Raw genomic sequence first — 104539 nt, 5'->3', positions numbered from 1 at the left:
AACGAGTGCCCACACAGATTGTCTTGTCTAAATTGTTAAAGAACGTAGCAGCTTCGCTGCTATCCACTAGAAGCCGTTGCTTCTTAGTGGCTCACCCTGTTCGAGTGAGGTGCGCATTATACGCTGAAAGTTTTCGTTGTCAACACTTTTTGAAAATTTATTTTCTGAAGCGTTTCTTCTAAACTCCCGTCTTTACTGGCCTATAAAGGTAGTAGAGACTTACTTCACGAGGGTTGCTGTTTTGCTTTTCCCCCGAAGCGGATGCGCATTTTAGGGAAATGAGCGCTCACGTCAACTGTTTTTTGAAATAAATATAAAAAAAGCGACCTTTCGGTCGCTTTTTATACTACCAGCTCATTTAGCGCGCAGAATAACTGAAATATGTTTTGCTCTGTAACTATAAGAGAAGATTTACCCTCTTATTAAAGGCATACAATTGGTCAGTTATTGTTTAGAAACGTCTTCACCTTCGCTCTGCTTCTTTTTGTCAGTATTAAAGTCTGCGTCTTCTTCGTGATCGCCGACTACATCATCTAGGGTTACCTTATCAACGGTACGAAAAGTATTAATAGGCCCAGCTAGTGCATACAAAGCAAACACTAAGAACAATACTAATGCTGGCTCTGTTGCCACAACAACAAATATAAGTAGTACTAAAAGCAGCCCAACAAATGGAACCTTGCCGTGCCAGTTTACCTCTTTAAAAGAATTGTACTTAAAGTTACTAACCATCAATAGTCCAGCTAAGCCAGTTACTGCAGCGACAATAAAACCGTAATCAGTACCCACGGCGTCATATTCTACACCAACCCATACAAGGCCAGAAACAACAGCTGCTGCTGCAGGACTTGCAAGCCCTTGGAAGAAGCGCTTGTCAGCAATACCCACCTGCGTATTAAAACGAGCCAAGCGAAGCGCTGCACCCGCTACATATATAAAGGCAGCCAACCAACCTAGTTTGCCCAACTCGGTCAACCCCCAGTTGTAAGCAACAAGTGCAGGCGCTACACCGAAAGAAACCATATCGGCCATAGAGTCAAACTCTGCACCGAAGTCGCTTTGAGTATTGGTCATCCTTGCCACGCGCCCATCTAAACCATCAAAAATCATTGCGACAAAAATAGCCACTGCTGCGGCTTCGAACCGGCCGTTCATTGACGAAACAACAGCAAAGAAACCAGAAAACAAACCGGCTGTTGTTAACAAGTTGGGAAGTAAGTATATCCCTTTACGTTTTTGTTCAGACATATGTCCTCGTACTTCTACATATACAATTGCGTTAATTATTTCATAGATATGCGTGAACGCATAGCAAAGTAAGAATCCAGTGTCTTTTCCCACACATTCTTACGCAGCTTCAATCTAGCAAGATGGAAAACAAAGAACCGTCACTATTTTCCGCCGACATTGCTTGCAGCTACCCCTAAAAACCTTTGTCGACTGACGTATCACATCAATTAAGACTAATAACTTGGTATACGGCAACATACCTTAAATAGGTCACCGTTCATATATCATACAAGTCCATGTTGAAATTAGGTACTTACTGAGCATGCGCCAACAAAACGATGCATCGCTTTTTTAGTATGTACTAGAAGTGCTAAGCACTTCTTATATAGGAAAGCAATTATGCGATTACTTTCAAAAACTGTTTCTTTGCAGTCTGTACTACTCCTCTCCACGACGTTGCTATCCACGCTGAGTGTTAGTTCGGCATATGCTACCGACTATTATACCAACCAGAGTTATTCTCACTGCGGCTCGTCGAATCAAACATCAGAGCAGAGCGAAGTATGTAATTCACCGTTAGGCGAATACAATTATGACTTAGTAGATAACAAAGTAACTCAGAATTCTCCAACAGATAATGCCGTTGTTCAAATAGACGGGCTAAATGTAAATATGTCGGCCTTTTCTGATACGCAGGGAATTACTGGGGAAACTGTAGTCGCCGCAAAGCTAGAGAAAATATCTGATAAATGGGCTTATGGTGTTACCAATAATGATGAAGCAAATTATAAAGGTAGTTATGACCACGCCATTGATAATCTAAATTACTTTTCTAGCGGTAGCGATAACTCGGACTACTATAGATTCACAAACGTAGAACGCGATTATGATTTTGTGTTGCTATCGTTTGATTCTGCGGTAACGCTTACTGGCGCTAGCTTTTCTTGGCTATACAGTAGTAACGATAGCCAAGTTTCTGTAGCGGCGCTTAGCAATACGGCGAAACTAACCTCTGGCGTTAATACGTGGAGTGATATAGTTGAAGATGCCCTTACATCAGCATCGTTTGACATCGAAAGTTGTGAATATTTAGATCACCGCGCAGACTTTACGTTCACTGAGTCGGCTCAATATTGGTTGGTGGGTGCTTACAACACTGTATTTGGTAAAATTGACGGAAAAGTGGGTAACGACGCCTTTAAACTTGCCAATATTGGTTTCTCTGTCACAGAAACAACAGGTACACCAGATACAACAGAAGTGTCTGAACCTGGTACCATCGGCCTACTTATGGCTTGTTCGCTGTTCGTCATGTGGCGCCGCAAGAAAACCATTTGAAGAAATTAGACTTTAGATCACTGACAGGTGGTACAACCTGTCAGTTTTTTTTACTAAAAACCCACAATAAGCAAAAAAAATCACATAAAATCAAAAATATAAAAATAGGCACGATAAATGCTTAAGCAAGAGTATTGAGATTTTTTGTCATTATTAACGGTTGAAGTATGAAATTAACTCGCTTTTGTGCCCCACTCTTTGTCTTGTCTTTTAGCGCTAACGTCGCAGCAAGCGATAATATGCTAGAAGAAGCAACATATAACTTTTTTAATAAAGACAGCGCGGGAAATTTTATTGGTACTAATGGTCAAGCAATTCCGACTTCTAGCAGCCAAAGCGTTATAACTATAGACGGTGTCGATATCCAAGTAGGCCTGTCTGTTTGGTCCGATACAGGTGCACAGTCTGCTGCTTACAGACAAAGTGATGGCAATTACTACTGGAATACACTTGATGGTGACTCAAATTGGGAAGACGACACTGTAAGAAGCGCCTCGGCCATCAAATGGGGTAACGGTTTTGGCATTGAAAACGGAGACCGTAACGCACTTACTGATCCAAATGGGTATACAAATCCCCATGATGGAAAGACTTACCATTTGCAAGGCGATAGTCACTCCATAGATAATTTTAACGATTACGGTTCGCGAGATTTTGATATGGTGCTGCTTAGTTTTGACAAAGCGGTGACGCTTACGGGTGCCAGTTTTAGTGCACTTTACGGTGGTGGAAGCAACAAAGACATCACAGTCGCTGGCTTATCTAGTGATGCAGGTTTTGACGGACATAGCACATGGTCAGATATCGCGGCGAACACAATCGCGAATGCGGTAGGACATTTTAACATTACAAATGATAATGGCGTCATTGAATCGACTTTTACTCCATTGGCCACTGCAAAGTATTGGTTGGTTGGCGCTTACAATACAATATTTGACAATAATGCAAGCTCGCTTAGTTCAGTAGGCTTTAAACTTTCTTCATTGACTATTGGTTACGAAACTGAAACTACTACGCCTCCGTCAACAGAAGTCAGCGAGCCAGGAGCCCTAGCTCTTATGAGTTTAGGTTTAGGACTTGTTCTTTACAGACGTAAGCGTCGCGTTTAATAGTTTAAAAACGCTTAGAAAACACGTATCTTTAGAAGGTGGCTTAGGCCACCTTTTTTTATGCTATTTTTCAGCCATCAACTTGGCTATTTATCGAAGGTTTATATGGATTTCTTTAATAATAAAAAGGGCATCGTGAAACGCACACTCGTCTCTGCAGTTGCCTCATCATTAATCGCTTTTAACAGTTTTGCTACTACGTCAGAAGACTATGAAAAAGCGCTTACTGCGTTTAATCAAAACGAATACGACGAAGCCTATATTCACCTTAAAAATAGCTTACAAAAAGACCCAGAAAACCTTGCTGCGAAAATTCTTATGGGCGAAATACTGCTGATTAATGGCTACTTAACTGCCGCCGAGATGGAGTTTGTAGAAGCGCTGGAAATGGGTGCCGATATTAACCTTCTGGCAGAGCCTCTCGGCAACACATGGCTATTTCTAAACAAATACCAAGATATTGTCGACTTTTCTGATTTGAACAAGCTGTCAGGTGAAGCAGAGCGCGAGTGGCTTTTAATTCGTGCTACAGCGTGTATTAGATTGGAAGACGAGCAATGCGCCCTTCGGGACTACAACACTATAGTTTCACGTACGCCTGACTTCGTGCCAGCTGTAAACGGCTTGGCCTCTATTGCCCTTCAAAATGAAGATTTATCTACAGCAAATTCTCTTATCAATAAAGCCATGTCGTTAGAACCAGTAAACGCAATCACATGGCGATTGAAGGGCCAGCTTGCCTATCGACAGGGTGATACCGACGCAGCAACTGCACATTTACAAAAAGCACTAACGTTTAACCGCGACGACCCCATTGCACTGCGTAATCTCGTAGATTTGTATTTAGAAGCGAAAGACTATGACACGGCTAAGCTTTTTGTGGATGAAATTATTGAAGACACGCCTAACGATCCGCTAGCCATATTACTCAACAGCTGGCTACAAAGTAGAGACAACCAGCAAGCAATTGATAATACCAAACTAAAAGAGCTTAACGATTTCATGGCCCAGCTCGACCCTGAGCTGATAACCTCTCAACCCATGTTGCTGTATATAAGCGGTTTAACGAATTTCTTTAATAACAACATGGAAACAGCCGCAAAAGACTTTAATGCCTATTTGCAGCAGGAGCCTGATGACCTACAGGCAGTATTAATGCTAAGCCAAGTTTATATGGCGACTCAGCAGGATAAGCAAGCGCTTGCGCTGCTTGAGCGTCATCAAGATGCGTTAATGGAAGACCCTGACTCTGCGCTTCTTCTTGGTGATTTATTTATTCGCCAAAACAAAGCGTTTAAAGCTGAACGACTGTTGCAAAACCTTGAATATAAGTACCCGAATGAAAATAAGCTTCAGCTTTTCAAAATTAAGCTGATGGCAGCGAGGGGGAAACAGGACGAAGCCCTTTCGATCCTCGAAACAAATTTACCTAACTATAAAGATAACGCAGGTTTTCTCTTCACATATTCATTAATGAATTTACAGGCGCAGAGATTTGATAATGCATTAAGAGGTGCAAATCTGCTAAGTGAACTCTACCCCGACGAAGCTGAAGTATACAACCTTAAAGCCGGCATATTGATTAGACAGGGACAGTTAGAAGAAGCTAAAACCAATATCGAGAAAGCGCTGGCGCAGAGCCCTACCCTTTTTCCTGCAAAATTTAATTTAGCGGCGACAGAAAGCCGCCTGGGCAACGTAGAAACTTCTAATCAATTGATTGAAGAACTTCTTACCTTGTCACCACAGCATAATGAAACGCTCATGCTAAAAGCGTTTAATTTGACTAAAGCAGGCAAGGTAGATGAAGCAAAGCAAATCTATCTCGATTTACTAACACTTACGCCGTCGAATATCGGTGCTAGGGAACGCGTTTCTTCTTTGTATCAGCAACAAGGCGATACCAAGAATGCACTTTATCACTTAGACCTACTAATTAAAGACGACTTCGACAATGCTGACTATCTTCTTCGTAAAGCTGCCCTTCAGCTTGCTAGTAATCAACGTGCCGACGCCGAAAAAACGCTAAGTATTGTAAGAAACTTTATCAATGATGACGCGGGTAAATTAATTGCCTATGCAGACCAAGCCCGAAACATTGGTGATAACGAGGCCGCGTTAGACGCCATGGCTCGCGCGTACGAAATAGCCAACACAAGTACGTTTGTTACGTTGCGCTATACAAGCTTATTGTTAGATTTGCAGAAAAACGATAAAGCACAGTCGTTGTTAGCGACCATTCCTGCAAACCAGCAACAAAACCCGGTTTACTATTTTCTGAAAGGAAGATTAGCTGCGAATAAAGGCAATAACGAAAGTGCAATTAACGCTTTTGAAAAAGCGCTAGAAGTCGACGCTTCTTTTGCCCAGGCCTTTGTTGCGATCTACAACTACGCCTTAAACGAACAGTTTGTTGATGTATTTTTAAATACTGCCCGCAAATTGGTGAACGAAAATGAAAACAACCTGCTGGCGAAAAACTTACTGGCACAGTATCTTTTCTTTATTCAAGAGTTTGACGAATCGATAGCACTATACAAAGAGCTTGTTGAAGAGCCGAATCTTCTCAACCCAGCTGAAGCTTTTAACCGCCTAGCCATCATGCATATAGAAAAGTCTCTCGTTACCGCGAAAAACTATGCACGGCAAGCTTATGAACTGCAGCCTAACTCTTCTAAAATACTAGACACATTTGGGCACATTAAAGCTCTGCAGGGAGATTATGAAGGTAGTCTTAAAATGTTGAGAGACGCTTTCGCAAGGGACGCTAACGACCCTAACATTCGCTACCACCTTGGCTACACGCTTGCAAAACTCAATAGAATTGAGGAAGCCAGGAAAGAACTAGAGTATGCAGTTGGTGTTGAGCGCCCTTTCTTCAAGCGCCCACAAGCTAAAGCGTTACTAGAAAGCCTGTAATAGCGTTCTAACAACCCACAACTAAACACAGCACGAACAATTGCGTTTGTGCTTTTCCATCTTACCAATGCCTGGGTTAAAGGTATTGGTAGGGTCTAGTTCTCTGTAAAACTTTTGTAGAGTACTCTCAGCTACATACAAATGACCGACGTTATGCTCGGCAGGGTACTTTGCGCCGCGGCTATCTAATAATGCCAACATATCTGCTTTTACTTTTTTGGGGTTGCTACCCTTTTTTAGTATGTAATCTTGATGGAAAACATGGCAAAAGAAATGCCCGTAATAAAGCGGCTTTTCAATATGTTTGGCAATATGCTCAGGCAATTCTTCTACCCAAAACTCGTCATTACGACGTAACGCGATATCTAAGGCAAGAATTTCGCCTACTTGATCGTGATGCATCATTTGATAACGCACCGCGGCACCTGCAGCAGCGAAACGCAATAAAAACGCTTTGGATGCTTCCTCTTCATTACAGGTAATGTAATCACCATCTAGCTTCTCTTCTTTAAAAAGTTTGGCTAAAACTGTCTTCGCCTCTTCAATCCCGCCATCGCTCATTTTAAGGATAAGATGATGCTCATACTTATCGCGGTAGGCCCTTAGGCTCGAAGGAATTTGGTCAGAAAAAAGCTTACTGCCAAACTGCATAACTCTATCGCTGAGATAGCGAGGCATAAAAGGCAGCTTGTTAAACACAGCATCCACTCGCCCCTTAAGTGCAAACATTTTCGGTAGTGAATCAGTCCCCAAACGCTCAATACTTAATATGGTATCTTTGCCATACACATCCGCAATATCAAACATTTCTCTATGCAGGTATTCGCCTACTTCGGGAATGTGTTTAAAAGTCGACAAAATGTCTTTGCGTATCCGGGTAAGTACGGCAGCATCGTTCGTACCGATATAAAACGTTTGTTCTTTCTTGGGCACTTCGAATGTATCTAAACGCACTGCAAAGACTGCAACTTTTCCCGCGCAACCGCTGGCCTCATAAAGCCTTGTAGGATCAGCATTGAAGCGGCTGGGGGTACTAGCACTCACATCTCGAACTATACGCTCATAGTCACTAGCTGACGCTTTCTTATCTGTAGGAGATGGCGATGTCGAAAAATTGCCTGAAGCGAGATTTCCTATAATTTCTTCTGGCGTGTCACCTAACTCTACCCCTAAATGATTAACAAGCTTTAGTTCACCGTTTTTATCTATTTGGGCAAACAACGATAACTCTGTATACGCAGGGCCCCTTTTAACTAATGCCCCACCTGAGTTGTTTGCAACACCGCCAACAATTGATGCTCCCAAACAAGATGACCCAATGACTGAATGCGGAGCACGCCCCAAGGGCTTCAGCATTTTTTCAAGCTTAAACAAGGTTGCACCTGGAAAACTCAACACCTGTTTACCGTCGTTTATTAGAACGATATCGTCCATAGCTAGGGTGTTAATTACTACTACCGGTCTATCGTAATCATTTCCGCTTGGTGTAGACCCCTCCGTTAACCCGGTTTTGGCAGCCTGCATAATGATGATGCAGTTATATTCAACGCAAACCTTAAGCACTTCCCAATATTGCATCAGCGTTTGTGGAAAAAGTACCGCTAATGCCTCGCCCTCGCCCGAGCGCCACCCTTTTCGGTAATGTTCGGTTTGACGTTTACCAACGGCAAGATTACCTTCCCCGAGTACGCGTTTAAATGCGTCAATAATTGGGGCTGTTTGCATGAATAACTCCTAACACCTGCGCTAAGTTTGCTCTAGCAGGTAAACTAAAGGAAAAAGCAGTGATAAGGCAATAAAAAAGGCACTGTTTCCAGTGCCTTTGAAGTAGTTAATCTCAATACGCCTTAGTTGCTGACAATAAATAGCCCGCTGTCGTCGGCATCTATGCGCACTGTTGATTCGGGTATTAACTCCCCTGCTAACAACTGATGTGCGAGTGGATTTTCCACCTGCACTTGTATCGCTCGCTTGAGGGGCCGCGCACCAAACACAGGGTCGAAGCCTGCATCGGCCAACTTGTCCATGGCAGCCGCAGACAACGTAAGTTTATACCCTTTTTCTGCCAACCTTGCGCGAAGAGAGGCAAGCTGAATTTTAGCAATAGACTTAATTTGCTCTTTCCCAAGTGGATGAAATACTACAATGTCATCCACTCGGTTAATGAACTCGGGCCTGAAATGCTGTCCTACAACATTCATTACCATTCCCTTCATTTCGTCATACTGACTTTCGTTGTGCTTATCTTGAATGATGTCTGAGCCCAAGTTAGACGTCATGATCACAACCGTATTTTTGAAGTCTACAGTGCGTCCTTGTCCATCAGTAAGCCTGCCGTCATCTAACACCTGAAGCAGAATGTTGAATACATCAGGATGCGCCTTTTCAACTTCGTCCAACAATATTACTGAATAAGGCTTACGGCGCACTGCTTCAGTTAAATAACCACCTTCTTCATAGCCAACGTAGCCTGGAGGAGCGCCAACTAAACGCGCCACAGAATGTTTCTCCATGAATTCAGACATATCGATGCGTATCATGGCGTCTTCAGTATCAAACATGAAACCAGCTAACGCTTTGCAGAGCTCAGTTTTTCCTACCCCGGTTGGCCCTAAGAAAAGGAAGGAACCAATTGGACGATTTGGATCCGCAAGCCCAGCTCTAGAGCGACGTATTGCGTTTGATACGGACTGAACGGCCTCTTCTTGACCCACTACGCGTTTGTGAAGAACGTCTTCCATGCGAAGTAATTTTTCGCGCTCTCCTTCCAGCATTCTTGCCACTGGAATTCCCGTCCACCGTGAAAGCACGTCTGCAATTTCAGCATCGGTTACTTTGTTTTTGAGTAAGGTTGTTTCTCGGGTTTCATTTTCAGCCGCCTGCTCAAGCTTGGCCTCAAGTTCAGGAATCCGACCATACTGAAGTTCCGACATACGATTTAAATCAGAAGCCCGTCGCGCAATTTCCAAATCTAGTTTGGCTTGCTCAAGTTCACCCTTAATAGTTTGGGTACCCTGCATGGCGTCTTTTTCATCCAGCCATACTTTTTCGAGCTCTGAATATTTGGTTTCCGCTTGCTCACGCTCTAGTTCGATCATTTCAAGTCTTTTATGACTTGCATCGTCCGTTTCTTTAGCAAGCGCCTGCTCTTCTAACTTGAGCTGAATAATACGGCGCTCTAGTCGGTCCATTTCTTCCGGCTTAGAGTCTATTTGCAAACGGATGCTAGATGCCGCTTCATCGATAAGGTCAATGGCCTTATCCGGTAGCTGACGGTCGCTTATATAGCGATGGGACAAACTGGCGGCTGCTACAATAGCTGGGTCAGTGATATCCACCGAGTGATGGAGTTCGTAGCGCTCTTTAAGCCCTCGTAAGATGGCGATGGTGTCTTCAACGCTTGGCTCTTCAACCAAGACTTTTTGGAAACGGCGCTCTAGCGCTGCATCTTTTTCAATGTACTGACGGTATTCGTCTAACGTAGTTGCACCCACACAGTGAAGCTCACCACGGGCCAGCGCAGGTTTAAGCATATTCCCCGCATCCATTGCACCGTCGCCTTTTCCAGCTCCCACCATAGTGTGTAGCTCGTCAACGAATAAAATAACGCGCCCTTCTTCTTTCGCCAATTCGTTCAGCACTGCTTTCAAGCGCTCTTCAAACTCACCGCGATATTTGGCACCAGCGACTAATGCTCCCATATCAAGCGCTAGCACACGCTTATTTTTGAGTCCCTCTGGCACCTCACCATTGATGATACGCTGAGCTAAACCTTCAACAATCGCCGTTTTACCCACACCTGGCTCACCAATAAGCACAGGGTTATTTTTGGTTCTACGTTGCAGTACCTGCACGGTACGTCGAATCTCATCATCTCGCCCAATAACGGGGTCGAGCTTGCCTTGTTCAGCCCGTTCGGTTAAGTCTGTCGTGTACTTTTCAAGAGCTTGTCGCACGTCTTCCGCGTTCGGGTCTGTCACCTTCTGACCACCACGCATGTCGTCTATCGCGGTTTCAATGGCTTCTTTGGTGATGTTTAAGCTTTTAAAAATCTCACCCAACCGGCCTTTATCTTGTAATGCTGCCAGAACAAAAATTTCTGATGTGATGTATTCATCTTTTCGCTGCTGTGCGATTTTATCGCAAAGGTTAAGCAATATACCGCTGTCTTTGCTTAACTGAACATCGCCACCTATACCTTCGATGCGGGGTAAACGCTCAATAGCCTGACTCAATGCTGAGCGCAGCGCATTTACATTAATATTGGCCTGATCTAGCAGTGGACGAACTGAACCACCTTGCTGATTAAGCATGGCTGTCATCAAATGAACAGGTTCAATATATTGATGGTCTCGCCCCAATGCGAGTGATTGAGCATCGGAAATCGCGAGCTGAAATTTACTGGTAAATCTATCTAGTCTCATAATCTCAACCTAAAAAATGAACAATTATTTATAGTCTAGTTATGTAGGCAGCGGAATTGTGATTCAAGTATAAGCGCTAAAAGATAGCCAAAAAGATGAAAAAGACTAATGAGGATTTGATATAGCGCAAACTTTGATTTGGTTGACTGAGTTTTTTACCAGCATATCTAGAGGTGAGCAATCACTGAATTTAGCGTATACCAATCACGCTGACCATTCTACCTGTGGTTCGCTTTTGTTGATGCGTCGCCCTACGGTGAGAATAAAAGCGATGTTCATCAGAATAGGTACATAAGTTACTTTGCGTTACATTCTCTACACCCGCCTGCGCGAGTTGAGCCTGCGCTATCTTGGGTAAGTTCAATAAATATCTATCTTGATTGCTACTGGGTATCACTACACCCTGAATGTGACTAAACAAACCCGCTAATTCTGCATCTACCTCGTAGCAGGGCTGACTGATAGCGGGCCCAATCCACGCCATAATTTCACTACTCGGACAGGTGAAATTTAAAAGCGCGTTTTTGATAATATTAGTGTGAAGACCTTTCCAGCCAGCGTGAACAGCGGCCACCTCTCGCCCTTTTACATCGCATAATAAGATAGGTACGCAGTCTGCGGTCATTACTGCACAGAAATGAGATTTTGACGTTGAATAAGCCGCATCTGCCGTTGTATCTAAGCTGGGTAGTGAAACCACACGGTTGCTGTGTATCTGCTCCAACCATGTGATTTTGTCTCCGTTAGGCAGAAGACTTCTGTTGGCGTTAACCAAAAGTAAGTCGTCGCCTACGTGAGCCCCAACATTCAAGCCTGCAAAATCCCCTGTGCTAACGCCACCCGCTCGAGTCGTCGTGTAAGCCACAACGTTAGACGGACAAGACCACTCGGGCGTGATCAAGTCGAGTGTCGCTGACGTAGATATGTCTTGATGTGAATTTTGCATAGGCCTCTCACCCGATTAGAGCATGTCTTGAGGGTTTTCTTCGCTGTCCTTTTTCACCGATTTCAACATGTCCTGCATATCTTGAGGCAAAGGCGCTTTCCACGTCATCCACTCTTCAGTATCTGGGTGAAATAGAGAAAGCTGAGCCGCATGAAGTGCTTGACGCTTGAAACCGCGAAGAGCAGCAATAAACTCCTCAGAGGCACCTTTTGGTAAACGAGGACGCCCGCCATAAACTTGATCACCCAATAAGGGATGCTTAATATGCGCCATATGCACACGTATTTGATGAGTACGGCCAGTCTCTAGTTTAAGACGTAAATGGGTGTAAGCCCTGAACTTTTCGATAACGCGGAAATGCGTAACTGCAGGCTTACCCGACTCGCGCACCGCCATGTGAGTTCGCTTAGTCGCGTGTCTTCCTATGGGTTCATCAACAATCCCGCCCGCTACCATTGTACCTAAAGCTATCGCTTCGTACTCTCGACTCATTTCTCGACGCTGAAGCTGATCGACAAGATGAGTTTGCGCTGGGATAGTTTTTGCTACCACCATTAACCCCGTCGTATCTTTATCGAGGCGATGAACAATACCTGCGCGAGGAACTTTATCAATTTCGGGTACGTGATTTAAAAGCGCATTGAGCACGGTCCCACTTGGATTACCTGCACCAGGGTGCACAACCAAATCGGCTGGTTTGTTTATTACTAAGATATGATCGTCTTCATAGACAATATCCAGGGCAATATCTTGCGCTTCACTTGTAACTTGAACATCCATCTCGGCGCGAACGGTAACAAGCTCTTCCATCTGCATTTTATGGCGTGGAATAGTGATTACCTCACCGTTTACCGCCACATTACCGTCTTGAATCCAAGTTTTTAGCTTAGAACGGGAATATTCAGGGAACAAATCAGCCAAAACCTGATCTAACCGTAAACCAAAATGGGCAGCTTCCGTTGAAGCTTCTAATTGTATTGTGTTGGGCGACTCTGTCATAACACCATTGATTACGTCTAAAAAAGGGTATTATAACAAGGTTTGACGCTGTACACTGCCTTGTTTACGTTTTTGTATGGTTTTTCTCACCGTTAGTACGTTAGAATGCAATTAAAGTGTTGTTGTTTAACACATGGGCTTAGACAGCGAAGTACTAAAACTGTTTAGCAGGAAAATAGAATTATTATGAAATCATTTCGTCTACTGGCACCCGTTTTACTTGGTGCTATGGTGTCTGTCGCAGGATGTAGCTCTTCAGATAATGAAGAGAAAGCTGTTTTAGCAAACATGGGTGCACAGCAACTGTACGACAGAGCAAAGCAGAGCATGGAAGTAGGTAACTTCAGCGCTGCAGCGCAAACATTAAGTGCGCTAGACTCCCGATATCCTTTTGGACCACTTTCTCACCAGGTTCAACTTGACCTAATTTATAGCTACTATAAATCTGGCAAAAATGAAGAAACTCTAGCCACCATCGACAGGTTTATTCGTCTAAACCCAAACCATTCAGATGTTGATTACGCCTATTACATGCGTGGATTAACTAACATGGAATCTGATAGCAATTTATTCCAAGAGTTAATGAATATAGACCGTACAGACAGGGACCCATCGAAGTCTCGCGCGGCATTTGAAGATTTCCGTCGGCTAATTCAGCAGTATCCAGACAGTAAATATGCTGCGGACGCAAAACAACGTATGGTGCATATTAAAGACCGCTTGGCGCGTTATGAAATTGCTATTGCCCGTTTCTACATGAGACGTCAGGCTTACGTTGCAGCTGCTAATCGCGGACGTTATGTTATTGAGCATTTCCCAAACACAACACAGGTTCAACAAGCGCTTGAAATTATGGTTTCAAGTTATGAACAACTTGGTTTGGAAGAGTTGCGTAACAACGCGATGAAAACATTAAAATTAAACTATCCAGATAGTGAATTCATTAGCTAAGCGAAATAGCTATTATCAGTAAAAACGAAAAAACGCACCTAAGGTGCGTTTTTTCGTTTTTGTCTCTTAAGAAGTCTTTGCTTCGACCCTCTAGAAGAATATCTTTGGGGTGCTACCTAAAAAATAAATGGCTAAACGGGTTTAAAAGACGCGCTAGACCAGAAGTAAAGTGTAGCGGCTGATCAACTATGCTAAATACTAAACACCCTTCGTTACCCTCAGCTCTAGGCGTATGCGTTTTCTCGCCATCCATAAAAATGAAGTCGCCAGTATCATAACGCCCTAAACCATCACTAAATTCGCCATCGATAACTAATGTGTATTCGGTACCACGATGAGTGTGTTCAGGAACACTGCCACCGCTCCCCATAAAAATAAAATTCGCAACCCCTTGGTTGCCTAAATCAACAGGCGCCTGCCACAGTTTCCCTACAAGGCTTGACCAGTTACCGGTTTTATCAATATAACGGTGTAGGGTTCTCGGCAATGTAAATGTTCTACCGTCTAACTCTATCGTGCTCACACCCGCTTGTAGACGTCGACTGTTATCTTTTTTGAAGGGCTCTTGATACTCGACTTCACAATAGCCGCCAAGGTCAGACTGTTTACCTGAAGGTAGTGCCGTAATCTGTGAGAGCATGTCGCCAAATTGGAAAGACGTGTCGATAGTGTTATCCATTTTGGCGCTGACTGAAGAAACCATTTCAGCCGCAAGACTTTCGGTTTCTATTTCAACTCGGCGCTGACACTTCTCGCACATATCGCAGTGCGCAGAAACCATCAACGATATAGCAGGTGAAAGTGTGCCCTCAACAAAATCAGACAACTGACGGGCACTAGGATGAAACTTAATCATTGTCGTTTAGCATGACCTTTAACCGTTGAAGCGCAAGACGTGTTCTTGATTTTACCGTACCAAGAGGAATGGAAAGTTCATCCGCAACTTCTTGTTGTGACTTACCGTCGATATAAATAGCCTCAACCACAGCCTTTTGCTTAGCTGGAAGCGATTCAAACATAAAACCAATTTGTTCTAAAGTAACCTGCTCGTCAAGCGACGTTTCATTCGCATCTGCTGTTTGCTCGCACAATACTGGCCACAAATCATCAGAACAAACGTCTTCTTTTCTGTTTTGTAGCTTGCGTAACATATCGAAGCGAATATTTCTCGCTATTGTAAAAATCCAAGTAGAGGGCGAACCTTTCTCAGAATTAAAAAGATGAGCCTTTTGCCACACGTTGGACATTGTATCCTGCACTAGCTCCATCGCTAGAGCTTCGTTGCCCATTTGTTTCAACGCATAAGAGCGAAGACGTGGCGCAAAATAATTAAACACTCTAGCAAAAGAACGTTTGCATCGAGTATCTGCAACCGCTACCAAGTAATCAGACATTTCGGTAGCACACTCTTTTGGTTTGATTGTGCTGTTACTTTGTTCTAGTGGAATTCCAACTAACATAAGATTCGTCCGCTTTTCTGTTTTGGTTGTATCATTCTACGACGTTGTGACTTAAAGCGTATGCGAAATTCGCGAATATTCAGTTACGATTTTGTAATGTAGCTCTGTCAGTTGCCAAGGCTATCCAATCAAACCTGAGAGATAATTTAATAAACTGGTACATTCTCTCTGAGCTAAAAAATGCTGCTTTTGCGAACCATCTACTGGAAGTAATTCCAACCAGCGGTTCAAAACCCAGTTAGGGTTGTCAAACTTAGGTGATTCATAAAGCGCAGCCAATTCTTCATAGCTCCCGAATATTTCTTTAAGTCGCTCGTCCATAGGCGCTATTTGCTGAGGTGCTAAATCACACTGCCACTGCGGTATTGTTTTGCAATCGCCGGTGCGAAGACCATCTTTTTCGGCTTCAATATTTCTTACCTCAACTAAGTGAGAACCAGCAACCTTTATGCCAAGCAAACCGTCATCGAGCATATCGAAGTCTACAACCTGCGCGTATGTACCAATTTTATGAATGTGTTTGTTTGTTTCCTTGTCGCCATTTGCATTAAGCATACACATCACAAAGCCACTGTTTTCGGCGCATGCCTGTTTGACCATGCGCACATATCGTGGCTCAAAAATTCTCAAAGCCATTCTACCCTCTGGTAAAAGATGGGCAGATAAGGGAAATAATGGAAATCGTTCTAAACTCATAATTGACACTTCCGAAAACATGAAAATACTTACGCAAGTGGGAACAAATAGGATCGAATGGGAATTTTTTTCACAGGTAAGTACAAATACGTGATCTTAGTCACTTCATTTGCTGTAAGTTAGTTTTCGTAAAATGTTATTAACAAAAACAAGATCAGAGACTTGTAGTTAAAAGTGTAGGAAGTGACGATTTGACTACTTGAACTATTCAACTTCCTAAACTAAGTGCGCTGACAGAATGTACGTAAGGGGCATAGATGGACGTAATTGAGCGGTTTTGTAATATTTACATAGATATATGTCAAATATCTCCGGACGATCTGGAAAGTATCTACGCAAAAGACGTTGTATTTGTCGACCCCATAACAACACATCGCGGTATTGACGCGGTAAAACATTACTTTTCAAACCTGCTTACACAGGCCGAAAGCTGTAAGTTTGACATTGCAGACGTTTTTCACTGTGACGGTAACAATACTGCGAGAACTCAAGTTACACACATAGTTAATTGGACAATGCACCTGACGCTAAAAGGAAATAATAAGCACATCACGCTAGACGGCACTACTCAGCTTAACGTTGTAGATGACAGAGTTGCTTACCACAAAGATTACTATGACTTGGGCGAAATGGTCTACGAGCACGTACCCATCTTAGGTTTTGTTATCAAAAAAATTAAAGGGAAGCTTGCATCGTGAAAACAATTTTAATCACTGGCGCAACATCAGGCATTGGTAAAGCACTTGCCATTCACGCAGCTAAAGAGGGTTATCGCGTAATAGCGTGCGGCAGAAACAAAGATGCATTAGATGAATTGAGTAGTAATAGCAATATAGACGCGTGTCAATTTGACGTAACCGACCTTGAGGACGCTCGCCGTGCATTATCCGCAGTAAAATTTGATATTGCAGTACTCAACGCCGGAACTTGCGAATATGTTGATATCGATAATTTCGAGCCCGATATGTTTAGACGAGTATTTGAACCTAATTTCTTTGGCGTGGTTAATTGTGTTGACGCACTCTTACCTAAACTACAGCAGGGAGATAAGCTTGTTATCGTAGACAGCATGGCACGCTTGCTACCTTTTACCAAGTCTCAAGCTTATGGCGCAAGTAAAGCCGCCCTTCATTATTTCACAAAATCACTTGAAGTCGACCTTCACCATAAAGGAATAAAAGTTCAGGCGGTATCGCCTGGTTTCGTTGAAACGCCCTTAACGGATAAAAACGACTTTGAAATGCCGATGAAAATCAGCGCAGAAGAAGCAGCACAAGCTATGCTTGCTGGCATCGAGAATGATAAGCAGACAGTGTTCTTCCCAAGAATTTTTGGCTTTATTCTCCGATTTATGCACATACTTCCAACGATGCTACAGAAGCGCATATCTTTATCGATGCGAAAAAAACAATAAGAGACAAACGAATGACGAATAAGATTGCCATCATAGGCACCGGAATATCAGGGCTAACCTGCGCACATCTTCTTAATAGAAAGCACGACATTACGGTTTACGAAGCTAACGACTATATTGGCGGCCACACTGCCACAAAACAAATTACCGACAACGGCGCAGTGCACAGTATCGACACGGGGTTTATTGTATTTAACGACTGGACCTACCCCAATTTCATAAAACTGATGACGCAGCTTAATGTTGATTATCAGCCCACAGAAATGAGTTTTTCTGTGATGAGCAAAAAAGCCAACCTTGAGTACAACGGCAATAATCTTAACAGTCTATTCGCACAACGCCGCAATATCCTGCGTCCCAAATTCTGGCGTATTGTAAGAGACATCCTTGCGTTTAATAAAGCGTGTAAAGCGATGGTCGCGGAAGGACGGGATACATCAGCCCTTACCCTTGAAGACATTATCAAAGAGCTGGGGCTAAGCGACGATTTTGCTCGCTATTACATACTTCCTATGTGTGCAGCTATTTGGTCAAGCAGCTTGGAGCAAACGCGAAAGTTCCCGCTTACTTTTTTTCTCCAATTCTTTAATAATCACGGCCTACTCAACATAACTGACAGGCCTCAGTGGTACACAATCAAAGGAGGCTCTAGCCAGTATATCCCTCCTTTGATTGCTCCCTTTGAATCGAAAATAAAGCTTTCATCCGCTGTTACATCCGTTATGAAAGTTAACAATGTCTGGGAAGTCACTGATTCGACCGGTGACAAACTGCAATATGACCACGTTGTTTTTGCCTGCCATAGTGACCAAGCATTACGGATGCTGGATGCACCTAATTCACTGCATCAGGACATCCTTGGTAACATTCCTTATGCTGAAAATGACGTAGTGATGCACAAAGACATAAACCAACTCCCCAAAAGAAAGTTAGCGTGGGCAAGTTGGAATTATCGTCTCAAAGAAGATGTCAGTGAAGAGTCACGACCTGCATCCGTGACCTACAATATGAATATCCTTCAACGGTTAGACGTCGAAAACACTTACTGCGTAACGTTAAACAACTCCGCCGAAATTGAGCCTTCTAGCGTATTGGGCACCTACCAATATGCTCACCCGCAATACAGTGCGAAAATGGTTAATGCTCAAGCGAGAAGAAAAGAGATTTGCGGTGTAGACAACCTGCATTTTTGCGGCGCATATTGGTACAACGGTTTCCATGAAGATGGTGTGAAAAGCGCACTGGATGTATGCGCTCGCTTTGGTGAAACGCTGTGACAGAGAGTGCCATTTACAAAGGTAAGGTTTATCACCAGAGGTTTAAGCCTACCCAGCATAAATTTGATTATGACATTTACTTGTTTTGGCTGAAGCTTGATGAAGAAGAGCTTACAACCTTATCACACGAGCTGAAATGTTTTTCCGCCGAGGGTAAAGCAAGAGTCCGTTTTAAACGAGAAGATTACTTGGGCGACCCATCGCTCTCACTTCGTCAGGCCGTGCTTAATAGAATGATTGAGCTTAATGATGGCACTCCCCTTTACGGTGACGTTTTTATGTTGGGACAGTTACGAATGTGGGGCTGGTATTTCAGCCCCGTCAACTTTTACTACCTTCGCAATACAGACGGTAAATTTACGCACATGTTGGCCGAAGTCAGTAACACACCTTGGAACGAACGTCATCACTATCTCGTTAATTTAGACACCCAAGACGATACCCCAAAAGCGTTTCATGTATCGCCCTTTAATCCAATGGACATGACATACAAATGGTCAATTTCCCAGCCTTCTACTAGACTTTCTTTAGCGATGGACTGTGTGCGAAGCGACAAAGAGTTCAGTGCTGGGATAAATCTTACAAAATTTACTTTAGATAATGCGAATCTAACTCAAGCACTTAAACGTATACCCAGTATGACAATAAAAACTGTGGCCGGAATTTATTGGCACGCGCTTAAACTATTGCTTAAAAGAACGCCACTGTATACACACCCAGAAAAAAGTCAGGAACAATAACAATGTCTTTCGGTGAATCTGTACTACTGACCACATCAGAGGTCTCTTTTGTAGATAAAGTATGTAGAACGTTGTTTCTACAATGCCTAAAACAGCTGCCATTTGGCAGTTTAACTATTCAAGAAAATGGCGACGTTATCGCCCGTTTCGGTAAAGAAGACGATGAGTTGCGAGCAACGGTCAACATTAAAGATGTAAAAGCCTACCGTCGCCTTTTACTTGGTGGAAGCGTTGGTGCGGGTGAAGCCTACATGGACGATTTGTGGGACAGTGACGAAGTTACGGCAGTAGTGAGAATTTTTGCAAGAAACTTACCCACTCTTGATGAATGGGAAAACAAATTTAAGTGGGTCACCATGCCCATCAACAAAATACAACATTTCGCTCGCAGAAACACAAAAGATCAAGCCAAGCGCAATATCGAAGCGCATTACGATTTGGGCAACAAGCTTTACACTCGCTTTCTCGATCCCACTATGATGTATTCATCCGCAATCTACCCAGATCCGAATGCGTCGCTTAATGAAGCGCAAAATTACAAGCTAAAAGCTATTTGCGATAAATTGCAGTTGCAAGAAAGTGATCACTTGATTGAAATTGGTACTGGTTGGGGTGGCCTGGCAGTTTACGCGGCTAAACATTACGGATGTAGAGTAACAACGACGACTATCTCGGAAGAGCAACACGCCTGGGCAAAGGAGTGGATAGAAAAAGAAGGACTTGAAGACAAGATTACTTTGCTGAAGAAAGATTACCGCTTACTTGAAGGTCAATATGACAAGCTGGTATCTATCGAAATGATTGAAGCCGTTGGTAAACAATATTTGGGTAACTTTTTTGAAAAGTGCTCGTCGCTTCTTAAAGACGATGGTCTCATGTTGCTTCAGTCTATCACTATCGACGATAGGCGTTACGACAGCTACTCAAACAGTGTAGATTTTATTCAGAAGTATATTTTCCCAGGTGGCTTTTTACCCTCTCAACACCAGTTAAATGCTCATCTGAAGAAATATACTAATATGATGATTCGCGACCTCCATGACATTGGTGTTGATTACGCAAAGACACTTAATCATTGGTATGAAGCGTTCATGTCGGCCAAAGATGAATTGCTAAACGACGGATATGACGAGCGATTCATGCGTATGTGGACTTACTATTTAAAATATTGTGAAGGTGGCTTTTTAGAAAGAACCATCAGTACCGTACAGCTAGTTATCTCCAAGCCCCACTATCGACAAGAGCTCGCGCGAGTATAACGCAACTCGATAAGTGGTATGCAATGGGTTGAATAAAAAACGGCGCTCTAATAGCGCCGTTTTGTTTGCTTGTCAGTTAATCATCTACCACAGAAATAGGTTTGGATATCATTGGCTTACCCTGATTAATATTAATCTCCACACGGCGGTTCTTCGCCCTATCACTGGATGTCGTTGCATTCTCGACAATAGGAACCGTATCAGCTTTACCTACCACAGACATGCGACTTTCATCAAAGCCTGGTGCAGTACGCATCGCTTCCGCTACAGCTACCGCACGCTGTGAAGACAAGTCCCAGTTCGAACGATAAAGTTCGTTTGCGATATGCTGACCATCGCTGTGACCTGAAATTTCAATTTCTCCCGGAACATCAGCTAAAAGTGAACCTATTTTTCTCAATACAGGCTGAAACTGAGGCTGTAAGAAAGCAGACCCTGCTGAAAACGAGCCGTTTTCACGTATACGAATAGTTAGCTGTTGCCCTAACGACTCCATCTCTACCGAACCATCTAAAATTTGCTTTTCAAGCTGCTGCGCCACTTTCTTCATTAACTCAGCCATTTGTGACTGGTCAGTGCTTTGCTCTGCGGAAGAAGACGACTCTGTTGCGGTCTGTTGTGATTGACCACCTCGCTGCTCACCGCGCTGCTTTTGCCGCCCACCAGCTGAGTCTTCATTACCAGCCTGAAATTCTAGCATTTGCTGGGTCATCTCGTTGGTCTGCTGCTGAATCGATTCGATAGGAGTCGGATCAGGCTTACCCGGACGAAACTCCATTGCGATAACGCTAGTACCTTTAGGAATATCTTTAACTTCAATTTTATTTTGAACACCAAAAGCGAACTTCATTGAGCCCGCGATTTGTTTGAACTTAAGTACATCCATTTCAGAAAACGAAAGTAAAAGTACAAAAAAGCACATCAGCAGCGACATTAAGTCTGCGAAGGTCCCCATCCAAGCTGGCAGCCCCTCGGGGGGGCATTTTGGGCATTCTTCAGCCATTACTCTTCCTCTGCGCTTCCGCGTTTACTCGCTGCAAGATAGTTTTTCAACACGCCCTCGATTACACGGGGGTTTTGTCCGTCGGCAATACCAACAATGCCATCTAGCACCAAGCTTTGATTAAGTTTTTCCTCACCAGCACGAACGGATAGTTTAAAAGCAATTGGCAGACAAATAACGTTAGCGAAGAATGCACCGTAGAGAGTAGTAAGTAGTGCAACCGCCATTGCAGGACCGATGGATTTCGGGTCATCCATGTTAGAAAGCATGGCTACCAGACCGATTAGCGTACCGATCATCCCCATCGCGGGAGCGATGTCACCCATACCTTTAAAGAACGAGGCACCAAAGTCGTGGCGCTCTGAAGTCATGGAAATATCTTTGGAAAGGGTTTCTCTGACTACCTCAATATCATGACCGTCTACGAGCATATCAACGCCTTTTTGCATAAACTCGTTTGAGATCTCTGCTTCTTCTAAAGCCAGGAACCCGCCTTTACGCGCAGCATCTGCCATTTCCACAATCTTCTCAATAAGTTCTTCAGGCGATTCAATTTTAAACATGAATGCCTTACCAGCAATCTTACCGGCACCAAAAAACTGGCCTAGCGTAAATTGCGATAAAATAACGAATAATGTGCCCCCAAATACGATAAGTATTGATTGCACGTCGATGAACATGCTCAAGCTGCCGCCCAAGATCATAGCCATAACTATGAAACCAATGGCGCCCAACATACCTATGACGGTTGCTAAATCCACTCACTCTTCCCCATTTAAACGCAGTCAGTGCTGTTAATCTACAGACATTCTATCGGCAATTAACAGAAATACTAAAACAACATTGTTGAAAAATATCACATTTATTAATTTTTATAATAAGAGCATAACGCTTTATCGCGCTTTCCTGCCTTTTAATTTACTCGGAAACCATTTTATTCGAATTAAAGCGCGACGCGCTTTAATAACTTAGCTTTGAGGCTGGAGTTATGGTTACTAAGCTATAGCATCGAATATAGCACAATTTAACACTATGCTGCTTTTTGACTTGAATGAAAAAAAAGCGATACGATGATGTTATTAGCGATATACAGACAAACCATTTGACCCTCGTGCAGCCCTCGGTTAATGTGCGCGGTATACGTATTTTAGCCTTTATATTGAGTGTTTTTATGACGACGGAAAAAGCATCAGCGTCTTTCGAAGAAACGTTATCGGAATTAGAAGCTATCGTTAACGAAATGGAAAACGGTGATTTACCATTAAATAAAGCGCTAGAAAAATTTGAACGCGGTATTGCACTCTCTCGCCAAGGCCAGCAGTCCCTTGAAAACGCTGAGCAAAAAGTAAAAATTTTGCTTAACGAACAAGGCGAAGAAACACTTCAATCTCTACCTGAAAGTGAACAACCTTAAGAGGTTCATTTTTACATTACAGGCAATCTATGAATTTTTCTGCTTTGCATCAGCAAGTCAAACAGCAAACTGATGCATCTCTTCTTAAACTAATTGATGATTTACCGGATTACGCGCCGCGCCTAAAAGACGCCATGCGTCACGCGCTACTTGCAGGCGGTAAACGCATGCGTCCATTGCTCGTTCAGGTAGTGGGTAATACGCTAGACGTGCCCAAAAAAGACCAAATGGCCATTAGTATGGCCATTGAGTGCGTGCACGCTTATTCGCTGGTACATGACGACTTACCGGCAATGGATGATGATGACTTGCGCCGCGGCAAGCCAACCTGCCATATCGCATTTGATGAAGCAACTGCCATTCTTGCAGGTGATGCACTACAATCCCTTGCCTTTACCGTATTGGCCGACGCGCCTTTGAGTTCCTTCGCAGAATCGAAACGAAGTCAGTTACTATCTGTGTTAGCTAAAAGTGCGGGCTATGTTGGAATGTGTGGCGGCCAAGCCATCGACCTAGCGAGCACGGGTAAAACTATCTCAATAGACGAGCTAAAATCGCTTCATAAAATGAAAACAGGTGCCCTATTGCAAGCCTGCGTAGAAATGGTAGCCATCGTTAGTGAGGGTCTTTTACCTCAGACTAAAATTGACTTAATGGCATATGCAGCGGATATTGGCTTAGCCTTTCAAGTACAAGATGACATTTTAGATGTTGTGGGCAGTAGCGAAAAATTAGGGAAACCCGCAGGTTCTGACGAAGCACTTGGGAAAAATACCTTTCCAGCTAAGCTTGGCATGGAAGGTGCCAAGAGAGAATTAGCAAAGCTTCACGATAATGCACTTCAAGCATTGGCGCGTTTACCCTACAATACTGACAGTTTAATTGCGTTTAGCGAGCTTTTGGTGAAACGCGACCATTAGCCACGCGCCATGTTGAAAAAGATAATAAGTACATGAGTTTAGATCTCCAACATTACCCAACGCTTGCGCTCGCGCAAACACCTGACAAGTTGAGGCAACTGCCCCAAGAAAAATTACGCGAACTTGCCGATGAGTTACGTGAGTACTTACTCAACAGTGTGAGTCAAACCAGCGGTCACTTTGCCTCTGGATTGGGAACAGTAGAGCTTACGGTAGCACTTCACTACGTTTACAACACACCATTCGACCGACTGTTGTGGGATGTCGGCCATCAAGCCTATCCTCACAAAATCCTTACGGGTCGCGCAGAGCGCATGAGCACCATTCGTCAAAAGAATGGCCTCCATCCATTTCCGTGGCCACCTGAAAGTGAATACGATACTTTTGCTGTCGGTCATTCTTCGACGTCGATAAGCGCAGCGCTAGGAATGGCTGTAGCGGCAGAAAAAGAAGGTAAGGATCGCAAGGTAGTTGCTGTTATTGGCGACGGTGCGATGACTGCTGGTATGGCGTTTGAAGCACTTAATCACGCAGGCGATATCAAAAAAGACATGGTTGTTGTACTTAACGACAACGAAATGTCGATATCTGAAAACGTTGGCGCCCTTAACAGTCACCTTGCACGCTTGCTAACAGGTAATTTCTTTAACTCTATACGTGACGGCGGCAAGAAACTGCTAAGCAACGTTCCTCCTATCAAAGAATTTGCAAGCCGAGCAGAAGAGCACCTAAAAGGGATGGTTGTACCCGGCACTATCTTTGAAGAGCTTGGATTTAATTATATTGGCCCGATTGATGGCCATGACGTAAATGCAGTGGTTGATACCCTTCGCAACATGCGTAAGTTTGAGGGTCCTCAGTTGTTACATGTTGTGACCAAAAAAGGTAAAGGTTACGCGGTAGCTGAAGAAGATCCTATCAAATTTCACGCAGTACCGAAATTTAACCCAGCGGACAATGCACTACCTAAATCTAAACCCTCTGCCCCCACCTACTCGGCCATTTTCGGTCAGTGGTTATGTGATATGGCAGAACAAGATCCAAAACTCATGGCAGTCACCCCTGCCATGCGTGAAGGGTCAGGGATGGTAGAGTTTTCTCAGCGCTTCCCTGAGCAGTACTTCGATGTAGCCATTGCTGAGCAGCATGCAGTAACCTTCGGCGCAGGGCTCGCAAAAGACGGCATGAATGCGGTTGTCGCAATCTATTCTTCATTTTTGCAGCGTGCCTATGACCAGCTCATTCATGATGTAGCTATACAAGACTTACCGGTGTTATTTGCGATAGACAGAGCTGGCATAGTGGGTGCAGATGGCCCAACTCACCAAGGGGCGTTTGATATCGCTTTCCTTCGCTGTATTCCAAATATGGTAGTTATGGCACCTTCTGATGAAAATGAATGCCGCCAAATGCTTTACACTGGTCATAAACTACAAAAGCCGGCCGCTGTTCGCTACCCTCGTGGGGCTGGTATGGGCGTAACGCCAGACCAAGCCATGACAGAGCTTCAAATTGGCAAGTCTCGTACCTGCCGTGAAACGTCTAAAAATAAATCGGAAAGTATTGCCATACTTAACTTTGGCTGCTTACTGCCCTACGCTCTTGAAGCTGCAGAAGCCATTGATGCCACGGTCATTGATATGCGTTTCATAAAACCATTGGATGGCGACGCGGTCTTAAAAGCAGCTAGTGAACACAGCGCACTTATAACGTTAGAAGACGGCTGTATAATGGGCGGTGCTGGCAGCGCAGCTCTTGAGCACTTGCAGCAAAATGGCGTATTAAAACCCGTGAAGATGCTTGGTCTACCTGATAGTTTTATTCTGCAAGGCACCCAGCAAGAGATGTATAAAGAGCATGGTTTGGACGCTGAAGGCATTGTTGCTGCGGCCACCAGCCTCACCAAACGTTAGTGGTTTTCAAAACATTCGCTTAATCCGTTGCAGCTAACTTTGTCTTATAAGCTTGTAGTGTGACTAATGCATAGTGACTAAGGCATCGTTGTTTAAACATAAAAAAGCCCGCATATACTGCGGGCTTTTCTATTTAAAAGGTTAGGTTGGTAAGCCAACCGTTGTACTAAAACAATGCCAGCGCCGCTGGCCAAAACACCATAAGCAAATGCAAACAGCCGCAGGCCATAGCCCCCGCTAGTAGATCGTCAAGCATAATACCTGTACCACCGTGCAAACGCTTATCGATGACACCAATTGGCCAGGGCTTTAAAATATCAAAAAGCCTGAATAGTACAAACCCAACGAGCAATGAAGAGGCGCTGATGGGTACAAAAAGAAAGGTCACGAACATACCTGCTATTTCGTCCCATACAATGGAGCCGTGATCGTGAACCTGCATGTCATCTGCAGTTTTGCCGCAAAGGTAAATACCTACCACTGAAAATATCAGAGTGAGCGCAATAAAGGAAACTAGCGAAATTTGGCTACACGCTATAAGCAACGGCACTGCGGCAAGTGAACCAAATGTACCCGGCATAAATGGAATTAAGCCACTACCGAACCCTAACGCAAGAAAATGGGTCGGGTTTTTCATACTCACTCTAGCGCGAAACTCAGCCTGCATGTAACGTCCTTTCTCTTATATCTTTGTTAACGTTTTCAATTAAAAGCTATGCTCGTAACCAGAAGACGTAACTGGCGTGTATTTCTCATTATCTTTCAACAATGAAAGTGTACCGCTGTGGCCTGTTAACTGGCCAATGCATGTCGCTTTTACATTAGTGCTCGCTAAAGAGGTTTCAAGGCTACCTCGCTGCTCTTCACTCACGGTGAAAATAAGCTCATAGTCATCACCGGCAGACAATGCGTATTCTATTGCCTGCTCTGGCGACACAGCGCTTGTTAGAGCACGAGAAAGAGGTAAACGCTCAACATGCACAGTGGCACCGCAATTGGACGCTTTAAGAATGTGGTTCAAATCTGAAATTAAACCATCAGATATATCAATACATGAGGTAGCAATACGGCGAATAGCGGTACCAACTGCAACGCGCGGTGTCGGAAAGTAATGACGGTTAACTAACACGTCTTTGGCTTCACCACTTACGTTAAGTTTATTTTGAAGAATATCTAGGCCCGCGCCAGCGTCTCCTAAAGTACCGGTAACATATATCCAGTCCCCTGGTTTCGCCCCACTTCGGGTTAGTTCAGAACCTGGCGGTATAAAACCTTGTGCGGTAATCGTCATGGCCATTGGCCCTTTCACCGTGTCTCCGCCAATAAGCTGCACTGAATAGTATTGAGTAAGCTCATATAGGCCTGAAACAAAGTCGTCAAGCCACGGCTCGTCAACTTCTGGAAGCGATAGCGACAGGCTAATCCACGCAGGCTCAGCGCCCATTGCAGCAAGGTCACTTAAGTTAACGGCCACTGTTTTGTATGCCACAGATTTCGCTGGCGCATCTGCTAGGAAATGCACACCTGCAACAAGAGTATCAGTGGTAACGGCTAGCTGTTGATTTTCAGGAACCGTTGTTACAGCACAGTCATCGCCTATACCAATAACAACATCTTTACGTCGATGGCCACTGTTTGAAAAATAGCGGCCGATAAGATCAAATTCTTTCACAGTATTTTTTAAACCCTTTAGCGGCAATCCATGCCGCCACGGTAAGGTTAGTCGCGCTCGTCTTTACGCAACGTGCGCACTGCTTTATCTAGTGCACCATTAATGAATTTGTGGCTTTCTTCAGCACCAAATGCCTTAGCAAGCTCAATCGCTTCATTAATAATTACGCGATAAGGTACATCAATGCGCTCAGTCAGTTCCAGCGTCGCAATGCGCAAGATCGCTTTTTCTATTGCGTCCAACTCTTCAGGCAGACGACCAAGATACGGTTTAATGGTAGTATCAAGCTTACTCGCGTTATGTGCAACGCCTCGTAACAACGCTTGAAAGTACGCCATATCAACCTTTTGCATGTCGTTACTGGTAGCTAGCGCCAGTTCAACTTGCTGAATATCGTTGTGACTCATTTGCCATGAATATATCCCTTGCAGGGCTAATTCACGGGCTTTACGACGAGCTGAAACTTTCACTTAATTTTTACCTTAAAGCTTTTCAACAGCATCGATAACGTTAACCATTTCAAGCGCGCCCAATGCAGCTTCTGCACCTTTGTTACCCGCTTTAGTACCTGAACGTTCGATAGCTTGTTCAATTGAATCTGTGGTGATTACGCCAAATGAAACTGGAATACCGTATTCTAGTGATACTTGTGCAAGGCCTTTATTGCTCTCCCCCGCGACAAAATCAAAGTGGGGCGTACCACCACGAATAACTGCACCTAGCGCAATGATAGCGTCAAATGACTTTTTCTCAGCTAATTTCTTAGCCACTACAGGTAACTCGTAGGCACCAGGCACGCGAACCACTGTGATGTCATCTTCATTTACTTCACCGTGACGCTCTAGCGTGTCTAAAGCACCTTCCAGTAAGCTTTCTACTACGAAGCTATTAAAGCGAGCTACAACAATAGCAAACTTTTTACCGGTTGCTCTGATATTACCTTCAATTACCTGCATGGTTTAATTCCTCGAGAAAAAACGGCGCGAAGTATACCACAACTGCGCCCAAACTAAATCGATTGTTTCTGTAAGTTCAACTATTCGTAAACGGCCACTTTATGCTTAGCCAAATGTGGGGAGGGAGTGCTGGTCGCAAACCCTCCACCGCATGGATGCGGTGGCAGAGCGTACAGGGACGTATTCACCGCGTGTTTGCGACGAGCATTCCCTCTCCACTCTCGCTGTGCTCTACACGTGCTAGTCGTGCACGTACTCTACAACTTCAAGGCCGTAACCTGAAAGTGCATGATATTTAATTGGCTTACTAAGCAAGCGCATTTTGTGCACGCCCATAGATGCAAGAATTTGACTACCTACACCGATAGTGCGTGACGAGCCCTGCCAGTCAGCACCCGTTGGACGCTCACCTCTGTCTTCTGCGGCAAACCGACGTACTTGGCTTTCTATATGCTCTTCTTTACCTAACAGCACCAACACACCGCCTTCTTCTGAGATTTTTCGCATACCATCGGCTAGCGTCATCGAGCGATGAATACCGCGAGTAGAGCCGAGAAGATCACTAAACGTATTGTGAAGGTGTACACGGACAAGCGTAGGCTCGTTTTCTTTGATATCGCCTTTTTTAAGAGCGAAGTGCAGTTGATTGTCGATGCTATCTTTAAATGTATGAAGCTCAAAATCGCCGTATTCTGTAGGCATATTGCACTGAGCTACTTTTTGAATAGTCGTTTCATTAAGGTTACGGTATTCAATAAGATCTGCAATGGTGCCTATTTTTAGGTTGTGCTTGGCAGCAAACTTCTCTAGTTCAGGACGGCGCGCCATGGTGCCATCTTCATTAAGGATCTCAACAATAACCCCAGCTGGCTCTAAACCAGCAAGACGCGGTAAATCTACACCTGCTTCAGTGTGACCAGCTCGGTTTAAAACACCACCATCTTTTGCAATTAGCGGAAAGATATGACCAGGTTGCACGATGTCTGTCGCTTTGGCGTCTTTTGCAACAGCAGCTTTTATAGTTGTTGCTCTATCGGCAGCTGATATACCTGTTGTAACGCCAGTTGCCGCTTCAATGGACACGGTAAAGTTAGTTGAAAACTGCGCTTCGTTTTTATCCACCATTAGCGGAAGATTAAGCCTGCGACAGCGCTCTTGCGTCATTGGTAAACAAACCAAACCGCGGGCGTGGGTCACCATGAAATTTATGGCTTCAGGCGTCACGTGCTCTGCCGCCATAATGAGGTCGCCTTCGTTTTCCCTGTCTTCATCATCCATCAGGATAACCATTTTACCCTGACGAATGTCTTCAATTATTTCTTGTGTAGTGTTAAATGCCATATTGTGTGCTTCTTGTAGGGTTATTTTTTTAAAAATCCGTTCTCGGCAAGAAATGCCATGTCAATGCCCTTGCTTGTTGGCTCAGCGGCTTTATCGCCAAGCATCAATCGCTCTAAATAGCGCGCAATAACATCAACCTCTAAATTCACCGCTGTGCCTACTTTATAGCTTCCCATAATTGTTTCTTGTAGCGTGTGAGGAATAATCCATAGCATAAACTCTGCGCCATTCACTTCGTTCACCGTTAAGCTTATGCCATCTACAGTGATACTTCCCTTGTGGGCAATATATTTAGCCAGCGTATCAGGTGCTTTCACCCAAAATTCTACATAGTCTTTATGTTTAATAATCTGAGTTACTTGGCCCACACCATCAACATGACCAGAAACAATGTGCCCACCTAGACGATCGCTAGGACGCATCGCTTTTTCAAGATTCACGGTAGACCCTACACTGTAGTGTGCAAACCCAGTTAACTTAATAGTCTCAGCAGAAACATCGGCGCAATAATAGTCTGGCCCCATGTCTGTCACTGTCAAACAAACACCATTGGTCGCAATACTATCGCCTAAAGCGACATCAGACATATCAAGCGTAGATGAAGATACCGTTAAACGAATATCATTGCCTCGATTGTCGAGCTTCTTAATTGTACCCAACGCTTGAATAATTCCAGTAAACATAAAGTTCCTCTTTAGTCGCTTTAACGACAGGTGTTGCTAACATCAGGACGAAAGATAAGCTTAATATCGTTACCCACCTGACGGTTTTCAATAAGAGAGAGTGAAATAGATTGATTTAAAGCGGTGAACGCTGGCAAATTGACCATACTCACGCCTTTATCGCCCAATAGCTTGGGTGCTTGATAGCAAATAAGCTCATCCACAAGGCCTTCTTGCAATAGGGCACCGGCAAGACCAGGGCCTGCCTCTACCCATACCTCATTATACTGTTTATCACCTAGTGCCGACATCAACCCATGTAAGTCGACCTTGCCATCTTTTTCATCAACCTGGATGTAGTGACCAACTGAAGTATCAGGGTGGGCCTGCAACGTTGCAGTAAAGGTAACGTGACCGTCACTAAATACATTAAAATCGCGGTTTAGTTTGCTCTGACTATCCACAACGATGCGAGCAGGTTGGCGAATATGCTCAAGTGGATAATTTTCGAACTTTGCCTCTTGTTCCCTCACCAAAAGACTGGGATTATCCGCCGCAACAGTACCTGAACCCGTTAACACTGCGCAGCTTTGCGCGCGATAGCGCTGCACATCACGTCTTGCTTCAGGCCCTGTTATCCATTGGCTCACCCCATTTTGAAGCGCAATTTTACCGTCTAGGCTTATACCCAATTTAACCCTAACAAAAGGTTTACCCGTAAGCATGCGTTTGGTGAATCCGGGATTAAGCGCAGCGGCTTCGGCGGCCATCACATCACTGACGACTTCGATACCTGCGGCTTGCAGCATGTTTATGCCATTGCCACATACATTTGGATTAGGGTCTGTCATTGCCACTACAACGCGTGCTACCTGCGCTTCAATGAGCGCGTTAGCGCAAGGGGGCGTGCGACCAAAATGGCTGCAAGGCTCCAGGGTTACGTATGCTGTAGCGCCTTTAGCGCCGTTGCTACGAGCATTTGAAGCTTGTCTGAGTGCATGGACTTCGGCATGGGGCGTGCCCGCTTGGACATGATACCCCTGACCGAGCAGTTGATTGTTTTCATCAACAATCACACAGCCAACACGAGGATTAGGTGAGGTGGTGAAACGCCCCTTTTGGGCTAGTTGAATGGCTTTTGCCATCCAAAAATAATCATTTTTAACCGTAGCGTGGTTCACTTGGATTCCTGTTGTAGCCCTAAGTGTTTAAGGTTTACTGACCCTAATCCCCTAAGCGTGCAATCTCTTCTCCAAATTCACGTATGTCTTCGAAGGAACGATAAACTGAGGCGAACCGAACATAGGCAACTTTGTCGAGTTCTTTGAGGGCTTTCATAATTAAGTTGCCAAGCAATTCACTGCTCACCTCCCTCTCGCCGGTTGCGCGAAGCTGAGATTTGAGTGAAAGAATACATTGTTCAACTTTTTCTGTGCTAACAGGGCGTTTCTCTAACGCGCGTTGTAAGCCTGCACGAAGTTTGTCTTCGTTGAAGGGTTCGCGAGAGCCATCGCGTTTTATAACGCGGGGCATCACAAGCTCTGCACTTTCAAAGGTGGTGAAGCGCTCATGACACACCATACATTCACGGCGTCTTCGCACTTGTTGCCCCTCTGCAACCAAACGAGAATCAATAACTTTTGTTTCTTGTTCTGAACAAAAAGGGCAAAACATGAATAATCCTTAATTATTGCGTACTTAGGCGCGTGAAGCTTAATCTAGACTAGATAGTCCAGCATTAGTACCAAAGTACGCAATAAAACACAAACCTATTTATTTATAAACAGGGAACTGTGCGCAAAGTGCAACCACTTCTTCTTGAACACGTTTGATAACAGATTCGTCACCCATGTTATCTAGAATGTCACAAATCCATGTTGCAACTTGCTGAGCTTGCTCTTCTTTGAAACCACGACGCGTTATAGCCGGGCTACCAATACGAAGACCACTGGTTACAAACGGTGAACGCGGATCGTTTGGCACTGAGTTTTTGTTTACCGTGATGTTCGCTGCACCTAGTGCTGCATCGGCATCTTTACCAGTAATATCTTTGTCAATAAGATCTAGTAGGAACAAGTGATTGTCTGTTCCGCCAGAAACGATTTTGTAACCGCGCTCTTGCATAACGGCAACCATCGCTTTCGCGTTAGCCACTACCTGTTGCTGATACACTTTAAATTCTGGCTGTAATGCTTCTTTGAAAGCTACTGCTTTAGCTGCAATCACGTGACAAAGCGGACCGCCTTGGTTACCCGGGAATACCGAGCTGTTAAGCTTTTTGTAAATCGCTTCGTCGCCACAAGAAGATAGGATTAGACCACTACGCGGACCCGCAAGGGTTTTGTGAGTTGTCGTCGTTACGACGTGTGCGTGAGGAAGTGGGTTTGGGTAAACACCAGCAGCCACAAGACCAGCAACGTGCGCCATATCTACAAGCAAGTAAGCACCTACGCTATCAGCGATTTCGCGGAATTTTGCCCAGTCAACAATACCTGAATACGCAGAGAAACCGCCGATAATCATCTTCGGTTTGTGTTCTTTGGCTAGAGCTTCAACTTGTGCGTAATCAATTTCGCCGGTTTCTTTGTTCAGACCATACTGTACAGCGTTGTATGTTTTACCAGAAAAGTTTACGTGTGAACCATGAGTAAGGTGACCACCTTCAGAAAGGCTCATACCAAGAACCGTATCGCCTGCGTCAAGTAATGCCATGAAAACGGCAGAATTAGCTTGTGAACCAGCGTGCGGTTGAACGTTCGCGTAGTCTGCACCAAATAGTGCCTTTGCACGGTCGATAGCAAGTTGTTCAACAACGTCTACGTGCTCACAACCACCGTAATAGCGCTTACCAGGGTAGCCTTCAGCATACTTATTCGTAAGCTGAGAACCCTGAGCTTCCATTACACGTGGGCTACAATAGTTCTCAGAGGCAATGAGTTCGATGTGATGTTCTTGACGCTCAACTTCTTTAGCCATGGCATTGGCTAATTCAGGATCGAAGTCAGCTATATTCATTTCGCGAGAAAACATGGGGGCTCCTTAACTGCGGTTTTTATACGGCGTTACGCACTGATTGCTCAAATTCGAGCCATATTCTAGTCATTTTGAGTTGCTTGTATACCGCTTTATGACCAAATTAATATAAATGGCGCAGGTTTAACGTAAAACCTGCGCTTAAGCGAGATCAGACCTGTTTTTCGAGGGCTTTAACACGGTCGAATAAACTACCAATTTTAGCAAGGCGAACCGTATTTTTGCGCCAGTCTCGGTTAGTTTGTGCTGGCTGCCCCGACGAATATACACCTGGTTCGGTAATATCTTGAACTATCATTGTGTAACCCGTCACTTGAACGTTGTCGCATATACTGATATGTCCATTTATGCCAACTCCACCGCCAATAATAACGTGCTTGCCGATATGGCAACTGCCAGCAATGCCTGTAGCGCCACAAATGCATGAGTGATCGCCAATAATACAATTGTGACCAATTTGAACCTGATTATCGATGATAACGTTGGTGCCAAGTAACGTATCTTCCATTGCACCTCTGTCGATGCTGCTACTCGCCCCAATTTGACTATCGTCGCCAATGCGAACCGAACCGGTCTGTGGAATAGGGATCCATACCCCTTTATCGTTTGCATAGCCAAAGCCTGCCGCGCCAATAACTGTTTGGCTATGGATAGTCACGCGCTTACCGATAACCACATCGTGATAGATGGTCACATTAGGATGAATAATACAGTCTTCACCAATGTGCGTACCTCTGCGGATAACGGTATTGGCACCAACAGTTACACGATCACCTAAGACCACATTCTCTTCAACAATGACGTTGTGTCCAAGAGATACGTCACTACCGATTCGAGCAGAAGGAGCGATTACCGCTGACTCTGCAATACCAGTGGCTACTGATGGCGTGGTATCAAATAACTGAGCTATAAGTGCAAATGCAGCATGTGGATTACCCACAACTAACGCAGGAACAGGGCTATCCCCCTTTAAACTTTCGTGCAGAATTACCGCACCGGCTTTTGTGTCTTTTAACTGCGGCTTATATTTAGGGTTTGTAAGAAACGAAATTTGATGCGAAGCCGCACCAGATAGCGTGCCCACTGCAGAAATCGTGATAGTTCCATCACCCTGCACTTCCCCACCAACATGTTTAGCTAATTCGTCCAAACTGTATGTGCGTTTATTCATGGCGGTCATCTTTATTACCTGTTCGGATGTTTGATGGTATCGAGTGTTGATTCTGAAGGGTTTTGCGATTGATTATCACGCTGGCAACGGATCAACTCTTCTCGATTTATAACGCTAAGTTTACATTAAATCGTCTCATCGACCGATGGATAAATTCACCTTTTTACCCCAAGCGCTCAAAATTTCCACAGGCACGAGCTACCTTTGTGTAAGTCACTAGCACAAACTACCCTGTTACGAGTAGAATATGCCACCAGTTAGGACGTGTTGAACTTTATTGCCGACTTTCGTGCATTGCAGTTCAACACGCCTTAGAAATTTTTATTTTTCACCGCTTTTTCAGCGAGGATAAGCATGGCTCAATACGTTTACAGTATGCACCGAGTGGGCAAAATCGTCCCACCAAACAGACACATTCTTAAAAACATTTCACTTAGCTTCTTCCCTGGCGCCAAAATTGGTGTGCTAGGTCTAAACGGCGCAGGTAAGTCAACCTTGCTTCGTATAATGGCCGGTATCGATACTGATATTGAAGGTGAAGCGCGTCCTCAACCTGGACTTAAGGTAGGCTACCTTCCTCAAGAACCGCAGCTTGATGAAACAAAAGATGTTCGCGGCAATATTGAAGAGGCCGTTGCTGATGTTAAGCACGCGCTCACTCGCCTTGACGAAGTGTACGCTGCATATGCAGAAGCGGATGCCGATTTCGACGCGCTTGCAAAAGAGCAAGGCGAGCTAGAAGCCATCATTCAAGCCAAAGACGGACATAACTTGGAAAATGCACTAGAGCGAGCAGCAGATGCCCTACGCCTTCCGCCGTGGGATGCTGATGTGAGTAAGCTCTCTGGTGGTGAAAGGCGTCGTGTAGCGCTATGTCGCCTGCTTTTAGAAAAGCCTGAGATGCTACTTCTTGACGAACCTACCAACCACTTGGATGCAGAATCGGTTGCGTGGCTAGAACGCTTCCTTCACGATTACGAAGGTACTGTGGTAGCGATTACCCACGATAGATATTTCCTTGATAACGTAGCGGGTTGGATTTTAGAACTTGACCGTGGTGAAGGTATTCCATGGGAAGGTAACTACTCTTCATGGTTGGAACAGAAAGAAAACCGACTTGAACAAGAAGAGCGTACTGAAACTGCCCGTATGAAGAGCATGAAGCAGGAGCTTGAGTGGGTGCGCTCAAATCCAAAAGGTCGTCATGCTAAAAGCAAAGCCCGTATGGCCCGTTTTGAAGAGCTCTCCACCAGCGATTACCAAAAGCGTAACGAAACCAACGAACTTTTCATCCCGCCAGGTGAGCGCTTAGGTGACAAGGTTATTGAAGTGAGTAACCTTAAAAAGTCTTATGGTGATCGCGTACTTATCGACGACCTGACATTTAAAGTACCAAAGGGTGCCATTGTGGGTATCGTTGGTCCTAACGGTGCGGGTAAATCAACCTTGTTCAGAATGCTTACCGGTGCTGAGCAACCAGATTCAGGAACCATCGATTTAGGTGAAACTGTTCAAATTGCTGCGGTAGAACAGTTCCGTGACCACATGAACGAAAACAACACCGTATGGAAAGAAATTTCTGACGAACAAGATATCATTCGCATTGGTAACTTTGAAATAAACAGTCGCGCATACTGCAGCCGATTCAACTTCAAAGGCACTGACCAACAGAAATTTATCAAGGACTTGTCGGGTGGTGAGCGTAACCGTGTTCACCTTGCGAAACTGCTTAAAGCGGGCGGTAACGTATTGCTACTGGATGAGCCAACCAACGACCTCGATGTTGAAACACTTCGCGCCTTAGAAAATGCGTTGTTGGAATTCCCTGGCTGTGCCATGGTTATCTCGCACGACCGTTGGTTCCTTGACCGCGTTGCTACGCACATTATGGATTATCGTGATGAAGGCAATATCAACTTCTTTGAAGGAAACTATTCAGACTATGAAAGCTGGCTGAAGCAAGAATTCGGACAGGATATTGTTGAGCCACACCGCCTTAAATATAAGCGCATGGCGAAGTAATCCATAGAAAAATGAGATAGGTTTCACCTAAATCCCAATAATATGAAAGGCCTTAATCAGTGATTAAGGCCTTTTTTATTTAGTGGCATTCGTTGCGAAGGCGCGCAAATTAGCCAATACTGACAACGGAAACAAAAGCCAAGTGAGAAAGTAATGACAGATAAGCGCCAATTTCAACGTGTATCATTAGATGTTAACGGCACGCTAACACACAACGATACGAGTATCGACGTAATAGTCAGTGATGTGTCGCTTCAGGGCATCAAGCTTCAGGCGACTGAAACAGCCTTGTTAAACTTACCTTTCGATAGCCATGATCCCTACGTTGCTACTTTTCAGGCAAACGAAGATAGCCCTGTTATTACCCTTTATATCTCACAGTTATACCGCCATGCCGATAGCAGGAAAGAGCGTGTATCTCTTGGCTGCAAAGTTGAGCGTATGGACGTAGAGAGTATTAGCGCTCTTCGCCGCCTCATTACTTTAAACAGCGAAGATGCGAGTATTGAGGAAAAAGATTTAAACGCGCTAGTTAATGCGGTTTATCAAGAAGCCCATTAGCTTCTGTGGCTGTAATTAACAAGACTGAAAGACGACTTATAAACCATTATTCAGCCTTGTATGCATATTATGGAGCTCACCTTACCTGAACAAAATAGCGTATATGCTTTAGAACGTAAGTGTTTCAGCCTATGCAAATAACTTTACTCTAACGCATCTAATGCTTCAGACAGTCGTGCCACCGGCACCACCTGCATACCATTAATAGGCTGTTTGGGTGCGTTTGCTTTTGGCACAATAGCACGCTTAAAACCATGCTTTGCTGCCTCTACTATGCGCTCTGTTCCATTAGGAACGGGACGAATTTCACCCGCCAGCCCCACTTCTCCAAATACGATCAACTCTCTGGGTAACGAACGGTTTCTAAAGCTGGAAATCATAGCTAATAGAAGCGCTAAGTCAGCGCTTGTTTCCGAAACACGCACGCCTCCAACCACGTTAACAAATACATCTTGATCGTTCATTTGTACATTGCCATGACGATGCAACACTGCTAACAGCATTGAAAGCCGGTTCTGATCAAGGCCAACCGCAATGCGCCTGGGGTTAGACATTTGTGAGTAATCTACTAGTGCTTGTATTTCTACCAGCAAAGGCCGCGTGCCTTCCCAAATTACCATCACACTAGACCCGGGCGTTTCGTTATCACCTCGGCTTAAGAAAATGGCAGAAGGGTTACTGACTTCCTTTAATCCCCTTTCGGTCATGGCAAATACACCAAGTTCATTGACTGCTCCGAAACGGTTTTTGTGACTGCGCAACGTGCGATATCGCCCGTCGCTTTCTCCTTCAAGCATCATGGAGCTATCAATACAGTGTTCAAGGACCTTTGGACCCGCTAAGTTTCCATCCTTTGTAACATGACCCACAATAAACATAGCAATGTGATTTTGTTTCGCAAAACGCGTTAAGTACGCAGCACTTTCTCTTACCTGCGAAACGCTTCCCGGAGCAGACTGGACATCTGAAACATGCATAACCTGAATCGAGTCGATAACCATAATTTTAGGTTTTTTCGTCAACGCTAAGTCGCATATTGTCTCAACGTTTGTTTCAGCTAACATCATCAACTTGTCATCAGGAAGGTTTAAACGCTTTGCCCGCATAGCAACTTGTTGAAGCGATTCTTCCCCTGTGACATAAAGCGCCGTTTCGCTTTTGGCCATCTGACACATTACTTGCAGAAGCAGCGTGCTCTTACCTGCACCTGGCGAACCACCTATCAACATAGCGGCTCCCGGAACTATACCGCCACCGAGTACTCTATCGAGTTCTTTAAACGTTGAAGAAAATCGCGGAAGTGACTCTAAGTCAATTGCGTTGAGGGTTTCAATTTTAGCTGCGGTTTGACCCGCATAACCAGACGTGGTTTGTCGAGCAACACTTTTCGCACTTGCGACCACAAACTCACTTATTGTGTTCCACGCTTTACACTCGGAGCATTGTCCCTGCCATCTAGGAAACTCTGCCCCGCAATCAGAACACACATAAGCAGTTTTACGTTTTGCCATATTCCAGTATTATCCAAAGACTAAAAAGAGTATTCTAACATGCTATAAAAGGGAATTAATCAGAAACCTAACCCCTAGCTATACTTATGATTTTAGCCAAAAGTATTATAACTTTATGGGTTAATGTGTTTTTCTGATTGGCCGATAAAAACTAGAATAATGAAAACTAAGAGTAAAGTTGCGCCTTCATGAGTCAAGATTTAAAGCAATACGCTGATATTATTGAACAGTTAAAGCCCATGGTTAACGAGCCTGAGTTTAACCAAGTGTTGCTTCAAATTGCCGCAGATGTGCCCAAGGAAAAACGTTTCTTAATAAAAATGGAAGTCAAGCGTTTAGCAAAGCCATGTATGCGCACCATTGATTTGAGAGGGCATGTAGATGGCAAGTGCAGGAAGTATGTGCATGAAGGTCGAAGCCACTACATGGATGATCTTGCTGTCGATAAGTTCGAAGAGCAACTGCGTGTGTTCGGTCGCTACACTTATGGCGTTTACGAGGCGGTCCAGAATACTGAAAACAACTTTCGATTGTTGCGGGAAAAAGAGTTAGCACAAGAAATCGCAGACAAAGATAACCCTACAGCCAAAAAACGCTCTGCCGTGTTAGAACAATTTAAAGTCCCCACCGTCAACCTTCTAGATTACAGTCAGCGCAACACGGAGCGAATGAACTTTGCTGTGGCCGTTGAAATTTTCAATAGTGCAAATCAGTCGATGCGAGGCTTGAGTGTTGATATTTCACTTGAAGGACTACAAGTAAAGCTTTCAAAAGACGCGTTTTTCAGAACAGGCGAAAAGCTTTTTATCTATTTCAGAGGTTTGGAAAACGAGTTTGCCATGGATAAAAAAAATGGCATTGCTTATAAACTCGTTAAAATAATAACCAAAAACGATATTAACTATTTGGCGCTACAAAGAGATAAAGAACTTCCAAACCCTGCTTTCGATAAATTTCTAGAAAGCTTTATTCACGGCAACAAACGCCGATATAAAGTGAATATGAACAATACCGTTGAGGCGATCACCAGTAAAACGTGTGAACAATTTTTCTCTCCGCGCAGTCCAACGCTTCCTGTATTTATAGATGCAATAAATAATTCGCTTATACCACGCTTTGCCATGGCCAACGAAGTGAACAGAGAAACCGTTCAGTACTGGCAAGATGAAGAAGGCGTCTGCAGATTAAATTTTCTTTTAACGCAGGAGCGCCTTGCTCGACTTCTCAGCAAGTCTGAAGAAGCCCGTGAAATTTTTATTTTCAGCTTTACCCATTTGCATGGCGAGAAAGTTTATTTTTACTCAGCCTCTTTTGAAGAGCTCATGCAAAAAGATATGCTTTTTCGCGTTTTTCTGGGGTTTGGCTCAAAGAAAGCGAGCTGGCGCGTGTTCAAAGTTACCCTGACCGACATGAATCCCGAACAGGCTCATATTCCTCTTTCAATTCCGGATTCGGTAGGAAGTAAAGTTAAAAAACTTAACTCACCGCCTTCGGCGAGATTGATGTCAAAACTTAAAAGTTTACGATATTTGGCTCACATCACGGACGTGACTTCGGTGACCGGTCAAGAAACCTACAATGAGTTTAAATTTAACCGTAGCGATCTTACTCATTTGCGTCATTTCGGTCATCCACGTAATCGCGCCCCATCAAATATTCAAATAGTACGGTTTAAACACGAAGAACAACGTATTGAAAGCCGATATCAACTAAGAACCCAAGTTGAAGCTCGCTTTAACGATGAAGATACGGTTCACACTGGTGTCAGTGAAGATATTTCAGTTCACGGTTTAGGTTTAAGAATTGAGCTGAGCAAAGAATATAAAGGAAACTTAGAAGGTAAGGTAGAAGTGGCCTTCCCTCGCCTCCAAGAGATTGCTAGTTCTTTCGACGTAATGCACCTGCAATATGAAGTTATTTACCACAACGTAGATAAGAACATTTTGCATTTAAAAACCATGCCCGGCGACGAGGGCAAATCCGCTCGCGCTTTTTTTGAAGAACTGATTAAAAAGAACAAAGCCAGTTTAAAAGTTGAGAGTGACGAAGAAATAGTGCCTGGTATTGGTCAAGCACTTCGCTGCATCAACGCCAGAAATGCGACTTCTCTATCATTTTTGATGAGCAAAGAGGGCGTTCGCTATACGCCTCAGGCTTGCATAATTGGAAAGCAAGATGAGAGGGTTACAAATTTAACCACGCAATATGCCGAGCGAGGTAAAGTTAATTTAGAGTTTTTGTTCAGAGATAGAAAACAAGACTCGCCTTTCGTACAAAGTGGGATTAAAGCCGTTAAGCTTGAAAATATGCCGCTACGTCAGGAACTCTTTATTTCCTTCGATGCATCCCAAAAAGACCCTCGCATGGCAATAATTCCTCGCTACTCTGATAAGTTTGAAAGCAACGAGCAGCGTCGTGCATTTATACGAGATGCTATGACCCGTGGCCAGTTCATAGCGATTCACGTGATGCTAACGACTACGGGGAAACCTGACATGAGTTTGCTTCAAACTGAAATTAACTATGTCACCATGTATGCCGTGCATCGCGCTCGTGAACTAGAGAAAAAGCTATGGAGTTTTGCTGCCTGCTCTCACCTTGTCGATGTAACAGACGAAGTGCTAATTAGATATGGCTTCTCAAGAGAAGACATTACCGCAAATAAAACCCTAAAGAGCGTAACTCCTACGCAGGTTATTTTGAGCAATGCCTAAGGGCACGCTTGCTATTTTATTTACCTGCAGTGTGCTCGCTAGCTGCTCCAACTGAAGAACCCGTAGTTTGCTAAACTGTCCTTCAGCTGGCTCTGTGGGACAAAAACGCAAAACCAGCGAAAAATCACCAGCGCCCTATTTATCTAAGAAATAAAGCAGACTGTGTAAACTGCCAACACGTATGGCCACATCCGCTTTTTCGTTAACCAGCGGCTTACCGTGGCAAGCCACACCTAATGCTGATTCAGCCATCATGACTAAATCGTTAGCCCCATCACCCATAGCGACGGTTTGAGACTTTGGAATTCCCCACTTTTCAGCCAACGTCTTAACCGTCCTGGCTTTTACGTCAGCGTTAACGATTTCACCTTCTACTTTACCCGTTAGCTTTTCATTCTCGATAGAAAGCGTGTTCGAGATTGCAAAGTCGAGACCGAGCCTTTGCTTTAAATGGTCTGCGAAAAATGTGAATCCTCCTGATGCAATAGCGAGTTTCCAATCATTTTTCTTAAGCTCGGTCAGCAAGCTTTGGATACCTGGCATAATTGGAATGCTATCGCGGATTTGATCAAGGTGAAAAACCGCCACCCCTTCCAAACACGCTACACGGTGTGTCAAACTGTCATTAAACGCAATTTCTCCGCGCATGGCTTTTGCGGTCACCTCCGCAACCTGTTCTCCTACACCAGCCAGTTTCGCTATTTCATCAATACACTCAATCGAAATCACTGTGCTGTCCATATCCATTACTAATAAACCTGGTATAGAAAGGGATGGGCGAGATGCTTGTAGCCCTATGTCTAGGTTATAGGAAGAGGAAACGTCACCTAAAAGTGACTTAATATTGATATTTTCATGTTCGCTACCAAAGAGCGTACCGCGAATTTCGATGACGTCATCACCCAAACTCTGATGCAGGTGATGAAAAGCTAAACTTGTCGCGGTAAACACGCCTTTTAGTTTGCTAAGTACGCCTTCTATTAAATAAGGCGTAACGGCTTGCCCTATCACAGTTAGTGTGTGGGTAAATGTCGTGCTGTTGTGTGAAGAGCCGACAACCTGTGAAAGTGAAGAGGCGATGTGCTGGTCTTGGTCATTAAGCGTCGAGAAAAGCGTGTTTTTCATAGCGAAAACAGAAACTGCAATAGTAAGCAAATGGTGGCCTAATGCTACCCAATTAGGCTAAGTAATAAAATATCATCTTTTAAATTATTTAGAATTCCCCTACTGTTAGGCAAACGCAAAGACTTTATGGAAAGATGAATTGGACGACGTGCTCAATAAGGCGGCAGCTTACAAGAAAAATGATGCGCATTCTTTATATACCGCGCTAAAAAGACTTTTTCACACGTTGATAGTAAGCACAGTGTTTGCGCTAATTGTTGTGTTGCTACTGTTGTTTCAGCAATATCAAAGCGACTGGTTGACCGTTCAAACCCGCTACTCTGGTGAAAGTATAGCAAGACAATATGCAAAACTTTTACAGCCGGCATTTATTGCTGAAGATCTAGCTAATTCTGCGTCTCTTGCCGGTGCTTCTCAAAACCAAAGAGACTATATTGACACCGTTGCCTCAGTGTTGGTTGATGAGCCGCATATATTGGCCTTGGCTGTTTTTGATAAGGACGGACGTTATATTGCCCCCTTACCTAAAATAAACAGCGTGGTTGAATTAAGCCAATCTCAGCATGTTACGCCGCTTACTTACGTTGGTATGATTACAGATAAAGAAGGTAACTTGCTAGGCTATGTAAATATCCATATCGATACTCAGGCCGTATTGGAAAGCCCGCTCACATTGCGATATCAGCTGGCACTTATCGCAGGTATCTTAGTGTTTCTCGCGCTGCTATTAGGCGTTTATCTTACAAGGGCTTTTTACAAGTCCAGACCTTGGTTTATCCAAGTCATAGAATCTAAGAAGAAGCATATGAAAATCAGGAAATAAGCGTAATACCAATCCGCATAGATAAGTGCTATCCAAATAAGCGAAAATAATTACGTGTTGTAGCTGCTATTACCTCACTTTTTTCTACGCTATAGAGCTCGCTTATCGCGTCTACCACGTCTGTGAGATAACCAGGTTCGTTGGGCTCTCCCTGACGTCCGCACATCGGCATATCCGGCGCATCTGTCTCAAGAAGTAGTTTGTCAATGTGGTGCTCCAGCAAATAGCCCAACGTTTCGCGCGTTTTCTTCGCCCGCTCATAGGTGATAGTCCCACCAATACCTAAATAAAAACCGCGCTCGATATAGCCTTTTGCTACTTCTACACTGCCAGAAAACGCATGAATTACGCCACTACCTTGATAATTAGATTGCTTGAAGCATTCAAGCAGTAAGTGATGGCTCTTCCTGTGATGAACGATTACGGGTAAGGACACTCGCTCGGCAAGAGCCAGATGAGCATTGAAAACCTGCTGCTGCAGCTTTACGGGTGTATCAATGTGTCCATCAACCCCTGTTTCACCAATAGCTTTTACCGATGCATGACGAGCTAACGCTGCTTCTTCAAGTAGAGATAGTTGATGCGATATAACCTTGTCTGACGGAAGAGCGTCGTTTGCGTCAAGAAAATAAGGATGAAGTCCAAGAGCACTATCGATTGGGAGAATGTTTCGATATTGATCTGCTATGTTTTGAAGCTCACGCCAAGATTCAGGATGAACACTTGGCGCCATTATCCTCGATAGACCATTGGATGCAGCGCTATCCAACACCACTTCTAGATTTTTACGCGAGGCGAGTAGATCTAGGTGACAGTGACTATCTATCATAACATGAATACTTCAAGGTAAGCCTCATAGCGCTTAAGCCTTGCGCACCTCTCGCTTATGGCATTAAACGCTGTGTAGCCCACGTGCCTTCTTGAGTTTTATTGTACTCAAAACGATCGTGTAGCCTGTCTTCCCCACCCTGCCAGAATTCAATTTGGTGAGGCACAATTCTGAAGCCGCCCCAAAAATCGGGAACAGGAAGCTCCTTATTGGCAAATTTATCTTTTAGCTGCTTGAACTGGGTAAGCAGTAATTCTCTACTGCCAATAGGCTTACTTTGTTTTGAAGCATAGGCGGCAAGCTGACTGTCTTTAGGCCGAGAGAAAAAGTACGCTGCGTTCTCAGATACAGAAAGCTTCTCGACACTTCCGCATACTCTTACTTGGCGTTCCATAAAAAACCATGGAAAATGGCATGATACTTTCGGATTGGCCGATAACTCTTGTGCTTTGCGGCTACCTAAATTTGTGAAAAATACAAAACCTTTTTCGCTCACATCTTTCAAAAGGACAATACGTTGAGAGGGCTGACCACTTGCATCAACGGTAGCAACCGTCATTGCTGTCGGATCGGGAATGCCAGCGTCAATAGCATCTTTCAGCCATTTATCGAATAAGGTAAACGGATTTGAAGTAATATCTGACTCACTCAAACTGCCCTTTGAGTACTGCCTGCGCATATCTGAAATTGCCATATACCGCTCCTGAAAAAGGTTATTACGCCTGCGAGTGCTTTTAAAACCGGATAAGTAGATAACCCTGTAAATACTCACATCAGCGCATGTTACTAAGGTAGTTACCAAAAGCCATTCAGCTAAACAAAAATGCTGACTGACTATACGCTCTAATACAACGCCAGTTACAATCAACTAGCGTTATACAGTCAGTATAATCTTAAACTAAAAGTTGCTGTCGTCGCCGTAACCCAGTGAGCGCAAAGCACGCTCATCGTCTGCCCAGCCTTGCTTAACCTTAACCCAGAGCTCTAGGAACACTTTGTTGTCAAACAAGTTTTCCATGTCTTTACGGGCATGCTCACCAATGGTTTTCAAATGCTTACCGCCTTTTCCGATGATCATGCGTTTTTGTGTTTCACGCTCAACCAGAATAAGCCCGCTTATGCGGTACACGCCATTTTCAGCCATCTTAAACTGTTCTATCTCAACGGTGGTTGAGTACGGCAATTCATCGCCGGTAAACCGCATGAGTTTTTCACGAATTATCTCAGCCGCCATAAAGCGACTAGAACGGTCGGTGATATAGTCTTCTGGAAAAAAGAACTCGCTTTTTGGCAGAGATTTGGCAACAAGCTCTCTTATTTCATCAACCATTTTATTCTGTTTTGCACTGATAGGGATCATGTGCTCAAACTCGTGCTTTTCACCGAGTTTTTGAAGATGAACCATGAAGTTCTCTTTGTCTTCCACCTTATCCATTTTATTTACGATAAGATAGCAAGGAAGGTTCGCTTGCTTAACCTTGTTTAACACCATTTCATCTTCAGCATTAAAACGGTCGCCTTCTACGACAAATAACACGAGGCCAACCTCAGCCAAAGAGCTGGATGCCGCACGGTTCATATAGCGGTTAATTGCACGTTTTTCGTCTTGGTGGAGCCCTGGCGTATCAACATATATCGCTTGATACTCTCCGTCAGTGTCAATGCCTAGGATACGATGTCGGGTAGTTTGTGGTTTGCGAGAAGTAATACTTACTTTTTGGCCCAGCAAACGATTAAGCAAAGTTGATTTACCCACGTTTGGGCGACCAACAATAGCCACTAGACCACAGCGTGTTTGGATATCTGGCATTTCTGATTGATTATGCGTTGTCATCAAGCTTCTCCAATGTTAAACGAGCAGCTTCTTGTTCTGCTTTACGACGGCTATTGCCAGACGCCACGACTGCTTCAGAAAGGCTTTCTACCTTGCAGCTTACTTCAAATGTTTGCGCGTGATCTTTACCCGAAATAGACAGAACTTCATAGGTTGGTAGCGATTGCTTACGCCCTTGCAAAAATTCTTGAAGGCGTGTTTTACTGTCTTTAGGGTGCGCGTTAGGATCTAATTTGTTGATGCGGCTTTCCCACAGTCGGTCAATAACGCTGCGAACCTCATCCATACCAGAGTCGAGATAAATGGCCCCTAAAATAGCTTCAACGGCATCAGCTAAGATTGAACTTCTTCTGTGCCCACCACTTTTTAGCTCACCAGGTCCTAGGTTAAGCAATTCACCCACGCACGCCTCTTTAGCTAACTCCGCTAGCGTTTCACCTTTGACCAGGGTTGAACGCATTCTGGTTAGCTTCCCTTCAGGTACGGTTGGAAAACGCTTGAACAAGGTTTCCCCAACAATCATACCCAAGATGGCATCGCCCAAAAACTCTAAGCGCTCGTTGTGCTGCTTAGCTGCACTGCGGTGAGTAAGTGCTTGTTCCAATAAAGCTTCATTGGTAAATGTGTAGCCTATCGCCTTGTAAAGACGACGATATTTATCAATTCCCTGCATTAATGAATGCCACCTGCTCGCTCGAATCGAATACCTGTTGGTACCCACGTTGGTAGGAAATCTGATGGGCTGCGCTCAAATTCAAATGAAATCCAAATCGCTACCGCTTTTCCAACCAAGTTCGCATCGGGCACAAAACCCCAGAAGCGACTGTCGCGGCTGTTGTCACGGTTATCCCCTAACACGAAATACTGACCTTCTGGCACAATCCACTCGTTGCTACGCGTACCCGGCTGCGTATAAAAATTAACTGGCGAAATCTCGCGTACCGGGTGGCGTAATATGTCGTGCTCTACTGTGCCTAAATCTTCGGTGTAACGCATTAACTGCGCCATATCTTGTACAAACTCACCTCGTTCTTGGAACGTAAGCGGTACTGCCTTAAGTTTCGCACAGTTGTTACCAGACTCGCATTTAGGTTTGATATAAACCTGTTTATTTTGGTAAACCACGGTATCACCGGGTAGGCCAATTACTCGCTTGATGTAGTCAATTGACGGGTCTTCAGGATATTTAAAAACCACTACATCGCCGCGTTCTGGCACGCCGGTTTCAATAAGCTTGCTTCTGAAAACCGGGTCTTTCACGCCGTAGGCAAACTTTTCAACCAAAATAAAGTCACCCACCAATAGCGTGGGCATCATTGAGCCTGAAGGGATTTGAAACGGTTCATACAAAAATGAGCGCAATACCAAAACGAACGCGATAACAGGGAAAATCTGTTGTGAGGTATCAACTAAGTACGGCAGTTGAGGGTCTTCTCCATAGCCCGCTCCTTCTGCGGTAGCCGCAGCCTGTAAACGTGCTTTTCGCTTTGGCGCAAACACCAGGCTATCCACTAGCCAGATTAATCCTGTTATTAAGGTGAGTGCCACCAAAATCAAGGAGAAGTAATTTGCCATTATTTACCTACCTTAAGAACTGCAAGGAACGCATCTTGTGGCAATTCAACATTACCCACTTGCTTCATTCGCTTTTTACCTTCTTTCTGCTTTTGAAGTAGCTTCTTCTTACGGCTTACGTCACCGCCATAACACTTCGCGATTACGTTCTTACGCAACTGCTTTACTGTACTTCTTGCAACAATGTGGTTACCAATAGCCGCTTGAATAGCGATATCGAACATCTGACGTGGAATAAGCTCACGAAGCTTTTCAACTAACTCGCGTCCACGGCCTTGAGAATTTTCTCTATGGGTAATCACTGCGAGTGCGTCTACGCGCTCACCGTTGATAAGAATATCTACACGCACCATGTCTGATGTCTGGAAGCGCTTGAAATTGTAATCTAATGACGCGAAGCCACGGCTGGTCGATTTTAAGCGGTCAAAGAAGTCGAGTACCACTTCAGCCATAGGCAGTTCGTAAGTGACTGCTACTTGTTTACCGTGGTAGGTCATGTTGGTTTGCATACCGCGCTTTTCAATACAAAGGGTAATGACGTTACCTAAATATTCTTGCGGTACAAGAATATTAGCTTCAACCATAGGCTCTCGAATTTCAGCGATATCATTAACCGGTGGCAGCTTTGCTGGGCTATCAACGGTAAGTATTTCGCCTTTTGTCGTTTCTACTTCGTAGATTACCGTAGGCGCAGTAGTGATGAGGCCTAAGTCATACTCACGTTCTAAGCGTTCTTGAATAATTTCCATGTGTAGCATGCCAAGGAATCCAATACGGAAACCAAAGCCGAGCGCCGCAGAGCTTTCTGGCTCATAAAAAAGCGATGCATCGTTTAGGCTAAGCTTCGCGAGGGCGTCACGAAAGTCTTCGTAGTCATCCGAGCTTATTGGGAAAATACCAGCGTAAACCTGAGGCTTGACCTTTTTAAACCCGGGTAACATGGCATCAGCGGGGTCGCGAGCCAATGTAATGGTGTCGCCCACCGGCGCACCTTGAATATCTTTAATCCCGGCAATAATGAAGCCTACTTCACCTGCTCTCAATACACCTGTATCCAGAGGCTTAGGCGTAAATACACCAATTTTATCAACTTGGTGTGTCTGCCCGTTCGACATGATTTGAATCTTATCTTTTTTGGTCAGCTGTCCTTCCATAATGCGTACCAAAGAGACAACACCCTGATAGTTGTCGAACCAAGAATCGATAATAAGTGCTTTAAGCGGCGCTTCGCGGTCGCCCTCTGGCGGTGGGATCTTATTTACAATAACTTCAAGTACATCTTCAATACCGATACCTGTCTTCGCTGAGCAGCGCACAGCGTCAAGAGCATCGATACCAACAATATCTTCAATTTCTTCTGCTACACGGTCTGGCTCGGCCTGTGGCAGGTCGATTTTATTTAACACCGGCACTACTTCCATATCCATCTCGATGGCGGTATAGCAGTTTGCCAATGTTTGTGCTTCTACGCCCTGACCCGCATCAACCACCAAAAGCGCACCTTCACAGGCGGCAAGTGAACGAGAAACTTCATAGGTGAAGTCGACATGCCCAGGAGTATCGATGAAGTTCAGCTGATAAGTTTCACCATCACGCGCTTCATAGTTCAGTGTCACGCTTTGCGCTTTGATAGTAATACCGCGCTCTTTTTCCAGGTCCATAGAGTCGAGGACCTGCTCAGCCATTTCGCGATCTGTTAGCCCTCCACAGTGCTGGATTAAACGGTCTGACAGCGTAGACTTACCGTGGTCAATGTGGGCGATAATACTGAAATTACGAATGTGCGATTGTTGCATAATGCTGGAAATTACCTGCAGAAAAATTCATTAAACAAAAAATGCTGCTTGCCTTGCTTCAAGGGTTATACGCAGCGCGTGCGGATTTTACCCATTTCTCAAGCGAAAAGCGAATCACCATGTAGAAAATTAGTAGGCTACAGTTAAAGAATGCGTAAATTAACAAACACCAAAGATAGCAACTGCCTGCGTTACTTACCCCAAAAGGCATGACACTGCGCTACACAACACTCATTTTCTTAGTAACAAGCATCTTGCTAAATGCACAGATTCCAGACCGATGTACCCTGATACAAAAAAGCATATAAACGATTAAACGTCTGATGTTCCAAGCAATACGGGTTGATACTTGGTGCTTTCAACCCGTTTTAGCTTGTATGCGATAAGCTTATAAACTACGAAGGTGGTGAAGGCACTAGGAATAGTCGCCCACAATTCATGAGCGATAGCTGTACCGCTAAGCACCGACATAAAGGCTGAATATGCGCCCATAAAAGTTATCAATGGTAATAAATATAACCACGCCGACGCACTTAAGATACCGGCTTCAGGTATACCGACAATAACTTTTTGTCCCACATGTACCGTCATCGGGGTTCGTAATGTCAACTGTTCAGTTTTCGGCGCAATGGCGCGAGAGATAACTCCCGTGCCACAGTCACTTTGCGCTTGGCAAGCGTTGCAAGTAGATTTTATTGCTGCTTCAACGGTAACACTATCTCCATCGACCGCAATTACCATAGCTGTTTCTTTAATCATTAATACTGGTACTAATTTGTGACTGGTCTTAAAGAATTTGCAATAGCGTTAGCTGTTTGTAGTGGTATCTCACCCACTACAGTCACTTGCGCCTTGCCATCTGTAAGCGTTAGAAACGTACTCACTTCATTACGTAATGCCAACGTTTCACCTAATGCGTCATCGGCCGGTTGAACATAGACAGACACATCAACCAGACCATCTGAGAAAAGTTTATACTCTACCACCTGCCCCGTTAATGCCAGTCGTCTTGTATCTTGCTTAATCTCTCTCATTCCCGCTGGCAAGTAAGTCACATCCCAACTGTGCGGGCGCATGGGCGTGTTGCTTAGGGCCATCGGTGGGGGTAAAGACGCAGAGTTAATTCGTGAAAAATACTCTGCGGGCGACGGTGATATAGCAAATGCAGTAACTTGAATTTGCTCCAAAAGCCCACCCTGTAAATCGAGCATATTTAGCTTCAACAACATACCTGACGATTCGTCTAGCCATAGTTGATAGCCAAAGCGAGTGTTGTCTCGACTCACTATACGAATTTGCTGAGCCGAACGACCTGCGACCCTTGCTCTTCCCACCGCCACAAATTCATAAGCGTCTGATAGCTGTTCTGGGTGATAAAGAAGCGCACTAGGTATGGGACCGTTAATATGTTTAGACCGCAAACTGTATGGTTGCACATCAGGTTCAAACACGCTTACCACGTCATTAACGCGAATTAACTCTCTACCCGGACCATTTTGAAGATTTAACTGTTCTAGTTCTGAACCATCTTCCATAATTCCATGGCGCCACAGATAAGGAATGGTTTCCTTACCCGCAACTGTTTGAACAAACGACACCTGAAAATTGGCATTAGTGATGATGTTCTGCAACTCAGCGAGCCATTGGCTTGCCGATTGTGACACGTCTGTTCGCCTCACTGCCTCACTTTGCTCATCAGCTTGGCGTTCTTCGCGTCCGTTATCCGCTTCATTGTTTTGAAGGCTTTGCTTATTAGGCTCTTCACCAAGTATTTCCGATGGAGAAGGTTGAGTAACTGTATCAGATGACTGAGTTTCTTCGGTGGAAGAAACTGATTGGGCAAATGCTGGTTGAATAACAACGCCCGAAATGAAAAAAAGTGCAAGGATGGAACTAAAGCGCATTTTTTCCCGCCTTAAAACAAACATACCAGCAGTATATGCTGGTATGATTAAAATATAAAACCGTATTGCGGTCAGTCAAGCTCTCGCAACAGCGCGTTTTTCTAAATACTCTGACTGACTCGCTAGTCGAGAAGCAACGGCATCAAAAACATGATGCCCAATTTAGCTTACCAAATTAACTTATTAAGGTCGCTGTGGGCCGCTTGCGTTACTTTCGTTCTCGCCTTCTTGCGCTTGCTTGAGTTTTATTTGCTGTTCATGGTCAGCAATTAGCGCATTTATCTTACGCTTTTTCTCAAGAACTTCATTCATGTCGTTGCGCGGCAATGCACGAGTTTGCTCCAGGCTGACTGGTGCCAAACCGCCTTGAGGGGCGATTGTCGGCGCCGTCATGAACGGCTCTGTTGGTGCATCCTGATTGGAGTATTGAACACCAAAGATAACTGCCACGGCTACCGAAGCCGCTACCGCAAATTGGCCAGACTGCTTTGCAAATGGAACAACATTTCCAATCAAAGGTATTGATGCCCAACGGGAGCGTTTTGGTGCCAATATAGCTGGCTCATTTTCAAGTGCCGCGGCTACGCTTGCTGTAATATCAAGTTGTGGAGCAACGCTTGCCTCTTTGCGCATTGCACCGCGATATACATGGTAACGTTTCCATTTGGCTTGAAGCGCCTCATCATGCTTTATTGCATCGATGATTTCATTGCCTTCTATCTCACCATCCATGAATGCGGACAATTTTTCTTGCTGTTGCGTCATATATTCATTTCCAGATCAATTTGATCATTAACTACCCTAACACAGCTGTTAGTCATCTTGTAAAAAAGAAAGTTCATCTTTTTTTGATTTTCTTTTTCTTTAATTCTCTAACAACGGCTGAATAACTTTATCTATCGCTTCACGAGCCCTAAAAATACGCGATCTCACGGTTCCAACCGGGCACGACATTACATTTGCAATTTCTTCGTAACTCAGCCCTTCAATTTCGCGAAGTGTAATTGCCATACGTAAATCGTCAGGCAGCTTCTCCACGACTTTAAAGAGCGTTTCCTCTAATTCTTCAGAGAGTAAACTTCTCTCCGGTGTTGACTGCTCTTTAAGTGCGTCACTGCCTTCATAGAAGTCAGCCTCATCAGCATCAACATCACTGGCCGGTGGCTTACGACCTTGAGATACAAGATAGTTCTTGGCGCTATTTACCGCGATGCGATAGAGCCAAGTGTAAAATGCACTGTCGCCACGAAAGTTAGGTAAGGCACGATAGGCTTTGATAAACGCTTCTTGCGTTACATCTGCCACGTCACCGGTATTTTTCACATAGCGAGAGACGAGATGCATCACTTTGTGCTGGTAACGAGTTACCAACAAATTAAACGCATTTTTATCGCCACGCTGTACTTTTTCAACCAGTTGCTGGTCGGTTATCTGCTCGCTCATTCGAGCCATTACTCCCTACTTCAACTACACATAGCTCTAACAAGCATGGGTGTAGACGCGTTCTTTTCTTAAAAGTTCGGTAAAAGTATTAAATATTTGAAAAAATGCTTAAGACAGAGGCCAAGAATGATTGTGTTTTGCTTTTCATCCTTTAGACTTGCCGAACCTTTGCTCGTTTGGATTGATATAAAAATACATGAAATCTGTATCGTCTTCACTAACTTCCACATCAAATGCAATAGAACACCGTTGTGACGTATTGATTATTGGGAGCGGCGCGGCAGGATTAAGCCTTGCACTCAAGCTTGCTGACCATTGTCAGGTTATCGTGCTGAGTAAGAGTGACAGAAACGAAGGCTCTACACGTTATGCCCAAGGTGGCATTGCGGCAGTATTTGATGAGCAAGATTCCATTGATGCTCATGTTACTGATACCCTAGCAGCCGGTGCAGGCCTTTGCGAGGAGCCGGCAGTGCGATTTACCGCAGAGCGAGCCAAGTCTTCTCTTGAATGGCTGATTGGTTATGGCGTACCGTTTGACACAGAGAAAAACGAGTCGGGTGAAGAGCGCTTTCACTTAACCCGTGAAGGAGGTCATAGCCACAGACGAATTCTTCACGCCGCAGATGCAACCGGCGAAGCACTTCAAATCACCTTGAATGATGCGGTATCCACGCATCCAAATATTCATGTATTCGAACGCTATAATGCAATTGACCTCATCCCTTCCAGAGAAGAGAAAAATAGTGTTGTGGGCGCCTATGTTTGGAACAGGCAACAAGAGCATGTAGAGGTTATCCGCGCGCCATTTGTCGCTTTAGCAACGGGCGGTGGCAGTAAGGTTTACCAATATACGTCTAATCCAGATGTTTCTAGTGGCGATGGCATCGCAATGGCGTGGCGCGCGGGTTGTCGCGTTGCTAATATGGAGTTCAATCAGTTCCATCCTACATGTTTATATCATCCTCAAGCACGCAACTTCTTGATTACAGAGGCCTTACGGGGCGAAGGTGCTAACCTTTGTCACGCCGATGGCACGCGCTTTATGCACAAATTTGATGAGCGCGGCGACCTTGCCCCTCGTGATGTAGTAGCCCGGGCCATAGATTATGAAATGAAGCGATTGGGCGCTGACTGCATGTATTTAGATATCAGTCATAAGCCCGCTGACTTTATCGTTAAACATTTCCCTAATATCTATCGGAAGTGCCGTTCACTTGGCATAGATATTACCCGCGAACCCATCCCCGTTGTTCCAGCAGCACACTATAGTTGCGGGGGCGTTATGACAGATTTTAACGCTAAAACAGACTTAAACAATGTTTATGCAATTGGTGAAGTAGCCTACACTGGGCTTCACGGAGCAAACCGCATGGCATCTAACTCTCTGTTAGAGTGCGTGGTGTTTGCAAGCGCTGCTGCTGAAGACATTTTAAAGAAGTTGCCTAGCGCTGACTGCGAAGAATCTATCGCGCCTTGGGACGAAAGTCAGGTATCTAACTCTGACGAAGAAGTCATTATTCAACATAATTGGCACGAACTAAGGCTATTTATGTGGGATTACGTTGGCATTGTGCGCACAGACAAGCGCCTAGAACGCGCTATGCGACGGATTAAACTGTTAGAGCAAGAAATTACCGAATACTACTCTCACTTTAGAGTAAGCAATAACCTACTAGAGCTGCGCAACCTTGTTACTGTCGCAGAGCTCATTGTGCGATGCGCTATGGAGAGAAAAGAAAGTCGTGGACTACACTTCAATCTAGACCATCCTGAACAACTGGATAATCCCAAGCCTACTGTTCTGATCCCAAGAAAGCAGCTTTCAGGCAGTGATGTAGGTTCGTTAATTACCCAAGACAGCTTTAATGACGCTGACTAAAGTAGCTACACGTTTAAGACGTGGTGCTTAGACTATACACCAGTGTATTCAGACCCTAGAGAGCACAACATAGTGCTCTCTTTTTATTTGCGCCCGATAAACCCATTTATCGTTTATTTTCATGGTAAGAGGCGGTCGTCGGTATCTCTGAACGAGACGCACACGTCTTCAACACGCTTTACCAAGTACTTTACCCGACGAACAGCTAAGACTTGGCAGAGAAACTTACACTTGCCGATAAATGTGTGTTGCTATCATCGCGGTCTGTAACATCAAGCAACGCATGAGTTTGGGTTTTACAATGCTGATGAATATGAATTTCGTTTGGCAAGAAAACAGGTTTTTTAAAGCGGCAGGTCACCTCTTCCACGTATAGAGATTCTGCGTTTTCTTGATGACTAACGAACGACGATATTGCACGAGACAATGTCCACATACCATGTGCTATAGACTGTTTAAACCCAAACACTTTTGCTGAAATACGGGATAAATGAATGGGATTATAATCACCTGATAATTTAGCGTACCGACGGCCTGTATTCGCATTTACACTAAGCGCTTCGATAAGCTCTCTATCTTGCATGTCACAGTCTTCATGTACTTCTTTTCTAGCGACAAAGGGCGCAACATGGACTGCTTTGATTTTGACTAAATAACTGCTTACGGACCTATACACAAGTTGCCCAGATTGGAGCGCCTCAAGCATAACGTCGACTTCCCATCCGCGATTATGCGGCCTTACATCATGAAAGCGTACGCGACATTCAACAGGCTCGCTTAAATCGACGTGCTCGAGAATTGACACTTTATTGGCCGCATGAATAAGGCCTAGCAAAGGAAATGGACTTTTTTTGTCTAATAAGCACTGCATTTGCAACGGCAGCGACAACATCTGCAAGTAGAGGGGGTGAGGATGTTCGCTCGCCGGCCAGTCTACCTCTTGGCAAAACGCACAGTAATGCGCATTATCTATCTTAAGAGTATTGGTGTAGATACGCTGTGGCAGCGTTGGCGGCTTAAATTGCATTAACTGTCGTGCATCCACGCGTTTAAACAACGCTTTTGTATACTCACGAAACATCTATTAATTCCTTGAATTCGTTGCTTTTCTAGCAAAAATAATAGCTCTTGCTAAGCGCCTGTAATCTGCTTCGCAGCATTCTCCTTTCAATATCCAACCTAAGTGACTGTAGTCTTTTTCAAACCACTTACGCTTACGACGAAGTACCATAATACAGAGCCCCCAAGAAAAAAGCTGTGAAGTATGATGAATTTTCATCGAAATACCGTCAGCCCTCGCATTATCGATGGCTTGGTGGGCGGCACCTGGTAATGTCGTCCTCTCGTCATCGATAACCCGAATAACGCCTTCGTCCGTGAGCGAGATAGCGTATTGAACAGGATTATTGTTATTACTAAGCGCATACCAAAGACGCCATGACAACCAAATAAGCGTCGCTACAGCGGTAACTGCAAAAGTAGCAGTAAGGTTGACCCAGGTTGAAATATTATAAGGGAGACTGAATAGCGCTGCGTGAAAAATAAGCACTACACATGCCTCCCCCAATAAAGGTCTATATTTGTTAGAGGTTATGTTTATTCTATACTTTGACACGATTTACGATGGTCGCAACCATAGCGGCTAACTCGGGATCTTCACACTTTTGATGACCCATTATCCATGCAAATAGGTCTGGGTCATCGCTTGTAAGTAGCCGCTCAAATGTTTCTTGCTCTTCGTAGCTAAGAGATTCAAACGCCTCTTCAACGAAAGGTAGTAGCAGCACATCTAATTCCAGCATACCCCGACGGCAAGCCCATTTTAATCTCGCTAATCTTTTTGGTTCAAACATTTGTCATCCTTACCACTTATTATTTACTGACAATAATACCATGGCGCGAGTGTGGGGATCACTGCTCTTTTGGTCTGATGCGAAAACTAAATAGAACTTAATCTATACTGAATTGGTTACCTTGCCCTTGAATAATGGTGGTTATGCCATACTTTGGAAACATACTCGAAATTTTATAAGTGGTGACTATGACCTCTATCGCATCGTTAAACGACCTACCTAACGAATTTATAGTTGAGCTTTCCGGCTCAATGATTATTTCTCTGGAAGGTGAGCAAGCCGACAGCTACCTGCACGGTCAAATCACCGTGAATATTAACAAGCTGGACAAAGTGACAGCGAGGCATTTTGCCCATTGTGACAACAAGGGTAAAACGTGGGCGACAGGCTATGTGACTCGACATGCAAGCAAGCTGTTATTACTTACCAATGCCGATGCGGGTAACCAATCTCTGGCGCAACTTAATAAATATGGCGTCTTTTCCAAAGTAGATATAGTAGACGACACGCCTTGCTATAACGGCTATTTTATTTCGTCTGACGCAGCTAAAAACAACAATACGCAAACATTGCTTCGTGAGCTTTTTGGAACTGATGAACTAGAAAAACTATTTGGTTCAAGTCAGAACGAAGCAAGTACACTCAAAAAAGTAGAAAGTGAACAAGGCGTGATATTCACTGCAAATACAAGCCGCGAGGGCTTTGTACTGCTCCTAACTAAAGACGCGAGTGACCGGTTTGAAGAAAACATAAGTGCCCACTCACTTCCTTGTTTTTCGCACACTGTATTCGACGCAATTCAAATTGAAAGCGTGCATCCCATGCTCGATAGTGAAGCAATAGGCGAATATGTTCCGCAAATGATCAACGTACAGGCTCTCAACGGTATCGACTTTGATAAAGGCTGCTATATGGGTCAAGAGGTCGTTGCTAGAACCCGCTTTTTAGGCAAAAACAAGCGAGCCGCGTACAGTTTTAAGCTTGAAGGACATGTCTCTGTGAAACCCGGAGACAGCCTAGAAAAGCAACTGGGGGATAATTGGCGCGTTGCCGGTAAAGTTATTAAAGTGGCGGCATTAGAGAGCGAAATATGGTTTATCGCCGTACTTAATAACGACACTACTTCTAAAGATTTACACAGACTGGCTGATAATAACGCTATTACCTGTTACCCTAATAGCTTGCCGTACAGTATTGAGCAACAAGCTAGCAATATTGTGAAAAAACGTCGCTAAGCAGCAGTTTTGCCGCTTTTTATTTACTGCCTTATATCCTGAAACAAGTTTAACAATAAGGCCAAGATAGGATTTGTTATGACAATTACTTCTGACAGCGTTGTAACGCTACACTACACCGTATCAACCGAAGACGGCACAACGCTAGACTCTTCAGAAGGGAAATCACCACTGGTAGTGCTTTTAGGTCGCCGCTTTTTGATCGAAGGTCTTGAAGATGCACTTATTGGCAAAGCAAAAGACGATAGCTTTAATGTATCTGTAGAGCCCGAGAAAGCCTATGGAGAGCGAGCTGATGAATTAGTGCAAACTGTTCCTCGCTCAATGTTTGAAGGGATGGATGTTGAAGTAGGTATGTCTTTCCGCGCTACTACCCCCCAGGGGGAGCAATCGGTCATTATTATCGAAACTACTGATGACGAAGTCGTTGTAGACGGAAACCACCCGCTAGCGGGTATTCCACTTACGTTTGATGTATCGGTTATTGATGTTCGTGAAGCAACGCAAGAAGAACTTGAACATGGCCATGTTCATGGTGAAGGCGGTTGCGGGCACGACCACTAAAATGTTTGAACATTCGCTTTTATACCAATCCGCATAAAGAAAAGGGAGCCAATTGGCTCCCTTTTTCATGCACAGTAAGCACTGACTTTTAAATCGCGTCTTCGTTTTGTTCACCAGTACGAATACGCACAGCCTGCTCTACGCTGTAAACAAATATCTTTCCGTCGCCAATTTTGCCAGTTTTTGCTGAAGACTGAATCGCTTCCACGGCTTGCTCAACCCTGTCATCGTCTAGCACTAGCTCAATTTTAATTTTCGGTAGGAAGTCAACTTGGTATTCTGCACCGCGATAAAGCTCGGTATGACCTTTCTGGCGGCCAAAACCTTTAACTTCAGACACGGTCATCCCTGCGATACCGACTTCAGCTAGCGCTTCCCTAACATCGTCCATTTTGAACGGTTTAATGATAGCTTCAATTTTTTTCATGACTACAACTCATCGTAAATTGTTGGAATTGGCACACGTTTATGTTGTGTGCGCTCATAAATATAGAGCAATTTCTCTTCCACTTCTGCAGAAACGGGCTTACCTTCCAAAAAGTCATCGATTTGGTCGTAAGACATTCCTAGCGCCTGTTCATCCGCCTTTTGCGGAGAAAGACTCTCCAAATCAGCGGTGGGAGCTTTGGTAATCACATTGTGCGGCGCACCTAAATGGGCTGCCACTGCACGCACTTGGCGCTTACTTAAGCCAAAAAGTGGTGCCAGGTCACAAGCACCATCTCCGTATTTAGTATAAAACCCTGTAATATTTTCAGCCGAGTGATCGGTACCTAATACTAAGCCGTCAACCATACCCGCAATTTCATATTGAATAACCATGCGAGTGCGCGCTTTAACATTTCCTTTGACAAAGTCTTGCTTTGCTTCGCTAGAAGGAAGAAGGTCTGCATTGGATAGCGCCTCAGCCGTTGAGGCATGAATGGCATCTGCGCCAGGCTTTACGTTTACAACAACGGAATGCGTAGGTTGGATAAAGTCGATAGATTTTTGTGCATCTTCTTCGTCCGCTTGCGTATCGTAAGGCAATCGAACTGCAATGAATTGATAGCTCTCGTGATGCTCTTCGTTCAATTCATTCACGGCTAATTGAGCGAGACGGCCCAATGTGCACGAATCAATTCCCCCACTGATACCAAGTACCAAAGAATTCAAACCGGATGTGAGCAACTGCTTCTTTATAAAAGAGACTCGACGTGCGACTTCGTATTCCACGTCAATTTCAGGCAGCACTTTCATTTCATCAATAACTGCTTGTTTTTGCATTATAATATCCACGTATTTTTAAGGCGTCCTGGAACTTGATTCTACGACAATATCACTTCGGATGTTAGTGTTATCGTCACCCGTATTAGAAAGACATTGACCCGACCCACTGCTAAAAGGTCAAATCATCGCTATTATATTATGATGAAGGCTAGGCATGTTATTTGAAGCCTCATTAACCATAAGGCGTATGGTCAACGATGCGATAACACAGTAAAACATACCATTGCCGTTGATTTTTAGTTTACCCTAAAATATAGGTCATTTACGCCTTATTACCTTTTGATTTCATTACATTGAAGATAGAAACACCCAGAAACGTTGGGCTAAGCCTTCAAACTATCTCTGTGGAAAACGCGGTAAGCCGTGACAGATAAGATGAATCAAGTATTAAACCCACAAAAAGGCAAACAAAAGGCATTACCGTTGAATAACAGAATATTGGCAGATAACGTTTTAAAATGATTAAAAATAAGCAGAAAAATTATCGTCGCGAAATCTCAAAGCAAACAGGGCTGACCCTTTTAGAGATGCTGGTGGCTGTCGCCGTCCTCGCCATAATATTAACGACGGTTGCACCAGGGATACAAAATATACTGATCAAAAATAGAATTACTGCTGATTTAAACAATTTGAGCGCTGTTGCTCAGCGTGCCCGGTTTACTGCTGTAGACGAGCAAACTAATGTGGTGTTGTGCCCCACTGCTAATTACACAGCCTGCACAAACAACTGGCGAGATGCCAAAATGGTGTTCATCGATGTTAATGGCAACAGTACCCGAGATAATAACGAAGAGCTGATCGTTGCTAGCGATCCTCTCAATGCGGCCAACACTGTATACGGTATTAGCGGCAGCTTAGTATTTAATGAACAGGGCGGTATCGACAATGCCGCTACCATTACCCTTTGCCCCAATGATGACGATACTGACTATGCGTCAGCACTTTTACTGTCGCTTTATGGCAGAATATCTGTCGCTGTAGATAGCGATGGTGATGGAACAAAAGAAGACCTTGCTGGTAATGATTTAACGTGCAGCTAATGAGCACTTTTTAAAACTCTAACATTCAATAGGTAATTATCTATACGGATTGGTATAACGCTTTTCTTACCAGCATTCTTTGGGTGAAAGCATTACTTCACTGATTTTTATTGTTCGGCAGCTGTCGTCCGTACTTAATGATAAACGTGTAGCGGTAATTTCATAGCCTCCCCCCTGACTACTGGATTGCGTAAAATTGACGTTTGGAATGTTAGCGCTAGGTAACGCATTTGGCGGAAGGTAATGCCCCGTTTCGAGCCACATTGTCGACTGCATCGCTTGAAGTGATAGTAAATGAGCTTTAACTTTATTTATCTCGCTTATCTGTCGTGTCGTATTTATGGCAGACGTTGCAGCAAGACTGAGCAATCCAACAATAGCCATAGCAACTAATAGCTCAATCAAGGTAAACCCTTCTTGCCCTAGCCTTTTATCATTTGTAATGCAATTCCCTTCCATGGTACAGCTTCCCGTTAGCGAGTTATTCAGTACATTGAGCCTATCAATTTACCTCTGTCGCTATAACTGGACTTGCGCATGGCTTTTTGGACAATTCGCAATGAAAAAAATGAAAATGGACCGCCTGACAAGGTGGCGGGGCTATCATTATTAGAACTGCTCGTCTCTTTGCTGATTTTAAGCATACTTTCTTTACTTACCGTCCCGTCTTTTCAAAGGTGGCAGGAAAAAAATGCGTTCAAATATTTCGCTACGCGGGTCACAGAACTTGCAAAACAAACACGTATACACTCCCTCGCCCAGCAAAAAACCTTTTACCTAATAGCGAAAATCGAAACCGACAATTGTTTATTGATAAGTAACGAACAGGATTGCAGCTGTGCTTCTTATCAAACATGCGCGTTAAATGAGGCCTCTTATTGGGAACTCCCTACCGCATGGAATACCAAACTCAGTACAGTGGGTAGCACAGACAAAACGGTCGCTTTTAATAAGCACGGCACGCTTAACTTTGGCAGCAATACTACCTTTACTCTTTCTAGTGAGCACTTTAATGCAAAGGTAACCTTCAGTTCATTAGGGAGAATAAGGTTATGCAGTGAACAGAGTTTTGTAGGTATAGCACCATGTTGAGACTTAACATTGCCTATGTGCACAACAAGCTCCCTTATAGAGCAACGGGTTTCAGCATCACGGAACTTTTGGTGGCATGTGCATTGTCCGGTTTACTGATTTCTGTTGTTGCTTCGTATGCTGCGCAATCTCATGTAGCGCTCTCTTCACTCCAACATGCCACTAGCTTGGAAGAAGATATGCGTGCGTTGAAAAGCACAATTTCTCATCATTTGGGAAGAGCGGGATTTATTGAAGAGGCTAATATACTTTCCCCATTTATAGCTTTGTCTAGCGGCCATTCCCCTGCTTCAAATGTCGCTCTTGGTGAACGCTCAACAGAACCTTTAAACAGCTGTATCACATTTTCTTACGACAAAAATAAAGACGGCGCGATCTCACAATCACAGGGCGAGCTGTTTGGCTACCGATTAAACAACAAGGCGATAGAGTACCGAATAAATGGCAATACATGTGAACAAGGTGGATGGTTTGACTTAACTGATCCAGAAACACTCTCCGTCACTCAGTTTAGCGCAAATCGCATATATAAGAGTAGTTGGGGGGTAGCATACGAAATAAAAATATCGCTTCAAAGTATTATCGACACAGAGGTACAAAGCCATGAAAGCTTTATCGTAGAGGTGCCTAATGACAGTTGAGAAAAGAAAACAGTTTTTTAACGCTAGACGTGGTTGCCAGAGCTTCACTGGTAATAAAAAACACCAAGAAGGGATGGTAGTGCTTGCCGTTGTGGCCATTCTTCTTGGCATTGTGACGTTTGCGACGATAATTACATCCCAAAGCGTCCAGCAGTTTTACACCTTAGAAAAAGTGAGACGCAACGCCGAAAGCAACCAAGTTGAGTTGAAACTGCACGTAAAAAACGTTGCCAGAGCACTACGCTCACAAAACGTTTTAACTGCTTTGACTACAACCGATGTGGCTCATTTATCTACAACTGTTTTGGTAAGCGAATTAGAGGGAATAGATAGCCAACTGCTAACCCAATTTGAAGTGAATGTATCCCACGATAGTACAAACGCGACATATACGGCTAAATTTCTTCGCTATCCTTCTCTTTTGAGACTGCCTACTTCCGCTCAGCAATTCTCGTGGGATAGCCAATTGACCAACTGGTTATTTAACCGTGATGCATCAGCACTTAGTGCTAACTTCTTTGCAGAAGGTGAGAGTCTGACCCAATGCCATAATATGTTATCTGGGAATGTGTTTTGGATAACCGGAGATTGTGTACTGGACACTAGCGATCTACCACATAACTCTAGTTCTAACCCTGTATTGCTAATTGTTGCCGATGGCGATTTAACACTTCAAGCAAACACTCACCTTTACGGTCTGATTGTTATGCTTTCCTCTTCACACAATTCTTATACGCTTCGTGTTGCGAGTTCTGCCTCTATCAGTGGTACCTATGTATCAAACGCGCCTGTAACCGAGCAAATAAACGGTACGGCGACGCTTTCCACTCCACTGCTCAAGACCCTTCAAGAGAACACAGTGCTTGCCAAAATAATTCCTATACCAGGGACATCCTATGATCACGATTAAGATTGAATATTTTAGAAGTATTTTCAAAAGTATGCGTTTACCCCGCGCTTTTCTTGAAAACCGGTGTATAAATTCAAGAGTTGAAGGGGGAGGAATTCTTGTAGAAGTGCTAATTACTTTAATGCTTTTTACAAGCACAAGCGCTTACTTGCTAAACAGCAAAATTGGGGCGCTAGTGCTTTGGGAAACCATTCTTGATACTCAAATCAATCAAACAACGGTGATTAACCTAAGGCGCACGGATTATATCAACGATAACGTAGATCAGCAGTGGAGTGATATCGCTGTATTTGGTACGCCGTCATTACTTTCAACGCCCCCCTAATTAAGAGCGTTAATAAGGCCATGAGAGAGGTCTATTTAAACATTCAAAAGGCAGCAAAGAAGCCGCTATGCAATGCCCTCAACCGCTTAGCACGACCAGCAGTATTCACTAGATTCAAGATTGCCATTATTATTCTTATCCCAACCTTTTCTACCATCGCTGAAATAATAGAGTGCTCCGTCAGCAGCCTGCCCTGTCCCCGTCACGGGCGTTGCTTTAAGTTCGAAAGCTGTCGCAGATGCAGCAACGATACTCAGCGTATAGCGCTTATTTGCCGCTGGCTCAGATGAAGGAGAGTATGCTGAAAAGACTGCCGGTGCCCCCGTATTTGAGCCACCATTAGCGGCGCCCTCATAGCTAAAAGAGCCACTATGGTGGCGCTCCATAGCAGAAGCCAGCCCTAGTAAATCTGCTTGCCCTGTGCCGCGGTATCCATCTGAAATAACGCCTTGATAAGAGGGATAGGCAATCGCTGCGATGATGCCGACAATAGCGACGACAATCATTAGCTCAATCAGTGAAAAACCCTGCTGGGATACTCTCATACTCATAACTACTCTCTTTCTGTTTCCGAATGCCAACTACCGCGCTGAACGCGTTCGAAACGTCCATAAATATTCTCTGCCAAGCACTCGAAAGCATTGGTACAGGCCTGCTCATTCCCATCTTCATCCACTTCTATTACCGCGGAAACGCACTCTGTACCCAAACAGACTACGGGGCTAACAATATCTTCAATTAGAATTTTCGTTTCAGGAGCTATACCGGTTTGTTTTAAATCGGCGGCACGGTCTAGTTCATTGACTTCACCATCATTGTTTACATCCGTTACTGCATTGGCATTAAACATGTTCACGAGATAAGCACGGCTGTTCCCAGTGGGGGGCGCACATGAACTCGTACTACTGACCGCAGGTATGTAAGTGGTAAAGAACACCTTGTAATCAATGATAAGCGGAGAAGATAAAACTTTTTCACCATTGATATTTAGGTTTAGATACCACCCGTCTTTGTTTGCAAACTCTTGCGAAGCAAGCTCACGCTCGCTTTCATCACTACTGTTAAGTGTGTGGCTTGTGGCGTTATACATATCGCTTTCGTAGACCGTTTCCATGTAGGTGTAATTGCCGTTCGTGTCGCGTTTAAATACGCCGCTATCTTTGAGCATATAAAAATTATCTTCCACCACAGTGTCTAGGGGAGATGCTCGCCACCCACTTCCCAGTGCTACGCCATAGTACAATTCGTTACCTAAAGCGATTTCCGTAACATCGGGACCGTAGTAAAAGCGGCGATTAGTTTCGGCTGTGTCACCGCCAAAATCAGCAAGACGCGCACCTTTTATAAAGTCAGCACCCGATTTGCCGTTGTAAATATCTAATCTAAACAGTTGACCACCTGTATCTGCAATATACATATGATCAGCAAATCCATCGTTATCCCTATCAATCACAGAGATGCGCCCCGGTATACTGTAGGTCATGTTTGAGAGGTTAAGGTCGGCATTTTCATTACTTGCATGCCAAAGCAGGCTTCCTGTGTCGGCATCAAAAATAAATACCGCATTACCAACCACATCATTAGCTCTTATAGCACGATCATCCTGAGCGTCATCGTAACCACCACCAACAATCATTACATTTTTTACTTGTCCGCCCATGTTAATTTTAGTGATTGTTGGTCTTGACCATGTTTGTCCCAACTTCGCCAAAGCCCCCTGACCGCCCTCTAGCTTAAATTTAAGTTTTGGAGAGTCTTTCTGGGTAACATCGAAAACATAATAATTACGACCGCCTCTTCGCATGCCCACGTAAAGATACTTCTTATTGTCGAAGGTCCTTAAAATCATATCGCCATCGAGTCCATACTGGTGACTCAGCGACGGTGTGTCTTTGTAAAAGTGATGTAGGTTCTGAAGTAGCTCTTTGGGCATGATAGCGAAATTTTCTTCTCCCGTTTCTGTATCGAAAGAATGCAACATGCCCTGATTTGTCGCGACGAAAATGGCGGAATCGTTAGTCCCGTAATTAACGATAATAGGTTGAGAATGGATGGGATCGCCCATCTGCGGACGATAGTCGCTGGTGCTGCCATCGCCGTTACTGTCTTTTACATCAAGACCTCTTGCCCACTTTAAAATTGCATCTCGTAATGGATCAGCATCTGTTTCGCTTTGAATGGCAAGGTCAGCCTTTGTGATGTTGGAATTATCCTCGTGAAGGCGATTGGCTTCGCTTGCAATTGTTCCAACGCCATCGAAGACATAAATATTGCGATTTGCACCTAAGCGGCTAGCCGCCCCCCCCTCGCTAACTTCGCTTCCATCAGCAAGAGTAGACCAGTAACTATGGGCATTTTCTGCAAAAAAGCCCGTTACACTGTCCACTGCACTCAGGCTATTTTTGTCTAAAATCTTATCGCCACTCAAACGATAGCGCTTTAAGTTTCCTGGCCAAATAGCACCTTCACTAGGCTTAAATAGAGCAAAATAAAGCTCATCTCTATGAGTAAGACGATTGAGCTGATTCACCGCAACACCCGGTGAAACAAAAGTGGCATTCACGTCCTTAACAGAACGCAGGATCGTATTGAAAGCTTCAAGTAAATCAGTGCTGTTATCAGCTTGATAGAAGCCGCCACCGCTTTGCAAAGCGAGTTGATTCAAGAAATTATTTGCTGTGTTATTCGCGGCAAAACCTATGGTATGCGTAATGACCCTTGGCCCAATCACGGACGTGGAGGTATCGCTTATATTTTTGACTAAATCCAGACCACATTTCTCGCCACCACTGCCCGTGCAGCTTTTGCCTAACAAGGTTTGTATTTTAGAAACACTATGGTTGTTATTCGCCTCACCATCGGACAGCAATACGATGTGATTATTGGTCTGACACTGCAAATCTGATACCGGTGAAATATAGGTGGCAGGCGTGGGTATCTGCTCATTAATGCAATCGCTGTCAGATAGATTATCTTCCGAGCACCCTGAAGGAAGAATTGAATCAGCGCCAAGATATGAGCTTCTATGGCTTACTCGCGTGCTACGTCTAACTGAATTATTAACATCACTTTCGCCACGTTTACGGCCATAATCGACGTTTAAACCACCATAATAATTTGTCGCTTCCAAAAGCGTATCAACGATGGGAGTAAAACCGTTAGCACTCAGTTCGTCTATTTTGCTCATGAGATGTTCGCGCACTGAAGCCGATGAGCCAGGCGTGGCGGAGCCATTGAACTTCACAACAAGCTTCGGTGCTCGAGAGGGCCAGTGGTTATAGGTGTGCGCCCCCCGATATGAAACAAAGTTATCAAGTATAAAGGCCATATCATTACCAGATTGCCAACCTGAGCGGTCTACAATTTGTTTTACGATGCTGCTGATATCCGGCGTTCTATAGTCATTATTACTGTAAAAGTCAGGCATGGACCAGGTGATGCCTGACGTTTTTGGAAGATCTCGTAACCGGTAACGACGCTCAGGGTGAAAATCCGAGGCATCATTATTGGCAACGCCACGAATTCGCATACTTGGATTTCCACTTGTTCTTGTATTGTAAGCGGTAAATTCTAGGTAGGCCTCCGTTATTTCAGCACCTTGGGGAATATTTACATTCCTAAAACGAACACCTATATAGTCGTTATATGAAGAATTGAAAGTAAGCTCATTTCCAGTATTGGGATATCCATTAACATCTTCTTCTGAATTGTCTCTTGAACTGGCAACTTGGTAAATCGCCTCCCCTTGTATACAGCCTGTGGCCGTTGAATCGTCGTAGGAAACAACTAGCTGAGGAGCGCCACTTTGCCCCACATCACTTGCTCTGGCTTCTCGCGCGCTTGCTGTATCTGAACTCGTGCCTTCAATTAAAATGTTTAAGTCTTTACCACCACACCAAGCTGATAGATCTACTACCTCTTGAATAACGGCACTGATATCGGGGGTGGTTATTACTTCACCCGATGTTGGAAAGCTATTGTCAGTAAGCCACTCAACACGTGCAGCGGTTTTTACTCGGCTACTCAGGTTATTGCTTGACGATGAAAACGCCGTGCTTTCAGCTGAAGCTTCCGCTGAAAACACTAACGAGGTACCCGCAACGTTAAACTTCTCGGAAGTGAAGCGAATACTGGCGCTTAATATCGTTGCACCTTGGGGAATATTCAACTCAGTAAAACGCAGTCCTGATGTCACGGTTTTAGTACCACTACTTAAAATTAAGTCGTTGCTGTCTGTGGTTACGCTGCCGTCGATTTCATGGGCGTCGTGATTGTCGTTGTTAGTGGAAATTATAATTTCAGGTCGTACTGATTCATCTATATTGCGTATAGGATATAAAATGGGGCCGCCGTAGTCAGAAAACCGCATCAGGCCAGCGTTAATATTGGTGGCAGATCCTAGGGCCTCTTTGAGTGCGTTTTGGACCCGAAGCATTCTAGTTTGACTGGTATTGTCATACTCCCCCATACTCCCTGAAGAGTCCATGATGAACAAAACGTTCGGATTGTAGGTAACTGCGCTGCTTGAATTACCCAAATAGATATCAAGGTCGTCACCAAAAGCGGAAAAGCCTATACAGCTAAAAAGCGTTATCGAAGCAAGATATGTAGTCAATTTTTTCATGCTGATACCTATTGTGAAGCCGGGCCAAATACTGAAGCAGCCAAACTGTTAGCGACAACCGAGGATTTACCTGCAACTTTGCCGCAGCCTCTTATAATAAACACGTGGCAGTTCACATTACTTCCACCAATTACATTACTTGAACCTCGACAAGCCTGCTCGCGAATAAATGCAGTACGAGACCAACTCTTAGACGATGCTGCACTTTGATAAGTGCCGTCGGTAATATGCCTATCACCCACAGAGAGCCCGCCTTCTGTCATGTGACGGTCAGTCCACTGCCCTTCATCAAAGCAGCTCATCGTATCAGCGACGGGGTCAAATACATTACCCTGTCTAGCTTCTGATAATGGATCGGTTTTAGCTGGATCTGTAAGTAACGTCTCATCTTCGGATTCGAAAAACACGCCTGCGATAGCTGCCTCAGCCGCATCAAAGGCCAAGCCGCTTTGCTGCATAGACACCGCCATCTTAGATTGTGACAAGCTACTAGTAACCGCGCTTACACCTAAAACAGTAATCGAAAGCAATACTAGCAATGCAAATACCATCACTAAGCCTTGTTGTTTCATTGCGAACTCCTAACAAAATTCTTCATATTTCGAAGTGCTAGCGTCTTTGAGAACACCTGATAATAATGTGCGGTATCCATGGTTTTCGACGCTTCGTTCAACAGCGCGTACTTTTGAGCCTGAGTTTGCCTTACTTCATTTTGATAGCTTTTAAGCATAATTGCCCACCGCAGCGATACCACTTGCTGATTCAACGCTCTTAAACCCGCAACTTCATCGGCGGTCACGTATGAAATGGCTTGTCCTCGTGAATTGGTTATTGTGTCCGAAACACCAAATTGCACTTGAAAGCTCTCTACATTATCGAGCAAGGTCACGGAAAGTGGAGAAACGGTCTGTGCTTTTAGGCCACGGAGCACTCGTCCATCGTAGCCAGTGCATTTAAGCGTACTTCCTGTCACAAAATAGTGATTTACCACGTGGAATTCACTACCCACGGCATAGCCATGTGAATTACCCGTACAATCTTCCTTGGCCAATAAGCTTACAACGAGCTTGTCGCTGCCCCCGCTTGCGGTCTGGACGCTGCCTAAGGTTGCATTAGTTGCGAAGTCCCCAACCACGGCAATGGGGTGATTTTCTAAATAAGCCGCTTCTGCGACGACGTCGACTGAAGCGTCGATGTTCGCGGTTACTTGATCGTAGCGGCCAATTTCGTAAAATTCAGCAGATAATCTACCCATTATGAAACGCCCCGATTCCTGCACTTGCGACACAGCTTGATTGAGTTTATTAGTAACACTGCTACTAACTAGCACCTGAATAACTGCACCTGAGATCACTAACCCCAAGGTTAATGTAATCATCAGTTCAACTAGTGAAAAACCCCGCTGAGACCCCAACTGATTCGAGTTCATAACGTGATATCCTTAAACACACACGCATTGCTGTCGCCGGTAGTTGGGTTGCATCTAGAATTAAGGGTATAAGTTTGATTACCCGATGATGAAACAGGCCAAGTAAGTAGCACCTGAACACGCGAGCCTGCGCTACAGCTGTAGATATCAGCGGTATTGTTGTCAGCGCAAGAAACTGAGACTTTCGTTTGAGGATTAGTTTGTACAGCTGAACAAGAAAGCGCCCACCCGTCATAAGCAGCCATTTGCGCTTCGTTACAGGATTGCCCTTCACAATTCGGCACACCAGCCGGTCTCGTCAAGCAACAGCCGTAGTAAGGGTTAGAAGAGCCTGCACAACTGAGCGTCGAAAAATTATAGTTATTGCTGGAAAAGTAGGCATTATTCGCAACCATACCATCGCCTACAGTGGCCGGCCGGGCCGCAGCGCGCAGGCGCTCTGCTACTTGTGCAGCAACCATTTCTGCTTGGGTTCTGCTAATTGCATCTTTGTTCGCAAAAGAACCGGTGAACTGTAATGCAGCAACACCAAGTAATCCCACCGCAAGGATAAAAAGCGTGATAAGGATTTCAATAAGACCGGCACCGCTTTGACGGTGGAGTCTACGTCCTTTCACTTTTTCAACTATCACCTTTTCAGCTTTCATTACCTTCGACATATACCTTGCATTACAAATGGCTTTATTACCAATGTAGTATAGTAAGGTAAAAGCGTATAACGCTGGGTATCCTTGGTTATTAAAACGTATAATTTTAAGAATCCTTTCATATTAGACCAGACAGACGACAAACAGTGGCACCAAACTGCAGTTTAAGTCGTACCATCTCTGATGTGTACAACGTGCCTCGCAATATCGCTATGCAGAAATCGAAGTCTACTTTTTAATACGCATGGGCAGGATGTAGAAAATTAATAATAACTAACCTGCAACTTGCTCGCGACGATCACTTGGATATCATACCAATCCGCATAGATAAGTGCCCACTCAGAAGGCGCTGGCAAGTTTCCTAGCGAAGCGTGGGAATGCAGGAATGGTTATTCCCTTTCAAATTCCCAGAATGAAGCTAGGAAGCTTGCCAGACCTTCCCGAAGGGCGAGTTTAAAATGTCCGTACTCTTTGTTGTGTCACCTTGATGTAGAACCACTATACCTGCGGTAACACGCCGCGATTACGAACATTTTAATTCTCGCTGAGTGGGTAATTATCTATGCGGACTGGTATTATTATGTATCCGTAAGCTATTGAATTTCCAGTAGACAAAAGCATAAAAAAACACCGCAACAAGTGCGGTGTTTTTTTATGATGTTTGCCACGCCGTAAGGCTAAACGACCTGTTTAACTCTCAACTCTTTGGGCACAGCAAATTCAACATTTTCTTCTCGTCCAGAACGTTCCGAGGCAGAGGTAGCCCCCCATTCTTTTAGCCTGTTAACAACGCCTTGCACCAACACTTCTGGCGCAGACGCGCCAGCAGTTACGCCTATATGTTCTACACCCTCTAACCATTCTTTTTGTATACAGTTAGCATCGGCAATTAAATGTGCTTTAGCACCAATTTTTTCCGCTAACTCGCGAAGCCGATTTGAATTTGAACTGTTCTGCGCACCAACAACAAGGAGGATTTGGCAATCTTGAGCGAGGTCTCGCACCGCGTCTTGGCGATTCTGAGTGGCATAACAAATATCGTCTTTACGTGGTCCATTGATATGTGGGAATTTAGCGCGAAGCGCGTCAATTACATCAGCAGTATCATCAACAGATAGCGTCGTTTGGCTGCAGTAATAAAGGTTGGTCGGATCTTTAACTTCAAGTGTCGCCACATCAGCTTCAGATTCAACTAAGTAAATACCGCCGTCAACGTTGCTGTACTGGCCCATCGTTCCTTCAACTTCTGGGTGACCAGCGTGACCTATTAAAATGCACTCCGTCCCTGTTTTACTGGCGCGGGTGACTTCCATATGTACTTTAGTAACCAACGGACAGGTAGCGTCGAATACTTTGAGACCGCGACTTTCAGCTTCTTTTCTCACTGCTTGCGATACGCCATGGGCAGAAAAAATGACTATGCTGTCGTCTGGCACTTCGTGAAGTTCATCTACAAATAGCGCGCCGCGCTCACGCAGTCCATCAACCACGAATTTGTTATGCACCACTTCGTGGCGCACATAAATTGGCGGTTCAAACATTTCGAGGGCTCGTTCAACTATGGTGATAGCTCTGTCGACACCTGCGCAAAAGCCACGAGGATTAGCTAAATGTATTTGCATAACTAGTTTCCACCCTGTGCTGACACGCCAGGTTTTACATCGATAATTTCAACATCAAAAATAACCGTTTGCCCTGCTAGTGGGTGATTGAAGTCTACTGTTACAGAGTCGCCAGCAGCGCTTCGGATTATCCCCGGAATTTCTGAACCATCAGGCTGAGAAAAAGCTAAAATCATGCCTTCTTCTATCTTTAAATCAGCGCTAAAACGACTTCTATCCATATAGTGGATATTGTTCGGATTAGGCTCGCCGAATGCGTCGTTAGCCGCTAGCGTAAATGCTTTTTTATCACCTTTTTTAAGTCCAAGTAAACAGGCCTCAAAGTTCGGCGTAAGGCTACCGTCGCCCATTACCATTTTGGCAGGTTTATTGTTTACGCGAGTGCTGTCGGCGGCAGAGCCATCTTCTAGCTTTAGATCAAAGTGAAGAATTACTTCGCTGTCAGCGCCAATTAATAATGAGTCAGTCATAACCTATCCAAATACTACTTAATGGTTTCGCTATTTTCAGCAGAGTCAGTTTGCGCCTCTGCACCAGTTGCTTCACGCTGTTTATCGCTATTTTTAAACATGTCGATGATCAGTAAAGCCGCGCCTATAAATATTGCGCTGTCGGCAATGTTGAACGCCGGCCAGTGGTAATTGTTTACGTAAAAATCTAAAAAGTCGATGACATAGCCATGAACTAGACGGTCGTAAACGTTACCCAGTGCGCCACCTAGAATAAAGGCAAAGGCAACCGGCAGCATCTTTTGCGAACGAGGTGACTGTTTCAGCCACCATAAAATAACAGCACTCACTACAACAGCGATGGTAGTAAAGAACCAGCGCTGCCAGCCACCAGCATTTTCTAAAAAGCTAAATGCGGCGCCATAATTATGCACGTAAGTAAAATTAAAAAACGGCAATACCTGTATCGACTGATAGAGCGACATGCTGTCAATAACCGTATACTTACTCCATTGATCAAGGATAAACGCAATCGCGCTTATCCATAAGAAACGCAAGCCAGTTTCGCGAAAAAGCTTAAGCATAGTGACGCTCTTCTCCGTCACCGTCGATATTTGTCACACAGCGACCACACAGTTCTTCGTGACCTTCGTGTGAACCTACATCTTCACGGTGATGCCAACAGCGAACACACTTTTCACCGCTTGCTTTATCAACGCTCAACCATAAACCTTCAACGTCCGTAGCTTTTGCATCAGATGGCGCACTGTCTACTTTTTCAAGGGTAACGCCTGACGTGATAAGCACAAAACGCAGTTCGTCTTCTAGCTTAGCTAGCACGTTGTAAAGCGACTCGGTAGCGTAGAGCGATATAGTCGCTTCAAGTGACCCACCTAGTGTGCCATCTTTACGCGCCTGTTCCATCGCTTGGTTCGCCGCGTCTTTTACCCTTAGCACCTGATGCCACAGGGCATCGTTAAACGTGTCGCTTTGCGTGAAGTCATTAAAACCTTCATACCAAGTTTCGGTAAATACAAACTCACTGCGCTCGCCTGGTAAACTTTCCCAGATTTCTTGTGCAGTAAAGCTGGTAATCGGCGCCATCCAGCGAACTAAAGCTTCAACGATATGGTACATCGCCGTTTGGCATGAACGACGAGCCACACCATCTGCTTTGGCTGTATACTGACGATCTTTAATTACGTCTAAGTAGAACGCTCCCAGCTCTATTGAACAGAAGTGGGTAAGTTTCTGCGACACTACCAGCAAGTCATAGTTGTTATATGCTTCGATTAGCTCTTCTTGAAGTGCCTTAGCGCGCGCAACGATCCAGCGGTCAAGTGCTACCATATCCTCTTCTGCAACCGCATCTTCCACTTTGAAGCCGTTAAGATTCGCAAGTAAGAAACGTGCAGTGTTACGTACGCGGCGGTAGCCATCGGCAGCACGCTTTAATATTTCATCTGATACCGCAATTTCTCCGCGATAGTCAGTAGACGCCACCCATAGACGAAGGATGTCTGCGCCTAACTTGTTAGTGACTTCCTGAGGCGCTACAACATTGCCTACCGACTTCGACATTTTTCTGCCGTGGGCATCTACCGTAAAGCCGTGAGTTAGCACTTCTTTGTAAGGCGCATGACCGTGCATGGCAGTCGATGACATAAGCGAAGACATGAACCAACCACGATGCTGGTCAGAACCTTCAAGGTATAAATCAGCCGATGCCGGAATGTCGTCACGACGGTCAACAACAAAGTAGTGAGTGACGCCTGAATCAAACCACACGTCTAAGGTATCGGTCACTTTTTCGTAGTTCTCTAGCTCGCTGCCAAGCAGTGCTGCATCATCCAAATCCCACCACGCTTGAATCCCCTTAGCTTCAACTTCTAGCGCTACTTTTTCCATCAATGCTGAAGACTCTGGATGAATTTCACCGGTAAGTTTATGCACGTATAAAGGAATAGGTACGCCCCAGGTACGTTGACGTGAGATACACCAGTCTGGACGACCTTCAACCATTTTCTCAATGCGGTTTTGGCCCCAATCTGGGATCCATTTGGTTTGCTTAATTTGCTCAAGAGATTCAGCGCGAAGGCCTTTCTTGTCCATGCTAATAAACCACTGAGGAGTAGCGCGGAAAATGATCGGCGTTTTATGGCGCCAGCAATGCGGGTAGCTATGCTCGTATTTTACGTTCAAGACAAGGTTACCCTTCTCTTTTACCGTTTCGATAATTTCATCGTTAGCTTTAAATACGAATTGACCAGCAAAGAGAGGCGTATTTTCAAGATAAACACCGTTGTTACCAACCGGGTTATACACTTCGATATCGTACTGCTTACCCACGTTAAAATCGTCTACACCGTGAGCAGGCGCTGTGTGTACGCACCCCGTACCTGATTCAGTAGTAACATGGTCGCCTAGAATAAGCGGTACTTCTAGATCTAAAAATGGGTGATTAACTCTTAGCTTATCAAGTGCTGCACCGGTACAGGTTGCGACTTCGCGGAAATCTTCAACACCATAGCGGGTCATGCAGCTTTCTAGCAAATCTTGCGCTACCACGAACCATTCGTTTGAAGGCTGAACCTCCACTATTGCGTAAGTAAGCTCTGGATGTAAGCTGATAGCGCGGTTAGCTGGAAGTGTCCAAGGTGTAGTGGTCCATATGACAACACCTGCTTTGTGTGTGACCAAGTCATCTTCAGACACGCCAAACGCTTTTGCAATGGCAGCCACATCAGCCACTGGGAACTTAACATCAATAGCTGGAGATACTTTGTCTTTGTATTCAACTTCTGCCTCAGCAAGTGCCGAACCACAATCTGTACACCAGTGAACGGGCTTAAAGCCTTTTTCCAAGTGGCCTGAATCTACTATTTTGCTTAACGCGCGAATGATGTCGGCTTCAGATTTGAAGTCCATGGTTTTATATGGGTTACCCCACTCACCAAATACACCTAAGCGTTTAAAGTCTGCCATTTGGCCGTCAATTTGCTTTTGTGCATATTCGCGACATTTTTGACGAAATTCAGCTGCCGTGACTTTCTTGCCCGGCTTGCCAACTTTCTTTTCTACCATCAATTCAATGGGAAGACCGTGACAATCCCAACCTGGAACGTACGGAGAATCGAAGTCAGAAAGGTTTTTAGACTTTACAATAATGTCTTTAAGAATTTTGTTAACCGCGTGACCAATGTGAATATCGCCATTTGCATAAGGAGGGCCATCGTGAAGAATGAATGGCTTTTTGCCTTTTTTCGCTTCACGAATTTTGCTGTATACCCCTTTCTCCTGCCAGTCTTTAAGCATTTTCGGCTCGCGCTGAGCAAGGTTACCGCGCATCGGGAACGCAGTTTCTGGAAGGTTTAGTGTGGCTTTGTAATCACTCATAAAATTGTATTATCCGGTTACCTTAATTTTCACCCAATGCACTAAAACATTGTGAAGGCGATATTCATTATGCGATGTTCAAATTTAAATGCTGAATGTAAAAAGTTCAGCTTAAAACTGCGTGTCGTTCTCACTACTGCGAGGCCGACGTATTTTGTTTTAGCACAGTGACTTGCTTACGGGTTTCACAAACACGAATTCACGCTTAAAGATGGAACTCAATGAAACAAATTCGCGCACAAGCTTTTCGCGACTTTATCACGTTTAACTATGCTAATAACAGACGCGCTTGTGCTGCATCTGCTTGAATTTGATCTTTCAACGCTTCGAAAGAATCAAATTTAATTTCATCTCTTATTTTTGCCATCGGAAACACCGTTATGGGCTTGCCATATAGATCGGATGACAAATCAAAAATGTGAACTTCCAGTTGGTTTCTTACGCCATTCACAGTAGGTCGGGTGCCAATATTAGCAACACCATTAAAGTGCTTCCCATCTACGTCAACACGAACCGCAAACACACCATGAATAGGCGTTTTTTGGCGTTTTAGCATGACATTCGCTGTAGGGAAACCAATGGTACGGCCTTTTTTCTCACCATGAACCACTCTGCCATGGATAGCAAAGGGACGCCCCAGCATTTCTGTTGCAAGCCCAAATTCACCATCGGCTAACGCATCGCGAACTGCTGTAGAGCTTATGCGATGAGCGTGCATAGTAAAGCTGTGAGTGCTTACCACGTCAAAACCATATTGCCTGCCTGCCGCTTGCAGCATTTGGAAGTCGCCCTTACGACCATTTCCAAAACGAAAGTCGTCTCCCACAACTAAAAACTTTACACCTAGCTTATCGACGAGTAAGTCATGCACAAAAGTGTCAGCACTTTGTTTGGCAAATTCTGCGTTAAATCTTACCGCGAGTAACCTGTCCACGCCTTGCTGTCGCAGCAACTCATATTTTTCACGAAGAGGACTGATGCGCGCCGGTGCCTTGTCTGGCATAAAGACTTCTTCAGGCTGCGGTTCAAAAACCATGACGGTGGCAGGAAGTGCTAGCGACTTTGCTTTTTCAAGCACATTGGCTAGCACAGCTTGATGACCACGGTGTACGCCGTCGAACTTGCCAATAGTGAGCACACACCCTTTATGGTGCGGTTTTACATTGTTTAGCCCGCGGATAAATTCCACTGTTAGCCACTACCTTTTAACTGCTAGAAAATCAAAGCTCGCGATTATAGCCGACACAGAGCACAATACCAAGCACACCCGCCCTACTCACCGCGCGATTGAACTCTTGCTGCAACTCCGCATTCAAAAAAACTAAAAAAGCTATTAAATACAGCATCAATCACCGTATACGAAAATCACCCGCCGCCACTTCTGAAGTGTCTAGGACGCATACCTAAAACGAGCATGGTGACCAAGAAAAGTACAACTGAAAGTGCAATCGTAATCCCTACTTCTAACATTTGGGCGGATAGAGATAAATCAAAGAAGGCTAACCCTTTATCGCGATAATAAATAAGTCCGCCCATGGCAGCACTAGACAAGAGAACACGAGCAATAAATAACACGGACGTCCGGCTTAGTGCGAAGACGCCTTGCCGATGTAGCGTTATATAGAGTAAGGCAGCGTTAAGTGTAGCCGACATGCTGGTGGCGATAGCTAGCCCCACATAACCGAAAGGGATAGCCAAAACAACGTTGAACACCATATTCGCTACCATGCACCAAATACCAAACCTGACGGGCGTTTTGGTGTCTTGCCGCGAATAGAAACCTGGGGCTAGAACTTTCACGAGCATAAAGCTCAGCAGGCCAAACGAGTATGCGGTTAATGAGTACGACGCCATTATCGCGGTTTCAGCCGTAAACGCGCCTCGCTGAAAAATAACCGTTAGAATGGGTCGAGCCATGACACCTAAGCCGACTGCTGCTGGTATACCTAATAGGCACACCATACGAAACGCCCAGTCTATATTTGCAGCAAAGGCTTTAGGGTTGTTACTTACGTGGTTTCGCGACAGTGTGGGAAGAATAACGGTAGCAATTGCAATACCGAAAAGGCCTAAAGGAAACTCTAACAATCTGTCAGAGTAGTACAGCCAGCTGATTGAGCCGGTTACAAGGAAGCTCGCGATAAAAGTGTCGAACAACAGATTAATTTGCCCAACCGACACCCCAAACAATGCGGGGATCATTAGCGTTCTTACTTTTACGACATTTTCATCGTGCCATCCCCATTTAGGTCTCACCAATAATCCAGCCCTAAATAAAAAAGGGAGCTGAAATACAAACTGAACTATCCCGCCGATAAAAACACCCCATGCCAAGGCATAAGCAGGCTGCGCCAACATTGGAGACAGATAAATAGCGCATGCGATAATACAAACGTTGAGCAATACTGGCGTGAATGCCGCTACGGCAAATTTATTTAGCGTATTAAGAATTGCACCTGAAAGCCCTGTTAGTGAAATAAACGCTAGGTATGGGAATGTTATTTTTAACATGGTTGAAGCAAGGACAAACTTATCACCTGCTTCATCGCCTTCTAACCAAGCGATAAACCACCCTGTGCCAAAAAGCGCCGCGAGTACGGGAGACGCAATGACGCCTATGATGGAGACGACGAAAACAATCGCTCCTAATGTGCCGCTAATTTTGGCAACAAATTCACGGAGTTGTTTTTTATCGTCATTGGCATGAACTTCCGTCAATACGGGAATAAAAGCCTGAGCGAACGCCCCCTCAGCAAACAAACGCCGAAGAAAATTAGGGATTTTATTGGCAAAGAAGAATACATCCGCAGCAGCGCCATCGCCCATCAATCGAGCGACAACCACGTCTCGTACCAACCCCAACACGCGAGAGACTAAGGTCATTACACTAACTATAAGACCTGATTTAATTAACTTCCGTGACACGTCACATTTCCAGATGAGAAGGTAAAAGTTCGGCTTTCCCGAAAAAGCCCTATTCGTAAAATAGCGGCTGTGTACGTTGAATAATGTCTTCCCTTATCAGTGGAATACACACAGTAAACAGCCAGTACTACTTTTCGTAGCGAGCCATAATAACGAAAGGCTCAGGCAGGCGAAACGATTTCTTCAAAATAAGTTGTGCATCTTCGCTCGGTTTATTGCTATAATCCGCGCCCGATATGGGATGCTATGTTTATGCTTGGCTTTCCGCTCTGATGTCGCAGGGAAATGTCGTTGGGGATTCTTCAATTATTGAGAATTACTGACGGTTTTTCATTAAGTCGCTAGAGGCTCTCTTGGTCGCTAAAGGCTCTTTTAAGCCGCTAAAGGCTTACTTGGTCGCTAAAGGCTCTTTTTAAGTCGCTAAAGGCTTTCTGCAAAAAATGTCGCAAAGAATGTGCAACGTGTTGAGCATACTTTGTGTTCAATAGCTTGCGCGTTTTATCGCGAAACGATTTAACTTTTAAATCGTTTGACATTTGGGCGTTTGGTAGGCACAATCCGCACCCTCGTTTTTGACATGAATTTATTTTGGGAGTTACACCTTGGCTAACATTAAGTCTGCTAAGAAGCGTGCAATCCAAGCCGAAAAGCGTCGCCAGCACAACGCTAGCCGTCGTTCAATGACACGTACAAGCATCAAGAAAGTAATCGCTGCAATTGCAAGCGGTGACAAAGAAGCGGCTCAGGCTGCACTTACTGCTGCTACTCCAGTACTTGACAGAATGGCTACTAAAGGCTTGATTCACAAAAACAAAGCTGCTCGTCATAAGAGCCGTCTAGCTGCGCAAATCAAAGCACTAGGTTAATCTTTACGATTAGTAGTTAAAAAAGCGCCTTTCGGCGCTTTTTTTGTATCTGCCTTTTGCTTTACGCCTTAGCTCATTTTCCTTATTGAACTTGCCGGTGCAATACGCATTACCCAGTGTAAGATAGCCCACGGCCAGCTTGGTACAAAGGCATTCGCCTTTTCTTTGTTTATTGCCTTCACCATAGCTCGACAGCCCACATCGGTATCAACGATAAACGGCACCTTCTCTACCTTTTCATTAATCTCGCTGCGAATAAAGCCTGGGTGAATACAGGTTACTTTAATTGGGGTGTTCATCACATCCATTCGAATACCTTCGGTCATAGATGTTAAGCCCGCTTTCGTTGCTGCATACACCGTCATTGCGCGCCTAAACCCACGCACAGCGCTAATTGAAGAGATTGTGACAAGATGGCCGTTATTTTGCGCTCGGAAAATAGCCATTGCCGCTTCACACTGAGCGAGTGCTGATACAAAGTTAGTCACCGCCGTTTGCTTGTTTGCATGAAAATAGCCGGTCCCAACGGACGCCCCTTTTCCCATTCCAGCGTTCACAATCACCCTATCGAGGGTTCCCATGTCAGCTTTAAATGCGTCGAATACTTCAAAAACCGCATCGTGATCGTTAACATCCAGCGACCGAATATACACGTCAATCTTTGGATTTATTGAAAGCAACTCTTCTTTCAGCTTTTCTAAGTTTTCAAAACGCCTTGCACACAAAGCCAAGTTACAGCCTTGTTTAGCAAACTCTATGGCCATCCCTTTCCCTAAACCAGAACTTGCGCCTGTGATCAGAATATTGTTTCTTGTTGTCATTATCGTTTTCCTGATGCTTTAATGGCCTTATTACAGCGCCACATTAAGTAATGAATAAAGATCCAGAAGTTTTTAAACGCCGGATTGTTTGTTTGATTGTGGTGATAACGGTAGTAAATTTGCTGGGCTATACCTGCTAACCGAAAAAGTCCGTACACCTCATAAAAAGTAAAGTCCTCTACATCTAATTCCATTTCTTTGCAGTAGTAGGCGACCACCTGCTTACGGGTAAACATTCCCGGTAAATGCGTGGGCTGGCGGCGGGTTGATTGCGCTAAAAAGTCATCATCAGCTTGAACCCAATACGCTAATGTATTGCCCAAATCCATTAGCGGATCGCCTAACGTTGCCAATTCCCAATCTAACACACCGATAATCTGCGTGTAGTTGTCTGGCTTTAACACCACATTATCGAAACGAAAATCATTGTGGGTTATACAAATACGCTCGTTATCAGGCAGGTTTCTTTCAAGCCAGCGCATAACCTTTTTGCCCGAAGGAACGTTCCAAGTTTTCGCTTTACTGTAGCGTTCGCTCCACCCGCTGATTTGCCGCTCTATATATCCTGCGCCTTTTCCAAGGTGCTCAAGCCCTGCTTTTTGGTAATCGACTTTATGTAGCTCAATTAAACTATCAAGTACATTTGTACAAAGCTGTTTCGTTTGCTGCTCTGTGGTGTCTAAACCTCGGGGTAAATTTTTGCGTGGGATAACACCGGTGAACTTTTCCATTACATAAAAGTCCGTCCCTATCACGTTGTCATCTTCACATAACCCAAGCATTTCTGGCACGTAGCGATAAACAGGCTTTAACGCATGTTGTAGTCGGTACTCCCGCGCCATATCGTGTGCACCTTTCGCCTTGGTACCTGCAGGCGCTCTGCGTAAAATGAGCGAGGTGTCGGGGTAATCTAGACAATATGTCCAATTAGAGGCACCACCCGAGTATTGGGTAACTCTAGGTAGGTTATCGTTGTTTTTTACTGCAGCTAAAAGTGATGGGGCAGATGAACTAAGATTACCTTTAAGCCAATGATGTACTGCATCCACATCTAGTTCTTCGCCTGCGCGCACGCTATCGGCCTTGTCTACGACTTGCTGTTGCATAACTTATTCTTCTTTCTAATTCTATTTTAAAGCGCTTACTTCAAAGTACGGCTGTATGCTCGCGCGCTAGGTATTTGTGGCGAGCTATTTAGCACGCAGCAGTTAAGCACCCACGAAACATGTTCGACTTTTTTTAGCTTAGTTTTGCTTTTCCATCACACGTTTCATCGTCTTGGTTTGATTTAGCATATTGTTGATATAACGCTGAGTTGGCAGCAGCTTCTTTAATAAGAAAGCCCGTTTACCCAATTTGTGAGTAAGAATAAGAAACTGCTTTTTACTAACCTGTTGGTAAATAGCCTCGGCGACATCTTCTTTGGTCATGTCAGCTTTGGCAAAAAACTTATTAATCATTTTATGCGACGCGGGATTAGTACTTCTCATCGACTCATCTAAGTTAGTTTTAAAGAAGCTAGGGCATACCACACTTACATCTATATTGTCTGGAGCTAATTCCAACTTCATGGTTTCAGAAAACGACACCACAGCGGCTTTCACCGCGTTGTAGCTACCCATGTAAGGAATTGGCGTCAATCCCGCTTGCGATGCAATATTAATAAAGTAGCCACCACCTTGTTTGCGCATTAACGGCAATAGGGCACGACTAACTCTCACCATACCCAGCACGTTGATATCGAAAACCCACTGCCATTGTTCAATACTTTCATCTAAGAGGCTACCGCCGGTTGCAACACCTGCGTTATTAAAAACATAGTCTACGCCGCCCCAACGGGAATCGATAGTTTGCGCCAGCGTTTGTACATCGCTGTCCGAGGTGATATCACAATGCACATAAAATGCATTTGCACCTTTTGCGATAAGTGCATTTACCGTTTCATCCCCTCTTTCTTGGTTTATATCAGCAATACAAATATCAAAAGTGCCTTCTTTATTTGCCCATTTATCTGCCCATTTAAGGGCAATGGCTTGACCCAAGCCGGTCGCGCCTCCAGTAATTAATATGCGCATTGTGTGTTTCCTAAATGTTCTTGTTTCATTATTCTTGTATCGGCATTTATGTTTAGTTGCGCTTTATTGTGTTAGGCGCTAATCAGTACTTCATTATTTGCTCGAATTGACCGCCTTATCAATCCAATCAAACTGATTCTGTCTTTTGCAGTGACACTGATGGCTGTTCGTTACGCATTTTTCGTTTTGCCCACAGGGCCAATAGTGCGGGCCCGATGTACATCGCTACGCCATATACACCAGGTGCAATCGCGTAATCAGGCGCATCTAAAAAGGTAATACATATGAGCATTGCAAGCGCCGCGTTTTGCACGCCTATTTCAATGGCCAGCGTGAGCGAGTCTTTAAATGCTAGGTTTGAAAGCTTAGCAAGCCCGAGTCCTAACAATACCGATGATAAATTTAACGTTAAGCAAACCAAAAACGCGCTTTCAAAGGACACGGCTAAATTGTTTCTTTCTGAAACCAGCACGCCCACAATCATGAGCAACATGAAGTACATAGAGAACTGCCGAAAGAAGCTTTCAGTTTTAGTAGCAAACCTGCTGTTAAAGCTGCGAATGGTCATGCCTAAAATGACCGGTACAATTGATATACCAACCAGCCCGATCACTGTTTGAATAATAGAAAAGTCTGGCGCGTTTTCTTTTACAAAGTAGTCAAGAGCAAATTGAATGATAAAGGGCGTTGAGAAAACGCAAGCGATGGTAGAAATAGCGGTTAAGCTCACTGAAAGGGCCAGATTTGCTTTTGCGATGTGACTGATTAAATTACTGGTTGTGCCACCTGGACACGCTGCTAAAACCATAACGCCAACCGCAATATACTCGGGTAGACCAAAAACGAAGCACAGTCCTAGCGCCAACATAGGCAGCAATATAATTTGCCCTATAAAACCCGTTATTACTGCTTTAGGCGCTTTAAGTAATCGGGCAAAATCAGCAAGGGTTAGCGTTAGGCCCATACCAAACATAACAAATGCCAACGCTAGAGGTAACAACACCTCGGTAAGTACAGATGCCTGCATGCACACGCCCCTTACAAAAGAAGCCTCTATTAAAGAAACCTTTTATTAACATTTCAGCCAGTGTACTCTGTTTAATAATAAATAAAAATGATGCCTTATTATGGAAACCCATAAATAATATGCATGGAAAATTAGACCTTAACTTATTCATTGTATTACGTGCTGTCTATGATCAAGGCAGTATCACAAAAGCAGCTAATGCGTTACATATTACGCAGCCCGCTGTGAGTCACGCGCTAGGTCGTCTGCGAGAGAAATTTGATGACCCACTGTTTATTCGTCATGGACGACAAGTCGTGCCTACCCCATTTTGCCAAGGCATTATTGCATCGGTTGTGAAATCAATAGAAACCCTTGAAAGCACGTTACAAGGTAAAGTGGGCTTTGATATAAGTGATAAACCCCGTCAGGTGAACCTTGGCTTGAGAGATGTTTTAGAATCTATATTTTTCCCCGTGCTTATTCCAGAGCTTGTTAAACATACTCCCAATATCACGGTGAATAGCAGACAGGTTACCTGGCCCGAGCTTGCTCCCGCGTTAGCCGCTAAAGAGCTTGATATCGTAATTGACGCGTTAGTTCCCACCAGCCGTGACATTCGTTCACAGTTTATCTGCGAAGAAACGTTTGTCGTAATATGCGCGCCTAGCAATAGCTACGTAGATAACCCGAGTATCAAGAGCTACTCAGTTGCACAGCATGCGCTTGTATCTTTAAAAGACTCTAAATTAGATACGGTAGATCTAGCCCTTGCTCAGCACAATTTACATCGCAACATCGCATTGCAGTGTGAACACTACTTTGCTGCTGTTAACGTAGTTAGCCAATGCGATCTTTTGCTAACCATGCCAACGCGATTCGCCCAACAATTCAGTAATAAATTCGATATCGAAATTCTGCCCCTTCCATTTGATGTCCCCCCACTCCCCGTACACATGTACTGGCACAAACACGCCGATGAAGACTTAGTGAATGTATGGATGCGAGAAAAACTTGTAGCAGTGGCGGATAAGTTAGGGATTTGAAACCGCTGTAACACAATGGTCAAGCAAGCGTCACCGTACTGTCAATTTGCAAACCTATAGTGTCTGTCCGAGGCATCGCTTTGGGAACCCGCTATGAAAAAGACACACTATCGCACACTCTGGCTTTCAGACATCCATTTAGGAAACCGCGATTGTAAGGCAGAATACTTACTTTCCTTCCTAAATAGCATCACTGTAGACACCTTATATCTAGTAGGTGACATTGTTGACATGTGGCAAATGACTAAGCAATTTCGCTGGCCCAAAGCCCACAATCAGGTAATGCATAAGTTTATGCAAATGAGCCAAGAAGGCACACGGGTAGTCTATTTACCCGGAAATCACGACGAGCCTATCCAATCATATTCGGGCATGGCTTTCGGTGATATAGAGATTGAGCGCGAGTTGGTTCACACCACGGCACAGGGCAAACGCTATTTAGTTTTACATGGCGATCAATTCGATGGCGATGTCACAATGGGCAAGTTTCATGCGTGGATTGGCGATAAAGGTTATGACCTATTGCTCTTTCTCAACCGTGAATTTAACCGCTTTCGCGCTTGGCGCAAACGAGAATACTGGTCACTAGCCGGTTATATTAAAAAGCACATTAAAGGGGCTAACGAAGCTATTGCCCGCTATCGAGAAGCATGTTGTAAGCGCGCTGATGAGATGGGGCTTGACGGTGTGGTGTGCGGTCACATCCACCACCCAGAGAGCAGTATGGAAAATGGTATTCACTACATTAATGACGGCGACTGGATTGAAAACTGTAGTGCGTTGGCAGAAGATAAAAACGGTAATCTATCGCTTATTCATTATTTAGATACCATGGAATCGGCGAGCGTTACGTCAATCTCAGTGAAATCCTCTCCATCTAAAGCCGCGTAAAACATTTAGCAACATAGGGGCGCAATTCCGCCCCTATTCTTTATTGCCATTATAGATGCTATGTAAATTCAGCATTTGGGTTCTACCGTTTTATGAGTCGAGACACTCTAATCGTTTTATCCTCGCCTAGAAGCACCTAACCCACTCATGTATCAACAACATTAAGGAAGGTAGAGCACGCACTTACATTTCATTAACATTGTCAAATAACTGCCATCAAAGTGTGTGAAAAACGTCACATTGCCCTGCTATTGTTCGCCAAAACCGGAAGAGAAATAGGTTCTATGTTTACCGTAAACGAAGTACTGAACAAGCATTATCCTCAGGTAGCGAATAACCCAATTCTTTTTAAGTCGCTGTCTTTCGTATTAAAACATTTGCTTCACGAGCGTGAAATTACTGAGTTTGGCGAGACATATCCTCACTATGAAGATATCGATTTTGTAGAGCAAGTTCTTGAGTATTTTAATATCAGCTACTCTACTCGAGATGTAGAGAAGGAACGTATTCCTAGCGATGGGAGGGTTGTTATTATTGCAAACCATCCTATTGGTTCACTAGACGCTCTTGCATTGATAAAGCTTGTTAGCGAAGTGCGTCACGACCTAAAAGTGGTTGCAAACGAAATGCTTATGGCGATTGAGCCATTGCACGATATGTTGCTCCCTGTGAACAACATGCAGGGCGGAACGCCCAAACAACATTTGTCAGCCATCCAGTCTCATTTGAATAAAGATGGCGCCGTCCTCATTTTTCCGGCAGGCGAAGTTTCAAGACTCCGACCTCAGGGTGTGCGTGATACTCGCTGGCATTCGGGTTTTTTGCGCATTGCAAGGCAAGCGAAAGCGCCTATTTTGCCCGTTTATATTGACGCCAAAAACAGCCCGCTCTTTTACGGTGTCTCTATGGTTTATAAACCTCTTGCGACAGCGTTACTCGTTAAAGAGATGTTTAAACAGCGCAAAAAACATCTTCCTATGCGAATTGGTGAACTTATTCCTTTTGAGTCATATCAGCAAACAACTATTCCTCTTAAAGAGCAGGTAAAGCTCTTTAAGCGCCATTTGTACCGTATTGGTAGCAATAAAAAAGGCGTTTTCCACACTCAAGCTTCTATTGCAATGCCAGAGGATAGAAAAGAGCTTGCCAGAGCCATACGTGAGTGCGAGCACTTGGGCGAAACGGGCGATGGAAAGTCTATTTATCTCTATCAGCACAAAAGCTGCTCGCCCATTATGCGCGAGATAGGTCGACTAAGAGAGGTAGCGTTTAGAGCGGTTGGAGAAGGCACTAACAAGCGCAGAGATATCGACCAATACGACTCACACTACTACCATCTTGTACTGTGGGATGAAAGTGATTTGGAAATTGTAGGCGCTTACCGTTTTGGCGATGCAGAGCTACTTACCGCCCCTGACCACCCTACAGGTTTGTATTCTGCAACCTTGTTCAATTACGGCGAGAATAACGAGAAACTATTTAAAGAAGGCTTAGAGCTTGGTAGAAGTTTTGTGCAGCCACGTTACTGGGGAAAGCGAAGCTTAGATTACCTATGGTTTGGCATTGGCGCGTTTTTAAGTCGTTACCCTAAATATCGATACCTGTTCGGTGCAGTGTCGTTAAGTAACGCATACCCGGAACCCGCGAAAGACTTACTTGTACAATTTTATTCTACCTATTTCCCTGCGAAATTTGGTGAGGCCACTTGCAAGCGCCCCTATCAAATAACCCAAGATTCGCTACATCAGTTCACAGGTGAAGACTATAAAGCGGAATTTACGCAATTGAAGCATTTACTTGCCAATATGGGAGTGAATGTGCCAACGCTTTATAAACAATACTCTGAGGTAGCAAAGGATGGAGGCGTTGCGTTCTTAGGATTTAATGTCGATCCTGACTTCAACGATTGCATTGATGGCCTCGTGGTCGTCGATATGCAAACGCTAACTGAAAAAAAACGTAAGCGTTACCTCACTGACATTCAGTTGAAAGCGACTGCCTAACGCTTGATTGCCAGCAATTAGCAATAGCCAGCAGCTAACACTCTTTAGTAACCAACCAGAATTAAAAAAGGAGCAATCATTATTGCTCCTTTTTTCAGTTATTCTTCTGCTGCAGCATAAATGCGACCTAGTCTACTAGTTCTTATTAGCTATCATTAGTGACGTTATCTAAACCCTTTGCTGTTAAAACATTTTTAACGCTAGTAGCCTTAAGTTTGACGAACGGCAATGTGTCTTTACCTGCCACCCACATTTAAAAGAACGTCGGCATAGATATCTTCAAGGGTAAGTAAATCTGATAAGTGAATGTGTTCGTTTACCTGATGGATGGTTGTGTTGGGAACACCTACCTCTACCACTTGCGTACTTTCACTTGCAAAAAAGCGTCCGTCTGATGTCCCTCCTGATGTACTCACCACTGGGTAACGCCCTGTTGCAGATTTGATCGCTTTTTCTATGCAAGTGATTAAGCATACCTCTGCGTTATTGTTAGGTTTGTTCAGATACGCTTCACAAGGTCGTGAAAAACTGACCGTTGCTTGTGTATCAACGCTATTGATCACCTCGCGAAGTAGCGTTGATAGGCTTTCTTGATTGTAGTGCCATGAGTAACGTACGTTAAACTCAATACGAACAGCACTTGGTACAATATTATCCGTGAAACTTCCCGTATCCATATGTGTGATTTGAAGCGTGGTACCAGGAAAATCATCGCTTCCTGTATCAAACGGATATTGCGTAAGTGCCGTAACGACCTTAGTGGCTTTGTGAATAGCGTTAATGGCAGTTTTAGGGTACGCCACATGACCTTGTTTACCAGTAACATGGATGGTTCCAGAGAGTGAACCTCTGCGCCCAATCTTAATGGTGTCTCCAGTATGCGAAGACGCTGAAGGTTCACCTACTAAACACATATCCAAATGCACGTTTTGAGACGAGAGGTATTCGGCTATCCATCTTGATCCCCATTCCGCCTCTCCCTCTTCATCGCTAGTTATCAACCACCAATAGGAAACTTTGTTTTTATCCATTGACGCAATGGTTCGCTCTGTTGCGGCTAGCATGGCTGCAATACCTGTTTTCATATCCGCCGCGCCACGGCCATAGAGCTTATTTTGACTAATTACCGGGCAGAAAGGATTAGACTTCCATTTATCTAAAGGCCCCGGAGGGACAACATCTGTATGTCCGCTAAAAGCAAAATGAAGTGGACCGTGCCCCCATTTAGCAATGAGGTTTTTTACGCCGTTCACTTTATGTTTTTCGCAAACAAATCCAAGCTTTTCGAGCTTGTACATCAGGTAGCTTTGGCAGCCCGCGTCTATTGGGGTTACAGACTCTCTCGCCATTAAAACTTCTGCAAAATGAATACTGCGAGCGGGAAGCACTGAAGGTAGGGAATGAACAGACATACATATAGACCTATAATGAAACTTGGGTCTATTACACGAACTTAAGGTGACACGTTTATAACAGTTTTGAGACGATGTAGTGACAGACGTGGGTTTATTTTCTCGCCGCCTCAATAGGTTAAACATAAACGCCCGTCAACGTTAAAGTAGACGCTAATAATACCGCTAGAGATTGTTTAACGCGCAGCGGCTTGTTATAACTAGAACATCTTCTTTAAAAAGGCATTACAGTGTTAAAAATTATTGTTTTAATACCACTCATTCTGTCTCTGCTTTGGTTTGGCTATTTACAATCAAACAAGTACACGTTAGAACAAGGTAAACAGGGGTTCTTATATATCTTTGTACTCTCGGGTGTAATCGCTGCGTTTTACACTCTTATGCTTTTTTTGACACATTAGTCAACTTCATTAAGCCAGAGTGTTAAGCACCTTCAAAGACGGTGTGCATTGTCAGGAGAACATGCATGCGTTTCTGAGCTAAACTTTTAAGGCTCTCTTTTACAAACTCGTTATTTCAAGTTCTCTTTTAAAGGCAACCTTTTCTTATATTTCCCCTTCAGATTTACCGCGCTCTTCCCGCACTCTTCCCACGTTCTACACTTAAATTGGGCACCGCTTTTAACATTAACTACTTTGTACACTCAATAAAAAAGCCAGCATAATAATTATGCTGGCTTTAAAACACTGTATCCACTATGCCTCACCCATTTCGTTATATTATGAGGGCAGTGAATAAATCTCTACAGAGCTTCGGAAATAGTTACATCGGCGCTTGCACGTAATGCTTCGATATACTGTTGATAAACGCGCTGTCCCTGAACCTGCGCTAAGCGCTGCTTGAGGCTTTCTCCTAGCTCGTTTTCAAGGGCCGGCGCTGGGTTTACGCCTTCAAGCATGACTACAGCCACATCACCGTTCACTGTCGTTGCAACGTCAACCTTATCATCACCTTCAAGAGCAAGAGAGAATAAAGTATCAACTAGCGCACGTGATAACGTACCGCCGGCTCTCTGGACGTTGGTTGCCGTTTCCCAAGATACAGATTTTGCGGAAAGTTCACTTTCAACGCTTTCACCTGCACGCACCTTTTGAGCTACGTCAAATGCCCATGCTTCCGCTGCTTCTCTTGATTTTTCGGCTTTAACTGATGCTTCAATACCTTCGCGTACTTCATCAAGCGACTGTGTACGCTGAGGCTGATGCTCAACCACACGAGCAACAACAACGGTCTCATCGTCTAGCTCAACAATGTCACTATTAAGCCCTTCTTCTACCAATTCAGAAGAAAACGCGACATCTAGTAACCCCGGAGAACTTAGATCTGCAGGCGCTGTATTTCGGCTGAACAGTACCGATTCCTGAACAGGTAAATCGACCGCATTAGCTGCGTCTTCAAGCGTATCTGGTACTTCGAATGCAATCTCAGCTAGCGTATTTTGAAGCTCAAAATACTTTTCCATTGCTGCATCGTAAAGAAGCGTGTCGCGAATTTCACTCGCCACTTCGTCAAACGATTTTACTTGTGCTTCTTTCAGCTCAGTGAGCTTGATAATGTGAAAACCAAAGTCAGTTTCAACAACATCAGATACGTCACCTACACTTTCTAATGCAAACGCCGCTTCATCGAATGCAGGGTCCATCATCTCTGGTGTAATGAAGTCTAAATCACCGCCATTTTCAGCAGAAAAAGTATCGTCAGAATTTTCTTTGGCAAGAGTGGCAAAATCAGCGCCAGCATCAAGCTCTGCCTTAAGAGATTGCGCTTTCTCTCTAGCAGCGTCTACGTCGTCACCCGCTTCAATAAGAATGTGTGAAACGCGGCGCTCTTCTTCAGTGCCGTAGCTAGCGATATTATTATCATAATAAGTGCGCACAGCCTCATCATTCACAGAGACACGACCTTTTAAGTCTTCAACACTTAGTTTTACGTAGGCAAGCTTAACTTGTTCTTCTGTGTCGAAAGACGCGATGTTGTTGTTATAGAAAGCTTCAACATCGGCATCACTTACTTCAACAGAACTCGCAAATTCGTCAGAGCTCACTAACACGTACTTGGCGTCTCGAGTTTGGCGCTGAAGGGCATTTGCTAGCTCTACTTCACCATCTAGGGCAAAAGAAGAGTTAGTCAAAGCAGCGGCCAGCTGATTCTGCGTCATCTGAACACGTAAATAATCGCGGAAGTCGGCTACTTGAAAACCATTTTGACGAAGAATAGCCTGGAATCGCTCGTTATCGAACTCACCGCCAAACTGAAATTCAGGCATTTGAACGATGGTTTCGCGAATTTGCTCGTCACTTACGCGCAAGCCCATGTCATTAGCTTGCTGCTGAATAAGCTTCTCAGCAATCAATCTGTCTAAAACATTTCTTCTGAAATCTGCAAGATACTGCTCACTAGAGAAAAGCTGAGCAATGCTTTCGCCGTATTGTGATTCCATTTGTGCACGCTGATTTTGATATGCACGCTCTAGTTCTTGTGCCGAAATCTCTTCGCCGTTTACAGTAGCTACTGCAGTAGTACCTGATGACGTCAGATAACTTCCTACGCCTGCGAATACGAAACTTAAGACGATAAGCGCTATAATTGCCATCGCCCAAGGGCCTTGAGAACCTTCTCTGATTCTTTCTAGCATGATTGTTCTTCAACTCCGTTGCTTACTACAATTACCTCAGCACACCATTAGTTGGCGAGAGCCAGGTAAAATAAGCGCTGATTATAACCCAATGCCGCCGAATATAAACGCCAAAACGCACTATTTGTGCTGTCTTTAGCTAACTTCAGACATTGCCGAGACATGTAAAAATCTCTGCTAGCCCCAACGGGTTATTTCTACTCTTAAAATACTAGGGTCAGAGTCATGACTTTGACACTAATACTGGATTCTTTGTTTTAGAAATAAAAAAGGCGATGGACTAGCCATCGCCTTTTTCTATAATTTTTTGCTTAGTTACAAGCGTCTTTCAGTGCTTTACCAGCTTTGAAAGATGGAACTTTCGCTGCTGAAATCTGAATAGTCTCACCAGTTTGTGGGTTGCGGCCACTGCGAGCTGAACGTTCGCGAACTGAGAAAGTACCAAAGCCTACTAGTGCTACTTGGTCGCCGTCTTTAAGCGCCGCAGTTACTGAGTCAGTGAATGCGTCAAGAGCGCGGCCAGCGGCTGCTTTAGAAATGTCTGCACCAGCAGCGATTTGGTCGATAAGTTGAGACTTGTTCACAATTATGATCCCCTTCGATTGTTATTATACTGTTTGTCCAAAACGATTTTGCCTGGACGTTATAGCAAGCTTGCTTGTTAACATCAAGCTTCAGTCACAATTAATTAACTTTATTAATGAATCGCTGCAATCCCTTTTGTGGCAAGGCTTCAAGCGAATACCATTTAAAGGTAACACAACTTTTGCGACTTGAAAGCCCTATTTTTAAAAAAATAGGCTTTTCTTTTCGCCAACGACCATTTTTTATACAATTATTGCAATTTTATATAAAAAATGTGGCTGCACGCCTTTAAAATTAAAGGATTACAGCCACGACGTCAGTTATTTTTTAACCACTTCAAAGCTTTCCACTGGCTCCTGAAGTGCAATATCAAGTACTTCATCAATCCACTTAACCGGGTGAATCGACAAATCTTTCTTAACGTTATCTGGAATTTCTTCCAAATCACGCTCATTTTCTTTCGGAATAACCACTGTTTTAATGCCACCACGGTGGGCTGCCAGCAGTTTTTCTTTGAGCCCACCAATTGCGAGCACTTCACCGCGCAGAGTTATTTCTCCGGTCATAGCCACATCACACTTCACAGGGTTACCTGTGAGTGAAGACACTAGTGCAGTACACATTGCAATACCGGCACTTGGGCCATCCTTCGGAGTAGCACCTTCAGGTACATGGACGTGAATATCACGTTTTTCATAAAAATCATCGTTGATGCGAAGTTTTTCAGCACGACTTCTCACTACGGTCATCGCAGCTTTAATCGACTCTTGCATAACGTCACCTAGGGAACCCGTTGACGTCATTTTGCCCTTACCGGGCACTGAAGTGGTTTCGATTGTCAGTAAATCGCCGCCTACTTGAGTCCATGCAAGACCGGTCACCTGACCGATTTGATTGTCTTTGTCCGCTTTGCCGTAATCGAATCGCTGCACACCAAGGTAATCTTTAAGATTATCCTGGGTTACCACCACCTTATCTTTGCTCTTCTTAAGCAAGATATCTTTAACGGCTTTGCGGCATACTTTAGACACTTCGCGCTCTAGACTACGTACACCTGCTTCACGGGTGTAGTAGCGAATCATGCCGATAACGGCAGAGTCGGTAATTTCAAGCTCTTTGGTTTTAAGGCCATTGCGCTCCATTTGCTTACCAATAAGATGGTTTTTAGCTATGTTTAGCTTTTCATCTTCGGTATAGCCTGACAAGCGAATCACTTCCATACGGTCAAGCAGTGGACCTGGAATATTCATGCTGTTTGACGTAGCAACAAACATCACGTCAGACAAATCGTAATCCACTTCTAAATAATGATCACTAAAGCTGTTGTTTTGCTCAGGATCAAGCACCTCAAGAAGCGCTGACGCTGGGTCGCCGCGCATATCTGAAGACATTTTGTCTATTTCATCAAGCAAAAACAGTGGGTTTTTCACGCCAACTTTTGCCATTTTTTGCACTAACTTACCCGGCAGAGAGCCGATGTAAGTACGACGGTGGCCTCGTATTTCAGCTTCATCGCGCACGCCGCCTAGCGCCATACGCACGTACTTACGGCCGGTCGCTTTTGCAATCGATTGACCTAACGACGTTTTACCTACGCCAGGAGGCCCTACAAGGCACAGTATCGGACCTTTAAGCTTTTTCACGCGCTGTTGAACCGCGAGGTACTCAAGAATGCGCTCTTTTACTTTTTCCAGACCATAGTGGTCTTCGTTAAGCACAATTTCAGCGCGGGAAAGATCTTTTTTCACAGGCGAACGCTTGTTCCAAGGCACATTTGTTAGCCATTCAATATAGCTTCGTAGAACGGTCGCTTCAGCTGACATAGGAGACATCATTTTCAGCTTCTGAAGTTCGGCTTTCGCTTTGTCTTCAGCTTCCTTTGGCATCTTCGCGTCAGTAATTTTCTTAGACAGCGCTTCAAACTCATCGGGCGCGTCGTCTAATTCACCTAATTCTTTTTGAATGGCTTTCATTTGCTCATTCAAATAGTACTCACGCTGGCTTTTCTCCATTTGCTTTTTAACACGGGTACGAATTTTCTTTTCGACCTGCAGCAAATCAATCTCACCTTCCATTAGCGCCATGAGATACTCAAGACGTTCATTCACGCCCTGCATTTCCAACACTTTTTGCTTTTCAGTAAGTTTCAGTGGCATGTGCGCGGCCATCGTGTCGGCTAGACGCGCTGCATCTTCTATACCGTTAAGTGATGTAAGCACTTCTGGTGGAATTTTTTTGTTAAGCTTAACGTAACCTTCAAACTGAGAAACGGCAGATCGAATTAATACCTCTTGCTCGTTTTCATCAATACCTTCGTCTTCTAGCTTATCCACATGTGCTACAAAGAAAGGCTCGGATTGCTTGTAGCTTTCTATTTCACCGCGAACACTCCCCTCTACCAGCACTTTCACCGTACCGTCAGGTAGCTTTAAAAGCTGCAGAATAGTGGCAATAGTACCTACGGTGTAGATGTCGTCTGATTCAGGCTCATCAACGCCTGCATCTTTTTGTGCTACTAGGAAGATTTGTTTGTCATTCTCCATTGCCGCTTCAAGGCATCGGATAGATTTCTCACGCCCAACGAATAGGGGTATGACCATATGCGGGTAAACAACCACGTCCCGCAAGGCAAGCACAGGAATTTCAATGCGATTTTCACGCTCAACTGTCATACTTGTTCTCAATTTGTTTGAAATGTCATTTTTATATGGGGATGCAAGAGCAAAGTTCAATCGAAACTTATTAAAGTGTGTTAATTCCTTTATCTTACCTTCCCTGCTCTAGGGCCTGTTGACCTATACTATAACCATTATCGATTTTTTCGTTTAAGGCAACACTTAACTGGAAAATCTAGCAGAAAGGATAGACTGGATGGGCTCAACCGTTCAAATATCGTTCAAGTTATCAATATTTCGAACAGGTATATTCTTTTTCTTGGCTCAAAAGAGATAACCAACAGTAATTAAAAAAGGCCCCGAAGGACCTTTTTAAACATGTTTACTAACGCATACTATTACTCAGACGCCGCTTTTTTCTCATTACTGTCGTAAATCAAAATAGGCTTCGACTCGCCGCGAATAACCGTTTCGTCAATGACGACTTTGCTTACATCATCCATTGAAGGGAGATCGTACATGGTATCAAGCAGCACAGCTTCAACAATTGAGCGGAGGCCGCGAGCGCCCGTCTTGCGAACCATTGCCTTTTTCGCAATTGCATTTAATGCGTCGTCACGAAACTCAAGTTCAACGTCCTCCATTGAGAACAGCGCACCGTATTGCTTGGTGATCGCATTCTTAGGTTCGCGTAGAATTTGAATCAGCGCTTCTTCATTTAATTCTTCAAGGCTGGTTACAACCGGTAGACGACCAATAAACTCTGGTATCAGACCGTACTTAACCAAGTCTTCAGGTTCAACCTGTTTAAACAGCTCGCTGATTTGCTTGCTGTTGTCTTTCGACTTAACAGTTGCACCAAAACCAATGCCTGTATCTTTTTGCGCGCGCTGCTCGATAACTTTATCAAGTCCAGCAAACGCACCGCCGCAGATAAAGAGGATCTTAGAAGTATCAACTTGTAGAAATTCTTGCTGAGGATGCTTACGACCGCCTTGAGGTGGTACCGAAGCAACCGTGCCTTCAATCAGCTTCAGAAGTGCCTGTTGAACACCCTCACCGGATACATCGCGGGTGATAGACGGATTATCAGACTTCCGTGAAATCTTATCAATCTCATCGATATACACAATGCCGCGCTGCGCTTTTTCAACGTCATAATCGCACTTTTGAAGAAGCTTCTGGATGATGTTTTCTACGTCTTCGCCCACGTAACCAGCCTCGGTTAACGTGGTTGCGTCAGCCATAGTAAAAGGAACATCCAACAAGCGCGCCAAGGTTTCGGCCAGAAGTGTTTTACCACTACCCGTAGGGCCAATAAGCAAAATATTACTCTTGCCTAGCTCAACACCATCATGAACGTCGCCATTACGCAAACGCTTGTAGTGGTTGTAAACCGCTACAGACAATACCTTCTTTGCATGTTCTTGCCCAATAACGTAGTCGTCAAGGTGAGCATGAATTTCACTTGGTTTAGGTAAAGCGTCCTGCTTTTGCTTTGGCGCGATTTCCTTAATTTCTTCGCGAATGATATCGTTACATAACTCAACACACTCGTCGCAAATGAATACCGACGGGCCTGCTATCAACTTTCTTACTTCGTGTTGGCTTTTGCCACAAAACGAACAGTACAGTAGCTTGTTATCACCGTCACCGCTTTGCTTATCACTCATTACTTTTGCCTCTGCCTTACCTGAGTCGAAAACCAATACGTGCTTCGCACTGACTCAGGTTTACTATAACTATACTACTTAGTTCCGGCTACGTCAGATCGATTTGCTAAAACTTGGTCAACCAGGCCATATTCTTTCGCCTCAGTTGCACTTAAGAAATTATCGCGATCTGTATCGCGCGCGACTTTCTCATAGTCTTGACCGGTATGGTCTGCCATTAGGCGGTTCAATTTCTCTTTAATAGACAGAATTTCTTTCGCATGTATTTCAAAATCAGATGCCTGACCTTGGAAACCACCTAGCGGTTGGTGAATCATAACACGCGAGTTAGGTAGACAATAACGCTTACCTTTAGCGCCTGCAGAAAGAAGAAATGCTCCCATACTTGCAGCTTGCCCCATACATACCGTGCTCACGTCAGGCTTGATAAAACGCATGGTGTCGTAGATTGCCATACCCGCAGTTACAGAACCGCCCGGCGAGTTGATATATAGGAAAATGTCTTTTTCAGGGTTCTCAGCTTCTAAGAACAACATTTGAGCAACGATGAGGTTGGCCATGTGATCTTCAACTTGTCCTACTAAGAAAATAACGTTTTCTTTTAACAGGCGTGAATAAATATCGTATGAGCGCTCACCTTTAGAGGTTTGCTCAACAACCATAGGAACAAGTGCATTCATTGGGTCAAACGGGGTATTAGTCATAGCTACCTTGATTATCTAGCGTTAAAAACAAAAATGCTCGGAAGGCTCCGAGCATTTAAGCAGTTGCTGACAAGTATTGTCAATCAGACAGTAAAAAATTACGCCTGTTTGTTCATAACCTCGTCAAAAGCTTTAGTTACTTCAGTAACTTTTGCTTGCTCAAGAACCCACTCGATAGCTTGCTCTTCAAGCGCAACGTTTTGCATTTGCTGCATAAGCTCTTGGTTATTGTTGTAGTAATCAATAACTTCTTGAGGGTCTTCATACGCAGAAGCCGCAGTTTCGATCATCTCGTTTACTTTAGCTTCGTCTGCTTTAAGTTCGTTCTGCTTAATCACTTCGCCAAGAAGTAGACCAATAGACACACGACGCTTAGCGTTGTCTGTGAACAATTCAGCAGGAAGGTCTGGTAGGTTCTGACCACCGCCTTGCTGGCTAAAGCGTTGTTTAGCCTGTTCGCGAAGTGCATTCACTTCTTGATCGATAAGCGCTTGCGGGATGTCAATTTCGTTTGCTTCTACAAGCTTAGCGATAACATCTTCTTTAACTTGTGCCTTAAGCGTTTGGTTTAGTTCACGCTGCATGTTCTTGCGAACTTCTGCTTTAAGCGCGTCAACACCGCCTTCTTCAACACCGAATAGTTTTGCAAACTCTTCGTCAACTTTAGGAAGATCTAAACCTTCAACTTTCTTGACGGTAGTTTTGAATACAGCGTCTTTACCTTTCAGGTTTTCAGCATGGTAATCTTCAGGGAAAGTTACTTCAATAGTCACTTCCTCACCCGCTTTCGCACCTACTAGTGGCTTTTCGAAACCAGGGATCATGCGCTCTTTACCAAGCTCTAACGCGAAGTCTTCAGCTTTACCGCCTTCGAACTCTTCACCATCAATAGAGCCAACAAAGTCGATAATTACTTTGTCGTCTTTCTTCGCTTTACGCTTAACTTCTTTCCAAGTTGCGTGCTGCTTCTGAAGGGTTTCCATCATGTTATCTAAATCTTCGTCAGTAATTTCTACTACTGGCTTCTCGATTTCGATATCACTTACACCTTTCACTTCTACTTCTGGGTAGACTTCGAAAGATGCTACAAACTCTAGGTCCTGACCGTCTTCATCTTTAGTCAGTTCAAACTTAGGCATACCAGCAGGCTGAATTTTTTCTTGAATCACTGCTTGGTAGAAGTTTTGCTGCATAACATCGCCAGCGACTTCTTGGCGAACTGCCTGGCCGAAACGCTTTTTGATTACGCTTACAGGAACTTTGCCTGGGCGGAAGCCGTTGATGCGTTGTGTTTTTGCCAACTGCTGTAGGCGTGACTTAACTGCTGAATCAACCGTATCAGATGGAACGGTGATAGTAAGACGGCGTTCTAAACCCTGGGTCGTCTCGACTGAAACTTGCATTATGTTACCTCAACTATACGCCTTTACAGGCGCTTTGTTCCCAATCCCCTCTCCCGTCATGCATTAATTGCATATCACGCCGGGGTAGAGGTCGTTATTCGACGTTAATCACTTCAAAGTTAGGTCGCGAATTCGCGTCAAAATACCAACCTGAAGCAAACGTACTGGTTAAAAAAAGACGCGGTAGTATACAGCCGCATACCACAAGAGTCGAGAGGCAAACACAAGTTTGTAACACGCTTTTGAATGCATTTTGAGCAAAAAGCAAGACTTTACGCGCAGTTTTGAAACAAATAAGCAGATATTCGCGAAAATTACGAAAGGAGATAATGATAAAATTGGAAGAAGATAATGGTCGGTGAGACAGGATTTGAACCTGCGACCCCTTGTACCCAAAACAAGTGCGCTACCAAGCTGCGCCACTCACCGACAGAGATATCTTTTTTAAGACAAGCTTTTATGAGCTTAATATATGGTGCGGAAGGAGAGACTTGAACTCTCACGCCGTGAAGCACTGGAACCTAAATCCAGCGTGTCTACCAATTCCACCACTTCCGCAAAAAAGTGGGGTGGACGATGGGACTTGAACCCACGACAACCGGAATCACAATCCGGGGCTCTACCAACTGAGCTACGCCCACCACAGTAATCCTTTTCGTCTTATGTGTGAATTGAAAACACATAAACGACTGTCGAGCTGTAAGGATTGAACAATTATGCTCGATAGTATTCTTAATGTCGATTCGAATATGAGCAGTCCGAACAATTACTTAGACAGACAGCACTGATTGAATCGAAAAAGCAAAAATGGTCGGTGAGACAGGATTTGAACCTGCGACCCCTTGTACCCAAAACAAGTGCGCTACCAAGCTGCGCCACTCACCGACAGAAATGCTTTGTTAAGCTTTTAAAAAAGCTTGAAAATATGGTGCGGAAGGAGAGACTTGAACTCTCACGCCGTGAAGCACTGGAACCTAAATCCAGCGTGTCTACCAATTCCACCACTTCCGCAAAAAGTGGGGTGGACGATGGGACTTGAACCCACGACAACCGGAATCACAATCCGGGGCTCTACCAACTGAGCTACGCCCACCATAGGGTGTGTTTGCTGTTCACATGCTCTAACCTAGCAATATGAACATAAAGATTGAGCCTTGCCATCAGGACCTACCTGAGTCGCATGGCGCGCCCGGCAGGATTCGAACCTGCGACCCACGGCTTAGAAGGCCGTTGCTCTATCCAGCTGAGCTACGGGCGCTTGGCGAATCTTTACTGCAAAAATGGTCGGTGAGACAGGATTTGAACCTGCGACCCCTTGTACCCAAAACAAGTGCGCTACCAAGCTGCGCCACTCACCGACTGTCGTTTCGACCTTGACGCCTTAGCCTCAGTGCCGTTACGGGGTGCGAATATTACTGACATCCCCCCACCTCGTCAAACACTTTTTCAAATAAAATACCTAACCGCTCACAAAGCATCCATTCTCGCGTTTTTTTAAACAATTTGCTTTTATTATCTTAACGCCAGTGCCCCAGCGTAGCGAGTTTTAAGAGACGGAAAAAGTAAGCCAATTAGGCAACATGAATGTAGATATAGAGTCTTAATTAGCTTGATGAAAAGTACAAAAAGACGGAGTAAATGGCAGTTTCCAATAATTGCTAGAGTATTAGCACCGTTTTGTGAAACAATATAGGGCACTTGTTGACCTCCCAACCATATAAGAATCGTACAAGACTATGACCGCTCATCTTATTGACGGCAAATTAATTGCCAAACAAGTTCGCCAACACGTAACCTCCTATGTTGAATCGCTTACACAAGCAGGTAAAAGACAGCCCGGTCTTGCCGTAGTTTTAGTAGGCAGTGACGCCGCCTCGCAAGTTTATGTATCAAACAAGCGAAAAGCATGCGACGAAGTAGGTTTTGTCTCCCGTTCGTTCGATTTGCCGTCAGACACTACGGAAGAAACGTTGCTTAACTTAGTTGACCAACTAAATGAAGATAAAGAGATTGACGGCATCTTAGTGCAACTACCACTTCCTGCAGGTTTAAATGCCGAAAAGGTGCTAGAGCGCATCCATCCACATAAAGACGTTGACGGATTCCACCCGTATAACATTGGTCGCCTAGCACAGCGTATCCCTGCGCTACGCCCTTGCACGCCAAAAGGCATTATGACCATGATCGAGTCTACCAAGCGCCCAGTTAAGGGCTTGGACGCGGTTATTGTTGGTGCATCAAATATTGTGGGTCGCCCAATGAGCTTGGAGCTATTGTTGGCTGGCTGTACGGTAACCACCTGCCACAAGTTCACCCAAGATTTAAAAAGCCACGTTCAACGCGCTGATTTACTCGTGGTTGCTGTCGGCAAACCGAACTTCATACCAGGCGACTGGGTAAAAGAGGGCGCGATTGTGATTGATGTGGGCATTAATCGCGTAAACGACGGTTCATTAGTGGGCGATGTAGATTTCGAAAAAGCAAAAGAACGTGCTGGTTGGATTACTCCCGTACCCGGTGGTGTTGGGCCAATGACTGTGGCGAGTCTAATAGAAAATACACTTGAAGCCTACGTGAAATACCACTCTTAAAGCGCTCACACTACATCTAATTTTTAAGGCAGAAAGTAAATTTCTGCCTTTTTTGCTTTATACTCTCTCCTCTTTAAATACAGACCTAAACTGAATATCTTCTTTATGGCGGAAACAACCTCTTCGTTGTGCGAAAAGCACGTCATCGACGCTACGCTTAAGTGGGTAGATGATATTGTAATAAAACACAACTTTTGCCCCTTTGCGCGTTATGTAAGAACGCCCAACCAAATTCGTTGTGTTGTCGTTGCTGGCGATGCGGGAGATATCATTCAATCCCTTTTTGATGAATTACGGCATTTAGAAGAGAATGAAAGTACTGCCACAACGTTAATTGCGCTTACCCACTCAACTATTGCTGATTTTGACGAATACCTTGATGTACTAGCCATTGCCGATAGTATGCTTCACGATTGGGGATATAGTGGCACTTACCAACTGGCTAGCTTTCATCCAAATTATGTGTTCGACGGTAGCGACGAAGACGATGCTGAAAACTATACTAATCGCTCTCCCTACCCACTTCTGCACTTAATTCGCGAAGCTGACATCACGCGATACATGAAAAAAGAAGAGGATGCAGAGAAGATATTTAGTCATAACATCGAAAAGGCTCAGGCACTTGGCTGCCCTTATTTCGAAAACGTGTTAGCAGAGATGAAAAAGAAAAGCCTACCTCATAAAACACGTTAGTTAATTTAGCACGCTGTGTGGAAGGCTATATAGCGCTTTCTCAGACGGTAAACTAAATACGAGCTTTGGCAGGCCAAAGAATTGGATTACTCCAGGGAAACCAAAGAGAGACGTAGTCTTTTCGACAAAAACATCTTTGCTTGGTCCAAGCGTTAACTTGAAGCGTTAGAGTACATGCCAATTATGAGAGATATATGACAATTCAACTCACATTTAATGACAATAGGGATACCGCGTGAGCACTACTAGTTCCTTTGAAGTGTCGAGCATTGCGACTATTGAAACGCCTTTTAAGCAAAAGTTTGCTGTACCAAGACAGCCCAATCTAGCCAGAGCAAAAGGCACCATTACCTTCAACGAAGGTTTTAATGACATCAATATGCTAAAGGGTATCGAAAGCTATAGTCACTTGTGGCTTTTATTCGTGTTCCATCAAAATATAGAACGTGGTTGGAAAAGCGCGGTAAAAGCCCCCAGATTAGGGGGTAACGCTACCATTGGCGTTTTTGCAAGCCGAAGTACTCATAGGCCAAATAGTATTGGCATGTCTGTCGTTGAAAACGAAGGTATAGCGATAGAAAAAGGCAAGGTTACGCTGAAAGTCACAGGAGTAGACTTAGTAAGCGGTACCCCACTCATTGATATCAAACCTTATATTTCCTACGCTGATAGTATTTCTGGAGCGAGAGACACTCTTGATGACATTAACCCCATCCCTCATCGAGACGTGTATTTCGCCCCAAATCTCTCGACAGCCCTTGCCAAAATTGAAAATCGCCATCGCGATTTTTGCTCTCTTGTGACCGCGGTACTTGCACAAGATCCTCGCCCTGCTTATAAACAGCAAAATGATAATGACGAAAAAACATACCGCGTTACGCTATACGATATCGACGTGGGTTTTAAGATAAAAGACGCGAATGTGTGGGTCACTGAACTCACTCCATTAGGATAAATGCACGAATAGTGTTAACCGTCTGTGGCGAAATGGCTCACAGTTAATTAGAATACGCCCAAACGTGTGTCGCCTTGTCTCTGCCTGAGTGGTTTTTTGATAGGCCTTCACACTTATGATCACAAATACACTTATAACAGGATACCTGCTTTACATGCGCACTAGTCAATATTTGCTTGCCACGCAGAAAGAAACACCTGCAGATGCAGAGGTTATCAGCCACCAGCTTATGCTAAGAGCTGGCATGATCAGAAAGCTTGCCTCGGGTCTATATACGTGGTTGCCGTCTGGCCTTCGTGTCCTTAATAAAGTCGCTAACATTGTTCGCGAGGAAATGAATAAAGCAGGCGCGATTGAAGTGCTTATGCCGGTTGTACAGCCTGCCGACCTGTGGGAAGAATCTGGACGCTGGGAAGAATATGGCCCTGAACTGCTTCGCATTAAAGACCGCCACCAGCGTGACTTCGTGTTAGGCCCGACGCACGAAGAAGTGATTACTGCGCTTGTACGTAACGAAATTAGCAGCTACAAGCAGCTTCCGCTTAATCTATACCAAATTCAAACAAAATTCCGCGACGAAGTGCGCCCCCGTTTCGGCATTATGCGTGGTCGTGAATTTACTATGAAGGATGCCTACAGCTTCCATTTAGAAGACAGCTGCTTAGAAGAAACCTATCAGAAAATGTACGACGCCTATTGCGCCATTTTCTCGCGTATGGGCCTAGACTTCAGAGCGGTGATCGCAGATTCAGGCTCAATTGGTGGTAACCACTCTCACGAGTTCCACGTACTTGCAGCATCAGGCGAGGACGATATTGCGTTCTCAAGCGATAGCGATTACGCAGCAAATGTTGAAATGGCACAAGCCGTGGCACCAGAAAAAGCAACGCCTTCTGGCGCGGCTCTTGAAACAAAAGATGCCAAGGGTAAAGATTTCAACGCTATTTTAAAAAGCGTTGAAGCAGATGTAACAAAAGCCGTTAAAGTTATCTTGGTTAAAGCCGCTAATGAACTTAACGATAAAGGTGAGGAAATTAATTCTGATAAGTGGGTAGCATTAGTGCTACGTGCTGACCATGAGTTAAATGATGTTAAAGCAGAAAAATTAGACGGCGTTGCTACACCGCTTGTTGAAGCCTCTTTTGAACAAGCAAAAGATGTTCTTGGCGTTTCTCCGCTGTTTGCTAATGCAAATGACTTGCCGGTTCCAGTGTACGTTGATGCAAGTGCAGCCGCTCTTGCGGATTTCACTACAGGAGCTGGCGTTGGCGGTAAAGTGAACGTCAACGCAAACTGGTCAGAAGATTTAACCGGTGTTGATATTCGCAATGTGGTAGCGGGTGATGCGTCTCCAGATGGCAAAGGCACTCTCGATATTAAACGAGGCATTGAAGTAGGCCATATTTTCCAGCTGGGCCAAAAATATTCAGAAGCCATGAATTGTGGCGTGCTAAGCGAATCAGGTAAACATCAAACGCTCACTATGGGCTGTTACGGCATCGGTGTATCACGCATAGTCGCAGCAGCGATTGAGCAAAACCACGATAAATTTGGCATAAAGTGGCCAGATCCTATCGCACCGTTTAAAATTGCATTAATACCAATGAATATGCATAAGTCTCATCGCATCAAAGAAGCAGCCGAAGCCCTTTACGAAGAGCTTGTCTCGCTAGGTGTG

93 protein-coding genes and 8 tRNA genes (1 of these 101 cut by a window edge) are annotated in these 104539 nt (G+C 44.4%); 33 read left to right on the top strand and 68 right to left on the bottom strand.

Going from position 1 to position 104539, the window contains the following annotated elements:
* Window positions 1–444: 444 nt before the first annotated feature.
* Window positions 445–1248: a CDP-diacylglycerol--serine O-phosphatidyltransferase gene (gene pssA, locus C6Y39_RS13360; RefSeq protein ID WP_105931741.1), complete on the bottom strand. Its 804-nt coding sequence runs from the start codon at window positions 1246–1248 to the stop codon at window positions 445–447.
* Window positions 1249–1629: 381 nt separating this feature from the next.
* Here pssA and xdp1 (C6Y39_RS13355) point away from each other — a divergent pair, with 381 nt between their 5' ends.
* The 3 genes from xdp1 (C6Y39_RS13355) to prsT all read left to right on the top strand — a co-directional run bounded on the left by xdp1 (C6Y39_RS13355) (window position 1630) and on the right by prsT (window position 6596).
* Window positions 1630–2568, top strand: a complete 939-nt coding sequence (gene xdp1, locus C6Y39_RS13355) for an exosortase-dependent surface protein XDP1 (protein WP_105931740.1) — start codon at window positions 1630–1632, stop codon at window positions 2566–2568.
* 167 nt (window positions 2569–2735) lie between these two features.
* Window positions 2736–3677 carry an exosortase-dependent surface protein XDP1 gene (xdp1, locus tag C6Y39_RS13350; protein ID WP_105931739.1) on the top strand — a complete coding sequence of 314 codons (942 nt, stop codon included), beginning with the start codon at window positions 2736–2738 and terminating at the stop codon, window positions 3675–3677.
* 60 nt (window positions 3678–3737) lie between these two features.
* Window positions 3738–6596, top strand: coding sequence for an XrtA/PEP-CTERM system TPR-repeat protein PrsT (gene prsT, locus C6Y39_RS13345; protein WP_240618893.1), 2859 nt, complete (start codon window positions 3738–3740; stop codon window positions 6594–6596).
* Between the two features lie 21 nt (window positions 6597–6617).
* Here prsT and dld read toward each other — a convergent pair whose 3' ends face one another.
* From dld to rluD, 4 genes are all read right to left on the bottom strand, one after another.
* A complete protein-coding gene (dld, locus tag C6Y39_RS13340; protein ID WP_105931738.1) occupies window positions 6618–8321 on the bottom strand; it encodes a D-lactate dehydrogenase in 1704 nt (567 codons plus the stop codon).
* Between the two features lie 122 nt (window positions 8322–8443).
* The gene (clpB, locus tag C6Y39_RS13335; protein ID WP_105931737.1) at window positions 8444–11020 is read right to left on the bottom strand and encodes an ATP-dependent chaperone ClpB; all 2577 of its coding nucleotides are present in this window, start codon (window positions 11018–11020) and stop codon (window positions 8444–8446) included.
* 190 nt (window positions 11021–11210) lie between these two features.
* Window positions 11211–11966, bottom strand: coding sequence for a peptidoglycan editing factor PgeF (pgeF, locus tag C6Y39_RS13330; RefSeq protein WP_105931736.1), 756 nt, complete (start codon window positions 11964–11966; stop codon window positions 11211–11213).
* Between the two features lie 15 nt (window positions 11967–11981).
* Window positions 11982–12965, bottom strand: coding sequence for a 23S rRNA pseudouridine(1911/1915/1917) synthase RluD (gene rluD, locus C6Y39_RS13325; RefSeq protein WP_105931735.1), 984 nt, complete (start codon window positions 12963–12965; stop codon window positions 11982–11984).
* Between the two features lie 186 nt (window positions 12966–13151).
* Here rluD and C6Y39_RS13320 point away from each other — a divergent pair, with 186 nt between their 5' ends.
* The gene (locus tag C6Y39_RS13320) at window positions 13152–13916 is read left to right on the top strand and encodes an outer membrane protein assembly factor BamD (protein WP_105931734.1); all 765 of its coding nucleotides are present in this window, start codon (window positions 13152–13154) and stop codon (window positions 13914–13916) included.
* 112 nt (window positions 13917–14028) lie between these two features.
* On the opposite strand, the gene C6Y39_RS13315 is transcribed toward C6Y39_RS13320, so the two are convergent.
* The 3 genes from C6Y39_RS13315 to C6Y39_RS13305 form a co-directional block, all read right to left on the bottom strand.
* On the bottom strand, window positions 14029–14772 hold the full coding sequence (locus tag C6Y39_RS13315; protein WP_105931733.1) for a ChrR family anti-sigma-E factor: 744 nt from the start codon (window positions 14770–14772) through the stop codon (window positions 14029–14031).
* Window positions 14765–15376: a sigma-70 family RNA polymerase sigma factor gene (locus C6Y39_RS13310; protein ID WP_105931732.1), complete on the bottom strand. Its 612-nt coding sequence runs from the start codon at window positions 15374–15376 to the stop codon at window positions 14765–14767. The genes C6Y39_RS13315 and C6Y39_RS13310 overlap by 8 nt, the downstream gene beginning before the upstream one ends.
* A 120-nt stretch (window positions 15377–15496) precedes the next feature.
* Complete coding sequence (locus C6Y39_RS13305) at window positions 15497–16072, bottom strand: LON peptidase substrate-binding domain-containing protein (RefSeq protein ID WP_105931763.1); 576 nt, start codon at window positions 16070–16072, stop codon at window positions 15497–15499.
* Window positions 16073–16329: 257 nt separating this feature from the next.
* Between C6Y39_RS13305 and C6Y39_RS13300 the strand changes: the two genes are divergently transcribed.
* The 5 genes from C6Y39_RS13300 to C6Y39_RS13280 are packed head-to-tail and all read left to right on the top strand — an operon-like array spanning window position 16330 to window position 20762.
* Window positions 16330–16770 carry a nuclear transport factor 2 family protein gene (locus C6Y39_RS13300; RefSeq protein WP_105931731.1) on the top strand — a complete coding sequence of 147 codons (441 nt, stop codon included), beginning with the start codon at window positions 16330–16332 and terminating at the stop codon, window positions 16768–16770.
* Complete coding sequence (locus tag C6Y39_RS13295) at window positions 16767–17486, top strand: SDR family NAD(P)-dependent oxidoreductase (RefSeq protein ID WP_105931730.1); 720 nt, start codon at window positions 16767–16769, stop codon at window positions 17484–17486. Before C6Y39_RS13300 ends, C6Y39_RS13295 begins: the two co-directional genes overlap by 4 nt.
* Before the next feature lie 11 nt (window positions 17487–17497).
* Entirely contained in the window at window positions 17498–18763 is a 1266-nt protein-coding gene (locus C6Y39_RS13290) for an NAD(P)/FAD-dependent oxidoreductase (protein ID WP_105931729.1), read from the top strand.
* Window positions 18760–19503, top strand: a complete 744-nt coding sequence (locus tag C6Y39_RS13285) for a DUF1365 domain-containing protein (RefSeq protein ID WP_105931728.1) — start codon at window positions 18760–18762, stop codon at window positions 19501–19503. Before C6Y39_RS13290 ends, C6Y39_RS13285 begins: the two co-directional genes overlap by 4 nt.
* A gap of 2 nt (window positions 19504–19505) precedes the next feature.
* Window positions 19506–20762, top strand: a complete 1257-nt coding sequence (locus C6Y39_RS13280; RefSeq protein WP_105931727.1) for an SAM-dependent methyltransferase — start codon at window positions 19506–19508, stop codon at window positions 20760–20762.
* Between the two features lie 76 nt (window positions 20763–20838).
* Here C6Y39_RS13280 and C6Y39_RS13275 read toward each other — a convergent pair whose 3' ends face one another.
* Both C6Y39_RS13275 and pomA read right to left on the bottom strand, forming a co-directional pair.
* On the bottom strand, window positions 20839–21765 hold the full coding sequence (locus C6Y39_RS13275; RefSeq protein ID WP_105931726.1) for a flagellar motor protein MotB: 927 nt from the start codon (window positions 21763–21765) through the stop codon (window positions 20839–20841).
* Window positions 21765–22526, bottom strand: a complete 762-nt coding sequence (gene pomA, locus C6Y39_RS13270; RefSeq protein ID WP_105931725.1) for a flagellar motor protein PomA — start codon at window positions 22524–22526, stop codon at window positions 21765–21767. The genes C6Y39_RS13275 and pomA overlap by 1 nt, the downstream gene beginning before the upstream one ends.
* 410 nt (window positions 22527–22936) lie before the next feature.
* Between pomA and C6Y39_RS13265 the strand changes: the two genes are divergently transcribed.
* The 3 genes from C6Y39_RS13265 to dxs are packed head-to-tail and all read left to right on the top strand — an operon-like array spanning window position 22937 to window position 26012.
* Window positions 22937–23179 (top strand): exodeoxyribonuclease VII small subunit, encoded by a 243-nt coding sequence (locus tag C6Y39_RS13265; RefSeq protein ID WP_105931762.1) that lies wholly within the window; start codon window positions 22937–22939, stop codon window positions 23177–23179.
* Between the two features lie 29 nt (window positions 23180–23208).
* On the top strand, window positions 23209–24099 hold the full coding sequence (locus C6Y39_RS13260; protein ID WP_105931724.1) for a farnesyl diphosphate synthase: 891 nt from the start codon (window positions 23209–23211) through the stop codon (window positions 24097–24099).
* Window positions 24100–24131: 32 nt separating this feature from the next.
* Window positions 24132–26012 (top strand): 1-deoxy-D-xylulose-5-phosphate synthase, encoded by a 1881-nt coding sequence (dxs, locus tag C6Y39_RS13255; protein ID WP_105931723.1) that lies wholly within the window; start codon window positions 24132–24134, stop codon window positions 26010–26012.
* A 166-nt stretch (window positions 26013–26178) separates the two neighbouring features.
* Here dxs and C6Y39_RS13250 read toward each other — a convergent pair whose 3' ends face one another.
* The 10 genes from C6Y39_RS13250 to lpxD all read right to left on the bottom strand — a co-directional run bounded on the left by C6Y39_RS13250 (window position 26179) and on the right by lpxD (window position 34856).
* The gene (locus tag C6Y39_RS13250) at window positions 26179–26679 is read right to left on the bottom strand and encodes a phosphatidylglycerophosphatase A family protein (RefSeq protein WP_105931722.1); all 501 of its coding nucleotides are present in this window, start codon (window positions 26677–26679) and stop codon (window positions 26179–26181) included.
* Between the two features lie 39 nt (window positions 26680–26718).
* Window positions 26719–27684 (bottom strand): thiamine-phosphate kinase, encoded by a 966-nt coding sequence (gene thiL, locus C6Y39_RS13245; RefSeq protein ID WP_105931721.1) that lies wholly within the window; start codon window positions 27682–27684, stop codon window positions 26719–26721.
* Window positions 27685–27731: 47 nt separating this feature from the next.
* Window positions 27732–28154: a transcription antitermination factor NusB gene (nusB, locus tag C6Y39_RS13240; RefSeq protein ID WP_105931720.1), complete on the bottom strand. Its 423-nt coding sequence runs from the start codon at window positions 28152–28154 to the stop codon at window positions 27732–27734.
* A 12-nt stretch (window positions 28155–28166) separates the two neighbouring features.
* Window positions 28167–28640, bottom strand: coding sequence for a 6,7-dimethyl-8-ribityllumazine synthase (gene ribH, locus C6Y39_RS13235; protein ID WP_105931719.1), 474 nt, complete (start codon window positions 28638–28640; stop codon window positions 28167–28169).
* 240 nt (window positions 28641–28880) lie between these two features.
* Window positions 28881–29981, bottom strand: a complete 1101-nt coding sequence (ribBA, locus tag C6Y39_RS13230; RefSeq protein WP_105931718.1) for a bifunctional 3,4-dihydroxy-2-butanone-4-phosphate synthase/GTP cyclohydrolase II — start codon at window positions 29979–29981, stop codon at window positions 28881–28883.
* Between the two features lie 20 nt (window positions 29982–30001).
* Window positions 30002–30664 (bottom strand): riboflavin synthase, encoded by a 663-nt coding sequence (locus C6Y39_RS13225; protein WP_105931717.1) that lies wholly within the window; start codon window positions 30662–30664, stop codon window positions 30002–30004.
* 20 nt (window positions 30665–30684) lie between these two features.
* Complete coding sequence (ribD, locus tag C6Y39_RS13220) at window positions 30685–31824, bottom strand: bifunctional diaminohydroxyphosphoribosylaminopyrimidine deaminase/5-amino-6-(5-phosphoribosylamino)uracil reductase RibD (protein ID WP_105931716.1); 1140 nt, start codon at window positions 31822–31824, stop codon at window positions 30685–30687.
* Window positions 31825–31867: 43 nt separating this feature from the next.
* Window positions 31868–32317, bottom strand: a complete 450-nt coding sequence (gene nrdR, locus C6Y39_RS13215; RefSeq protein WP_012517538.1) for a transcriptional regulator NrdR — start codon at window positions 32315–32317, stop codon at window positions 31868–31870.
* Window positions 32318–32416: 99 nt separating this feature from the next.
* Window positions 32417–33673 (bottom strand): serine hydroxymethyltransferase, encoded by a 1257-nt coding sequence (gene glyA / locus C6Y39_RS13210; protein ID WP_105931715.1) that lies wholly within the window; start codon window positions 33671–33673, stop codon window positions 32417–32419.
* Window positions 33674–33827: 154 nt separating this feature from the next.
* Window positions 33828–34856: a UDP-3-O-(3-hydroxymyristoyl)glucosamine N-acyltransferase gene (gene lpxD / locus C6Y39_RS13205; protein WP_105931714.1), complete on the bottom strand. Its 1029-nt coding sequence runs from the start codon at window positions 34854–34856 to the stop codon at window positions 33828–33830.
* A gap of 345 nt (window positions 34857–35201) precedes the next feature.
* Here lpxD and ettA point away from each other — a divergent pair, with 345 nt between their 5' ends.
* Both ettA and C6Y39_RS13195 read left to right on the top strand, forming a co-directional pair.
* Window positions 35202–36869, top strand: coding sequence for an energy-dependent translational throttle protein EttA (gene ettA / locus C6Y39_RS13200; RefSeq protein WP_105931713.1), 1668 nt, complete (start codon window positions 35202–35204; stop codon window positions 36867–36869).
* Window positions 36870–37022: 153 nt separating this feature from the next.
* Window positions 37023–37430: a PilZ domain-containing protein gene (locus tag C6Y39_RS13195; RefSeq protein ID WP_105931712.1), complete on the top strand. Its 408-nt coding sequence runs from the start codon at window positions 37023–37025 to the stop codon at window positions 37428–37430.
* A 143-nt stretch (window positions 37431–37573) separates the two neighbouring features.
* Here the strand turns inward: C6Y39_RS13195 and radA are convergent, their stop codons facing one another.
* Complete coding sequence (gene radA, locus C6Y39_RS13190) at window positions 37574–38941, bottom strand: DNA repair protein RadA (protein ID WP_105931711.1); 1368 nt, start codon at window positions 38939–38941, stop codon at window positions 37574–37576.
* A 188-nt stretch (window positions 38942–39129) separates the two neighbouring features.
* On the opposite strand from radA, the gene C6Y39_RS13185 reads away from it, so the two are divergent.
* Window positions 39130–41655: a PilZ domain-containing protein gene (locus C6Y39_RS13185; protein WP_105931710.1), complete on the top strand. Its 2526-nt coding sequence runs from the start codon at window positions 39130–39132 to the stop codon at window positions 41653–41655.
* A 135-nt stretch (window positions 41656–41790) separates the two neighbouring features.
* Here C6Y39_RS13185 and serB read toward each other — a convergent pair whose 3' ends face one another.
* Window positions 41791–42780, bottom strand: a complete 990-nt coding sequence (gene serB / locus C6Y39_RS13180; protein ID WP_105931761.1) for a phosphoserine phosphatase SerB — start codon at window positions 42778–42780, stop codon at window positions 41791–41793.
* Between the two features lie 148 nt (window positions 42781–42928).
* On the opposite strand from serB, the gene C6Y39_RS13175 reads away from it, so the two are divergent.
* Window positions 42929–43603, top strand: coding sequence for a hypothetical protein (locus tag C6Y39_RS13175; RefSeq protein WP_240618894.1), 675 nt, complete (start codon window positions 42929–42931; stop codon window positions 43601–43603).
* Window positions 43604–43631: 28 nt separating this feature from the next.
* On the opposite strand, the gene C6Y39_RS13170 is transcribed toward C6Y39_RS13175, so the two are convergent.
* From C6Y39_RS13170 to rpoE, 10 genes are all read right to left on the bottom strand, one after another.
* Complete coding sequence (locus C6Y39_RS13170) at window positions 43632–44432, bottom strand: TatD family hydrolase (protein WP_105931708.1); 801 nt, start codon at window positions 44430–44432, stop codon at window positions 43632–43634.
* Between the two features lie 55 nt (window positions 44433–44487).
* Window positions 44488–45126 carry a pyridoxamine 5'-phosphate oxidase gene (gene pdxH / locus C6Y39_RS13165; protein WP_105931707.1) on the bottom strand — a complete coding sequence of 213 codons (639 nt, stop codon included), beginning with the start codon at window positions 45124–45126 and terminating at the stop codon, window positions 44488–44490.
* Between the two features lie 204 nt (window positions 45127–45330).
* The gene (era, locus tag C6Y39_RS13160; RefSeq protein ID WP_105931760.1) at window positions 45331–46242 is read right to left on the bottom strand and encodes a GTPase Era; all 912 of its coding nucleotides are present in this window, start codon (window positions 46240–46242) and stop codon (window positions 45331–45333) included.
* A 10-nt stretch (window positions 46243–46252) separates the two neighbouring features.
* Window positions 46253–46939, bottom strand: coding sequence for a ribonuclease III (rnc, locus tag C6Y39_RS13155; RefSeq protein WP_105931706.1), 687 nt, complete (start codon window positions 46937–46939; stop codon window positions 46253–46255).
* Window positions 46939–47841: a signal peptidase I gene (gene lepB / locus C6Y39_RS13150; RefSeq protein WP_105931705.1), complete on the bottom strand. Its 903-nt coding sequence runs from the start codon at window positions 47839–47841 to the stop codon at window positions 46939–46941. Before lepB ends, rnc begins: the two co-directional genes overlap by 1 nt.
* Complete coding sequence (lepA, locus tag C6Y39_RS13145) at window positions 47841–49637, bottom strand: translation elongation factor 4 (RefSeq protein ID WP_105931704.1); 1797 nt, start codon at window positions 49635–49637, stop codon at window positions 47841–47843. The genes lepB and lepA overlap by 1 nt, the downstream gene beginning before the upstream one ends.
* A gap of 312 nt (window positions 49638–49949) precedes the next feature.
* Entirely contained in the window at window positions 49950–50396 is a 447-nt protein-coding gene (locus C6Y39_RS13140) for a SoxR reducing system RseC family protein (RefSeq protein WP_105931703.1), read from the bottom strand.
* Between the two features lie 11 nt (window positions 50397–50407).
* A complete protein-coding gene (locus tag C6Y39_RS13135; protein ID WP_105931702.1) occupies window positions 50408–51541 on the bottom strand; it encodes a MucB/RseB C-terminal domain-containing protein in 1134 nt (377 codons plus the stop codon).
* A 183-nt stretch (window positions 51542–51724) separates the two neighbouring features.
* Window positions 51725–52306: a sigma-E factor negative regulatory protein gene (locus C6Y39_RS13130; protein ID WP_105931701.1), complete on the bottom strand. Its 582-nt coding sequence runs from the start codon at window positions 52304–52306 to the stop codon at window positions 51725–51727.
* Window positions 52307–52405: 99 nt separating this feature from the next.
* Window positions 52406–52984: an RNA polymerase sigma factor RpoE gene (gene rpoE, locus C6Y39_RS13125; protein ID WP_105931700.1), complete on the bottom strand. Its 579-nt coding sequence runs from the start codon at window positions 52982–52984 to the stop codon at window positions 52406–52408.
* A gap of 196 nt (window positions 52985–53180) precedes the next feature.
* Between rpoE and nadB the strand changes: the two genes are divergently transcribed.
* Window positions 53181–54866, top strand: a complete 1686-nt coding sequence (gene nadB / locus C6Y39_RS13120; protein ID WP_105931699.1) for an L-aspartate oxidase — start codon at window positions 53181–53183, stop codon at window positions 54864–54866.
* Between the two features lie 205 nt (window positions 54867–55071).
* Here nadB and C6Y39_RS13115 read toward each other — a convergent pair whose 3' ends face one another.
* From C6Y39_RS13115 to C6Y39_RS13105, 3 genes are read right to left on the bottom strand one after another with little or no spacing between them, the layout of a single operon-like run.
* Window positions 55072–55947: a MaoC/PaaZ C-terminal domain-containing protein gene (locus tag C6Y39_RS13115; protein ID WP_105931698.1), complete on the bottom strand. Its 876-nt coding sequence runs from the start codon at window positions 55945–55947 to the stop codon at window positions 55072–55074.
* 3 nt (window positions 55948–55950) lie between these two features.
* On the bottom strand, window positions 55951–56415 hold the full coding sequence (locus tag C6Y39_RS13110) for a hypothetical protein (protein ID WP_240618892.1): 465 nt from the start codon (window positions 56413–56415) through the stop codon (window positions 55951–55953).
* 52 nt (window positions 56416–56467) lie between these two features.
* The gene (locus C6Y39_RS13105) at window positions 56468–56719 is read right to left on the bottom strand and encodes an FAD assembly factor SdhE (protein WP_105931697.1); all 252 of its coding nucleotides are present in this window, start codon (window positions 56717–56719) and stop codon (window positions 56468–56470) included.
* Window positions 56720–56907: 188 nt separating this feature from the next.
* On the opposite strand from C6Y39_RS13105, the gene ygfZ reads away from it, so the two are divergent.
* Complete coding sequence (ygfZ, locus tag C6Y39_RS13100; protein WP_105931696.1) at window positions 56908–57954, top strand: CAF17-like 4Fe-4S cluster assembly/insertion protein YgfZ; 1047 nt, start codon at window positions 56908–56910, stop codon at window positions 57952–57954.
* 78 nt (window positions 57955–58032) lie between these two features.
* The gene (locus tag C6Y39_RS13095) at window positions 58033–58518 is read left to right on the top strand and encodes an FKBP-type peptidyl-prolyl cis-trans isomerase (RefSeq protein WP_105931695.1); all 486 of its coding nucleotides are present in this window, start codon (window positions 58033–58035) and stop codon (window positions 58516–58518) included.
* 88 nt (window positions 58519–58606) lie between these two features.
* Here the strand turns inward: C6Y39_RS13095 and C6Y39_RS13090 are convergent, their stop codons facing one another.
* Together C6Y39_RS13090 and nadE are read right to left on the bottom strand one after the other, a co-directional pair.
* Window positions 58607–58945, bottom strand: a complete 339-nt coding sequence (locus C6Y39_RS13090) for a P-II family nitrogen regulator (protein ID WP_105931694.1) — start codon at window positions 58943–58945, stop codon at window positions 58607–58609.
* A gap of 2 nt (window positions 58946–58947) precedes the next feature.
* The gene (nadE, locus tag C6Y39_RS13085) at window positions 58948–59784 is read right to left on the bottom strand and encodes an ammonia-dependent NAD(+) synthetase (protein ID WP_105931693.1); all 837 of its coding nucleotides are present in this window, start codon (window positions 59782–59784) and stop codon (window positions 58948–58950) included.
* A gap of 461 nt (window positions 59785–60245) precedes the next feature.
* On the opposite strand from nadE, the gene C6Y39_RS13080 reads away from it, so the two are divergent.
* Window positions 60246–60827, top strand: a complete 582-nt coding sequence (locus tag C6Y39_RS13080; protein ID WP_105931692.1) for a GspH/FimT family pseudopilin — start codon at window positions 60246–60248, stop codon at window positions 60825–60827.
* Between the two features lie 66 nt (window positions 60828–60893).
* Here C6Y39_RS13080 and C6Y39_RS13075 read toward each other — a convergent pair whose 3' ends face one another.
* Window positions 60894–61286, bottom strand: a complete 393-nt coding sequence (locus tag C6Y39_RS13075) for a type IV pilin protein (RefSeq protein ID WP_105931691.1) — start codon at window positions 61284–61286, stop codon at window positions 60894–60896.
* 78 nt (window positions 61287–61364) lie between these two features.
* Between C6Y39_RS13075 and C6Y39_RS13070 the strand changes: the two genes are divergently transcribed.
* The 4 genes from C6Y39_RS13070 to C6Y39_RS13055 are packed head-to-tail and all read left to right on the top strand — an operon-like array spanning window position 61365 to window position 63795.
* Entirely contained in the window at window positions 61365–61919 is a 555-nt protein-coding gene (locus tag C6Y39_RS13070) for a prepilin-type N-terminal cleavage/methylation domain-containing protein (protein ID WP_105931690.1), read from the top strand.
* Window positions 61913–62560 carry a potassium:proton antiporter gene (locus tag C6Y39_RS13065; protein WP_105931689.1) on the top strand — a complete coding sequence of 216 codons (648 nt, stop codon included), beginning with the start codon at window positions 61913–61915 and terminating at the stop codon, window positions 62558–62560. The genes C6Y39_RS13070 and C6Y39_RS13065 overlap by 7 nt, the downstream gene beginning before the upstream one ends.
* Window positions 62550–63470, top strand: coding sequence for a hypothetical protein (locus C6Y39_RS13060; RefSeq protein WP_105931688.1), 921 nt, complete (start codon window positions 62550–62552; stop codon window positions 63468–63470). The genes C6Y39_RS13065 and C6Y39_RS13060 overlap by 11 nt, the downstream gene beginning before the upstream one ends.
* Window positions 63457–63795: a hypothetical protein gene (locus tag C6Y39_RS13055; RefSeq protein ID WP_240618891.1), complete on the top strand. Its 339-nt coding sequence runs from the start codon at window positions 63457–63459 to the stop codon at window positions 63793–63795. The genes C6Y39_RS13060 and C6Y39_RS13055 overlap by 14 nt, the downstream gene beginning before the upstream one ends.
* A gap of 86 nt (window positions 63796–63881) precedes the next feature.
* On the opposite strand, the gene C6Y39_RS13050 is transcribed toward C6Y39_RS13055, so the two are convergent.
* Genes C6Y39_RS13050 through C6Y39_RS13030 form a run of 5 tightly spaced genes read right to left on the bottom strand, consistent with a single transcriptional unit; the run spans window position 63882 to window position 70495 of the window.
* A complete protein-coding gene (locus C6Y39_RS13050) occupies window positions 63882–64346 on the bottom strand; it encodes a type IV pilin protein (protein WP_105931687.1) in 465 nt (154 codons plus the stop codon).
* 2 nt (window positions 64347–64348) lie between these two features.
* Window positions 64349–68419: a PilC/PilY family type IV pilus protein gene (locus C6Y39_RS13045; protein ID WP_105931686.1), complete on the bottom strand. Its 4071-nt coding sequence runs from the start codon at window positions 68417–68419 to the stop codon at window positions 64349–64351.
* Window positions 68420–68427: 8 nt separating this feature from the next.
* Window positions 68428–68991: a PilX N-terminal domain-containing pilus assembly protein gene (locus C6Y39_RS13040; protein ID WP_105931685.1), complete on the bottom strand. Its 564-nt coding sequence runs from the start codon at window positions 68989–68991 to the stop codon at window positions 68428–68430.
* Complete coding sequence (locus tag C6Y39_RS13035) at window positions 68988–69848, bottom strand: PilW family protein (RefSeq protein ID WP_105931684.1); 861 nt, start codon at window positions 69846–69848, stop codon at window positions 68988–68990. The genes C6Y39_RS13040 and C6Y39_RS13035 overlap by 4 nt, the downstream gene beginning before the upstream one ends.
* Complete coding sequence (locus C6Y39_RS13030) at window positions 69845–70495, bottom strand: PilV family protein (RefSeq protein ID WP_105931683.1); 651 nt, start codon at window positions 70493–70495, stop codon at window positions 69845–69847. The genes C6Y39_RS13035 and C6Y39_RS13030 overlap by 4 nt, the downstream gene beginning before the upstream one ends.
* A gap of 331 nt (window positions 70496–70826) precedes the next feature.
* Here C6Y39_RS13030 and C6Y39_RS18975 point away from each other — a divergent pair, with 331 nt between their 5' ends.
* A complete protein-coding gene (locus C6Y39_RS18975; protein WP_276309299.1) occupies window positions 70827–70952 on the top strand; it encodes a hypothetical protein in 126 nt (41 codons plus the stop codon).
* A gap of 220 nt (window positions 70953–71172) precedes the next feature.
* Here the strand turns inward: C6Y39_RS18975 and ispH are convergent, their stop codons facing one another.
* The 6 genes from ispH to murJ form a co-directional block, all read right to left on the bottom strand.
* Entirely contained in the window at window positions 71173–72117 is a 945-nt protein-coding gene (gene ispH, locus C6Y39_RS13025; RefSeq protein WP_105931682.1) for a 4-hydroxy-3-methylbut-2-enyl diphosphate reductase, read from the bottom strand.
* A 2-nt stretch (window positions 72118–72119) separates the two neighbouring features.
* Entirely contained in the window at window positions 72120–72587 is a 468-nt protein-coding gene (gene fkpB / locus C6Y39_RS13020) for an FKBP-type peptidyl-prolyl cis-trans isomerase (RefSeq protein WP_105931681.1), read from the bottom strand.
* A 14-nt stretch (window positions 72588–72601) separates the two neighbouring features.
* Window positions 72602–73150, bottom strand: a complete 549-nt coding sequence (lspA, locus tag C6Y39_RS13015; RefSeq protein ID WP_105931680.1) for a signal peptidase II — start codon at window positions 73148–73150, stop codon at window positions 72602–72604.
* Window positions 73143–75962 carry an isoleucine--tRNA ligase gene (gene ileS, locus C6Y39_RS13010; RefSeq protein ID WP_105931679.1) on the bottom strand — a complete coding sequence of 940 codons (2820 nt, stop codon included), beginning with the start codon at window positions 75960–75962 and terminating at the stop codon, window positions 73143–73145. Before ileS ends, lspA begins: the two co-directional genes overlap by 8 nt.
* 268 nt (window positions 75963–76230) lie before the next feature.
* Window positions 76231–77151 carry a bifunctional riboflavin kinase/FAD synthetase gene (gene ribF, locus C6Y39_RS13005; RefSeq protein ID WP_105931678.1) on the bottom strand — a complete coding sequence of 307 codons (921 nt, stop codon included), beginning with the start codon at window positions 77149–77151 and terminating at the stop codon, window positions 76231–76233.
* A gap of 176 nt (window positions 77152–77327) precedes the next feature.
* Window positions 77328–78887, bottom strand: coding sequence for a murein biosynthesis integral membrane protein MurJ (murJ, locus tag C6Y39_RS13000; RefSeq protein ID WP_105931677.1), 1560 nt, complete (start codon window positions 78885–78887; stop codon window positions 77328–77330).
* A 602-nt stretch (window positions 78888–79489) separates the two neighbouring features.
* Between murJ and rpsT the strand changes: the two genes are divergently transcribed.
* Window positions 79490–79753, top strand: coding sequence for a 30S ribosomal protein S20 (rpsT, locus tag C6Y39_RS12995; RefSeq protein ID WP_014950134.1), 264 nt, complete (start codon window positions 79490–79492; stop codon window positions 79751–79753).
* A 68-nt stretch (window positions 79754–79821) separates the two neighbouring features.
* Here rpsT and C6Y39_RS12990 read toward each other — a convergent pair whose 3' ends face one another.
* The 4 genes from C6Y39_RS12990 to C6Y39_RS12975 form a co-directional block, all read right to left on the bottom strand.
* Window positions 79822–80574, bottom strand: a complete 753-nt coding sequence (locus tag C6Y39_RS12990; protein ID WP_105931676.1) for an SDR family oxidoreductase — start codon at window positions 80572–80574, stop codon at window positions 79822–79824.
* Entirely contained in the window at window positions 80574–81680 is a 1107-nt protein-coding gene (locus C6Y39_RS12985; protein WP_105931675.1) for a phosphotransferase family protein, read from the bottom strand. The genes C6Y39_RS12990 and C6Y39_RS12985 overlap by 1 nt, the downstream gene beginning before the upstream one ends.
* A gap of 138 nt (window positions 81681–81818) precedes the next feature.
* Entirely contained in the window at window positions 81819–82649 is an 831-nt protein-coding gene (locus tag C6Y39_RS12980) for an SDR family oxidoreductase (RefSeq protein WP_105931674.1), read from the bottom strand.
* 127 nt (window positions 82650–82776) lie between these two features.
* Window positions 82777–83676, bottom strand: a complete 900-nt coding sequence (locus tag C6Y39_RS12975; protein ID WP_105931673.1) for a bile acid:sodium symporter family protein — start codon at window positions 83674–83676, stop codon at window positions 82777–82779.
* Between the two features lie 119 nt (window positions 83677–83795).
* Between C6Y39_RS12975 and C6Y39_RS12970 the strand changes: the two genes are divergently transcribed.
* The 3 genes from C6Y39_RS12970 to olsF all read left to right on the top strand — a co-directional run bounded on the left by C6Y39_RS12970 (window position 83796) and on the right by olsF (window position 87595).
* Window positions 83796–84701, top strand: coding sequence for a LysR family transcriptional regulator (locus tag C6Y39_RS12970; RefSeq protein ID WP_105931672.1), 906 nt, complete (start codon window positions 83796–83798; stop codon window positions 84699–84701).
* Between the two features lie 93 nt (window positions 84702–84794).
* Entirely contained in the window at window positions 84795–85592 is a 798-nt protein-coding gene (locus C6Y39_RS12965; protein WP_105931671.1) for a UDP-2,3-diacylglucosamine diphosphatase, read from the top strand.
* 284 nt (window positions 85593–85876) lie between these two features.
* Entirely contained in the window at window positions 85877–87595 is a 1719-nt protein-coding gene (gene olsF / locus C6Y39_RS12960; protein ID WP_105931670.1) for a bifunctional ornithine lipid synthase OlsF, read from the top strand.
* Window positions 87596–87831: 236 nt separating this feature from the next.
* Here the strand turns inward: olsF and dapE are convergent, their stop codons facing one another.
* From dapE to C6Y39_RS12885, 15 genes are all read right to left on the bottom strand, one after another.
* Window positions 87832–89007 (bottom strand): succinyl-diaminopimelate desuccinylase, encoded by a 1176-nt coding sequence (gene dapE / locus C6Y39_RS12955; protein ID WP_105931669.1) that lies wholly within the window; start codon window positions 89005–89007, stop codon window positions 87832–87834.
* A gap of 742 nt (window positions 89008–89749) precedes the next feature.
* On the bottom strand, window positions 89750–91642 hold the full coding sequence (locus tag C6Y39_RS12950; protein ID WP_105931668.1) for a SurA N-terminal domain-containing protein: 1893 nt from the start codon (window positions 91640–91642) through the stop codon (window positions 89750–89752).
* A gap of 311 nt (window positions 91643–91953) precedes the next feature.
* A complete protein-coding gene (gene hupB / locus C6Y39_RS12945) occupies window positions 91954–92226 on the bottom strand; it encodes a nucleoid-associated protein HU-beta (protein ID WP_012518978.1) in 273 nt (90 codons plus the stop codon).
* 321 nt (window positions 92227–92547) lie between these two features.
* Window positions 92548–94899 (bottom strand): endopeptidase La, encoded by a 2352-nt coding sequence (lon, locus tag C6Y39_RS12940; RefSeq protein WP_105931667.1) that lies wholly within the window; start codon window positions 94897–94899, stop codon window positions 92548–92550.
* A 341-nt stretch (window positions 94900–95240) separates the two neighbouring features.
* Window positions 95241–96515: an ATP-dependent protease ATP-binding subunit ClpX gene (gene clpX, locus C6Y39_RS12935; protein WP_105931757.1), complete on the bottom strand. Its 1275-nt coding sequence runs from the start codon at window positions 96513–96515 to the stop codon at window positions 95241–95243.
* 74 nt (window positions 96516–96589) lie between these two features.
* Entirely contained in the window at window positions 96590–97219 is a 630-nt protein-coding gene (gene clpP, locus C6Y39_RS12930; protein WP_105931666.1) for an ATP-dependent Clp endopeptidase proteolytic subunit ClpP, read from the bottom strand.
* Window positions 97220–97317: 98 nt separating this feature from the next.
* Entirely contained in the window at window positions 97318–98622 is a 1305-nt protein-coding gene (tig, locus tag C6Y39_RS12925) for a trigger factor (protein WP_105931665.1), read from the bottom strand.
* Window positions 98623–98974: 352 nt separating this feature from the next.
* Window positions 98975–99051, bottom strand: a tRNA-Pro gene (locus C6Y39_RS12920).
* A gap of 44 nt (window positions 99052–99095) precedes the next feature.
* Window positions 99096–99180 (bottom strand) — tRNA-Leu (locus C6Y39_RS12915).
* Window positions 99181–99187: 7 nt separating this feature from the next.
* A tRNA-His gene (locus C6Y39_RS12910) sits at window positions 99188–99263 on the bottom strand.
* Window positions 99264–99430: 167 nt separating this feature from the next.
* Window positions 99431–99507, bottom strand: a tRNA-Pro gene (locus C6Y39_RS12905).
* Between the two features lie 41 nt (window positions 99508–99548).
* Window positions 99549–99633, bottom strand: a tRNA-Leu gene (locus C6Y39_RS12900).
* A 6-nt stretch (window positions 99634–99639) separates the two neighbouring features.
* Window positions 99640–99715 (bottom strand) — tRNA-His (locus C6Y39_RS12895).
* A gap of 88 nt (window positions 99716–99803) precedes the next feature.
* Window positions 99804–99880, bottom strand: a tRNA-Arg gene (locus C6Y39_RS12890).
* A gap of 23 nt (window positions 99881–99903) precedes the next feature.
* Window positions 99904–99980 (bottom strand) — tRNA-Pro (locus C6Y39_RS12885).
* 378 nt (window positions 99981–100358) lie between these two features.
* Between C6Y39_RS12885 and folD the strand changes: the two genes are divergently transcribed.
* The 4 genes from folD to C6Y39_RS12865 all read left to right on the top strand — a co-directional run.
* Window positions 100359–101213 (top strand): bifunctional methylenetetrahydrofolate dehydrogenase/methenyltetrahydrofolate cyclohydrolase FolD, encoded by an 855-nt coding sequence (gene folD, locus C6Y39_RS12880; protein ID WP_105931664.1) that lies wholly within the window; start codon window positions 100359–100361, stop codon window positions 101211–101213.
* A 105-nt stretch (window positions 101214–101318) separates the two neighbouring features.
* Entirely contained in the window at window positions 101319–101906 is a 588-nt protein-coding gene (locus tag C6Y39_RS12875; RefSeq protein ID WP_105931663.1) for a DUF1415 domain-containing protein, read from the top strand.
* Window positions 101907–102141: 235 nt separating this feature from the next.
* Entirely contained in the window at window positions 102142–102861 is a 720-nt protein-coding gene (gene tsaA / locus C6Y39_RS12870; protein ID WP_105931662.1) for a tRNA (N6-threonylcarbamoyladenosine(37)-N6)-methyltransferase TrmO, read from the top strand.
* Window positions 102862–103015: 154 nt separating this feature from the next.
* Window positions 103016–104539: the 5' portion of a proline--tRNA ligase gene (locus C6Y39_RS12865; RefSeq protein ID WP_105931661.1), read on the top strand. The gene runs 195 nt beyond the window's last position; 1524 of the gene's 1719 nt are visible here — the first part of the coding sequence; its start codon is at window positions 103016–103018; its stop codon lies beyond the right edge, outside the window.

The sequence above is a fragment of the Alteromonas gracilis genome (genome assembly GCF_002993325.1).
GTDB lineage: Bacteria > Pseudomonadota > Gammaproteobacteria > Enterobacterales > Alteromonadaceae > Alteromonas > Alteromonas gracilis.
The sequence above is the reverse complement of the archived record's forward strand: the minus strand, read 5'-3'. Positions and strand labels throughout refer to the sequence as shown.

What these genes read in the sequence shown, in the direction of transcription:
- nadE (WP_105931693.1), bottom strand. Translation starts at nt 59,784, where the DNA reads ATGCAAAAACAAGCAGTTATTGATGAAATGAAAGTGCTGCCTGAAATT.
- C6Y39_RS13260 (WP_105931724.1), top strand. Translation starts at nt 23,209, where the DNA reads ATGAATTTTTCTGCTTTGCATCAGCAAGTCAAACAGCAAACTGATGCA.
- C6Y39_RS13135 (WP_105931702.1), bottom strand. Translation starts at nt 51,541, where the DNA reads ATGCGCTTTAGTTCCATCCTTGCACTTTTTTTCATTTCGGGCGTTGTT.
- C6Y39_RS13170 (WP_105931708.1), bottom strand. Translation starts at nt 44,432, where the DNA reads ATGATAGATAGTCACTGTCACCTAGATCTACTCGCCTCGCGTAAAAAT.
- dapE (WP_105931669.1), bottom strand. Translation starts at nt 89,007, where the DNA reads ATGTCTGTTCATTCCCTACCTTCAGTGCTTCCCGCTCGCAGTATTCAT.
- C6Y39_RS12965 (WP_105931671.1), top strand. Translation starts at nt 84,795, where the DNA reads ATGAAAAAGACACACTATCGCACACTCTGGCTTTCAGACATCCATTTA.
- lepA (WP_105931704.1), bottom strand. Translation starts at nt 49,637, where the DNA reads ATGCAACAATCGCACATTCGTAATTTCAGTATTATCGCCCACATTGAC.
- pssA (WP_105931741.1), bottom strand. Translation starts at nt 1,248, where the DNA reads ATGTCTGAACAAAAACGTAAAGGGATATACTTACTTCCCAACTTGTTA.
- ribH (WP_105931719.1), bottom strand. Translation starts at nt 28,640, where the DNA reads ATGCAGGTAATTGAAGGTAATATCAGAGCAACCGGTAAAAAGTTTGCT.
- C6Y39_RS13290 (WP_105931729.1), top strand. Translation starts at nt 17,498, where the DNA reads ATGACGAATAAGATTGCCATCATAGGCACCGGAATATCAGGGCTAACC.
- ygfZ (WP_105931696.1), top strand. Translation starts at nt 56,908, where the DNA reads ATGACCTCTATCGCATCGTTAAACGACCTACCTAACGAATTTATAGTT.
- glyA (WP_105931715.1), bottom strand. Translation starts at nt 33,673, where the DNA reads ATGTTTTCTCGCGAAATGAATATAGCTGACTTCGATCCTGAATTAGCC.
- C6Y39_RS13090 (WP_105931694.1), bottom strand. Translation starts at nt 58,945, where the DNA reads ATGAAAAAAATTGAAGCTATCATTAAACCGTTCAAAATGGACGATGTT.
- lepB (WP_105931705.1), bottom strand. Translation starts at nt 47,841, where the DNA reads ATGGCAAATTACTTCTCCTTGATTTTGGTGGCACTCACCTTAATAACA.
- C6Y39_RS13050 (WP_105931687.1), bottom strand. Translation starts at nt 64,346, where the DNA reads ATGAGTATGAGAGTATCCCAGCAGGGTTTTTCACTGATTGAGCTAATG.
- radA (WP_105931711.1), bottom strand. Translation starts at nt 38,941, where the DNA reads ATGGCAAAACGTAAAACTGCTTATGTGTGTTCTGATTGCGGGGCAGAG.
- C6Y39_RS13105 (WP_105931697.1), bottom strand. Translation starts at nt 56,719, where the DNA reads ATGTTTGAACCAAAAAGATTAGCGAGATTAAAATGGGCTTGCCGTCGG.
- dxs (WP_105931723.1), top strand. Translation starts at nt 24,132, where the DNA reads ATGAGTTTAGATCTCCAACATTACCCAACGCTTGCGCTCGCGCAAACA.
- C6Y39_RS13030 (WP_105931683.1), bottom strand. Translation starts at nt 70,495, where the DNA reads ATGAAAGCTGAAAAGGTGATAGTTGAAAAAGTGAAAGGACGTAGACTC.
- xdp1 (WP_105931739.1), top strand. Translation starts at nt 2,736, where the DNA reads ATGAAATTAACTCGCTTTTGTGCCCCACTCTTTGTCTTGTCTTTTAGC.
- rluD (WP_105931735.1), bottom strand. Translation starts at nt 12,965, where the DNA reads ATGACAGAGTCGCCCAACACAATACAATTAGAAGCTTCAACGGAAGCT.
- ileS (WP_105931679.1), bottom strand. Translation starts at nt 75,962, where the DNA reads ATGAGTGATTACAAAGCCACACTAAACCTTCCAGAAACTGCGTTCCCG.
- C6Y39_RS12985 (WP_105931675.1), bottom strand. Translation starts at nt 81,680, where the DNA reads ATGCAACAGCAAGTCGTAGACAAGGCCGATAGCGTGCGCGCAGGCGAA.
- lon (WP_105931667.1), bottom strand. Translation starts at nt 94,899, where the DNA reads ATGACAGTTGAGCGTGAAAATCGCATTGAAATTCCTGTGCTTGCCTTG.
- ribBA (WP_105931718.1), bottom strand. Translation starts at nt 29,981, where the DNA reads ATGGCATTTAACACTACACAAGAAATAATTGAAGACATTCGTCAGGGT.
- C6Y39_RS13275 (WP_105931726.1), bottom strand. Translation starts at nt 21,765, where the DNA reads ATGGCTGAAGAATGCCCAAAATGCCCCCCCGAGGGGCTGCCAGCTTGG.
- olsF (WP_105931670.1), top strand. Translation starts at nt 85,877, where the DNA reads ATGTTTACCGTAAACGAAGTACTGAACAAGCATTATCCTCAGGTAGCG.
- C6Y39_RS12990 (WP_105931676.1), bottom strand. Translation starts at nt 80,574, where the DNA reads ATGACAACAAGAAACAATATTCTGATCACAGGCGCAAGTTCTGGTTTA.
- tig (WP_105931665.1), bottom strand. Translation starts at nt 98,622, where the DNA reads ATGCAAGTTTCAGTCGAGACGACCCAGGGTTTAGAACGCCGTCTTACT.
- C6Y39_RS13300 (WP_105931731.1), top strand. Translation starts at nt 16,330, where the DNA reads ATGGACGTAATTGAGCGGTTTTGTAATATTTACATAGATATATGTCAA.
- C6Y39_RS13080 (WP_105931692.1), top strand. Translation starts at nt 60,246, where the DNA reads ATGATTAAAAATAAGCAGAAAAATTATCGTCGCGAAATCTCAAAGCAA.
- C6Y39_RS13250 (WP_105931722.1), bottom strand. Translation starts at nt 26,679, where the DNA reads ATGCAGGCTGAGTTTCGCGCTAGAGTGAGTATGAAAAACCCGACCCAT.
- C6Y39_RS13265 (WP_105931762.1), top strand. Translation starts at nt 22,937, where the DNA reads ATGACGACGGAAAAAGCATCAGCGTCTTTCGAAGAAACGTTATCGGAA.
- clpB (WP_105931737.1), bottom strand. Translation starts at nt 11,020, where the DNA reads ATGAGACTAGATAGATTTACCAGTAAATTTCAGCTCGCGATTTCCGAT.
- pgeF (WP_105931736.1), bottom strand. Translation starts at nt 11,966, where the DNA reads ATGCAAAATTCACATCAAGACATATCTACGTCAGCGACACTCGACTTG.
- C6Y39_RS13075 (WP_105931691.1), bottom strand. Translation starts at nt 61,286, where the DNA reads ATGGAAGGGAATTGCATTACAAATGATAAAAGGCTAGGGCAAGAAGGG.
- rpoE (WP_105931700.1), bottom strand. Translation starts at nt 52,984, where the DNA reads ATGAGCGAGCAGATAACCGACCAGCAACTGGTTGAAAAAGTACAGCGT.
- nadB (WP_105931699.1), top strand. Translation starts at nt 53,181, where the DNA reads ATGAAATCTGTATCGTCTTCACTAACTTCCACATCAAATGCAATAGAA.
- nrdR (WP_012517538.1), bottom strand. Translation starts at nt 32,317, where the DNA reads ATGTTTTGCCCTTTTTGTTCAGAACAAGAAACAAAAGTTATTGATTCT.
- lspA (WP_105931680.1), bottom strand. Translation starts at nt 73,150, where the DNA reads ATGCTTAAGCTTTTTCGCGAAACTGGCTTGCGTTTCTTATGGATAAGC.
- C6Y39_RS12970 (WP_105931672.1), top strand. Translation starts at nt 83,796, where the DNA reads ATGCATGGAAAATTAGACCTTAACTTATTCATTGTATTACGTGCTGTC.
- C6Y39_RS13035 (WP_105931684.1), bottom strand. Translation starts at nt 69,848, where the DNA reads ATGAACTCGAATCAGTTGGGGTCTCAGCGGGGTTTTTCACTAGTTGAA.
- C6Y39_RS13045 (WP_105931686.1), bottom strand. Translation starts at nt 68,419, where the DNA reads ATGAAAAAATTGACTACATATCTTGCTTCGATAACGCTTTTTAGCTGT.
- fkpB (WP_105931681.1), bottom strand. Translation starts at nt 72,587, where the DNA reads ATGACTGACTCATTATTAATTGGCGCTGACAGCGAAGTAATTCTTCAC.
- C6Y39_RS13315 (WP_105931733.1), bottom strand. Translation starts at nt 14,772, where the DNA reads ATGATTAAGTTTCATCCTAGTGCCCGTCAGTTGTCTGATTTTGTTGAG.
- xdp1 (WP_105931740.1), top strand. Translation starts at nt 1,630, where the DNA reads ATGCGATTACTTTCAAAAACTGTTTCTTTGCAGTCTGTACTACTCCTC.
- prsT (WP_240618893.1), top strand. Translation starts at nt 3,738, where the DNA reads ATGCTATTTTTCAGCCATCAACTTGGCTATTTATCGAAGGTTTATATG.
- C6Y39_RS13130 (WP_105931701.1), bottom strand. Translation starts at nt 52,306, where the DNA reads ATGACGCAACAGCAAGAAAAATTGTCCGCATTCATGGATGGTGAGATA.
- C6Y39_RS12875 (WP_105931663.1), top strand. Translation starts at nt 101,319, where the DNA reads ATGGCGGAAACAACCTCTTCGTTGTGCGAAAAGCACGTCATCGACGCT.
- C6Y39_RS12975 (WP_105931673.1), bottom strand. Translation starts at nt 83,676, where the DNA reads ATGCAGGCATCTGTACTTACCGAGGTGTTGTTACCTCTAGCGTTGGCA.
- clpX (WP_105931757.1), bottom strand. Translation starts at nt 96,515, where the DNA reads ATGAGTGATAAGCAAAGCGGTGACGGTGATAACAAGCTACTGTACTGT.
- C6Y39_RS13040 (WP_105931685.1), bottom strand. Translation starts at nt 68,991, where the DNA reads ATGAAACAACAAGGCTTAGTGATGGTATTTGCATTGCTAGTATTGCTT.
- C6Y39_RS13320 (WP_105931734.1), top strand. Translation starts at nt 13,152, where the DNA reads ATGAAATCATTTCGTCTACTGGCACCCGTTTTACTTGGTGCTATGGTG.
- C6Y39_RS13070 (WP_105931690.1), top strand. Translation starts at nt 61,365, where the DNA reads ATGGCTTTTTGGACAATTCGCAATGAAAAAAATGAAAATGGACCGCCT.
- C6Y39_RS13280 (WP_105931727.1), top strand. Translation starts at nt 19,506, where the DNA reads ATGTCTTTCGGTGAATCTGTACTACTGACCACATCAGAGGTCTCTTTT.
- C6Y39_RS13185 (WP_105931710.1), top strand. Translation starts at nt 39,130, where the DNA reads ATGAGTCAAGATTTAAAGCAATACGCTGATATTATTGAACAGTTAAAG.
- C6Y39_RS13195 (WP_105931712.1), top strand. Translation starts at nt 37,023, where the DNA reads ATGACAGATAAGCGCCAATTTCAACGTGTATCATTAGATGTTAACGGC.
- C6Y39_RS13310 (WP_105931732.1), bottom strand. Translation starts at nt 15,376, where the DNA reads ATGTTAGTTGGAATTCCACTAGAACAAAGTAACAGCACAATCAAACCA.
- ispH (WP_105931682.1), bottom strand. Translation starts at nt 72,117, where the DNA reads ATGCAAATACATTTAGCTAATCCTCGTGGCTTTTGCGCAGGTGTCGAC.
- dld (WP_105931738.1), bottom strand. Translation starts at nt 8,321, where the DNA reads ATGCAAACAGCCCCAATTATTGACGCATTTAAACGCGTACTCGGGGAA.
- C6Y39_RS13065 (WP_105931689.1), top strand. Translation starts at nt 61,913, where the DNA reads ATGTTGAGACTTAACATTGCCTATGTGCACAACAAGCTCCCTTATAGA.
- C6Y39_RS13095 (WP_105931695.1), top strand. Translation starts at nt 58,033, where the DNA reads ATGACAATTACTTCTGACAGCGTTGTAACGCTACACTACACCGTATCA.
- C6Y39_RS13140 (WP_105931703.1), bottom strand. Translation starts at nt 50,396, where the DNA reads ATGATTAAAGAAACAGCTATGGTAATTGCGGTCGATGGAGATAGTGTT.
- clpP (WP_105931666.1), bottom strand. Translation starts at nt 97,219, where the DNA reads ATGACTAATACCCCGTTTGACCCAATGAATGCACTTGTTCCTATGGTT.
- C6Y39_RS13305 (WP_105931763.1), bottom strand. Translation starts at nt 16,072, where the DNA reads ATGAGTTTAGAACGATTTCCATTATTTCCCTTATCTGCCCATCTTTTA.
- C6Y39_RS13060 (WP_105931688.1), top strand. Translation starts at nt 62,550, where the DNA reads ATGACAGTTGAGAAAAGAAAACAGTTTTTTAACGCTAGACGTGGTTGC.
- folD (WP_105931664.1), top strand. Translation starts at nt 100,359, where the DNA reads ATGACCGCTCATCTTATTGACGGCAAATTAATTGCCAAACAAGTTCGC.
- C6Y39_RS13225 (WP_105931717.1), bottom strand. Translation starts at nt 30,664, where the DNA reads ATGTTTACTGGAATTATTCAAGCGTTGGGTACAATTAAGAAGCTCGAC.
- rnc (WP_105931706.1), bottom strand. Translation starts at nt 46,939, where the DNA reads ATGCAGGGAATTGATAAATATCGTCGTCTTTACAAGGCGATAGGCTAC.
- C6Y39_RS12950 (WP_105931668.1), bottom strand. Translation starts at nt 91,642, where the DNA reads ATGCTAGAAAGAATCAGAGAAGGTTCTCAAGGCCCTTGGGCGATGGCA.
- pdxH (WP_105931707.1), bottom strand. Translation starts at nt 45,126, where the DNA reads ATGGCAATTTCAGATATGCGCAGGCAGTACTCAAAGGGCAGTTTGAGT.
- ettA (WP_105931713.1), top strand. Translation starts at nt 35,202, where the DNA reads ATGGCTCAATACGTTTACAGTATGCACCGAGTGGGCAAAATCGTCCCA.
- serB (WP_105931761.1), bottom strand. Translation starts at nt 42,780, where the DNA reads ATGAAAAACACGCTTTTCTCGACGCTTAATGACCAAGACCAGCACATC.
- C6Y39_RS13055 (WP_240618891.1), top strand. Translation starts at nt 63,457, where the DNA reads ATGATCACGATTAAGATTGAATATTTTAGAAGTATTTTCAAAAGTATG.
- era (WP_105931760.1), bottom strand. Translation starts at nt 46,242, where the DNA reads ATGCCAGATATCCAAACACGCTGTGGTCTAGTGGCTATTGTTGGTCGC.
- C6Y39_RS12980 (WP_105931674.1), bottom strand. Translation starts at nt 82,649, where the DNA reads ATGCGCATATTAATTACTGGAGGCGCGACCGGCTTGGGTCAAGCCATT.
- C6Y39_RS13115 (WP_105931698.1), bottom strand. Translation starts at nt 55,947, where the DNA reads ATGTTTCGTGAGTATACAAAAGCGTTGTTTAAACGCGTGGATGCACGA.
- lpxD (WP_105931714.1), bottom strand. Translation starts at nt 34,856, where the DNA reads ATGACCGCCATGAATAAACGCACATACAGTTTGGACGAATTAGCTAAA.